This window comes from Vibrio sp. AND4, from assembly GCF_000171815.1.
Classification (GTDB): domain Bacteria; phylum Pseudomonadota; class Gammaproteobacteria; order Enterobacterales; family Vibrionaceae; genus Vibrio.
On the sequence record NZ_ABGR01000003.1, the window covers coordinates 288,357 to 393,513 of the forward strand.

The following is a 105,157-nucleotide window of genomic DNA, read 5'->3' on the forward strand; positions in this document are numbered from 1 at the left end:
GTAGTCATTCATGCTGAATATGGACAAGGCCGTTAACCCAAATACTCGGGTTAACGGCCTTTTTGTAATTGTGCTATTTATTCTCTAGTTCAACGGGCATTTCCAACACCGTTTACCTTTTAATATAATGACTTCACACACCAATAAAGTCTTCAATATTTTCGTGATCTTACTTCGTGTTTGATCATTCGCATTTATTCACTCAACTGAGTTGGGATTCATTTCACAGATTATTCATAAACCAGACTTAGACTGGCCCAATACATCGACTTAGTTCGAGCTATGACAGTTCGAGCGATAACAATAAGCACTATAAAAACTAATTTATACCGTACCTCTAGGATACCCCATGAAGAAGAACTTACTTGCTATTACTCTTGGTAGCGTGATTGCGCTGACGGCTGCCCCATACTCTATCGCAGCTAATGATGCTGCTGTCCAACCTTCCACCGATTACTCACAGATCGTCACCAAACGCCAGGTTGTCGACCAACTGCTCGATGACGCTGTAAAGGCATTTAAGTCGCCAGCGCGTATTTCACATGCTGGTTTTACCGCCAAAATGCCAAGTAACATGGAGATGGTTACCGACCGCTTGCTTGAAGCATACCAGCTTGAACCGTACCGTACTGACCTACTGATTTCTGCAGCTAATGCGCAGATCTACAACAAAAATGCACACCGCGCGATTGAACTGTTTGAACAAGCACTTTCCGTTGCACCAGATGATGTGGATTTACACGCTTACCTAGCAGTATGGCAACGCTTCGAAGGCAATCAATCGGAATCAGCGAAACACATGGCAATGCTCACTAAGCTTAATGCCGGTAAAGCAGCAGACATCCAGCGCATCTTTGACACCGTCGACCGCGTTGTCGCAACGCCACTGAAAGAAAAAGCCGATAAAGGCAAGCTGGATAACAAAGGCGCGATCATCACTCTCGGTTACGCACTTAACCCAGATGGTTCGATGCATCCAATCTTGATTGAGCGTTTGGAAACCACGCTAGCAATGGCGCAAGCGAACCCAGATGCGTTAATCGTATTGACGGGTGGCGTGCCAAAAAACCACAAAACTGAAGGCAAATTAATGGCAGATTGGCTGATTGAAAAAGGCATCAGCAAAGATCGCATCATCGAAGAAAACTACGCCACCAGCACAGTAGGTAACGCCCTATTCAGTAGCTACGCATTGGCACGTCATAATATCAAGCACGCGACCATTATTAGCTCAGCGAGTCACGTACGCCGTGGACAAACACTATTTGAGGTCGCAAGCTGGCAAACTGGTCCACAAGGCATCACTTTCGACACCGTAAGCTACCCAGACAAACCGCTGAAAGACTTAGCCAAAGCCAGCGATGGCGAACTGCTCGGTATTTACCGCGATGCGCTGCGAACTTATGGCATGTGGAGCTACCGCTCTTACCCACTAGAGTCACGTTAATTCACTAAGCCAGAAAGCCAAAGAGGCCGCTTTGATGCGGTCTCTTATCGAATTATTTGAGCATGACGCATGCGTCTTTTGTTTTGATTGCCACTCAGAATCACTGACACAAGGCCGTACTTAGCCAGAAAACAGCCTTCAGATCATTACCGATTTCTCTATTGCCACTTCGCATTCATCTTCAATAAAACCTATCAAAGCAAATTCACTTACATCGGACATGCCTATCACGTGAAATAGGAAATAGCTATCAATAGGATAGTTACAAGCGATTTTCCTTAAACACACTCCGATGAGAATATACTTTCCGAAAGCAACAACAGCTCAGCTTAAAACATTCAAAGGAAAGTAAATTATGATTAATACTCAAATCAAACCATTTGCAGCTACCGCGTACAAAAACGGCGAATTTGTTGAAGTAACTGAACAAGACGTTCTAGGTAAATGGGCAGTATTCTTCTTCTACCCAGCAGACTTTACGTTTGTCTGTCCAACAGAACTGGGCGACCTAGCAGACCACTATGAAGAGCTACAAAAACGTGGCGTAGAAGTTTACTCAGTATCAACTGACACACACTTCACTCACAAAGCATGGCACGACAGCTCAGACACAATCGGTAAAATTCAGTACTACATGCTTGGCGACCAAACAGGCAACATCACAAACAACTTCGGTGTGATGCGTGAGGGCCAAGGTCTTGCAGACCGCGCAACCTTCCTAATCGACCCAGAAGGTACTATCCAAACAATGGAAATCACTGCTGAAGGTATCGGTCGTGACGCAGAAGACCTACTACGCAAAGTGAAAGCAGCTCAGTACGTGGCAGCGCACCCAGGCGAAGTTTGCCCAGCGAAATGGAAAGAAGGTGAAGAAACACTAGCGCCATCACTAGACCTAGTTGGCAAAATCTAAGTCATTGAAATTTAGTTCTAATCAGTCCCCGATTTCCTTCTCTGATTAGAACTGAATGAGAGAGCACTTCAGGTTAGATACCTTGACGACCTTCTGCCTGATTTGCTCTCTCCCCCTCAGGTTTTATCTACAGTAACCATTTAATTAAGGTAGTAACAACTATGTTAGACCAAGCGATCCAACAACAACTCAAACAATATCTGGCTAATGTAAAAGAAGACGTTCGTTTAGTGGTTAGTCTAGATGAAAGCAAAGCATCGAATGACATTTTGTCTCTAGCGAACCAAATCGCAGAGATGAGCGACCTAATCACCGTTGAACGTGACGATAACGCAAGCGCACGTAAACCAGTGATGGCGGTAACTAACCCAGCAAAAGGCACAGCACTGCGCTTTGCAGGCTTGCCAATGGGTCACGAATTTACCTCTCTAGTATTGGCGCTGCTTCACTCTGGCGGTCACCCAATCAAACTAGAAGCTGAAGTGATTGAGCAAATCGCAGCACTAGACAAAGATCTAGACGTAGAAATCTTCATTTCACTGTCGTGTCAAAACTGTCCGGACGTGGTTCAAGCGTTCAACATGATGGCGGCGATCAACCCGAGAGTAAAAGCAACCATGATCGATGGTGGCTTGTTCCAAGATGAAGTGAAACAACGCGACATCATGGCCGTACCAAGCGTATTCGTGAACGGTGAGCTATTCGGTCAAGGCCGTATGTCTCTGACTGAAATCCTAAACAAAGTGGATGACAGTGCGAGCGAAAAAGCGGCGAAAGCACTGAGTGAAAAAGACCCATACGACGTACTGGTTGTCGGTGGTGGTCCTGGTGGTAGCGCAGCTGCTCTATACGCCGCCCGTAAAGGTATTCGCACTGGCGTTGTTGCTAAACGCTTTGGTGGTCAGGTGATGGACACTATGGCAATTGAGAACTTCATTTCGGTAAAACGCACTGAGGGTCCAAAATTGGCCACTGACCTAGCAGAACACCTAAAAGAATACGACGTAGATGTTGTGACTGAGCAACAAGCTGAGAAGCTAATGGGCGCAGCACACACAGAAGACGGTTTGATTCACATCCAACTTGAAAGCGGCGCAACGCTAAAGAGTAAGAGTGTCATCCTAAGCCCTGGTGCACGCTGGCGTGAAATGAACGTTCCGGGTGAGCAAGAGTACCGAAACAAAGGCGTCGCGTACTGCCCGCACTGTGACGGTCCACTGTTCAAAGGCAAGAAAACCGCGGTTATCGGTGGTGGTAACTCAGGCATCGAAGCGGCTATCGACCTTGCTGGTATCGTGGAACACGTAACGGTTCTTGAATTCGCAAACGTACTGCGTGCAGACCAAGTGCTTATCGACAAAGCGAACTCGCTACCAAACGTAGACATCATCACAATGGCGCAAACCACAGAAGTCGTGGGCGATGGTACTCGCGTAACCAGCTTGAAGTACAAAGACCGCAACACAGATGAAATCAAAGAGATCGAACTGTCAGGTATCTTTGTTCAAATCGGTCTAGTACCAAACACAGAATGGCTAAAAGATTCAGAAGTCGCCCGATCTGAGCGCGGCGAGATTGAGGTCGGTAGCCGTGGCGATACTAGCCTAGAAGGAGTGTTCGCAGCCGGTGACGCCACAACCGTTCCTTACAAACAGATCATCATTGCGATGGGTGAAGGTGCAAAAGCAAGTTTAGGCGCATTTGACTACCTAATCCGTAAGCAAGGTTAATCTCCACCCTCTTTAACACAAAGCCTTTGCCAGCAGGTATAAACTGCTGGCTTTTTTGGTTTTTGGGGACGATAAAGTGATCAAAGTACCTTTACTGCATCTACATCTACTTTTGTTCCAGAGATGCTCTTATCTATCTCGCCCATGATTTGAACGTTAGTGGTTGGCGTTGCTGATTGTCCAAACCACTTATCATGATCAATTTCCACCGTAATTTCACCTGTCGAATCTGAAAATAGGTACATTTCACCGCCAAGTGAGGCTTTAATATTACCTGTCAAAGTAACAGGCATATCGTCACTGAACATTCCAGAATCAAGTACTTGCTTTACGGAAGTTATGCCTTGGGTTGGTCCAGAAAATCCAGACTGAGCCGCTGCACTATTACCAGTGAAACCTTGTGCAAAAACACTGCTAGAAGCAACAAGGGCGAACGTAGTGATTAAAAGTTTTGTTTTCATTATTAATTCTCTATTTATATTAACGGAACGTACATTAGTTTTGCCGAGGTGGACACCAACCCCATTTAACCTATCTCTTTACCAAACTCGAAGGTCTCGACACATCGAGTTAGACAAAGAACAACTTGCTTTGTCATTACTGGTATTTCAGTTCAGACCATCAGCATGACAGCACACTTGAAGCAGATTATTAATCGCATGATGTGAAGCATTCGTGAAATGCAAAAGTGATTAAAGAACCTTAATTGCATCTACATCTACTTTGGTTCCAGAGATGTCTTTATCTATCTCACCCATGATTTGAACGTTAGTGGTTGGCGTTGCTGATTGCCCCCACCATTTATCATGATCAATTTCCACCGTGATTTGGCCTGTCGAGTCTGAAAATAGGTACATTTCACCACCCAGTGAGGCTTGAATGTGACCAGTCAGTGTAACAGGCATATCGTCACTGAACATTCCAGCATCAAGCACCTGCTTAACCGAAGAAATGCCTTGGGTTGGTCCTGAAAAGCCAGACTGAACCTGAACATTATTGCCTGTGAAACCTTGCGCAAAAGCACTGCTAGAAGCAACAAGGGCGAAAGTAGTGATTAAAAGTTTTGTTTTCATTATTGAGTCTCTGTTGTATCAATGACGCGAATATTAGTGCTGTAACTGTGAACGGAAACTGAATAATTTATTTATTTTTCTACTTTGTGTTTTCAGCTTTTTGAGATGGCGCGTGTTGATTGCATGACTGATAAACGCTGATAATGTGACGAAACAACGGGTTGGGAGAGCCAATATACTTAATCAAACGTACAACACTGTTTTTCATTCCCTGTGTTTTTTCATAAGTCGTTACACAACTGGAACTTTAAGACTTTACATCTTGCGCAAGGAGTAGAACACTGCACCCAATGTAAAATTAAGCGACATAGTAGAGTCAGTAGATTTATGAGTAACACCACAGTTAAAAAGTCGAATCCATTATTCGAGATCCTGTTTAACGTTATTATCCCTTCGTTCATCCTAATGAAATTTAGTGGAGAAGAGCATTTAGGTACAGTAATGGCGCTGGTTGTCGCCTTAATGTTCCCTTTGGTTTACGGCGGCATGGACCTTATCCGTAACAAGAAATTCAACTTTATATCTGCACTTGGCTTTATTAGCGTGCTGTTGACTGGCGGCATCGGATTGTTGGAGTTAGATACACGTTGGTTGGCGCTAAAAGAAGCGTTGATTCCAGGTTTGATTGGTATCACGGTATTGGGATCCACTTTTACCCGTTACCCACTTATGCAGAAAATAATATTGAACGACTCGGTTATTAACCTAGCACTGATCAAGGAGCGCTTAGAGCAAAATGGCAAAACTCGAGCGTTCGAACGCTGCTTGATGTCTTCTAACTACCTTTTTGCAAGTACCTTCGCTTTCTCATCTGCGATGAACTACTTCCTAGCGACTTGGATTGTGACTAGCCCAGCAGGCACAGCGGCTTTCAATGAAGAGCTCGGTAAACTAACACTATACAGCTACCCAATGATCGCTATCCCAAGCATGTTGATGATGTTTGGTATTTTCTATTACATCTGGCGCCAAGCTCGCGCAATGACATCATTAGAGACTGAGCAAATTTTTCACACTAAGTAACCCTTGTTCAATAATTTGAGATAGAAAGAACTCCGATTGTTAATGGTCAATAATTGTTAATGGCCAACAATCGGGGTTTATATTTTCGTTCTAATATCACCCAAAAGTTGACGGCTGGGCAAGGATCAAATTTTAAAATCTACAGTCCAATATAGCTCATCTTTTATCGCCTCATCTTCCTGTGTACTGCCACTCAAAAGCCTATACCCCAACTCTGTAGAGACATTCTTAGAAAAGCGATAGTTCAAGCCAGCCTGTCCGCCAATAACATAAAAGTCATTATTTCCGGAAATATCGGCATCTTGTGTTTTATAGCCCAAACTTACACCAGCAAAAGGATTCCATCTTCTTCTTGAATCTAATGTAAACATATAGTCGTAGGAACCAAGGTACTTATTTAACTGACTCTCGCGTGAGTAGGTGTAAGTTCCTAGAAATCTGTGAGTATCACGACTCATCACTCCGGCTCTCAATACATAAGTCTCTGAGCTAGAACCAATAATATGGTTATTATCCGCACTTAGGCCAGCACCAGCAATGAAATTAACACTTTTAGCATTAGAAAAAAAAGGAAGAATTAAAAGAGGCAATATTTTCTTATTCATAAACACCACAATAAAACAATGTTCGATTAATTGTAAATCCTAATTTCAACACACACAAAAATCAAAAATAGAGGTGTAACAATAAGTAAGGTTAAATTTTACATTCCATTCTCATGATTGATAAACTTAGAAAGTTACTATCAAAACAAACACAACTTATCATATTGATTTGCAAAAATTTTAAATAAAAAAACAAGATATAACGTGTAATTATGTTTTGCGCTAGATGTATAGCAATTTAAATAAAGGTGGAAGAATAATTAGAAATTACTGGTTATTTTGCTAGTAAGCCCCCTAAAAAATTCATATGAAAAATGTGATAGCCTAACGCAAATATATATATTCAAGCGTGTTTTAAATTCTGAACTCGATTAACATGGTTTTTAAACATTTCATTACATCTATAAAACATATGTTTGGACTAACACGAATCAAATCAGAGAATGTGGCGCTCAAACAAGAGCTTGCTGAACTCAAGCAGAAATACAAAGCTGATATTGCCGCACTCGATAAGTTACACCAAGATGCACAGCAGCTTATTCGCACTGCACAGCAAAAACACCATAATAGCAGCGGGCTTATGTCAAGCAGCTTGAGAGGTGGAGACATGCTTCAAAGCATTCGAACAGAGATGGTTGAAAGTGCACAGTCTATGGCGCATGAAAACCAGGAACTGCAACAACTTGAAAAGATGTTTAAGCAAACACATCAAGCACTCGCACGTCTCGAAAACCGAACGATAAAGATCAGCGCTCAAACCTCCCAAAGTTCTGATGCGGTAAAAATATTAGATCAAACTGCTACTGGTATTTCTCACCTTGTCACTAGTATTCAAGAGATTTCTGACCAAACTAACTTGCTGGCATTGAATGCTGCGATTGAAGCCGCACGTGCTGGTGAGGCAGGACGTGGATTTGCGGTAGTGGCTGACGAGGTAAGAAACCTTGCAGGTAAAGCCAGTGAGGCGAGCGAACAAATTGATTCATTGGTGAATCAAGTGCTGATCCAAGTGAATACGATCAAATCCTCGATTGATGAAAACCAAACCAGTGCAGAGGAAGTCGCCGAGTCTTCTGCGCAAATTGGCTCTATTGTAAACGAAGTGGTAGTGAAATCGGAACACATGCAGCAGGTAATCAATATGACATCCACGCGCGCTTTCTTGGACACAGTAAAAATGGATCATGCCGTCTGGAAGAACAATATCTATCGTTTACTGCAAAGCGAAGCATTTAGTGAAACCGTCAACAGTCATTCAGAGTGCCGTTTAGGTCAATGGTACTACCGTGGCGATGGTAGGGCTTACAGCCACCTAAAAAGCTATACGCTACTAGAAGAGCCACACAAAACCGTACACAACAGCGGACGTGAAGCGATGAACCACGCCAAAGTGGGCAATATGGCAGCCATGTTGACAGCCATCAACGCTATGGAAGACGCCAGCGAACGAGTAGTGGTGCAAATCGATCGCTTAATGGATGAGATAATTTCGAGTTAGAGCCACTTTGAGAACCAACATAAAATGAATCTTCGTAAATAAACAGTACGAGATCATTTTTAAAATATGAAGGCCCAATAAAGCTAGTTATTTATAGGGCCTTAGCTTTAACTGCTAGTTACATTTAATAACAGCTCACTGGATTTACATAGCATTGGTAATAAACAATACCATCACTGTCATCACTACTTTTCTCGGCGACACTTGGCAAAGGCAGTAGCGGCGCGGAAAGCGTGTTATTGTTAAAAATCGATTGAGCAGTGCTGGCTGAACTAGCGAATAAAAGAAAAGCAAGACTGACGACGTAAAATAACTTCATTTAATTACCATTTTGTTTTTAAAGTATCTTATTTAGCGGCAGAGACTAAATGACAAACACCCCAAAGTCAACTAGTTGAATAACAAGAGACATATCAATGCTTACCGCTGATATGCCCTCATTCTGTTGCAGTAAAAATATAACTATTAGTCAGAAGTAATACTATTCCCAGATTTTACACCCAACAGGTATTCAATTAGTTTTTGCTTTTGATAGAAAGAAATTATTTTCTCTCTATCATTTTCATTTCTATCTAAACTCAGTTTATTAACAATACTCTTGTCTTTATAAGTTAAGTATCCAGCTTCAGCATCAATGAGATGCAATGCTTCTTGCAAAGTAAAACCCTGTGATTCCAATAATTTAACAGTAGCACTTCGTATCGAAAAATAAGATGGAGTATGCATTATTTATTCTCTTTAACTACAATAATCTTCTACTTGAGTAATATTTAGTATTTCAACAATAGACTTTACGTTAAACTTCCTCAGAATCCGACATTTGTAAGTGCTAATTGTTTTCTCACTAAGCGACAGTAAACTCGCAATTTCCTGGTTACAGTGTCCTTTGACAAGATAGTCAAATACCATTTTCTCCCTAATTGAAAGTAGTGGTCGATCATTTGTTACGTCTTTTTTAAATACGGAGTATCCTTTACTTGCTGTAATCAAAGCATCAACAATAACACGACTATCTTCCCTCTTACTAAGACAGCCACGAGCGCCTTCTTTAGCCACCAACGCTGAGTAATTGCTAATTTCTTGTGCTGTTAAAAATATAATAACCCCATCAAAACCTCTATTTATAATAGTACGAGTAATTTGAATAGCATTACAATCTAAAAGAAAGATATCCATGATAATAATATCAATTGACTTTTCTTTTAAAGTATTAAAAACTTCTGTTTGTTTATCAGCATGAAATATTCCATCAACATTCATACGTTGACGAATGATCAAATCAAGCCCTTCTCGAAACACTGGCTGTGTATCTGCAATTAAGATATTTAAATGTTTTTTCATGTATAGAGCCTCTTTAAAGAACGACCCCATCCTTGAGATTATGCGTTTAATATTATAACAACCTGACGCACATCACATTATAACTTATCATTATGAACTAAAAGTAAAATGACACTTTCAAAATTCGAAAATGACTGATAGACAATAAAAATAATCTTTAGATACTTAGTTCAACTAAGTTTTGGCTTGAAAAAGAGACCAGACATGAGCTGATGCTTTTGATGGCAGTACTCAATAAGAAGAAAAAGTAATACATTAAATTGAGTTTTAAAAAGCGAATCGAAGTGCAATTTAAGGTTTTATACTCTGCATGGCTCTCATTCCAAAATCTCCTACCAGAATATAGCCATTAAGATATTGCAAAGTTCATCTCGTTTACCTAGAGGTCATCTTGAGCCTTGCTGTTTCAGCTTACCTTGAAACTGTTTAAGGCTCTTCTTTGCATTGGATCGGCGATTGGCTTTTTTATCACGTGGGGTGCGTTTACTATCGCCGACCGATGGTTTGTCCGTCACAGGAAAACCTTCCAGTTCTCTCACAGTTAAATCACGTCGAGTAAGATTACGAATTGCCGCAAGTGCTTCCGCTTCACCATGGCAGACCAGTGACATTGCTGTACCTTGCTGGCCTGCTCGAGCAGTGCGCCCTACTCTGTGAATATAGTTTTCTGCATGCATCGGTAACTCAAAGTTAATCACCACTGGCAGTTGTTCAATATGAATACCGCGCGCCAATAGATCGGTGGCGATTAACACCTGTGTTTGCCCAGATTTAAACTGCGCCAGCGCTTCTTCACGCTCTACTTGGCTCTTATTACCGTGCAGCGCATTGGTTGTGATACCCGTTTTATTCAGCTTCTTCGCTAAACCATCTGCGTTCTCTTTCGCGCTCACAAATACTAATGCCTGTGTCCATGAATTTTGCTTAATAAGCTCAATCAACGCCTTTGTTTTGCTGCCTTTGTTGACGAGATACAGCGTCTCAGCAATATCTTGATTGGTGCTGTTTTCTTGGTGCACAGCCACCTGTTTTGGTGCGTTCATGAGCTGCTTAGCTTTGCACTTCAACTGTTCAGAAAACGTAGCTGAGAACATGGCTGTTTGACGCTGGTTTGAAGTTTGCCCTGCGACGTTTTGCACGTCTGGCCAAAAACCCATATCAAGTAAGCGGTCGGCTTCATCTAATACCAGATAATCGATGCTGCTCAAATCCAAACCGTTATCAGCAAAGTCGACAAGGCGACCTGTTGTCGCAACAATAATATGAGGATTTGTAGCAAGCGCTTGCTGTTGTTGAGCTTTATCAACGCCGCCACACAAACAAACCGCGTTAAGACCAAGAAGTTGACCAACTTGATTGATTGCTTGGCTGACCTGAGTCGCCAGTTCGCGCGTTGGTACCAGAATTAGCGCTTTTTGCTCTGGATTGACACTAAGCTTTTCCAACAAAGGTAAGCCATAAGCAAAGGTTTTGCCGCTGCCCGTATTCGCTAATGCCAATACATCTTTGCCATTAAGTAACTCAGGAATGGCCAACGCTTGAATATCCGTTGGTTCCTTGACATCTTTTGGCAGGGCGTAAATCAGCTCAGAACTCAGGGAGAGAGTAGAAAATGGCATTCAGTTAACCTTGTACTTTTGGTTTGAGGAGGTAATAAAAAAACAAGTGCGGGAAACGCAGACGTGGACTTTACCACAGTCTTCCCACTGAACTAAATTTTCACCAAACCATATTTTCGCTACGCCCGCTTATTTGAGTATTGATATCATTCGACCAATGAAAAACAAAGCACATTCTATTTTCCAACCATCGTAAACAAGGCTACCACGTGAGTTAAAAATTTGTTATCAGCAAGAATTTGCCAACAAATACAGTTCGAAAAATAAACTCATATTGTTTGATTTTTATGCAACGCTCTTAGATTGCCTCATGGTTTATAACAAAACTAAAACCTATAGTTATAAAATAAAACACAACCCTAACATTCAATTAACTTACACGATCATCCTGCCATCGTGAATAATTAAGATTAACGGAGCTCGTCCAAAACACATGGTTCGTAGCGATAAAAACGAATATACAGGATCCACCAAGATTTTATTTGTGATATTGCTTCGAAATGTTATAGAAAAATTAGAAGGGTGAAAAAGCGAAGTTCAAAAGAAAAAAAAGAACTTAGTATTAAGGCTTTTCTTTCAAAATCATATGCCTAACTTCAAGTCTAGTATATGCAAACTATTTCTCAAAATGGAAATAAAGCAAAAACCAGCAAAACTTATCGAACTGTACATAAAACCTTCTCACCACAGTCACATTCTAGGGTCTAAAATGATCCCTGAACTCGTGTCTAAGGACGAAATTTTCAATCGCTATTGTGGGAGGGTGTCATGGAAAAATATTGTCCAATGTGTCGAACCGAGATGATTGATCGCTGTAATTATTTTATCTGCCCAAGAAACAACATCGGCGAATGTGTTTATGATGGTTACGAGGACCACCACAGTCACTACTATTATGATAACCGAGAACATATTCAAGAAAGAGAATTGGTCACTTCAGACTAAAAGCCTCATAAAAACGATGTAAGAAAATGCCACTTTAAGTCGAGTGGCATTTTTCATTTGGGAGCTCCGCTGATATTGTCGTTATGGTGGAGCCAATAGTGATATACCCAAGTGACTTCAAGATGCAGGATTCGAGCGTTGTCTTTAGCGCCTGATCTTTCAACTCAATTATCTCATAGAGCTTCTGGGAGGAATACCTCACCTAACATGCAACGTACAGAGCCACCACCAATAGATTCGATGGTAGAAACGTTGAATGGCAGTAATTTACCGTGTGTCGCTAGTTGATTTCTCTGTGCTGGAGAGAATGCATGATAAGCCGATTGAGACATGGCAATCACCTTGTCACCACTCACCGTTTCCAATTGGAGAATATTGCCGCAGAACTGATTCATCTGCGCAAGAGAAATGGAAATAATCTGTTTGTCTTTCGCTAATGATTTAAGCACAAAACGACGCTCAAAATCGGGAATCACTTCATCACAGATCACGCAAAATTGCTCACCGACCGCCATCATAACGTTGGTGTGATAAATTGGTGCGCCGGAAGGCAAACGGGTTTGAAAAGAAATAACGCGCTCATAACCAATACGTTTAACGTAATCCTCTAATACTAAGCGGTCACAACGTTGCGAGAGCGCAGCGTATACTGTTTTATTGAAATGGTCGAACACCATCACGCCTGTACTTTCTAGATAGGCTTCCTCATCAAGATATTCGGTCAGTGAGTCTTGTTGGTTCACTTCACGGCCCGCTTGTGTCAGTGTGGCAACCAGCTCATCAGGGCGAACCTCACGCTGACGATTTTTACATGCCATTGGGAACGTGTACAGAGTGCCTTCTGGGGTAGTGCTAAACCAGTTATTTGGGAATACGGCATCCGGCGTTGCGATGTCGGATTGGGGGTAATTAAACTCGACGACTTGCACGCCTTCGTTGCGTAAGGTTTCCACCATTACAGCAAATTCAACCATGGTATTGTGTGCCACTTCTTCTTGGGTCAAAGAGACTTGGCGTTGAAACTCGTTGTCTTGCGCGGTTTCTTCATTAAAACGAAACTCTTTCGGCGGCACCATCACAACGCAATTCGCGGTATGACGCAGAGTACTTTGCGTACCCTCTTCTTTTCCATGTGCATTCTTAAGCACTGATCCATGTATTAGCATTCTAAATATTCCTTTTTGCTAGAATGATGAAATTGTAAATTTATTGTTAACGGCAGTTTTGCTGTTCTTAGTAAAATTTACGACGTCCCAAAGAAAAATTTACTGAGAAAAACATTTTTTACCCGATTTTTTATTGTCTATCTGCCTGTTTACTGTTTAAAAACATACCAATGATATACCGGACAACAATGCACCATTGAATTCTTTATAACCAACTAGTTACATTTAAAAAGCGATCGGTTAGACTATTTTTTCAGCTCTCGTGCATACTAGATGTATACACACAAGTGCCTGCTTTTCTACCGAGCAGTGCACAGTATGTCTTATCACCACGCTCAGTATTTTTCCTCGTCCATGGCAGGAAGAATTGATGGATTCCTATTCTGACGTGGCAATATTTTAACTTTAGGATGAGTTATGTTTAAACGGTTTGAAGGCATTACCGAGCCATTCCCCAAATCACAACCTGACCAGCCCCCAACAGGGATTTTTGCGTTCTTACGCCATTACACTCGCGGCTTTGAAAAACCGCTGATGATCATGTCGATCATGTCGATGATTGTGGCAATCGTCGAAGTTTCTCTGTTTGGTGCAATGGGCCAGTTGGTTGATTGGCTTTCCACCAGCAACCCTGAAACCTTTTTGCAAGACAACAAAGCAGACCTTATTTTCTACAGCACCATATTGTTGGTTATCATGCCAATTTTGGTGGTGATTTACTCGCTACTGATTCACCAAACTCTACTGGGTAACTATCCGATGTCGGTACGTTGGCTTGCTCATCGTTACTTACTCAATCAAAGTCTGAATTTTTATCAGGATGATTTTGCTGGTCGCGTAGCGACCAAGGTGATGCAAACCTCTTTAGCTGTGCGAGAAACGGTAATGAAGACAATGGACGTGTTCGTCTATGTCTTGGTCTACTTCACTAGCATCATTGTTATGTTGGCCGCCGCAGACTGGCGCTTGATGATACCAATGTTAGTTTGGTTACTGGCTTACATCGCCATTCAGATCCACTTTGTACCGAAATTGAAAGATATTGCTACCGAGCAAGCCGATGCCCGTTCAACCATGACAGGCCGTATTGTCGATAGCTATACCAACATTCAAACAGTAAAACTATTTTCTCACAGCAAGCGAGAAACCGAGTACGCAGAAGAGGGCATGAAAGGCTTTTTGAATACGGTCTATCGCCAAATGCGCTTGGTGACTGGCTTTGACGTGGCAGTGGAGATCTCCAACTATTTATTGGTATTCTCGATCGCTGCGCTGTCGATTTACCTGTGGCTGGATAGCGCGATCAGTATCGGTGCGATTGCGATAGCTGTCAGCCTGGCTCTGCGTATCAACGGAATGTCGATGTGGATCATGTGGGAAGTCGGTGCCTTGTTCGAAAACTTAGGAACCGTCGTTGATGGCATGAAAACACTATCCAAGCCTATTGATATCAAAGACAAAGCCAACGCAAAAAATCTGCAAGTTCCTCAAGGGGGCATCCACTTCGACAACGTAAGCTTTCACTATGGTGAAAAAAAGGGCGTAATCAGCAATCTAAACCTCAATATTAAACCGGGTGAAAAAGTGGGCTTAGTTGGGCGCTCTGGTGCGGGTAAATCTACCTTAGTAAACTTACTATTGCGTTTCCACGATGTGGAAGAGGGATGCATCAAGATTGATGGGCAAGAGATATCTGGCGTCACACAAGACTCTCTGCGATCAAAGATTGGCATGGTAACCCAAGATACGTCTCTGCTGCATCGTTCAATCCGTGACAATATCTTGTATGGCAATCCAGATGCAACCGAAGCCGATCTACTCAAAGCAACCAAACAAGCGCACGCTCATGAGTTTATCGAAACCCTAACCGACCCATTCGGCAACGTCTCTTACGACGCGCAAGTCGGCGAGCGCGGCGTAAAACTCTCTGGCGGTCAACGTCAGCGTATCGCGATTTCACGCGTGCTATTGAAAGATGCACCTTTGTTGGTACTTGATGAGGCAACTTCAGCCCTAGATTCGGAGGTGGAGGCAGCCATTCAAGAGAGTTTGAACGAGCTGATGCAAGGTAAAACGGTGATCGCAATTGCACATCGCCTGTCGACCATTGCGCAAATGGATCGCCTGGTCGTGCTTGATAAAGGCAATATCGTCGAACAAGGCACCCATAAAGAGCTTATCGCCAACCATGGTATTTATGCTCAACTTTGGGCGCATCAAACTGGCGGCTTCCTCGGAGAAGAGCTGGAAAACTAATGGTTTTCAAATCCACCAGATTCGCAAGCGTAAACGGCGCATTGGCCGCACTGCCTCCTTACCCGGCAATAAGTTGTCGGGTTTTGTTTGTCCGTGGCCCAATTCCGTCCTTAAGAAATCTTGGTGAGCTTGACCTAGCATCTGCCCATCAGTTGGGTATAAAATCATGCCCACTTATTAACTGATACACAATCGGTCACTATGAACAAAAGTTTGCTGGCTAATGTCCTTGCCATCGCCATGATGGGCGTGGGATATCACATTGAAAATGATTACCTTTGGTACGCGGGGTTATTTGCATTTTCTGGCGCTATCACCAACTGGTTAGCGATTCACATGCTGTTTGAAAAAGTGCCTGGATTATACGGCTCAGGCGTCATTCCAGCACGTTTTGAAGAATTTAAATTGGCCATCAAAAACTTGATGATGGAGCAATTCTTTACTGAAGCAAACATCGACCGTTTTCTAAACAAAGAGATGGCCGGTAGCGTGAACATCAACCTTGAACCTGTGATCGAGAAAGTCGACTTAAATCCCGCCTTTGACTCTCTGGTAGAAGTGATTGAAAGCTCTCAATTCGGTGGCATGCTTGCAATGTTAGGCGGCGCAGAAGCACTACAGCCAATGCGTCAACCATTCTTAGAAAAGATGCAAGAATCCATCATAGAACTGAGCAAAAGCGACAACATCAAAGAAGCCTTGAAAGAGCAAATGGAATCGCCAGCTATGATGGATGAAATAAAACAAAACATTGAAAGCATCATTGATCAGCGACTGAGTGAGCTCACACCGACGTTGGTAAAAGAGATCGTGCAGAAGATGATTAAACAGCATCTTGGCTGGCTCGTTGTTTGGGGTGGTGTATTTGGCGGCATTATCGGTGTATTAACCACGCTCGTAAGCGCATAAACTGCTGACTAAAAATCACAATAGCAAAGGAGCCTGATGGCTCCTTTGCTGTATCTTAGGTCTACGTATTTCCGCTTGAATCAACCCAGTAACTCAGGGTTTACCCCAAATCCCGTTTTATGCTCTTCTATGACCACTTCACTGCGAGTTTGTATTACACCGGGTAGCGTCCCGAGTTTACTCGACATAAATTCCTGGTAAGCCTTCATGTTCTTTACGCGTACTTTGATCATGGTGTCGAAATCACCTGATAACGAATAGCATTCTTCAATTTCAGGCATTAACTCTACCGCTTGGGCAAATTTCTCAAAAATAGAAAAGCTAGTTTGGTCAAGACGAATATGAATAAACACCTGCACATCTAATCCAAGCTTTTCAGCATCAAGCTCTGCATGATAGCCATTTATGTAGCCTTCTTTCTCTAGCCTTTTTACGCGCTCAGAGCAGGGAGATGTGGTCAAGTTCACCTGCTTAGCTAGCTCCACTACTGGAGTTCGACCTCGCAAATGCAACACTCTCAATATCTGTAAATCGATCCTATCTAGTTGACAACTCATTAACCACATTCTCGTAACAACCTGGGAATCATCAGATTAATGGTTACGATTCCATTTGCAAATACTGACATCTACAAGGTGTGAAACCTGCACGATTTTGTCCAGTACCTCGGGGAAAAAGACCGAACGTTCAAAAAACATAACATTCACATGTTCAATGTATAAATAAGAGGAATAATATTCGCAACTTTGGATGTTAGATAAGTTTGTTAACAAAAAAATACAGTGGTGAACTTTGAATAGAAAAATAAGAGCTTTTAAGAAAAGAAGTGAGCCAAATAGTAAGGCGATAATAGGTAAACAAATTAAGGAGAAATCAATGTTAACCCTACAACTCGCGTACAAACCGTTTGGTGTTGGAGCATGGACGTATACAACCGTTTCCCACGAAGTCGCAAAGTCACTGGCGTCAGAATATGCCTCATATGGCTGGCCGGTAATGATCGATGGGTTACCCTTCTCAACAGAAAACGAACAGGCGGCATAAAGACGATTATGTAATTGCTGATTTCTGTCGCGCTGGGTACAAAGCCACTTCGTCGATAGCGCGATGGCGACAGCTGCGAAACATGAAACCATTTAGGCTACCTAGATATCTCCTACCGACCTAACCTGACTTTAGTATTGTGAATCGATGAGGTCATAACACCATGCCAACGCAACCAACGCTCTGCACAGACCGACTTTCTCTCCGTCCATTCAATCAAAGCGACAGTAAACGCGTTGCTTTACTTGCTGGCGAAAAAATCATCGCCGATATGACAGCGAATATCCCGCACCCTTACGAGTTATCGGTAGCAAGCAAATGGATAGGTGGGCATGACAACATGTTCAACGAGCGCAGGGGGGTCGTGTATGCCATTACACTGCGTAGCACGGGAGAGCTGCTTGGTGCGGTGAGCTTACCGAGAATAGAAGATGGCTACGGCACATTAGGATATTGGCTGGGTGTGCCCTACTGGGGAAAGGGCTATGCGTTCGAAGCATCTCAAGCTCTGATTGACTTTGCTCAATATACTTTCGAACTTGTTGGTATTCGAGCGATGCATTTAGTGGAAAACCAGCGTTCAGAATCTGTCATCAAGAAATTAAAAATACCATATATTGGAAACAAGACCCTTATCATGCAAGGGGTAGATCGTGAGGTTTGTCTTTATCAACGAGCTTTTACCTCCGTTGATTAAACGCAAACTGAGATAATAACGAATACAAAAAAGCCAGCAGGGGTGAAGTGAACCCGTAAAGCTGGCTTTTCTCTAAACTTTATTGTGCTCTAACTTAGTCTTGAGCGATTTTCACGCGAATCTTGCTCTCTGCCACACTGGCCAAGTTCAGCGCTTTAAGAGCCGCAGCCGCTTCGGCTTCATCTGGCATGATCACAAAGCCGAAGCCTTTTGATAAACCGGTTTCTTGATCAAGAACCAATGTGCAAAGTTCCACTTTGCCGTGCTCAGAGAATAGTTTGCGCATGTCTTGCTCAGTCGTTTGACGAGCCAAGTTTCTAACTAAAAGTTTCATAATGAACCTAGTGATTTAAATAACCATACGATTCTCTCAGGTTCTTCCCAGCAAACCAAGTGAATAATATTGTGTGGCCAACGAGATTGTTCTAAACACACCTATCCGGATGATTGTTCACCCGAGGAGAACCGATATGGAAACGAAGCGTCTTAAGCTCATTCCCGCCTGTCTAGAGCGTGCAGAAGAGGCCCATCAAGCAGTATTGCGTAGCCACAAGACCCTCGAAGTGTATCTTCCTTGGGTGCCCCATGTACTCACTCTAGAAGCCATGATTGAAGGAACAAAAAAAGCCATCGCAAACTTTGAAAACTTCGAAGAAGAGCTACGTTACTTCATTATAGAAAAAGAGAGCGATCGCTTGATTGGTGCCATTGGATTAATGATTAAAGATCAGGAAGTCCCGGCATTTGAAATTGGTTACTGGCAAGATGATACTGCTGTAGGGAATGGGTATGTCTCTGAGGCCGTAATGAGATTAGAGCGCTACGCGTTTGAAGATCTTGGTGCAAGACGTGTTGCGATTAGCGCAGATTCAACCAATTTAAAAAGCCGCGCTGTCGCAGAGCGATGTGGTTATGAATTTGAAGGTGAACTTAGGCTTGATCGTTTATCTCCCTCAGGAGAAGTGAGTAACACCGTGGTTTATGCGAAAATCCGTAATTAAGCGCAAAAATAAAGCCCGCTATTATTCGCGGGCTTCGTTGTTGCAGAGCTCTACTTCCACTCGGAAGGAATTAGTCTAGCTCAACTAGCTTCTTTTTGTATTCTTTGTGTTGATCAAGGACTTCTTGCGCTGCACCGCCCGTTAACTTGCTCACAATAACAATCGTCACTGTTGAGAAGATAATGCCAGGAACGATCTCGTACACCTCAAACCAACCACCCGTTAGCTGCTTCCAAATAACGATAGTCAAACCACCGACAAGAATACCTGCGAGTGCGCCATTACGGTTCATATTGCTCCAGTAAAGGCTAAGAACAACAGCTGGACCAAAGGCCGCACCAAAACCTGCCCACGCGTAAGACACCAGACTTAAAACCGAGCTGTCTGGTGTCATCGCCAAGAACAGAGCAATAAGAGAGATAACGATAACGCCCACACGGCCAATCATCACCACTTCTTCAGACGTCGCATCAGGTTTAATCACTTGCTTGTAAAAGTCTTCCGCGAGCGCTGATGAAGAAACAAGAAGCTGTGAATCCGCGGTACTCATCACTGCCGCTAAGATTGCGGCTAAAAGGACACCAGCAATCACTGGGTGGAATACAGTATTCACGAGTAGCATGAAGATTTTTTCGCCATCATCCACCTGAGTACCCGGGTGCCCCGTGACCCATACTAGGCCAACAAGACCAACTAGCATTGCTCCAGCCATAGAGAGTGTCGTCCAGCCCACCGCGATATGACGCGCAGTGGTTAGATCTTTGTTTGAACGAGAAGCTTTAAAGCGCGCTAGAATGTGCGGCTGACCGAAGTACCCTAGACCCCATGCCATCAACGAGATAATTGCGATTGCCGATAGTGGTTTACCTTTCACGTCATTCCAAAGCGTTAATAGCTCTGGGTTAATGTTGTGCATGTCTGTCGCGAGCTGACCTAAGCCGCCTTCCATCACAGCGACAGGCACAATCATTAGTGCTGCCGACATTAAAAGACCTTGCACCAAATCCGTCCAGGATACCGCTAGGAAACCACCGAATAATGTATACGAAACCACACATACAGTTCCTACGATAACGGCGATGCTGTAATCCAAACCAAATACGGTTTCAAACAGTTTACCCCCAGCGACCAAGCCTGAGCTGGTGTAGAAAAGGAAGAACAGAAGAATAAAGAACGCAGAGATTGTCTGTATCAATTTTGACTTATCGTTAAAGCGACGTGATAAAAACTCAGGTAACGTTAACGCATCAGTTTGGATACTGTAAGTACGAAGGCGTTTGGCACTGATTAACCAGTTTAGCCATGTACCCAAAAGCAGACCACCTGCTAGCCAGAACGCTTCAACACCTGCTGCATACGCGTAACCAGGAAGACCAAGTAGCAACCAACCACTCATATCTGATGCACCAGCAGACAGTGCCGCTGGCCATGGGCCAAGACTCCGACCACCTAGGAAATAGTCAGACGAATTGGAAGTCCTTTTATACGCATAAACGCCAATGGCAACCATAATTAGTAAGTACGCCACGAAAGTGGTCGTGATAGCAAAGCTATTTTCTATCATTTAATAGTCCTCGTTATAATTATTTCCTGCCTTGCCCTCTTTTCTGTTTTGTCATCTCAGCAATACATCAAAGTAAGAGATACCAACCCGAGTAAGCTCTCAGGCCCTTTTAATTCAGGTTGGTAGCACAAGTCAGGTTAGTGGGAGTCGCCCCCCAACTCGAGTAGAGTCGCGTTACCACCCACTGCTGTAATATTTATCGTTCGAGTACGCTCGGTAATGAAGCGCAACGACAGATGAGGATCATGAGTCAAGCTCGGTGACTCTAAATCCGTTTCAGATACTAAACCGACGATGGCACCGTCACGCTTAGCCAGTTGAAGGTTAAGCGCGTGCTCAACCTGTGAATGCCCAACATAAGCCACGCTCCGTACATCGCTGTCTAACAATGGAGAAGACGCATCGTACGCGACCACTTGGACTAAGTTTGATGGGAAATTGGCTGACGCCGCAGCGTGCTTAACCAATTGAGTAAGATCCATATTGTCACAACAAACCACCACACTGTTGCCTGCAACCAAAGCACAGGTAATCATTGCAAGTGCGCTGTGTATTGCGCTCTCATTGTTCTCCAAGCCGCTTTCACAAATAACCAAAGCAACACCGCGACCTGCCACATACAGCTCGTTAGTTTCGCCTGTAGGCCCCACTAATAGATGAGTTTCTGCCAACAGAGCTGACGCTTGCTGCAAGTGGTAAGACACCACTTTGCCAACCAAGCTATGCTGCTCTGCAATCGCAGACTTAAACGCAAGCAAATGCTCGAATTTATGATCAAAATCGGTCAGATTCCACTGCTCCCACGCAGAAAATGCATCTTTAAAATACGTGATCTGATGAACCATAATACGACTCCTTATGCCTTTTCTGCTTGAACAAAATGTTGTTGAGTGAAGCGGTATAAGTAGTGAGGCCCACCCGCCTTCGGCCCCGTCCCCGACAAACCTTGACCACCAAATGGTTGAACGCCGACGACGGCCCCAACTTGATCGCGGTTTATGTAACAGTTCCCTACTCGAGCGTGTTTTTCAATCCAACGATAAGTGGTTTCATTACGGCTGTGAATCCCCATTGTGAGACCAAAACCGGTTTGATTAATTTGCTCAACCACGTTTGGCAGTTCAGATGCTTTAAAGCGAATAATGTGTAAGACAGGGCCAAATTGCTCTTCTTTCAGAACATCAATACTTGAGATTTCGAACGCACTTGGTGACACAAAATCACCGTACTGACACGCTTCATCTAATCGAAGCTGCGCGACTTTGGTTTGCGTGCTCGTCATATGCTCAAGGTGAGCGATGAGTTTATGTTTGGCATTGATATCGATAACCGGACCCACATCGGTTTTATGCAGGTAAGGGATACCAACATGCAGCTCATTCATTGCACCTTGGATAAGGTTGATGATGCGATCTGCAACGTCCTCTTGAACAAACAACACGCGTAGAGCAGAACAACGTTGACCAGCAGAGGCGAAAGCGGAACGAATCACGTCACGCACGACTTGCTCTGGTAATGCCGTACTATCGACAATCATAGCGTTTTGACCGCCAGTTTCAGCAATAAACGGTACTGGCTTCGCGCTGCGTTCGGCAAGCGTCACGTTGATACGCTGCGCCGTTGCTGTCGAGCCAGTAAATGCCACACCTGCAATAGCGTCATGAGACGTCAGGGCATGGCCAATTTCGCCACCACGGCCAGGCAATAGTTGAATCACACCCGCCGGGAAGCCTGCTTCTAGCATCAACTCAATAGCACGCGCTGCAATTAAGCTGGTCTGCTCGGCTGGCTTAGCCACAACCGTATTGCCTGCAACCAATGCCGCTGTAACTTGGCCAAGGAAAATCGCTAAAGGGAAGTTCCACGGGCTGATACAAACGAATACGCCAAGCCCTTCGCGGCTAGAAATGCGCTTCACACCATCGAAGCCTTCCAACTCAAACGGCTGAAGGTTTTGCGCTTGTTTCGCGTAATAACGACAGAAATCGACCGCCTCACGCACTTCGTCAATGCTGTCATGAATCGTCTTGCCCGCCTCTTGATGGCAGATAGCCACCAGCTCAGCCAAGTTTTCTTCCATCAGATCCGCAAGCTTATCTAGGCATGCCGCTTTTTGTTCAATGGCAATGCCTTTCCATTTTGGGAATGCAGCGTCAGCCGCTTCAATCGCGGCCGAAACCTGATCAATACTTGCGAAAGCGACCTGACCCACTTCGATACGGCGATCATAAGGGGCAGTAATGATCTCTACAGAGTTTTCCTTGATCATGCTTTCGGCATGTGTTTCGCCATTGATGATCGGACCCGCAGTCCACTTCTGGGTTAGGAAGCGTTTAACCTGCGCTTCAAACGGTTTCGCTTCGCTGTCGATATCAAGGTTCACCCCGTATGAATTTTTGCGTTCAGGGAAAACCTCCGTAGGCATTGGAATTTGACCGTTTTGTAACGTCTCAAACGAGCTCAGTACATCAACTGGGTGATGCGTCAGATCAGAAATCGGGCATCGGGCATCGACTAAACGGTGCACAAATGAACTGTTCGCGCCGTTTTCAAGCAAGCGACGAACCAAATAAGGCAATAGATCGGCGTGGCTACCAACTGGCGCGTAAATACGTACAGGTTGACCGTAAGTATCCATTACATGGTTATAAAGCGAATCACCCATACCATGCAGACGTTGGAATTCGTAATCTTTATGCTCAGCCATTACCGCAATCGCCGTCACTGTGTGTGCGTTGTGGCTAGCAAATTGCGGGAAGATATTGCCGCGTGCGCCATCACTCAATAGAAAACGTGCACACGCAAGATAAGCAACGTCAGTCGCTTCTTTGCGGGTGTAAACTGGGTAGTTATCATAGCCTGCTTGCTGTGACCACTTGATTTCGCTGTCCCAGTACGCGCCCTTCACGAGTCGCAGCGGGATAAGGTCGCCCTGCTCTTTCGCTAAGCCGTTCAGCCACACCAACACTGGCAATGCCCGTTTTGAGTAGGCTTGAACCACCAAACCAAACTTACCCCAGCCTTTCATCAGGTCACTGCGGTACAGTTTTTCAAACAGTTTTAGTGATAGCTCAAGACGGTCCGCTTCCTCTGCGTCAATGGTAATGGCAACATCCACCTCGATAGCGCGCTTCAGTAGTTGCGTTAAGGTGTCGTAGAGCTCTGTCATCACGCGTTCTTCATTCGCCACTTCATAACGTGGGTGAAGTGCGGAAAGCTTGATAGAAACAGAAGGCGCAGGGCTAGTGTCACTGCCGTACGTTTCGCGACCCACGGCTTCGATTGCCATTAGATAATCTTTGAAATACTTGCTTGCGTCTGCCGTAGTCAGCGCCGCTTCACCCAACATATCAAATGAGTAAGTGAAACCTTTGTCACGCATTGAGCGACCGTTCTTCTGCGCTTCTTCAATCGTACGCCCACGAACAAACTGGTGACCCATGATCTTCATCGCCTGATACATGGCTTTGCGAATCACAGGTTCTGAGAATTTGTTTACCAGACGATTTACAGCCTGGCCTGCGCTCTGAGATTCTTGCTCACCAAGTCCTATCACTTTTCCGGTAAGCATTAAGCCCCACGTTGAAGCATTAACGAAGACAGAATCAGAACTCTTAAGGTGAGATTTCCAATCGGCAACGCTCAACTTGTCTTTAATTAATGCATCAGCCGTTGCTGAATCAGGAATTCGCATCAACGCTTCTGCAAGACACATTAGTAAGATACCTTCGTGAGTATCTAGGCTGTACTCCAGCAACAGCGCGTCAATCATCTGAATTGACTTCTTATCCGCACGGATGGCTTCAATAAGCTGAGTTGTTTGGGTCTTGATTGCCGATTTTTCTTCCGCTGTCGGCGTTGCTAGTGGCAATAACTGCTCTAGCCATTGAGACTCGTCCACCATGTACAATGGCGAGATCAATGACCACAATCTATCAAGCGGCTGCTGGATAAATTCCGGTGTTAACACGTGTGTTGCAGTGAACATGCGTTTTCCTCAATCTCTATCCTCAAAAACCGCTTCGAGGAACATCAGTGGTGGCAGTGTATTTTGAGCCCGAGAAGAATACTTGTCAAAAACTCCGAGTTTTTTGCTAAAAACTCGCTTTTATAACAAAACATCTACATAGTCACACGTAATTACATAATATATTGTGTTGTAAAAATTCATCTTTGCACGTCATTTACAACAAAGATAGAGAGGTTATAAGCGATTTTTGTTCGAATGAGAAGGGTTTAGATTTTACTTTGTTAGTGATGGGCAAAAAAATCCAAGCTTTCAATGAATTACCCAAAAAAGATTGACTTTACTGACAGAACAAAAACCAAAAAGACACGACTCCCACACATGGTTACCTGTTTGATGGTTACCTGTTTGATGGTTACCTAATTGCTGGCCGCCTAGTTGCCATTGTACAAGTAAAGCTAACCAAGCTGTTTCTTATATTGGGAAGGCGACACTCCTTGTAAACGAGTGAAGGTATGCGTGAAGGTACTTTGGCTCGAGAAACCCGTAAATTCTGCAGTTTGTCCAAGTGTTAATTGACCTTTTTCAATCAAGTCACGCGCCATATCGATACGTTTACCAAGCACATACTGATGTGGCGTAATGCCCATTTGCTCTTTGAATAAACTGTGGAACTGACTCTCACCTAAAAATACACTGCCCGCCAATTGCGCCACACTGATTTTATGGCTCAGATGCTGCTCGATGTAACGGTCAATGACTTCTAAGTCAAAGCGAGACTCTTTCCGTGAGGTTTCAAATGCAGAGATATGACGTTGCATAAGCGCGATCACGGTATCATTGCACGCCCGACTAAGCAGCAAGTCATCAGGATGATTACGCATCTCTTGTACCAGCATATGAATCAACTTTTGAATTTGACCATCCAGTTGGAAGTAAAGATGAAAGTTTTCTAAGTTATTGATCTTATTTAAAACCTCGGGGGCTTCATCTGTTGCCTCTGGCAAGTTAAGCACCAAAATGTCCGATTGATCAATCACACTACCGAAAGCATGATCAGAAGACGCCGTAACAATACAGCCTTGTCCAGGCCCGACCAAATTACCCTGACCACGCACTTCAAATTCCGCTTGCCCTTTCAAACCGATCACGATCTGTGTGTAAGCATGATCATGGCACTCCATATAAGATGGAAGCGTGATCAACTCAGCTGGCTTAGGCAGTATTAAGTCCTCATGTAAGGGGGCTTTTGGGGTATCTGGATTACTCATGTCATCAGTCGTCTTTACACGGTCAGCTCACGTCTTGGCATCATATACCTTCTTGGTTGGGTTGTAACTCCTAGTCAAGCTGATCGCACAAGATCAAATCAATACGATCAAGTACGCTTGCATGATCATGGTTCCGGAACGATGATCATGCAAGCGTAACTTACGGTCAATGTGCAACCAATTTTTTTGCAAAAACGCATAGATAAAAAGAATGCACCAATGAGAAAACAACGGCATAAGTAACGTATATGTCAGGGCGATCGCTGTACCAAGGCATAAGCTATCAAGCAGAGTAATTCTGATCCTTCTTCTCTCTTTCAGTTCTATTTGGCGCGATTGTCGAAAGCATGATCAAGGTAAACAGTGTGAGGGAACGAGCTGTAGTCATACAGATGGCAATCATTTTATTGAGGCACCCTTTATGGTCTCCAACTAACGGATACGGCGGCGAATAGAAGGAAGCTATTAGGTTTACCGATCCATTTGAGGCCAGTTATCTAGCGTCTATCGAGCCAAGAGTTCTGCTTAATCATCCGTTGTCGGTCATATAAAAAAGAGAGCGTTGAACCTCCAGAACAGAAGACAAAAACACCGCCAAATTCGGCGGTGTTTCTCATTATCAGCAGATTATGGCGCAAGGCGATCTATGTCCCACTCTCCCTCTTGCTTCGAGAACAGAAAACGATCATGCAGGCGATGTTCGCCGCCCTGCCAGAACTCGATGCTTTGCGGCCTAACGCGAAAGCCTCCCCAAAACGTAGGCATTGGAATCTCCCCTTTCGCAAACTTCTGTTTTAATTCTAAAAACTTACCTTCTAGTACACCGCGTGCAGAAATGCGACTACTTTGCTTGCTCGCAATTGCCGCCAGTTGGCTCTCTTTCGGGCGAGAAGTGAAGTACTTCATGTTCTCCATCGGCGTCAGTTTTTCTGCCACGCCTGTGATATGAACCTGGCGTTCAATTGGGTGCCATGGGAAATGCAGGCTGATGTTACTATTATGCACAAGCTGCTGTGCTTTGCGGCTACCCAAATTGGTATAGAACACAAAACCATCTTGATCGACTTCTTTCAGTAATACGATACGTTGAAATGGCATGCCGTTTTTATCCACTGTCGCGACTGTCATCGCCGTAGGATCCGTAAGCCCTGCTTGTACCGCTTGCTCCAACCAAAGGTTAAATTGATCAATAGGATCTGCTTTTAAATCTTTACGACGCAGGCCACCCTTTGTGTACTCACGACGAATATCAGCAAGTTCCATCTTCACTCCTTCACTCGTTTTTTTTCGATTGTGCGCCCGATATTATCGAAATACAAGGGCAACAAGCAGCGAGATTGGAAACATGAAAAGAGCATTGAAATCCAAATTATGACCCAACGCACAGAACAATTTAAAGACTGTTTGTTGTTTGATGCCTTGCAACGACACAGAGGCAGACTAAAGGAGATTAAACTAGAATTACGGAGGTCAGATAAGGCTTTGTACAAAAAACTAAAAAATACCAGTTGGACAAAGCAAAGTTCAAATTAACAAATTAACAAATTAACAAATTAACAAATTAACAAATTAACTTAGCATGCTGACATGTTGTGTTAATAATAATATGATAAATACAAACCGTCTGAACAACACAAGGAATGTGATGAATCGAGACAATTACAATAAATTAAGCAGTGACGAGTTAGATTTTGTTGATGACAAAACTGCCGCTTTGCTTTTAAACACCCCAGATAGTGCCCGCATAATGCTATGGGTGATGGTGCTATTTTTTATTGCAGCACTTGGATGGGCATCTTGGGCTCAAATCGACAAAGTGACCGTAGGACAAGGTAAAGTTATCCCTTCTTCTCAAATTCAAGTCGTTCAAAACCTCGAAGGTGGCTTAGTTAAAGAGATCTTGGTGAAAGAAGGCCAACGAGTAGAAAAAGGCCAACAACTGTTATTGATTGATGACACGCGTTTCCGCTCAGATTTTCGTGAACGTGAACAACAAGTTGCTAACTTAACCGCTTCTGTACTTCAACTTTCAGCATCGATCAGCAGTGTCCAAGTCAATCGCCATTTCGATAACACCAACTGGGAAAAAAACATCGTTCTTGACTACGGTAAACTGACCTTCCCTCCAATCTTAGAAGAAAACCAACCTCGATTAACACAACGCCAAAAAGCAGAATACAAAGAAAATTTAAATAATCTGCGCAGCCAACTCTCGGTTATTGACCAACAAGTGAAACAAAAACAACAGGATTTGGTGGAAATTCAAGCGCGAGTGAATAACCTTCGACAAAGCTACCGTTACGCAAAGAAAGAACTCGAAATCACCCAACCCTTAGCAGATGAAGGCATAGTACCGAGAATTGAACTTCTGAAACTCCAGCGCCAGGTAAACGACACACGCCGGGAAATGACATCGAGTGAATTAAAGATTCCGGTAATAAAATCTGGTATCCGTGAATCGATGCTTAATCGTATTGATGTCGCGCTAAAATTCCGCTCCGAGCAGCAAGAGAAACTCAACGACACCCAAGACCAACTGTCTGCGCTGGTCGAATCTTCGGTAGGCTTGGAAGATCGTGTCAATCGTACCGTTGTTGTCTCTCCTGTTACTGGCACCATCAAAACCTTAAATTTCAACACCGTTGGTGGCGTTATTCAGCCAGGGATCGACATCGTTGAAATCGTGCCAACCGAAGATACCCTTTTAGTAGAAGTAAAAATTGCGCCTAAAGATATCGCTTTCTTGCGTCCAGACCTCCATGCAATAGTAAAACTTACCGCATACGACTTCACCAAATACGGCGGTCTAGAGGGAGAGTTAGAACACATCAGTGCTGATACCACACAAGATGAAGAGGGTAACAGCTTCTACATTGTCCGTGTTCGTACTGAAAAAACCGGTTTTGGACAAGGGACAGATTTACCTATCATTCCTGGTATGACGGCATCTGTTGACATCATTACCGGAAAACGAACGATTTTGGAATATCTACTCAAACCAATTTTGAGTGCCAAGACCAACGCACTAAGGGAGTAGGTATCTGCAAAGTACAAAAATGTGTTCTCAAATGATGATAAATGGTTAAATAAAAACCACATTTCTCACCAACCAACCCATTTTAGAGGTACAATTGCGATACAAGTTGAATATGAAATCCAACTTTAAGCACAAAGTCATATTACTGACTGGTATAAGTTGTTTCTCTCTCCAAATTGGCGCGCTCAATACCAAAGAGCAACGCTGGGTCGATACGGTCACTTCCGTTTATGGTGAACGTGCGGGACAGCGCATCAAAACATGGCGAGAGAATTTGGATTCCTTAAATATCCAGAGCAATAAAAGGAAACTCTCCGGTGTGAATACCTTTTTTAATCAACTCTACTTCGTCGATGACATTAACTTGTGGGGTAAAAAAGACTACTGGGCCACACCACTTGAGTTTTTGGGCAGTAATGCTGGCGATTGTGAAGACTTTACGATTGCAAAGTATTTCTCTTTGCTCGAGCTTGGAATACCAGATTCAAAAATGCGCTTGGTGTACGTAAAAGCGATCAAACTGAATCAATTTCACATGGTGCTGGCTTATTACCCCACACCTAGCTCTGAGCCGCTCATACTCGACAATATAAACCCAGAGATTGTTCGAGCTTCCGAGCGTCAAGACTTACTACCAATTTACAGCTTTAATGGTAACAATTTGTGGCTAATGAAATCTTCTGCCAGTGCTGGAGAGTTAGCAGGGAAAGCCTCACGTTTAAGCCTTTGGAATGACTTACGCTCGCGCGAACGTAAGTTGCAGTTAAAGAAACCTAAAATTAACTATGACGAGTAAAAAACATGACCCTATATAAAAAGCTTGTAGTGGGAATGGTTACGGTCTTTTTACTTTTGATGACATCAGTATTCGTAATCCAGTTCAACACGACTCGAGACAGCTTGGAGCAGCAGCAACGTTCAGAGGTCAACAACACTATTAACACCGTTGGTTTGGCGCTGGCTCCGTATCTAAAAGACAAAGATAAGGTCGCCGTTGAATCCGTCATAAATGCGTTGTTCGATGGCAGTACTTACTCTGTCGTTCGTCTTACCGCGTTAGATTCGGACTACCAAATCGTGCGCTCCTACCCAATAAAACCGAGCCATGTACCGCAGTGGTTTATCGATTTAAACCTTTTCAAAGCGATTCACGACAAACGCGTGTTAACCAGTGGTTGGATGCAGCTTGCAGAAGTCGAAATTATCAGCCATCCAGGGGCGGCATATGAACAGCTATGGCAGGGCTTTATTCGCCTGCTGATTGCGTTCAGCGCTATTTTCCTTATCGGTTTAATCGCAATTTCTTACATCCTACGCCGCTCGCTCAAGCCTTTGACTTCCATCGTGAGGAAAATGCACGAGATTGCGAATAACCAATTTGGCCATCCGCTGGCTCGTCCAAAAACACATGATCTGATCGCTGTTGTCGACGGCATTAACTCAATGTCGGCACAAATTGAATTGTCGTTTAAAGAACAGGCAAAAGAGGCGCGGCGCTTGCGTGCTCAAGCTTACTTGGATCCTGTCTCCAAACTGGGTAACCGCTCGTTCTACATTAACCAAGTTGACCAGTGGCTCGCAGAGCAAACGCAAGGGGGGATTGCGCTGCTCCACGCTGAATACATAGGCGATATCTACGAGACAAAAGATTACCAACGCGCAGATGCCCATGTGAAAGAGCTTTCTCAACGTTTAAAGAACATCATTGATGTACCAGGGGCGACCATTGCTCGTTTGTCCAGTGATGAATTCGGCCTACTATTCCCACACATGGACGAGAGCGAACTGCGCACTCTTGCGGATAGTATCGTCAATTGTGTGAACGGCCTTAACACTGATCCAACTGGCATGGCCAAACCAAAAGCCTCACTGGGTGTGGCGCACAGTAAAGATCAGAAAACACGTACTGAAGTGCTATCCATGGTAGATAACGCCCTATCAAAAGCGAAAGCACAACCAGATAAAGATTATGGCTTCGTTGGTGGTGAAAATACCTCAAACCTCATGGGTAAACAGCAATGGAAAGCACTCGTTGAAGAAGCGATTCACAGTGATTGGATCCACTTCCGCTTCCAGTCGGCTAAAAACACATGGGGTAAAGTGTTTCACAATGAGGTGTTCTCGAGCATCGAGAAAGAGGGTGAAACCTACCGCGCCAATCAATACCTGTTTGCTCTGGAGCAGTTGGATGCAACAAACATCTTCGATCAATACGTGATTGAATCGATGATCAAGAGGTTAAAAAGCGGAGAGATCAAAGAGCCAGTGGCAATCAACATTGCCCAAAGCAGTCTATCGCAACCCTCGTTCATTCGTTGGACCACAAACATGCTAGAGAAGCACCCAAAGGTTGCACCTCTGCTTCATTTTGAAATCCCAGAAGCATGTTTCATTAATCACCCACACCACACAGCATTGTTGTGTAATGCGATTCGACAAGCGGGGGCTGAGTTTGGTGTGGACAACTATGGCCGTAACTTCCAGTCACTTGAGTACATCCAAGAGTTCCGTCCGAATTACGTAAAACTGGATTACCTGTTCACCCACAACTTGCACGACGAAAAACAGAAGTTCACGCTGACGTCAATTTCTCGAACCGCGCACAACTTGGGCATTACCACCGTTGCCTCACGCGTTGAAACACAGGTTCAGTTGGATTTCCTAACCGAACATTTTGTTGAAGTCTTCCAAGGCTTTATCGTCGATAAGGAATAACAAAGGTACATCAAGGATGAAAGACCCTTTACTCAACTCGCTCATTTACGTTAGCCGATATTTTGGGCTAGCCAACTCGCCGGAGGCGCTGGTTAACGGCCTTCCGCTCTCTGATGGCAAGCTCACTCCGTTTCTGCTACCACGAGCGGCGGAAAGAGCTGGGTTAGTAGCCAAGGAAAACCACGCAGAGTTAGATCAAATCTCGAGCCTAATTCTGCCGGCTATCTTACTTCTTAAAGAGGGTGACTCTTGCGTTCTCAATAGCATAGACATTGAAAAAAAAGAGGCAGAAGTCATCACTCTAGAAAGCGGAATGGTACCAATCTCTATCCCGCTAGAAGACCTGCTTAATCAGTATACAGGTCGCTATTTTTTAGTTAAAAAGCAATTCCGTTATGACGAACGCTCACCGGAAGTCCTTAAGACCCAGCAAGGTCACTGGTTCTGGTCAACCTTGTGGCAGTCTAAACACATCTACCGTGATGTACTTATCGCCTCCCTTCTTATCAACATCTTTGCTATCGCAGCACCAATGTTTACTCGTTTGGTATACGACAAGGTCGTACCGAACCACGCGTTCGAGACTCTATGGGTGTTAGCAAGCGGTATCTTCGTGGTATTCCTGTTCGACTTCTTGCTGAAATCGCTGCGTAATTACTTCATCGATATTGCGGGCAAGAAATCCGACATCCTGATTTCCTCTAAACTGTTTAGCAAAGTAATGGGCATCAGAATGGAGTCTAAACCCCCCTCTGTCGGCGCCTTTGCTCGCCACTTGCAAGAGTTTGAATCGATTCGGGAGTTCTTCACCTCTGCGACGGTAAGCGCGCTTATCGACTTACCATTCGCGATCCTCTTCCTTGTGATCATCTGGCTGATGGCGGGGGATCTGGTTTATGTGCCTATGATTGGTGTCGTGCTCCTTGTCATTCACTCATTGCTGATCCAAGCTCCACTGCGTCGCTCAATAGAAGAAGGTTCTCGCCTTGCCTCACAAAAGTACGCCAACTTGATCGAAAGTCTAGCAGGCCTAGAGACCGTAAAGATGCTTAGTGCGCAAAGCCAATTTCAATACCGTTGGGAAGAAGCCGTTGCTCATATGGCAAATTGGAACATCAAAAGCCGCCGTATCACCGACAGCGTTCAAAACGCGGCTGGCTTTGTTCAGCAAAGTAGTAACGTCGGTATGATCATCCTTGGTGTGTACTTGATTGCTAACGGTGACCTAACCATGGGGGGATTAATTGCTGCAACCATGTTAAGTGGTCGCGCGATTGGTCCTATGGTTCAGATCTCTTTGCTCTCAGCCCGATACAACCAAGCGAAGTCTTCGATGACCATCATTAATCAAGTGATGGAAATGCCAGACGAGCAAGAAGAAGGGAAACGCTACATTCACCGCCCTATCGTGCAAGGTAAAATTGAAATAGATCGTGTAACCTTCCACTATCCAGATGCACCGGTGGCATCGATTCGAAATATGAGCCTGACGATTAATCCCGGTGAGAAAGTCGCCATCATCGGCAGAATAGGCTCGGGGAAAACCACACTAGAACGCTTGATAATGGGGCTGTACAAGCCGACAGAGGGTCACGTACGTATTGATGACACCGACATCGAACAACTTCACCACGTGGACGTCAGGCGCAATATCGGCTGTGTGCCACAAGATTCAAATCTATTTTTCGGCTCGATTCGCGACAACATCACTCTTGGCCGCCCGTTAACCGATGATCGCGATGTGTTAGACGCCGCGAACCGCGCGGGCGTCACAGCATTTACTCAGTCAGACCCAGCAGGTCTTGAACGTCAAGTGGGTGAAGGCGGAGCCATGCTCTCAGGCGGGCAGCGTCAAGCCGTAACTATTGCGCGGGCACTCTTAGGTCGCCCACCAGTGTTGTTGATGGATGAACCAACCAGTGCGATGGACAACCGTTCAGAAATGCACATTAAACATCAACTAGCGCAGTTAAAACCAAATGAAACGCTGATTCTGATTACGCATAAAACCTCAATGCTCGACATCGTTGATCGTGTGATTGTAATGGAAAAAGGCAGCGTGATTGCCGATGGTCCGAAGGCACAAGTGCTTAATGACTTAAAGCAAGGTAAGGTTCGCGCCGTAAGCTAAAACCGCACACAAAAAATCAAAGCCCCGTTGAACTCAGTATTTCACGGGGCTTATTTATTGAGGGTCAGTAATCCAAAGTATCCAAACTCTTCGAGAAATATCCAAAGCAACACAAAGCCGACAATAACCACTAATCCCATGATGGCCCTTTCATCTTCTTCCACTGCATCCCCTCTATTCACGTAACATCAACAAGCTACTCATCTAGATTAGCAGCTGCCGACATTACCGATATCAGAGTTGGTAGGCTTTGTGCCTTCTCAATTCAGAACTGAGATGTCGATCAAAATTTGTTCAACACGAATATTCCTCTGCACCTAAAATAGTTAATTACTTGCGAGCAAAAATCGGCTATAACACGCGCCTTCTTAATATTCTCGAGTTGAAGAAATGAATCATTGGATGCATTTAGAGCAAATCAGTCAGTATTTCACGGCTGGCTCTATCGGTTATAAAGTGTTGATGGGCGTCATCATTCTGATCGCTTATCGCTTGCTCAAGAAAATCGCAACCGTGCGATCCTGAATTTGGCAGAAACTAAAGGCGTAAACAAAGCACGCTTGAGCTTTATTCAGCGCTGCTTCAACGTCGCGTTCTTGTTTTTGTTTGCTTCGCTTTTCGCCATCGTAACCGGCATTGGTTATGGCGATGTGTCACTCTTCCTATCGTCTATCTTTGCGGTATTAGGTGTGGCTTTCATCGCACAATGGTCGATTCTAAGTAACATCACGGCAAGCTTTCTGATCTTTTTTGTCTTCCCGTACCGCATCAGTGATCGAATTGAAGTCGTGGACAAAGACGAAGACATCAGTGGTGAGATTCAGGAAGTCCGCATGTTCCATGTGCTGATCAAGCACGACAACGGCAACCTAATCACTTACCCGAACAACTTGATGCTACAAAAAGCGGTCTTAAAGCTGGCAAAAGAAAAATCCAAGCCTGAGGAACCAAAAACCACCTCACGCATTTATACCCGCAGAAAGAAATAACCCACTAAAAAGCCGATGCATGAGTCCCCCTCATAGTTTCCACCAATTACTGAGGGTCTCTTTATGACCAAATATAGCCGTGAGCTAAAATGTCTCATTGCTAAACAATATTCAATATCTTCGAGGCAGATACGCTATCAGACTCAAGTATTTGCCATCCATGGTACGGGAATTTTCTACCAACTAAACAAAGCGAATAGCATTAAATTGAATGCAGACGAATAATGGGTCTCTCAAGAACACTAATGCAATATTAAACCTCTCATCTCTTGGATACTCTCTGTCTGACTCGAATAGCAAATGCCCTAAAAATTATGAAAACGAATTGCGATTGATGAAGTCAATTGATCATGAACAGAAGGGCCGATAAGGTTGTCGCCGCATTGACTTGGAACCCGAGAAGCGGGGCTTCACGCTTAACCTAAAAACGGTTCAGAAGCTGATGATTCAGCTAAGTCTGAAATTAAAAACTACGTACTGAGGTAAGTCAGGAAAAACTGCTCCTAACAAGCTTGAAAGACATTTTAGAGCGCCCCACCTCGATGAAAAGTAGGTAACTGATGTCGCAGAGTTCAAAGTCAAAGAGCAGAAAGTTTACTTGCCTCCTTTTGTCGACTTGTTTACTCAAGAAGTGGGAGTTTAATGGGTTGTCAAAAATACCAACTTGCCACTCATCACTGATATATTGATCCAATCATAGATAGCGATCAAGGTTTGCAGTATAGGCTTTAACGGTATCATAAAGAGGTAGCGGAGAGTGGGTTACCGTAAAGCATGTCGAGAAAAAGTAACTACGTGGATAATAGTGTTACTAAAAAATTTTTGGCTTTACTCACAACAGAGATGTACCACAATCAGCACTTTGAAGATGCAGATGCTCTGAACGAGTAAATAAAAAATACGTCAATTACTAATACCGAACGTGTAAAAGCGAAGCCAAAAAGCCTGATTCCGATAGAATATCGAACTCAGGCCTTGAAAGTCACCTCACAGAAATGTCCAGCTTTGCAGGGTCACTGCAATTTAAGTTAGGACTTTTAATAAGGTTTCAACCCAACCACTGGTTAATGAGAAAAACTAACTACCAACCGATACAAAAGAAGCCCTAAAGCCCCAATGATCATGCAAGCAATAAATACAGGCACCGCCCAAGAAAAAAATACCGCTGCAATGTAAGCGAAATCAATTTGACCAGACTCAATACTATAAAACTCTTCTTGGGCATTTTGCTTTAATCCGATATAAAGAAGCACACTTCCAGATAACAAAGCTAAAACTGAAGATATATACAGATTTATTCGAAAATATTTTTTCATAATCAACTATCCACTCAATTTCCAGAATATATTGCTGAAACTCTAGCTCCGTAATCACTAACTCTAGTTGCGTTTACATTGTTGTAAACCGTAGCGATCTGAGCAGTCGAGGCATTTGGCATGTTTGACTGTATAGACGAAAGCATTTTAGCTCCGGCCCAAATATTATGATGAGTATTACTTAAAAACTCTCTAGAACCAAATGCGTCCCCCCAATAGTCAACATTAATATTCATCGGCAAAATAGATTTATTCATACCAAACGGTGACAACAAGACATCGTAATATCCATGCGTTGTTTCCATAAACATGATTGAACTAATTAATTTAGGGTCAACACCAAAAGCATCAGCCGACATTTCAATCGTTAGCGCGTAGTCACTAACGGGAGACATGGCTCCAATTTCATACCATGGTGCACTGCCGTCTGCATTGGGGTTCTCCGCAACGCTAAAATTACAACCGCCTCCATTCAAAACACATTGCTTTCTGGACATATCCTTTTGTTCACCATGAAACTCATCATTAAACATCCTCCCTAAAGCTCCAATCGCAGCACCATTTGCGAACTTACCGCCAGTAAGTTCTGATGTAGCACCGCCAAGAATAGCGGCTGCTGCAATTCTCTGGCCGCTAAATGCAGTCTTTTTATCAATGCCATCTATGTATGGGGAAAATGCTTGGGCGACTGCCGCAGAAGCAAAACCATCGCCAAACTTGCCTCCCTGCATAACAGATGAAGCTCCCCCAACTACACCGTGAGCAATCGTTTTTATAGCCCATGCAGTGCTACCAAAGCCCCCACCAGGAAACACACCGCCAACAACATTATAAAGAGCTGCCGTCGCTAAAGTCGAAAGTACGCCTCTTATCCCACCAGTCATCGCGACGTATGCTGTCCTAACAGCGAAAGCTATCCATGGCGACGCGACAGTAAGCACCATCATTCCGATTTCCATAGCGTTTTCCTTCAAAAAACTGCCTATTTTCTTAAACGCGCGTTTAATTGCCCTTCCTACTTTCTTTATAGCTTTTACAATCTTCTTAAAGAAATGACCAGAGGGATCCGTATACTTCATCGGATTATTCTGAACGTAACTATAACGGTTGAACGACTGGCTATTACTAGGGGCTTGAATAAAGCTATCGGCACTGATAAAACGCCCCAACGTCGCGTCATACATGCGAGCATTCATATGAATAAGGCCGATTTCATCGACTTGCTCATGCCCGGTATAACCACGATTCACCATTGGATCTTGTTCTAGGTAGTTCGCTTGTTTTTCCCACTCAAAATAACGCTCTTTACCCCAAGCATCGTAATTCTTGCGATCAACGACATAGCCCCATAGATCGGTGATCAGATCGTTTGAACCTAAAGCGTCACTGTGTAGGTAGCGAACTTGGCGATCAAATGAAGCCGTTTGTCCCGAGGCATTAGTTTTCTTACGATCAATATTGACGGCAACCAGTTTGCCACCACCACTAATGAACTGTTTATGTTCAACTTCACCATTCGCTTTTTCGATACGCTCATAAGCTTTACCGAGATACCACGTTTTATCGCCATCTTGATTCTGCTTGAAATATCGCTGACGATTATTGTCGTAGCTAAAGCTTACCCATTGGCTGCCTCTTGTTATCTTGCTTGGCTTATTGAAACCAGTCCAAGTAAAGGATCGCTTGTCTCCCGAGAGCATATTACCGTTGGCATCATAGGTATATTGCTTGTTTCCTGCTTTAGTGACAGCGTGAACATGGTCGAGATCATCATATTTGTAATGTCCGACATCTGATTTGAAATCAATGTTACCTGCGCGGTTATAGCCAACAGAATAAGTCTTGTAGAACTGAGCATTTTGACGATGCTTTCCACTTAAACCATTCAAGGTATTCGATGTTAAACGATCGAGCTTATCGTAATCGTAGTATTCATCGATATTGTTGATTAAATCTGTACGACGTTTGACGTTATCCATTCGGTCGTACACATAATGCAGAGCGCGTATAGATTTCGTGCCATCTTGGGTGGTTATATTGAGAAGTTGTCCCGTACCTTCATGGTAGTCATAAAGGTTAGCCAACCCATTCCCGTACAATTCCGCTCGTACTCGACCTTCAGCATCTAGGCCGTTGAGGGTCCAGTAGTAAACACGACCTTTGTTCAGGTGCTCGCTCTTTAGTCCCTCGAGAGCCTCAGACTCTAGCTTGCTATCCGCAGACATGGTTTGATAACGAGTCGCTATCAATTCTGTCTGCTTGGCCAGAGAAACAAGTTGCTGCGCGGCAGAAACATAATTGGTCGCTTTTTGGTGCAAGTCATTGCGCACATATTCAAGACGTTGAATTTCTGCAGCTAAATTGTGTAGGCGATCAAATTGCTGCCTAATCTCGCTGTCATACAGTGGATGATCTCGCCCAACAGGAACCTCAGTAATACCCGCTTGACCAGAGCCATCAAAATCACCATAGAAAACCGTCGTGTTACTTGGCGTCAACGACGATTCAATCGCTCGCCATTCATCAAGGCTTACTTTCGAAATTGAGTTACCTTCCAGTTTTAGATGGAAAGCAGGCGGCGCGTAAAGCGGGATCGCGATATCCTGTGCAATAAGGACAAAGTTGTCAGGAACTTGCAGGTATTGCGCCCCATTGGCAGCAACAAATACATCAAGCGCCTTACCATAAACATGGTCGTAGATCTCGCTGGTACCGCCAGCAACGTGCTGAATTTTTTCACGTAAGAGCTCATACTCAGCAACCCTAGCGTCATAGACATTGACTTGTTTAACCAACTCGCTCGCTTTCGACAGGTACGAACGTGATTTCGACATCGATTCATTGATTAAAGGTTGAATCACTTGTCGGTATTCAGTGTCACTAAATGTCAACTTAACTTGAGACTTGTCTCCCCAAACTCCAGTATTTATCCCGGTCTTAGAATCGTAATCGTAATGTAAACTAAATTGGTTAGGGCGTATTTCCTTCTCTAGTTGACCTAAGCTATTGTACTCAAAACTACGAGCAAACGTATGTGAAGTGGTAATCATTTGCTCAGTGTCCACTTGACCTAACGATGTATAGGTAAGATTTTTGGTATATCCCGGTTTAGTTTCCCTTAAAAGGGCGCCCTTCCATGAATGTTTACCGTACGTATCGTAGATCCAGCTCGATGTTTCTGCTTCAGTCTTCTTTTTATCGCTAACCTCGGTAATAGTTTGAGTCGTTCTAGATGTCATACGACCAAGAACATCGTAATCCATGGTGGTAGTTTGACCTTTGGCATCCGTTTGGGAAATTAACTCACCAAAACCATTATGCTTGTAGGTCCAATTTCCTAGATCAGGATCGTCGGTGTAGTACTTGTTACCAAGTTTATCGTAGCGATTGACGATCGTCGCACCATCCGCTCCCGTCGCCGTTAACAATTTACCAATAGGAGAGTAAGTTTTTTCAACCGTCGCACCTTCAGGCTGAGCAACTTTGATCTCCCATCCCATCGCATTACTGTAAGTGGTCTTTGAACGAGTTAAAGCGTCGGTTTCTGTTACAGTGAATGGCCCGTATGAGAACTTAATCCATGAAGGTTTCTCTCCTGCAGGACCGGGCTCGGAGATCGATTGAACTCTGCCTAGTTTGTCGTAATGAGTGATTGAATACTGCGGACTTTGCCCGGCGAAATACGGTCTTGTGACTTTATAGAGTTGCCCTTTTGAATTGTAGAAAGAGTCTTTAATAACCCACTTATTGTTAAGACCCAGAGAAGCTTTTCTGACTTCTCGCTCAAGCACATCCAAGTAAGTGATACTGGTACCAAGCCCATCAGTTTGTGTAACAACACAATACACAGCCTGCGATGGTACTGTGCCACTAGCCCTACATTGAGTATCAGAGATCGGGTAGTAATTGGTGTATGTATCGTTAAACCCATCCTTGCTCTTAGTGCGTGTTTGAACTGTTCTTCCAAATCCATCAACAAACGCCCGAGACTCAAGACCATTTATATCGAACGCTGTTGTAGAGCCAGTTAAACGGTTTGTGTTGGAGCGAGTAGCAAAACCTTTGGCATTGGTAGAAACAACTTCTACATTTAGGCCGTTATAGTTGATAACAGAACTGCCTGAGCGCGTTTCTGTACCTTTTTTATCACCAGCCCATGCACTAATACTTGTCGTCTCAACTTCACCTTCCAAGTTAAGCACATAATTCTTAGTAACGGAAAGCTTATCCCCTGGTTCAATAATTTCTGTGGTTAAATAACCCTTGGATGTATCGTAACCAAACTTTGAAGTGCGTTTTTCTTGGTCACCATTAGGCGCGATGTGGGTGACGGTTGATTGGCTAAGTCGACCTAATATCCAAGAGGTTGGGTTGTTACTGTAAATGCTCTCTGTTCGCTGAGTGAACGTTTCCTCTTTTTGAGTTACAGGGTTCGTTGCCGTCGTTTTTACTTCGAGCAGACCAACGTTACCATACTCATCGAGTCGACCTTGAGTAGTCTCAACGGTAGAAAGTAAACGGCCATTAAGATCGTAACTGCTTGACGTTTCTTTAGTTTGATAAACCGTGAGACGCTTTTTGCTCAACTGCTTATGATTGGCGAGATCGAGAGAGCCATCATGATTGGAATCATTTACATACCACTTTGAGGGTGAGTGGCTTAAGTGTGGCAAGATATGAGCAACTTGACTTTGGCTAAGCTTGACCAACTTAGCGTCATATATTGTGTATGAGCCATCGATGACTTCTGATGATGTCTTGTCTTCCAAAATATAAACTTCATTAGAAGGTAAAATAATCGGCACCAATATCTCGCCCGCAATTGGCACAAATGTATCTGGAACTTTTAAATAAGTTTTCCCTTGGTAACTATATTGCTCGTAGTAGCCAAACTCATTATTGGGTAAGTAAGCACTACCTTGAGCTGTTTCAACACGAACGATTTGCCCACGCTTGCCCGAGCTTTTATGAGCATATTCGGTCTTCGAGTAATTCAACAGAGTCCCAGATTGAGAGAAATTCCAATTCAATCCACTGGTAGAGAGAATAGGTAAGATAAACTCTTTAGCTTCAGAGACCGATTGGGTATATGGGAAATCGGTACGATATATTACTTCACGCCCCTTGATATGAAGACCATCATCTCCAAACTGTGCTTGTTTTATCCAAGCAAAACCATGGTGTCCTTCTCCTTGGAGATGAAAACGCCCCGGACCGTAACGAAATAATGTGTGCACTTTTCCGCCAACACCATCATCAGCTGACAGTTTTGAAACAACAAGAGCGTTGGGATTTGATGACGCATATGGATACACAAGTTTGGCAGGCCAAGTCGTTGTACCTACATCCTGATGACGTGCATATTCAACACTAGATTTAAAGCCTAAACCGTTCGTTACTGACTTCAACGTTAGTTGAGCGGTTTCTGCCAGATGTAAGTCATCACATTGTAAAAAGCTACCATTGCCGGATAAGGCTCCAACCTGACGACAATAATCGGCATAACCGTCTTGGTTAAAGTCCTGAATCCATACTTTATCTCCAGAACTATCGGCGCCAGAAAAAGAGGAGAGATCATTTTCAGAAAAAATATTTGTACAGTAAATAGTTTTTGATACTCTCATTCGACAATAATCGAGCCTGCCATCTTTATCTAGGTCCAACCACCACTGGCGATGTTTTTTCCCCCAATCACCATTCCAATCCCCGTTTATATCACCCACTAGGTTGATATCATTATTAAACTGACTAATTTGCCCCAACGACCCTAAAGAACAAGTAAGATTGCTATTATTTCCTGAAGACTTACCTGTAGCTCGGCAAAAGTCCTCAGCACCATCGCCATTAACGTCTACCCACCATCGACGATCGGAATAACCCAAATCGGCTAAAGGCAAAGCTTGATTCTTTTCTCCGACTATATGACCTGCGTTAAAGCGAGTACAAGTAAGCTCAGCATTTTGGCCTGCTTTAGTAGCAGAACATAGGTCTCGGAAACCATTACCGTCAATATCAGCCCACCAAGTTTCAGAAGCTCTACCCCAACGTATACCTTCGACAACATATTCCTTTCCTAGAGTATCACTACCATTGTTCTCGTTACATATCAGCTCATTACTTTTCCCTCTCTGGCATAAATCAGGTCTGCCATTCCCAGAAAAATCGAACACCCAAGTCCAATCTTTTCCTCTACCGTGATAATTAAATTTGATTTCAGAGACTTGATATTTCCCTTTTTGTTGAAGCTCAAGACAACGAATATGATTAGCATCTGGCATAACGCTGCACAGTTGAGTCTTTCCATCTCCGTTTATATCAACCCATCCCCACCACGTGTTATTTGGTAGCAATATCGGAGTATCAGGTACAAATTTATTTAGCTTTCCAAAGTGGGATTTTTGTGTATTAACACTTGCCAAGTCGAAATAACAATCTGCTTTTCTAGGCGCCTCTTCAATATCTTGAGGTTTGTATTGCAGCATGACTCCGATACTACAAAAGTCCACCTTAAGATCTCCATCCAGATCACCGAACCAATTTGTAGGCCCTGAAATCTCAGAACCCCAGTCTGTGATATTTTGTTTGAACTTGTAGTCTTCAGTTTCATTTTCATACCAATCAAACTTAGTCTCGGGTAGGCAGTTTCCAGTGCTATCACAATACGAAATCCCCATAATGCGTTGGGAGAAAACTGAGCTATGGTCGAATGAATAAACACCGCGACGTATTAGTTCATAATAGTTTTTCAACTGATTATTTGCTTTTATCTCTATCTTACTTAACTGTTTGTTTCCTTTTCTTACTACATCATTAACTTTATTAAAGTACGTTTGTGTAGTATCTCTGGACTGCACTTTGTTAGCTTCGGTATAAACAAAAACAACATCAAAAATGTCGTAAGAAATATTTTGAATTTGCCCAATAGCATTATAGTTATAATGGATAGGATTTTTTCCAGTTCTATCGTCAACTCTCGTCAATAACCAAGTCGCGTTATCGAGTTTCTTACCGAAAGTCAATATATCTCCAGCCTTTGTATAAGCGGTAAATGAGCTATCTACCAAAGAGGCATCTTTGCGCAGTACCACTTTGGAATAATCTTCCATATAAGGCCGATAAACTGAACCTTCTTTGGCGTTCGTACCCTCTGTAACAATCAAACGGCTCCCATCTAAACAGAAATTATCTAGCACATCATATTGAACGGCGCGAACTTGGCTATCAATGGTTTGCTGAGAACCACAGCGAGAAATAGTTGGCATTCCTGTAAGTGAAAAGCCGGAACCAATTACACCACTTGGAGTGCCACCACTTGAATACACGAGAGAAAGTTGTGGGGTATTTCCACCACGACCTTTAGGCACAGAGATTGGAAGTTGATATTGAGCTGTACCCGATTGAACAACAAGTTCACCAGGTAAAGTTCCAACTTCTGCTGCCTGAATCGAAAAAGCAAAAACACTAAAGAACAGCATCGATAAGCGAGACATTCTACTTTCCTTTTTAATTATATAATCTGGACTATTTTTCTAGTTGTTCTATTTCGTTATAAAGATTGGAGATAGTTACCTCTAATTCCCGACTAGAGATTCGCTCAGAATCGGAAGAAACCAGAGGTGGTTCGTCATTCCAAAGTGCTTTTCTAAGCTGTTTAACACTCACTTGAGAGTTAAGCTTATCAACCGAAAAGTCATCTTCATAAACTGGTTCAAATAAAGACTCATCTGCTCGTTTTTTTTCTTCAAATTTCCGTTGTTTGTTTTCGTCTTTCCAAAGATAAAAATTCAGAGCTAAAATTGCTATAACTAATAACAAAATGAAAAATAAAGTTCTTTTAATAAAGTTTTTCTGTTCAGCTTCACACATAACTTTGTCAATATTTTCCAAGGTATTTTCTCCTGACTCCTTGCAATACCCCCTAAAGGACACACTAAAACATTGATGGCGGTGGTTCAGGGCATAAGATTTCAATATGAATGACAATCTAATAGATAGAAAAGTGTATTAATCGATACTATTGATATGAGACGCAATATATTTCACAAACTGTGATTATTACGATATTTTTTGGATCTGTGTCATAGATGACTATTGAAACTCAACACAATAAGCGGTCGGTTACTATTTTAAGACGCACGCTTATACTCACATATAAATAATGTGTAATGTTAATGACCGTGTGACTTGACAAGAAGATAAATTTATATCCGATTTCAGGCTTTGATCATGTGATAGAAATTATCAACCAATTCGTAGAAAGCACTCAAACCATAAACAAACCCACACACTCACCCCGCTGTATATTCACAAAAAAATGAACAAAATTGAATAGAACCATGAATGTAATATTGATTTTATATAAGTTGTTCACATTTTTCATGTGTGACTTTTGCTGAAAAGCAAGATTAATGTACGCTAGTTAATTGATAACAAAGAGGTTTATAAATAATACCAAATCATGTCTTACTACCAAGACATGATACTTGTCGATACAGGAATAGGAATGAAACTTACAGCACTACTACTTCTGGTGGTACTTTTTCCAACAACGGTCACAGCGGGTTCATTGATTTGTTCGGGAAAAGTGGAGCAAGTCGCTTACCATGGAAATAATAAATTAATGATAAAACTGAGCTCTATGAATAAAGCTGTTTTTTTTTGTGATCCAGGCTCAGATTGGAGAGTAACGGGTGAACCAAATCGTGTTATGAGCCCAGACACGTGTAAAGCAGTCTTTTCTATTTTCCTAAGTGCTCGATCTACAGGGGAAACAATAAACCGTGTGCATTTTGATGGTGACGATGTTCCAAAGAACTGTAGTTCGTTTGAATCATGGAAAAATGTATTTATTCGGTATGTCAATTATTAATAAAGAATCATGAAAAAAATAACACTTATTCTATTCACACTATTATCTTTTAGCTCATATGCTAATACATCAAAACAAATTATAAACCTCATACAGGTTGAGCATGGACATGTTTATATATTCAATTCTGGTTTCAAAAACACAAAGGACTGCGAACAATCAGGTGTGGTCAAGCTAGATAAAGACTTACCAGGCTTTAAAGAGATGTACAGCATGGCTTTGACTGCTTTCTCAGCAAAAATGCCTATTGGTTTTTGGATTTCTACCTGTGGGCGCAGTCCATGGGGATCAACTGTCCCTGTCGCCTATGTCAGTTATCTGTCTGAATAACTCTAGGAGTACTTAGCATGCTACGAATTATCATTTTATCTCTCTCATTGACCATATTCTCTACTTATGCTGCGGAAATTACAGTACATGGAAAAATAAAGTGGATTAACAACTGGCAAGGCCACTCAGGCTTCTTGGTTGCTTTAGAAGATATGTCAAGGACAAGCGGCATATGTAAACGAAACGACCAATATATTCTTCCTCAAAATCATCAATTCGCAAAAGAAAACTTTTCTATGCTGCTATCATCAAGAATAGCGGATAAGCCCGTGACTTTGGTACTGAGATCAGGTGACTGTTTAGAAGGTTTTATAAAAATAGCACATATCCGTATTTAACTTTACCGGAAGAGGGCTGAATAGCTCTCTTTTTTCTTTCCCGCCAATCCTTAAAATTGTTAGTTTGAAAACTAATCGAAATAACTCCCAGTAATACTCTCCGTAAGTAATAGTGGCATTTACACAACCCCTTTATTACACTAAGACGCCCAATTCAGCGACAAAAAATTTACATGTACTAATAGTGAGTCTTGGTACAACCAAAAGTAGGTACACAGGACTCCCTAAGTGTGCAAGCCTAAGGCGGTATAGTTAATCAGATGTGTTGTTCTGAGGTGCAATTGCGGGGGTATCTTGGCAAACGAGTCGCAATACTAGTGAACAAGCTCTCCACTCATTAGTAATAGAAAGAAGCCCCACAAGATACACCTCCGGGACTTCATATTCATCGCTTATTTTAAGCACTACTTCTTGATGTAGAGGTCCTTTGAGTAGATACGACCTTCTACGTTGTTTTTGGCAAAACCGCCAACCGTAGGGCGAACCAATCGCGCTTGCATGTAGTAGTAAATCGGTGCGATTGGCATATCCGCCGCCAACAATTGCTCGGCTTGATCGTAGAAACCTTGACGCGCTTTCTCATCGGTTGCGGCCAATGCACTGTTCAATGCGTTGTCATAAGCTTCGCTGCTGTAACGCGCAAAGTTACCAGTGGATCCAGAGCGTAGCAGACTCAAGAAGGTGGATGCTTCATTGTAATCGCCGCACCACGAGGCACGCATCACATCGAAATCCCCTTGCTTGCGTGCAACAAGGTACGATTTCCACTCTTGGTTTTCTAATTCAACTTTCGCGCCCAAGTTGTTCTTCAACATAGAAGCAATCGCCACCGCAATGGCCTTGTTCGATTCACTGGTGTTGTACAGCAATTTGAAATCCAGAGGTTTACTATCACCGTATCCCGCTTCTTTCAGCAGCTCACGCGCTTTTTCGTCACGCTGTTTTTGCGTCCATGTGCTGTATTCTGGCTGAGTCGCATCAAAGCCAGCCGTGTATTGATGCGCGAACGTATAAGCAGGCAGGTTCCCCACTTTCGTAACACCATTCGTGATCACATCACGCATCATCGAATACGACACGGCCTTACGAACTCGTTCATCATTGAAAGGCGGACGCGTGGTGTTAAACGCATAATAGTAAGTACAGAGCAATGGCACGACGGTATACGCTTGGTCATAATCCTTCTTCAACTTTTGCGCCATATGGGTTGGCACATCCGAGGTGATGTCCACTTCGCCGACGGCATAGCGGTTGATCGATGCATTTTGGTTCTCAAACGGAATGTATGTCACCTCAGTGAGTTGAGTGTCTGTGCTGTCCCAGTAGTTAGGGTTCTTTTTCAGTTCAATGCGCTCATTCACCACCCATTTATCCAGAACAAATGCACCGTTGCCAACAAACTGTTGCGGGTTACTCCACGGCTTATCACTGCTTTCAACCGTCGCTTTGTGTACTGGCATCATTGAGGTGTGGCCAGTCATAGCAACAAAGTACGATACCTTGCTATCAAGTTCGAAGCGCAGAGTATGTTTATCCACGGCTGTGATACCGAGAGCATCAAGTGGCTTTTTACCCTCTGCTACGTCGGCGATGTTTTTGATTTTGGTGAGTTTGAGATACCAAACATTAGGAGAAGCGGTTTTAGGATCTACCGCTCGACGCAGTGAATAGACAAAATCATCCGCTGTCACAGGATCGCCGTTCGACCATATCGCGTTTTTACGTAAGTGGAACACAAAGGTTTGGTTATCTTCCGTTTGCCAAGATTCCGCAACACCAGGAACGATATTGCCATCGCGATCTTGAATCACTAATCCCTCAAACAAATCACGGATGACATGCATCTCTGGCAATCCTTCGGCTTTTGCAGGATCTAACGTCGCCGCTTCAGCGTCGTTCGCTCTTACTAAATGTTGCTTGGCTGCCAATTGCACGCCATCGGGCAAGGAGTCAGCAAATGCAGAAGCGGACAAAAATGGGGTCAAGAAAGAGGAAACCAGCAACGCTGTTGAATGCTTTTTAAAGTCCATATCGTTTTTCGTTCTCCTAGCACGTCTTTGAAGCAGCGACCATAATCAATAATATAACTATCGGATTGGCAACAGTTTACAGTGTAAATGACAAACGAGGGTAGTCACGACTTTCATTCGCGAGTTCATGTAATCGCGAGCTCACTGTTTGAAGCTTGTTTATCTACAAATCAGACTAAACGAGTTTACCTAAATACGCATTACTAAAAACTGCTTACTCAAAACAACGCTCTCAAAAATTACCGCTTTAAAAGCCAATGATTCTGCATACGGGGGATGATTTTAAATAAGAGGATCAGTATGCGACGACATATTCTTCAGGGTTCGCCGCTACTTTGATTTCGTATAAGTTAAAACTAAACACACAGCCGCCGTGAGTACGCTTGGTCGTCACTTGTTCATCTCCAAACCGCACTGTAACACGAGTAAACACCCGTTTTTTGACCTCTACGACATTACTTTTTAGTGATGCCTCAAGTTCGTATTCAGCATCACCTAGCTGATTTCTCAGATCTTCAATACGGGTATTATTTTGTGTTTTTAGTGTTTTTAGTGTTTTTAGTTGAGCTTGTGCTTCGTCAGTGCGTTCTGGTACCGCGCGCTTTTTGAATTCCAGTTCCTTGCGAATCACATCCATTGTGTCTTCTTGGGCCGATCTGTATTTTTCTTTTAGGTGAGCAATACGCTCTTTATATACAGAGTAACGGGCGAAAGCCTCGACTTTTGTTGCAGTATCACCTTCTACCCCCAATTGTGAGCAGAGAACCTTGTTCCCAACTTTGGCTTCACCACCGCTTAAAATGCCATTTTTACCGTTAGTGTCGAGTACAGTCAGATTTCTCCCACATTCAATGTCGTTGTTCATACTGTGTACTGTCAGGTCGATATCTTCTCCTGCCTTGAGATCACTGTACTGAGCATAGCTAGCACGAATCGATTTTTTCGCCAGAACAAGACAGCTTTTAGACTTACCATCACTTACGGTATGGCCAATAATGCCTTTTGCCACTTGGATATCGCCCTCGGCTTGAACATCGGCAGATTCAATAAACCCACCAACAGTAATAGAACCTGTCGCCTTGACGATCATGCCAGATTCAATATTTCCACCAATGATGACATTACCTTTAAACGAAACGTGCCCTGTATTCACTCCCACATTGTTTAGAAACAGAGCATTATCGACTTCAATAGTATTGCCCTTAATAAGTGGTGTACCAGATACAGAAGCAATCAAAAGGTTAGGATCAACTTTGCAAATTTCTGTTCCTTTACCTGGATTGATAGGCGTGTCTTCACCTGCAGCAGCAGGGATAACTCGCCCCAGTACAGTAAAACCGGGAATGCCGCTAGTGGCTGGCGTTCTTCGCATAACCTCATCACCAATATCAACGGTAATGGTTTCACCCAGATTGCGTAAATCAATCTTATCGCTGGTGGTTTGGCCCTCTTTCGGTTTCAAGATACGTTTGGTAACGTCTTTTACTAATGGCGTAAAGATAGCGTCTTGGCCTTTGCTTGGTTGCTTACCCAGAGCAACGGGTTGTATGAAGATTTCCCCTGGCTTAAGTTGACTACTGACAACCAAGACTTTTTTAAGAGCCAACTTGTTGATGCCTTTCAATACTCTCGCAAGAGCAAGCGCTTGAACGATCTCAGGGCCACGTAAACCACGGCCACCGTACGCTCCGGTTACTACCATACTAGCCAGCATATCCGTGTTTGATAGTTCAACCTCTACTTGAGCATTCTTGACTTGTGCCACAGCAATGCCTTCATAAGCTTCAGCTTTGCGTTCTCGAGCACATCCAATGAATCGAATGACTTCATTTTCATCCACAAACGTCCGGCTTGCATTTATCGCTTTAAGAGACTTTGGCAATTCATTTTGATTTAGATCTCTTACCGGCTCAGCACCTTTAGGTAAGCGGGCCAAAACCTTCGTTTTGTCTTTCGACCATTCAAGACACATATTCCACATAACAAATCCATATGCTACTGATCACCTAACAAAGTCTAACCAAAATCATTTTCTGAACAAACCTCTCAATTCTAAGAGTCTGAGTCACGTCACTAAAGGGATAAGGTTTTTCTTGAGGTACATATAAAATTTGTAAATCCAGTTTTAATTTAGTTTTTGGCTATAACGTCTGCCCCACTCGAATACATGATGAATACAGTTTGGAAAAAGAGATGACATGTGCGACAGAGATTTGAGCTCGATATCTATTCCTTAAGTAACTCAGCACTTCGGTTACGTGTAAATGGATACTTAGGTTTACATTGTAAATTCAGCACACCGTTTATCCTGACCATAGATATGAGCTGAAAATGTAAAAAAGGGAATTTACAGTGTAAACTCCCTCCTTGCGTGTTTATATTTTAGTGTAAATTGTCGCCCTGTTTACACTGTAAATTTACCGATTAAAACTTGCAGTTCACTTCTAAGCTGCGCTTCTACTGACTTTCTCCCCGGTAATCCATACTGCTTAGCACAATCATTCCAACTTTTGTTTAAGAATACTTTGCTGATCATCAGGTCAGAGGCTTGAGCTAAACCATGCTGTAGCAACCATTGTTGAATCCAAATGGATACAGATTCAAAGCTGTTGCCGCCGTGGGCGAAATTCTCAACTAATGTGTATTTCGTCGAATGTAGATGACCATTTGATGCCTCGAGCGGTAAAAGCGTGCGCATTAAACTTGGTTCTAACTTAGGGTGAGAAACCGCAGCACTCAGTGGCAACAGTTCGAGAAATAACGATTTTGCATCATCTATCCATACCTGTTTTTTTGCCCCCCGTTGACGAACCATCAACAACGAGTAACAACCACTAGCTGCATCTCGCGAGCTTCCAAGACGAATAGGTTCGAAACCAGATTTCTTCCAGAAGGTAATCAGTTCTGGCGTAGCGCCAAAGCTGGAGGACAAATAAGAAATGTGAGCCGGTGTTATTTCTTCTAACTGCTCTATCATTTGTTGACCAAGCCCCAGCCCCTGCAAATCGGGATGCACCGCAATTCGCATAATGCGTAAAGTAGACAGAGCACCAACATTTGAATAACCAAGTTGATTAATAATGGTCACTGGCGCCAAATGTCCTTTTGGACGTCGTTTGCCAAGCTGTATGTCTTTAACCAAATTAGAATCAAGGTCGCCCTCTTCCACCGTTAACATCACTCCAACGACTTCGTTCTGGATTTGCGCAGCATAAATTTGGCAACGTTTATCTTGCAAAAGTTGCAGTAAATCATTTGGTGAGGTTTGATAGTGTGCATTCACGAGTAACGCGAAGCAGGTTTTCAACATGGAAGGATTAGAAATCAATACTGACTTACTGAGCTTGATAAATGAAATGTCACCAAGCACAACAGGTTGACTCGCCGTAAGTTCAGCGTCCAATAGAAACGCTTGATAAAGCCATGCTTCTAAATTATCGGTTGTCGCCCATCGAATAGGTTGTTGCAGATGACACTGCCTCATTCCAGCCCTTTGCTTTTGTAACCAATCCATAAACTTGAGCGTAAAACCACGGCCACAACCTTCATAACCATGAATGGTGGTAGAGAATACGAGGCGATGATATTGTTCAGTGATCTGCTTGAGCATGGGGACAGGAAGGGCAGCCGCTTCATCAACCAACAACAGATCGCACTCAGGCAACGCTGAAAGCAGTTCATCTGGCGCGATAAACTGAATGTAACCCTGCCCTGCTTCTAATCGATCCCTCTTAACGCGCAGTGCGGTTGGGAGTACCCTTGACGCATGATGATAAATCGGTTCAACAGCTTTGATACTGGGTGCAGTAACAAGGATACGCAGCGTTTTTTTCTCAAGAAGCTGTGCGCATGCAATTCCAAGCGCGCTGGTTTTGCCACGCCCACGATCAGCGGTCAATACTAAAGGGCGTTTTCGATGCCCTGTCACCACTTTTTTGATGAGAGAAACCGCCTCAGTTTGCTCTCTGAACTGGTATTCTTTTTCCGCAGAATCAACTTCTGGTAATTGAGGCAATGGTAAGGTCTCATCAATCACGGTCAGCTGTTGCCATTGTGTTTGCATCCACCGCTCGGATTCACCGCCATTTTTTTCTTTACTCGCAACCACAATCAATAAACCTCCACCAACGAGCGCACCGAGAGCCGAGGAGAAACTATTGGCATCTAGTGTTTTCCTTGCGTCAAACAGCAGCACATCACATTCTCGACCGAGCAACGTATGGCCTTGTTTGGCATTAACGCAGTGAGCATTATCGAGTTGCCATTCACCGACGCAGAACCACGTCTGGTGTTGTTGGGTTTGATAAAAGTCGGCAATCAAGGCATTTTGCCAATCGGCATCACCATAAATAACCACACCATTACGCTGAAAAGCTTTGTAAGAAAGGAGTTGTAGCAGAGAGAGAAATTCAGATTGTTCGGGCATCACGTCTATCCAAATATTGAACTAACGCCATGTTATCACATCTCGACTCACTGACACTTCACCAAACTGCAAACATAAAAAAACCGCCCTGAGGCGGTTTAAAAAATAAAAGATTGTTATTTCAATTTACTTTCCACAAAAGCAAGAATGTCTTCCACCATACTGTCGTCTATCTTCTTTAAATTCAAAGCAAGGTTATTTCCTTTGCGGCTATAGCTTGCACGTCCCTTAATAAGATCAACTTTTTCGGCTTTCTTGGTTGGTTTAGCTGGCACTAATTCCATAATCCAACTCTCGATACTTTCCGTTACTTCTTTGGTAAGACGAGCCACGCCCTGAGCATTGCTACGCTGCCATAAATAGCCTTCTGACGTCCGACATTTATCCAACAAGTTTTGTTGCTGTTCACCACTTAACGCCGAGAATTGTTTATGCAGCTTAACAATAGTTGGACGACCAAGATCACCAACATTTGGATAAGCCTGAAGGAGTTCAAGCGGCAATGCTGCGGCTTTTAATGCACCACTCACCAGAGCTTCACTGCATTGAAATATTTTCGCTAGCGCTTTTTGATCTTCCGCTTCACCATTTTCAAGCTTAGCCTGCATCTCTTTACCTTTCTCATAGAGAGATAGTGGCTTGTGCGCATTAGCAACATCGGATAGGAACTTAGCATGATCAGTGTTGATGTTATCACCAACATAAATCAAGAAATCCTGTCCTGCTAAAATACAAGACATTCGACGACGGCTACCGTCTAGCACTTCAATCTTGCCATCTTCAGTGCGGCGACCAACCGCAGGATACTGTTGGCCACGCTCTTTCAGCGTCACCAACACATCAGACAAAGCGTGCTCGTTAAGGAATGATTGCTCACGAGCGTTTTCAGCAAACACGCAGGTGTCTGTCGCCACCTTACCCGCTGGTATTCGTACTAGCTCAAATTGAACCGTATTCTCGCCCGCAACGGCCAGTTCAATAGTTTGAGCTTTGTCTTTTGCCGCCGTTTGCGCCTCTTGAGGTGTCGCAACACGACGCTTATTGGTTTTACCAAATAATTTCGCGTTTAATTCAGACGTTTTCAATGCCATATATTCATTACCCCTGGTTCAGTGACGGCCAGTTAGAGTGCAGCACGCGCTCTAGTTCCAACGCACTCTTTTGCACCGCATCTTGTGCTGTCGCAAGTGTTTTCTTACCACCTTCAAAATCACCTACCGTCAAGTCAAATACTGTACTGTAGGTGTCAGCACAAGTTTCAAATGCACGGCTACGAGGAATCGTGGCCATCATTACTTGATCACCGAGAAGATAGTTCATTTCAGTTAGAACGGAAACTTGCTTCTTGTTGTCATCTTCAAACATAGTAGGCATAAGACGAACGAACTCAAGACCATTCCAATCTTCAGGGAACATCTCGTAGACCGTTGGCAAATGTTGGAAGAAGTTTACTGTTGACGCCCAGTCAAGACGCTTCGCTGCGCAAGGGATCAATAATGCGTTCGACGCATACATTGCGTTCCATACAAGCGGGTCAACGTGTGGGCCAGTATCAATCATAATGACATCAAAATCATTCGCAATCTTATCAATTAACTGCTCTTTCAGCAGGCGAACAATGTCTAGCGATGGATCTTCAGATAGCGTTTGCCACGCTTCTGCGTTGAACATTGCGTCTTCTGGAAAAGCAGAGATCGATTTCAAGTTCGGGTATTGTGTCGGCAGCAGCACACTCTTATGCAGAAACTCACGGTCAATTTCAATACCATCCGGAACATTGCCGAGCATAATATCAACCGCAGAATAGATGTTATCATGCTCTGCTACGCTAATTTGTGGATTCAAGAAAAGGCGCAACGAGCCTTGGGGATCTAAGTCAATCAAACAAATACGGTAGCGTTTATCCAAGTTTAGCGCCAAACAAGCCGCTAAATGAACCGCAGACATTGATTTTCCCGTACCACCCTTTTGGTTTTGTACGTTAATGATCCAAGGTTTATTCTCAGAGTTCTTTTTACGCTCATGAAACTTTGGCACCTCAGCCGCATCCATCAGCATGTGTGCTTCTTCAAGTGTGATCGAATAATGGTTGGCATTGTTCTTCGTAAATTGATGACCTTCAGCCTCCATCTTACTGATAGCATCGTCAAGTTTACGACGAGTTAAACCTGAGCGCGTCTCCATCATTGCCTTAGACATTGGAGGAAAGTAGTTATCACTGCGTTCTTCCAAAACAATCTCAATACGGTCAGCTTGAACTTGTTGGGTAAGTTCAGCTAACTCTTGAAGATTTTCAATCGTTGTTTCTCTTTTCATGCCAAATTCCGTTGAAAGGATATCTAGCCATAATTGTACAGCATTAAAACTCAAATACAACAAAAAGGTGCACGTACATTTTGTATTGTAATCACATAAAAAAACCCAAAAAATCAATTTAAATGGCAAACATCTAAAAAAAGCGAAGAAATATAATTAAATTAACGTGAGTTTACAGCTACAAAAAACGAAAGAATTAAAAAGTTACAGCATCACTTATTTACAATGTAAATCAAAAAACACCGGAACGATTATAACGTTCCTTTAAATTACGGTTAGTGTTAGATGAATTTAATATTTGATGCTCGCCAAAAAAATCTATTTACAGATGCCTAATTTGACCAGCTTGATCATGCGTCCGGCAGATTTAAGCATACAAAACGAGCAAATTCGTCGAAACGATGATCAAGGTAAATCATGGTCATGCTTACAGTTGAAAGCAGCAATTCGAAAGCATGATCAAGGTGATGACTCGACTTTGCTCAGAACACGGCGATTTTTCAATATGATCAATATACCGGAAATATGATCAAGTGTGTTTTTGTCACGGAAGCATGCTTTTTAACGCTCAAGTTACGGTCGAGTGCAGACAGACCGGGGGATAGAGACTAAATAAGGTATAAAATCGTGGAACGATGAAAATAAACTGAAAACGGAATGGAGAATCTACTATCATGATCATGCTTCCGTTAATATCTGAGAGGCTCATAAAAGTAGCTTACCCAATTGAAAATGAAGCAGGACGACAACTTCGCACAATTTATACGCACAGTCAGACAATAAATAATGAAAAGCCAGTTTCTTGATCATCGTTCCGGATGAAAACAGCGTTGTTTTACCCAAACAAAGGCGGTTTTTTTACATCATCTCCCCAATATCTGTGGATAAGCTGTACAAACATGATGATCATTGATTCAAGACCTTTTTGATCACCTTTTCAGAAACTTAATGATCATGCTTACGTGACTTTGTGATCATGCTTTCTCACTCTAGTTGATCATCTTTTCGTGTTGGGTATGATCATCGTTCCGTATTGGCACTTAAATATAATTCTTAAAAACAACAACTTACACACAAAAGAACAGCCAGATCATTAGATCATATAATCATTTAAGATCAATTTAATCAAAAGATCAGTTATTTAAAAAACCAAGATTTTTTCTTTATTTATGATCTGTTTTTCTTTATTCTTCGGAACTATAGCAAAACTACGGCTAGTGTGACCTGGATCTAAAATGACCGCTGATGAAAAAATTCTGATTAAAGCGCCGAGGAGCCACAAAGATGGGCACCTTTTTGAGGTACACGAATCTTCCGCTGATTGGGTAGAGCAATACCAACACTTTAAGGGCGTTACCAAAAGTATTTTAGAACTGCTTAATCTAATTTCTTTACGAGGTTTCAGTAGCAAAGATGGTTTGGTATCAACGACAGAAATCGTGGAAGCAACTGATGGACAACTGACTAGAGCAGCATTACAACAACGCTTACGAGCAGCGGTTAACATCGGTTTATTTACTCAAACACCAGTGCGCTTTGAAGAAGGCCTTGCTGGTAAGACTATGCTGCACAAGTTCGTAAACCCAAATCAGCTTATCTCTGTATTAGGCGCCACCAGCTTAGTAACGGAAAAAGTTCGTCAGAATGAAAAACAGAAGCGCTCTAAAGCACTAGCACAAACTCAAGTTAACAAGCGTCTGTTGAACGAACATGGTTTGAATACGCCGCCAATGATGATGGACGAGGCGGATCAATTTGTTGTTTCACCGACTAATTGGGCAGGGATCATCGACCAAGCTTTAGCCCCACCACGTACACGTAAAAGTTATCAGAAATCCTTGGTATCGATCTCTGGTACTAAAGCTGTGATCGAGACACGATCGTCAAAAAATATCATGACAGTTGATGATCTGATGACTTTATTCGCCTTGTTCACATTGACTGTTCAATATCATGATCATCATAAAGATCAGTATCATTTGGATGCAGCACATGTTCCAAATAAAACACCACTGTACATTACGGACATCTTGTCATTGCGTGGCAAGAAAGACAGCGGGCCAGCACGTGATTCCATTCGAGACAGCATTGATCGTATCGAGTTCACTGATTTTCAACTGCACGAGCTCACAGGCCGTTGGCTAAGTGAAAACATGCCAGAAGGTTTCAAAAGTGATCGTTTCCGTTTTATAGCGCGGACCATTACCGCATCAGAGGAGGCGCCAACAGAAGGTGCTGACGGTGAAATTCGTATTAAACCAAACCTATATATTCTGGTTTGGGAACCATCGTTTTATGAAGAGCTTCTTACCCGCGATTATTTCTTCTTGTTTCCACCTGAAATTTTGAAGCAGCACACTTTAGTATTCCAGTTGTACTCATTTTTCCGAAGTCGCATGGTCCGCAAACACACGGATTGTATGTTACTGAGCGAATTAAACCAAAAATTAGCACGTAACATTGAATGGCGTCGTTTCTCAATGGATTTGATCCGCGAGCTGAAACGATTATCGAATGGCAAGGGGAAAGAGGATCTTTTTGTGGTGAACCTGTGGGGTTATCACTTAACAATTGAGACCATGACTGATAATGGCAAGGTGATGGATTATCAAGTCGACATCAAATGTGATGTTGAAGAAGTGTTGCGTTACTCACGTGCTCGTATGACCAACGCAGGAAAGCGTAATATGGCTCCTACGCTGCCAAACCCACTTCGTAATGAGATGGTTACCCGTCAGCAACTAGACGAGCTGTCAGGCATCATAGACGGCGAATTTGAGCCTATCCAACGTAAAGCTCCGTCTCCACGCGGTAATTTGGGCCGCCGAGTGAAGCAGAAAAAACACTTGGTCGAGATCAACGCGGATGAGATAACCATTACTCTATCCAAATATACCTCTCCAGAGGCCCTAGAACGCAGTATAACGGCTTTATCGGCGATGACAGGGCACACGTATGCCTCCATCAAAGAAGAGTGTTCTGATTACATAGACAAGCTTGATTTCTTAAGAGTAGGGGATGAACCTTTGCCTTATGAAACCTTGAGTAAAATAGTAGAACTGTTTAATGGCCAAAATTCGGTCAAACATTTAACCATAGAGCGCCTGATTGCTGGTTTGGCCGTTCGTCGAAAAGTGTGTCGCCAAATTTATGAGGGGCATATGGACGACGTTGTATTAAGAGCACTTGATGAAATGGCGATGTGATATCAATCAATTGGATGCTTTTAGGCAATAAATGTGAGTTAGCGTTGGAATGTTACAAATAATGACTTTGATAAAAATCATACCTAACTCTTACAAACCACTGACATTGCCGTTGTTAGTGCAAACTAAAATTCGAACCGAATAGACAACCTTTTGTCCTTTCTGATGATTAATAGATTGGCTCATACTGTTACATTTATCCTGAATAGATTTCGCGAGTTTCTTCCTAAGAAACTCGCTTTTTTTTATTCAAAACTCCAGACTTCGCCTCCCACCAAATCAATCTTGCGCAGGTAGGAAAGTTTGATCATCTTTCTGGATTAATAACATGCCCCTTGATCATGCTTCCTATTTTATACCAACCTGACGTACGTCTGCCTGATCATTAAATTCATCAGCTGAGTACAACTTAAGCGGATCGGATCATCCAGCTTGTGTTTATGAACATCCGGTTATGGACATGGTGGGCCGTGATTAATGGTGCCTCAAGTTCTTGGAGATAATAAAAATGAGAACTGGATCGGCTTACTTTTTGGTGGGTAAATTTCAGAATCTAAACGCTAAAAATCTGGTTGGCAAAGACTAAATGATGGTTCTGTCGATGAGTTTATGAAAGGTCGAAAGAGTTCACAATTCTTCACCGTTTTTCTTACCTCTGTCACTGTGCTTTGCTATAGATCTGTCATCAAACACTTGGTGTGTTCGGAGGAAATATGTCTATTAATTCTATCGATCATGAAGAGATGAGTAATATCGCTCATAAATGGGAACTCCCAGAAGAAGAAGAAGTTGTTTTGAGGCCAAACAAAATGGTGAAATCTGCTGAGGCAAGACGTCGTATTGAGACATTGCGTGAAATCCGTGAGAGTGGCTTGAGTATCGAAGAAGCAAGAGAACTAGGCCTATTTCACTAATTTTGAACTGCAGAAATCAACGCTAGGGTAGTCATAGTACTGCCCTTTTTTATACACAAGTGACTGCAATGACACGCTCCCTAAGGGGCCTCTTCGCAAATAGTGAGGGTCTTGGTCTGCCGATTCTTGATTAAGAACCACTAGACCTTTATATCGATGCCCCGTCTGTAAACCAAGTCGTTCTCGCTCAATCACGCATCTCGAGCTTAATTGGGTATATACCCATGGTTTGACTTTCTAACCCTATGTTACTAGCTTTTATGTCAATGAAATATGCCTTTTGTTGATTATTAGATTGTATTTTTAGGAGCACGATTATGGTTGATCAGATTCTTTTCTATGAACCCGGTGAGCCCCATGGGTTCCTCTCCAATTTTTGCCAAGTTCCTATCAGGATCGCCACTCAGTCTTGGCCGACCAGCGAGCATTATTACCAAGCTCAAAAATTCAGCGATGTCACTCTGCAAGACAAAATTTTCTCTGCAAAAAGTCCTGATGAAGCGTTTGCCCTAAGTCGGAAGTATCAACACTTAGTTCGTGATGACTGGAATGACGATAAGCTCTCTGTTATGGCATTTATCGTGCGTGAGAAGTTTCTGCAAAACCCTCCGCTTGCTGAGCTATTACTACTGACAGGGAACGCTTGCCTGAGTGAGCATTCTCATAAAGATGCATTTTGGGGGGATGGTGGTGACGGTTCTGGTGAAAACCATTTAGGTGAGATCTTAATGAATGTTCGAGCCGAGCTAAAGCATATTGAGGTCGGTCAATCCGAATGCTTGCGCAATAAAGCCGAACTCTCTAATTAATTTGCGACCTGAATCCCGCTTATAATTGAGAACAAAGCAGGTCAAGGGCACTCGATATTTGGGCTAGGGTACACTTACAAAGTTTGCACCTTTAGTTGATTAAGCATAATTTATTAGATGAGGCAAATCACCGGATGTACTTTCTGATTATTTCGTCGATTTGACCTGAACTTTTTAGTTGCTCTAATTGGTTGTTAATAAAGCTTTGCACCCTTGGGTCCATCTCTGGAGAGAAAGCGAGATAGATGGCGTAGTCTGGGATGACAGAGCTGAAAGATTGAATCTGGAAGTCTTCCATTGATAGCCCTAAACGATTTATGTTGTATACCACTCGTGATTCCATTTCGACAAACGCGGTGTCGTCAGGGGTTCGTTGTAACACGCGATAAGCGGCAGCATAGTCTTTTACGCGCATTTCTTTTAGAGAACCATTTTCAAATAAGGCGCTGAGGTTAGGATAATCAAAGCCGAGTAACAGTACGATAGAGCGCCCCTGTATATGCTGAATATTGCTAAATCTAAATGGCACTTTACTGCTGGATACTAAGACGTGTTTTACAGTGTAAATAGGTTGCTTAGATAGGTTTTCAGATTGAACCTTTCCCCATTTTGGACTGCCATAAGTCACCCAGTTTTCCTCACCGCCAGCCTCAAGTACTGAAATCATGCGCTTAAATGGGTAAGTATGGTATTTCAGCTGATAATCGGATTTCGCAAAGATAGCATTAATAATGTCCGTTACAATTCCTGAGTGCTGTTCACCTTGCTGTTCTATTTGAAATGGTCTGGCTTGTTCAGCAATTACGTAATAATTAATTTCCTCAGCCATAGGATATGAGCTTAAGGCAATAAAAACAAAGCCTAATCCTCTTAAGATTCCTTTCATCCTAACCTCGATTATTGTCGTTACCTGACTATATTTATAGTAGCGTATGTTTTAAGGGAGCGATTTCATATGGCGACAAAAGAACGAACGCAACGTCGATTGAGTATTGGTAATCAGCTGATCCTCGCAATCTTTGTGCTGAGTTTAATCTTTACCGTAATTATGTCTTCCATCAGTTTGTATCGTGACTTCAACGATGATCTCGCTCGTTTAAATAAAGAACTTGAACAGGTGAAGAGCAGTTACCTTTCCAGCTTTTCTGCCAGTTTGTGGGTTGAAGATAGGGATTTGTTACGTACTCAGGCGGAAGGGGCAATGCGTTTGCCATCTGTGGATTATTTAAGAATCGCGACGTCAGATGAAGTGATCGTTGAGTTAGGAGGCGCACTAACTGAAGAGCGGATTGAGCGCAATTGGGCCTTACAATATAACGTGGGGGGAAAAAGCTATAATCTTGCTGAAGTAACCGTGCAGTCAGATCTTACCTCTGTTTATCAGGGATTATGGCACTCGTTCTTCTTTTTAATGGTTGCCGAAGCGATCAAGACTTTCTTGCTTATTCTAGCGGTTTTGTGGGTTACGTTTCGTCTGATAGTGAAACCACTACAGTTGCTCTCTGGCGCAGTGAGCGATTTCAGTGGGGGCTATGTTCCAAGTAAAGTACAGCTACCGAAACGGTGGTTCTTCGATGAAGTGAGTTTATTGGAGTATAAATACAATCTAAGTGTTGAGCGTGTGAGAGAGCGACAAGTCGAAATAGAAGAAGCACGCGATAAAGCCGAAGTTGCAAACCGTAAAAAGAGTGAATTTCTTGCCACTATGAGTCATGAAATTCGTACACCGATGAATGGTATAGTTGGTATCGCTTCTTTACTCAACGATACCAAACTTGATAAGCAACAAAAAGACTTGGTTAATGTGATTAATAGCTCCTCTCATTCGCTGATGGTTATCATCGATGATATTCTCGATTTTTCTAAAATTGAAGCGGGTAAGATTGAACTGGAAGTCACCCATTACAATCTATTCGATCTACTTTCTGAAGTCGGACGTCTTCACACTGTCAAAGCCCAGCAGAAAAGCTTACAGCTGGTTTGTGATATCGATCCTCAATTACCGTTAGAAGTCGAGGGAGATGTTGGCAGACTCAAACAAGTGTTGAACAATCTTCTCACTAATGCGGTTAAGTTCACTGAGCGCGGATACGTTAAGTTGCTCGTTTCGCAAGTGAGCAGGAGGGGGCGGGTAGCAAACGTGCTTTTTCGAGTCGTTGACTCTGGTATCGGCATCGCCAAAGAAAACCAACAAGCGGTATTTGAAAAGTTTCAGCAAGCCGATGGCAGCACAATGCGTAAATACGGTGGTACGGGTTTGGGCTTAGCGATTTGCAGCAGGTTGATAGAAGTGATGGGCGGCAAGATCCTCCTGACTAGTGAGTTGGGGTTGGGCAGCTGTTTTGAATTCACAATTCCACTCAATATTGTCAGTGATAAGACAATCAGTCCTCAAAAGCCAAATGTGTTTGATTTTCCTAATGCCAGTAGCAACGCTACCACCTCATGTCACAGTACATTAACTAAAGATGAGGGAAAACCTTGGATATTGGTGGTTGAAGACACAGCCGTGAATCAGAAAGTTGTACGCATGATGCTGGAAAAGATTGGAATGCGGGTAAACGTTGCGGAGCACGGCGAAAGCGCACTCCGACAATGCCAAACTGATCAATTCGATTTGATTCTAATGGACTGTCAAATGCCCGTTATGGATGGATTCATTGCCACCGAAAATATCCGCAAGATGGGGGAGTGGGGGAGGAAGGTTCCCATCATTGCTCTTAGTGCAAATGTTATTAAAGAAGATCAACAACGCTGCTTTGAAGTTGGAATGAATGAGTTTGTGGCTAAACCAGTGACGAAAGCGTGTTTGCAGAAAATCTTTGAGCGATATCTACAAAGGCCCCAGCACACACGATCGAATCCCAAACAAGCAACTTGAAATTGATCAAGTAAAGTGTGTTTCACTTCTTAAAAGCCAAATCTATGTGCTATAGTTCACGGCTAGTATTTATCAAAGTACCTTGAGGCTGTGAATGTCGTTTAATCTATCCTTGTTACCGCCAGACGAGAAAAACAAAATCGAACTTGATAAACAAGCGTCGTTTTTGGTTTGGAAGCTTAAAGAAGCGAAGTCGGGCCCAGAGGTGATAGCAGAACAGCTGTCTAAGATTAACGACACTGACGAGAAAGCATTTTTTCAACAGGCGGTCGATAAGTACAAACGAGTGATGGGTGTCGTTTAAGGCGAAACGTGGCTCTGGTGTAAACCACAGCATCGAATGAGGTTTCCTCCCCATTCCTTTGCAGAGTGCAAGGTAAAACATGTCACTCTTTGCTAAAATCCTCCGCATTAAATTTGAATTTAGAGAGACATCCCGATGGGAAGAAGTTTTGAAGTGCGCAAAGCCTCTATGGCGAAAACTGCAGGCGCAAAAATTAAAGTTTATTCCAAATACGGTAAAGAAATTTACATGTGTGCAAAAAACGGTGGTGGTGATCCTGACATGAATTTGTCTTTGAAGCACCTGATCGCAAAAGCGAAAAAAGACCAAGTTCCTGCACACGTTATCGATAAAGCGATCGATAAAGCCAACGGTGGCGGAGGTGAAGATTACACTCCAGCACGTTACGAAGGCTTCGGCCCTGGCGGTACAAGTGTGATCGTAGACTGTCTAACAGATAACGGTAACCGTACTTTCCAAGACGTTCGCCAATGCTTTGTTAAAGTAGGTGCGAAAATTGGTGTTGAAGGTTCTGTTTCTCATATGTTCGATCACCAAGCAGTATTCCAGTTCAAAGGTGATGATGATGAAGTCATTCTAGAAACGCTAATGATGGAAGATGTGGACGTGACAGACGTTGAGCTTGAAGATGGCGTTATCACAGTATTCGCACCTCACACTGAGTTCTTCAAAACAAAAACGGCGCTTAACGGTGCATTTCCAGATCTGACGATCGACGTTGAAGAAATCACATTTGTTCCGCAAACTCACACGCCAGTAGCGGGTGAAGACGCAGAGAAATTCCAGAAGTTCCTAGACCTTCTCGATGACTGTGACGATGTTCAGCAGGTATACCACAACGGCGAACTGTAATTCGGTTTCCAGTTGTAAAAAAGGCTTCCTTCGGGAAGCCTTTTTTGATCGTATTTGTAACATTTTGAATTATGTCGCCTTGGATACTTAAGTATGGCGATACTTGGAGTAACACAGCGACATGATCACACCAAAACAGATGCCTTGAGTCAGCATTGCCGTACCGCCGTAGCTGACCCTAAAAAGCGGGGGAAGTTTAAGTCAGTGGTTCTCTAACGGCAATCGAGTCAGCATTTTCAAACTCACCGTTACCCCAACAGTAACCATCACCGTTAACTCCAATATGTAGCATATTCTCTCTTGCATATTTAACAAGATTAAACATATATTGAGCTCCAAGATTCGTTAAATCAATGGAAAAGTTTAATTTCTCACCATCACAGCCTTCTGCGCGAATATCTTCCCCGTAATCAGTATTAAGTTGAAAAGTGACTCTGTCTTTTTCAGCAACAAACTCTGTGATCGTTCCCAATTGATAGGAACCTGCGAAAACTGAACCTGCAAACACTGATGTTAAAGCGATGGCAAATTTCTTCACAAAAAACCTCATATAATATCCTTTATAAAATTAGATGCATAAGGTAGTCGTTCCTTTTAAAATGGTAAAGGATAATCTGCCAGCAGAATAATACGCATCACAAAATAATAAAAAATCTTTCTTTTTAATTGCTTAACTAATTTTTCTGAAATGAAACTGAATACACATATATCGCAGTATTAGATGAACCATAAGCTAAGATACCTACTGAATGATTAAAAGATTAGATGGCAATGTAATTACAACGGCGGTAAAAGCCAATGAGGTGTCTTTATGAATTTTAACGATGAGTATTACAGTAAAACCAATGGCAGAGTGGGCTCCACTATAGGTCGACCTAAAATCAATAGTTGCTGGGAAAATTGGGTCTGTAGCCAGTAACAAAACTTTCCATTTCTGTTGAAATAAACAAAAACGGCGCTTAGCGGTGCATTTCCAGATTTGACGATCGACGTTGAAGAAATCACATTTGTTCCGCAAACTCACACGTCAGTAGCGGGTGAAGACGCAGAGAAATTCCAGAAGTTCCTAGACCTTCTCGATGACTGTGACGATGTTCAGCAGGTATACCACAACGGCGAACTGTAATTCGGTTTCCAGTTGTAAAAAAGGCTTCCTTCGGGAAGCCTTTTTTGATCGTATTTGTAACATTTTGAATTATGTCGCCTTGGATACTTAAGTATGGCGATACTTGGAGTAACACAGCGACATGATCACACCAAAACAGATGCCTTGAGTCAGCATTGCCGTACCGCCGTAGCTGAAGAACGGCAGCGGGCTGCCCATTACGGGCAACAAGCCACTTACCATACCAGTGTTGATAAAGGCGTAAAGGAAGAAGCTCATTGCTAACGTGCCGCTTACCAAGCGACTGAAGAAATGCTCGGATTGGCATGCGAGCAGCATGACACGCGCCGTAATAAACAAATACAGTGTCAGTAGCCCCACACAACCAATAAAGCCCCATTCCTCTGCATAGGTTGAGAAAATAAAGTCGGTATGACTTTCCGGAATAAAGCCTAACGTGCCTTGAGTGGCGTTCGTCCAACCTTTTCCTTTCATACCGCCAGAGCCAATTGCAATCAATGATTGAATGATTTGGTAGCCTGAGCCCAGTGGGTCCGATTCTGGGTGCAAGAATTGTGTTACACGGCTTTTTTGATACGTTTCCATCACAAAGAACCACAAGATGGGGATCAATGTCAGAATACTGGCCAGAAAACCGCTGATTATCTTCCAGCTCATGCCTGCAAAGAAGAGTACAAACAACGCGTAAATCACGGTGAAAATTGCGCCATCCAAGTCCGGTTGTAAAGCAATTAAGCCTGCAGGAATGAGAGTAACCAGTAAGCAGAGGGTGATTTTGCGAATACCTGGCCGTCCACCTTCAATATGCAGCATCCACGCGATGATTATGGGAATGGAGAGCTTGATCAGCTCTGAGGGCTGAAAGCGAAAGAAGCCGATATCAAGCCAGCGTTGTGAGCCATTGGTACTATCGCCAAACAAGGCGACTGCCGCTAACAGGGAAACCGCCACTAGGTATAAATACGGCGCAGAACGTTGATAACTGGACGCAGGGATCGATGACATGACCAAAATACAGATCAATGTTAAACCGCATCGAGCGAGGTGCTTAAAGAGCATCGCTTGATTGAACCCACTGGCACTCCAAAGAGTGAGCGAGCTCAATAGCATGATAGGAATGATCGCCATCAGCAGTGGCAAATCAATCCTAGGGAAGAAATGCTTGTTCATCTTCTACAACCTAAAAGCGCCCCAATGCGGGGCAAAAACAACCAGAGCTCTACGAGCTCAAACTATTCCGATTAAGGAGCTAATTTGGAAATAGCAGACACTATACAAAGTCGTGCAGAGAGGAGTGCGCGACGCTGCCTGTTATTGGTAAGCCGACCTGAAAAGTCGAGGAATGGATCAATACACTAGGTTGAGATTTTTCGCCACACTTTTTGTAGGGTTGAAGTGGGGGTTTTTATAGGCAGCGCAATGCAGAGAGGGTGTATCCTGTGCTTATTCGAGGATTGTCACTTTCTCGATAATGATGGGATCGCATGGCACGTCATCGTGACCAAGCTTAGAGGTCGTGTTCACTTTCGCGATGCGATTTACGACATCCATACCCGCAGTCACTTTACCAAACACCGCGTAACCCCATCCCAGATTGGTGGTTGCGGTGTGGTCTAGGAAATCGTTGTCTGCCAAGTTAATGAAGAACTGTGCCGTTGCAGAGTGCGGTGCATCGGTACGCGCCATTGCGATAGTGCCAATGGTGTTCTTTAGACCACGGTTTGCTTCATTAGCGATCGGTGCTCGCGTTGGCTTTTCTGCCATGTCTTCGGTGTGACCACCACCTTGGATCATAAAGCCGTCGATAACGCGGTGGAAAATGGTGCCGTTATAGAAGCCATCCTCACAATATCTTTTGAAGTTCTTTGAGCTAACTGGCGCTCGGTCTAAGTTCAGCTCAATTTCTATGTCACCGAAATTGGTGGTCATTATTATCATGTTGTTTGCTCTTGGAGGGACTAATTAGCTTCAGGATAGCGTTATTTCAGCTTAACAGAAACAAAAACAGCGACGTTTTGGCGTCGCTGTTTGAAAGAAGATTTTGCTAGGAGGCCTTTAAACTGTAAAGCGACCAACCAAGTTGTAAAGTTCGTTGGCTTTGTGGTTGAGGTTACCACTGCCTGCTCGGTTTTGATTTGCCAGATGCGCTGATTCACTACTTTGTTGAGAGATCACCTCAATGCGTTGTGAAATTTCTTGCCCAACTTGGCTTTGCTCTTCGGTTGCCGTAGCGATCAGTGTGTTCATGTCCATGATGTTAGCAATCGCGGCTTGGATCTCCTGCAGCGCAGAGGAGGCGGCGCGAGCTTCTTCCACCGTGGCTTCACCACGCGCTTGGCTTGACCCCATCGCTTTCACCGCGGCATCTGAACCGGACTTCAATTGCTCAATCATCTGATGGATCTCGCCTGTGCTGTCCTGTGTGCGGCTGGCCAACTTGCGAACCTCGTCGGCAACGACGGCAAACCCCCGACCTTGATCACCTGCACGCGCCGCTTCGATAGCCGCGTTCAGTGCGAGTAAGTTAGTTTGCTCTGCAATGTCTTGAATCACCTCTAGCGAAGAAGAAATGTTTTGTACATCACTCTCTAAACGAGAAATTACTGTACTGGCTTCTGAAACCTCTAGAGCAAGAGCTTCAACAGAGTTCGCTGCAGAATCAACTATTTGCTTCGCTTGTTGCGAACTTTCGTCGGCGTCTTTAGCTGATTGCGCGGCTTGATTTGCATTGCTTGAAATTTCGTGTGCCGTGGCGGTCATTTCTGTCATTGCAGCGGCGACTTGCTCGGTTTCTTCACGTTGACCAGAAGCGAGCTTATCCACCTGCGAAGCGCGCTGCGACATGTGGTTGGTTTCTGATACAACTTCTTGACCGACGAAGCTGACGTTTTTGATGATGCTTTGTAGGCTCTCGACAAAGGTATTGAAATTACGGCTAAGCTGGGCGAATTCTGGAACGCTGGATTTGTTCATGCGGGCGGTTAAGTCTGCGTCACCCTGTGCGAAAGAGTGAATCGATACATCAAACTGCTCAATAGGCCTCATGATGCTGCGATTAACAAATACGGCGAAGATCGCCACGACAGCAGTAATTAAAAAACAGAACAAAGTGATTGCCGTCAGGGTGGTGTTCAGTGCTTGGTGCGCCGCATCTTCCATATTTGCTGCGATAGCGTCGATATCATCAGTGTAAAAACCTGTACCCAATATTACATCCCACTCCGGGATAAAGACTGAGTAGCTCAGTTTCGGCAATGCTTTAGTTTGGCCGAGTTTTGGGAAGTAATACGTAGTGAACTCACCAGTCTTGGCATTTTTAAGTAAATCCTGAATCAGGTAATTGCCTTGTTTATCCTGCAAATTAAAGAAGTTCTTGCCGACGCCTTTGGTGTTTTTCCCAGTCACGACACGAACGCCTTTTGAATCGTAGCCAAAAATGTAACCGGTCTGACCAAACTCAAGCTGCTGTAAGATGGGTAATGCTTCTTCAAACGACGCGTTTTGTGCGATTAGCGGCTCAATAGCGGAGCGCGCCAACTGGACATAGTTTTTGAGCTCGGCCTTTTTCATTGACATCATTTGGCTTCGAGTCTGCTCAATTTCTTGCTGATTGTAGGCGGTGGTTTTTAGATAGGTGAACCACATCATCCCTATTGCCATGGTTAAAATGGGAATGATTGATAGGATATATAGTCTTTTTCTGATCGTCAGGTTCATAGTGACGTCCTTATCTCGGCGCATTATAAAACAGAGCAAATCATTAAATTTGCTCGATAAATGTGTTAGTCCTTGTTGTTGTACTTAGAGATTAACCGAGATGCGCGATCAGAAATACAGGTAGTTTATAAATCTAGACTAAGGTCGTAGCATTTCAAAGCAGGATCACATTTAACGTGAACAAGAACGGCTATTGCAACGTGAAATGCCCGTTAGCCAATAGGATATGCGATATCGATTCTTGGCGAATTTAAGATAAAGCCAGTCGGCAAGAGGTTTGACTATGCGCCAACGCAGCGGAGCGTATAGCCAACCGCGGCCGACCAGTTGCCACGCTCGATGAGTAACATCTAGCCCGAGCAGGACTTCACCTCTCTCGTTTAGGGCATGCAAAATTGTATTGGCTTGCTCTGCATCTATCTGTGGGTAACCAGAAAATGTGTCGCTGTAGATGTCGATGGTTTTGATTTGCTGTTTCGTATCACGCAACTTTAGTGCTTGCATCTCTTTCGCGCACAAAGGGCAGGTGCCATCGTAAAACACGGTGAGTTTGGTCATGTTTAGTTCCGCTGTCTGCTTTTTTACTCTCTTACGCGATCATTTTTCCTTTAGTTCATCACTTTGCAGGTTATGCCGCCAAATATTATGGATCAAGCCAAACTTGAGGTGCTCCGCATTTTTATTTATTGTGGTTATGTTGAGTGATGTATACATTTGTTGTAAGTATAAAAGTGGCGAATGGCATTGAAATGAGGAGAATTTTCAGCGATATGTTATAATCTTGCTTCGTTGTAACGAAAACTCCTGTTGCAAGCTTGAGAATCTTCCGGGATTCAGCTCATTGCAAACATAATGAATCAGAGCTTTTGAGCTAGGATTGGAGTGAGAGCGCCAGTTCGGTGTTCTATTCGTTATAATGGAAAGGAGCTTTGTTCGATAGTGATGTACACTTTCTGTGTAAGTAATGGAGCCCGACAGTGGTCCAGAAAGTGTTATCTGATAAATACTCACAAAACGATATCCAGTTCCTGCTGGCATTCATTTATGTCTGCTTATGTAGAGGATAAGAGGGAGCTTAATCGGCTCTTTTTACATTTTAGGGCTTGCGAATGGCGCGTAAATTAGAACATCGCTTGACGACCGCCCCTCAAACTAGCCTAGGGCGCATTTTATACAACCTTTTGAGTATTTTTGAAAAATATAGTGAGATAATTTGCTATTGAGCGAAGGTTAAACTAACACTCATCATTACGGAGGATGAAGAGTATAATAATAAGAGGCGATATGAATCATTTAATATCTGTAGGTGCACTGGAGTCTTTTTTGGTCGCGATCAGTGTGCTTTTCCTGGGGCATTTCATAAATGCTAAGTTGCCGATCTTAAAGAAATTCAACATACCTGAGCCGATTGTAGGAGGCCTAATCGTCGCCTGCATCATCACTGCTCTTCATTTTAACGGCGTCGATTTACAGTTCGATTTACCGTTGCAAAACACATTCATGCTGATGTTTTTCGCTACCGTTGGTTTGGCTGCAAACTATACACAGTTAATGAAAGGTGGGGCGAAGGTTTTCATCTTCTTAGCTGTCGCGTCGTTCTACATTATTATTCAAAATGGTATCGGTGTTTCAATGGCGGCAGCATTGGGATTGGATCCACTGATGGGGCTTATTGCAGGTTCAATTACTCTGTCAGGCGGTCACGGTACAGGCGCAGCGTGGTCACAAACTTTCCAAGACGTTTACGGTTTAAACAACGTGTTGGAAATCGCGATGGCATCAGCGACATTCGGTTTGATCATCGGTGGTATTATCGGTAGTCCGGTTGCGCAGCGTCTGGTCGAAAAGAACAACATCGAATCTGAGTATGGTCCTGGCGGACGAGATGCGAAAACCCATGAGAAATTCCCAGAGTTGGTCACGTACAACGAGTACGAAGAGGATAAAGTGACCGCAAAAAAAGTGGTAGAGAAACTCTTTTTCTTGTTGATCTGTGTGACAGGAGCTAAGTACGTAGAACAATGGGTGAGCACGTTAGACATCCAATGGCTTATGATTCCTGATTTCGTTTACGCGTTATTCATCGGTGTGATCATTACTAACTTCTTGGAAGTCACCAAAGTTCGTAAGCTGGATACAGAAACGGTCGATATGTTGGGCACGGTATCACTCTCTCTATTCCTGGCAATGGCATTGATGAGTTTGAAACTTTGGAATATCTTCGACTTGGCGATCCCATTTTTGGTCATTCTAGGCGTGCAGTCGGTGGTGCTCGCTATTTTCACTTATTATGTTACGTTCAAGGTTATGGGCAGTAACTATGATGCTGCGGTTATCTCTGGTGGCCATTGTGGTTTCGGTTTGGGTGCAACCCCAACCGCGGTGATGAACATGGGGTCAATCGTTAACCGTTTTGGCCCATCGCCACAAGCATTCATGGTTGTACCGATCGTTGGTGCGTTCTTCATCGACATCGTGAACTTAATCATTCTACAAGGCTACATTTCGTTCCTTGGATAGATTGGTAAAAATGACTTATGGAGGCCACAGTTTATCTGTGGCCTTTTTTGTATTTATTGATGAATCGATCGGATTGAAAAATATTTATATATTAAAGCATTGAATAATAAAGAAATACACCACCTTACCTACCAGTAGGTAGATAAGGTGGTTGACGTAAAAATAATATGACCTTAGAGTAACAATCACTGATGAGGAGCTGGGTTCCAACCCCCTCCTTTTTTTATGAAAATATAACCTACCAACCAATAGGTAGATTAATTAAAGGAAACATATTATGTTCAACACATCTTCAATTGCACTTATCGTAGGCGGTTCATCAGGTATGGGTAAAGCAACAGCAGAACGACTTCTGCAAGCGGGTGTGCCTGTCATGATTCTCTCTCATGATAAAAATAACCTCGCCCAAGCAAAGTTGGACTTAGAGGCTGTGACCCAAGGTCAGGTAGAAACGGCTCAAGTGGATTTATATGACCCAAGCGCAGTTAAGGGGTTTATCGAACAGTTAAATGCTGAAAAACGTCATATTGGTTACTTAGTGAATGCTGCGGGATTCTTTAAGCCAGTTGATTTCCTTGACCATTCAGAGCGTGATTACGACCTTCAACTAGACATGAACCGCGCGTTTTTCTTCATCACTCAGGCCGTGGCGAAAAACATGAAAGAACACGGTGGCGGTGCGATAGTCAATATCGGCTCTATGTGGGCTCACCAAGCAATTAAAGCAACGCCATCATCAGCGTACTCAATGCAAAAAGCGGGTCTTCATGCTCTGACGAAAAACCTAGCAATCGAACTTGGTGATCACGGCGTACGCGTAAATGCTGTAGCACCAGCTGTTGTGATGTCGACGATTTACAAGTCATTTATCGCGGAAGAGGAAATCGAATCAGCACTACAAGGCTTCAATGACTTCCACCCAATCGGTCGTATCGGTTCAACAGAAGATGTGGCTGACGCGATTGAGTACTTGCTATCAGACAAATCATCTTGGGTCACTGGTACCGTGCTTGACGTCGACGGCGGCGTAATGGCAGGCCGTAACTAAAACATCACAAAGGAGGCTCCAATATGTTGCATAACTGAAACATTCATCAAAAATCACGCCCACTTTTTCACTGCTTGGAGCCTATAATTCGATATGGGCTCTTTTTTATTGAGCGCTACCGAGTGCAAATCATTGTGCTCACACACAGTCTTTGACCTTTAATCGATTCTTGTTATCTCGGTTGGTAATCACCTGTTGATGGTCGTCAATCGTGCCAAGGTTTTTCGCTAGGCGATCATACAAGACAACATTGACCGTTGCCGCCAAGTTCATGCAACCATTAGTAGGGATATACACCACGTGGTCCGCTTTATCGACAACCTCTTGCGGCAGTGAACCATCTTCTGGGCCAAAGATATACACTGCGTTTTCTGGGTGGGTAAAAAGGGGCAACGCCGTCGCACCGACGGCCAATTCAACACACACGACTTTTACGTCTTGAGTAAGTTGAGCGGTGAGATCGTCCATTTCGACTAACTCGATACGTTCGTGCGTGTTCTTGGTATCGGTTCGCAGTTTTACTGCACGATTATAGCGAGCGCCGTTATAGCGAACTTGTGTTGCGTCATAACAACCTGCCGCGCGCATCACCGCGCCCACATTGGTTGGATCTTTTGGGTTATACAGTCCAAGAATGACCGTTGACTGTGCTGTCATTACTTTTGTTCTACTTAATTGTTGTCAAGATAAGAGCGTAATGCTCGTTGAACGTGTGATTATGGACTTAACGCAGCGGAAGTTCTAATACAATATGCGAGTAGAAGAGAAGTAGAGGTGAGGGAGCGGCTACCTCACCAAGATTGAATAATTAGAGCAATTTAACGAGCCGAGAGTTGTTCTATCACACACTCTGCTGCTTCTAATGCGCCCTCAATAAACCCGCCAAACTCCTTTGCCGACTCTGTTCCCGCAAAGTACATGCCTTGGTGACTCAATTGCTCCAGTGAGGTGTAGAGCCCATAACGAGGATGATGAGTAGGCATGGTGTGATCTTTTTCGACCGCGGTATATGTCTCTTTTGACCAGTCCAGCAGTTTCACTTCCGTGACGTTATACGCCTCAGGACCAAAGAGTCTTGCTAGTTGCTCAACTGCCATGGTTTTCAATTCGGTAGCACCTAACTGGGTGCGAGCTTGAGCATCGTAACCGATAAAACCGAACAGGGCGGCATGGCCATTTTCAGTACTGGCATCATGAATTTCCACCAATGGACCAACTTGACTGCTTGCATGACCGGACAGTCCGTTTTCACGCCAAAAAGGTTGGTCATAAATGGCGAAGAATTTCGCGTGAGCGGCCATCCATGTCGGCGTTTTTTCCAGCGAATGTAGTGCCTTTGATGGAAGGGCTGGCGTAAAGCGGATGTTATTAGCAATCAAGCGGTGAGGGAGTGCAAAGATGATGTTTTCACTCTCCAGGGACAGGAGCTCTGCCTGGTGGACAACATCGACGGTATATCCTCGACCTTCAGTATGAGTCACCGCCTTCACTTGATGTTCATATTTGATGTTTTCCGAGTTGAGCAACTTCACCACTCCCGCCACTAATTGCGCCATGCCACCCGATACCCTCATGGACTGAGGAGAAGAGAAGAATTGACTCGAAACTTGACGAATACCGGCATGCCCGGCTTGTTCGATAAGCATATCGCCCGTTTCGTATTGTTCCACTATCGGTAGTGACAGGTTGTCGACAAGTCTCATAACTCTTTGATTCATGCTAGGCCAAAACCAAGATGGGCCGAGATCAAATTGGTCACTTTGACTGTTTGCCGCTAAACTCGCGGAGGAAAGAATTCGCCCGCCGAGTCTGCTTCTCGCTTCAAGTAGCAAGTAGTTATGTCCTGTTTTCTCTAGGTAAGCTGCAGTGTAGAGACCGCTCAAGCCGCCTCCGACAATAATAAAATCGTATTTCATGATTTGCCTTTAATGTTTAATTATCTACTGGTAGGTAGATTAAATCTTTTTTGAAGATGAGACAATACCTATCAGTAGGTAGACAGCTACCCAAGAGCGTGTTATCTTCTGCAAAAATGTTGAAGGTGGAAGCCACATGAGAGAACTTAGCCCGACGGCTGCAAAGATTGCTGACCTTGCTGAAAGCTACATCCAAAGCCGAGGCTTTAATGGTTTTAGCTTTCGTGATATCCAAAATGAGCTGGGTATTAAGACCGCGAGCATTCACTACCATTTCAAAACCAAGCAGGATTTGGCCGAAACGGTGTTTGAGCGTTATCTTGCCAACTATGAATTGGTACTCATTCAAATCGACAGTCAATCGAGCAATGCTGAGGAAAAAGTCGCAGCACTGGCTGACCTATTTATAGGAGTACGTGAGCAAGATAAGCTGTGTTTGTGTGGTATGTATGCCTCTGACTTTTACTCTCTGGCCGATGGTTTAGAAGGGTTGTTGTCGCGCTTTGTGCAAACGAATGAACAATGGTTACAAAAAATCATCGATCAAGGCGTGGACAGCGGAGAATTTGATTTGCCAATGGACTCATCACAAGCTGCGAGGCTGATTTTTGTGGCACTGGAAGGCAGTATGCTGCTTTCTCAGTTCAAAGATGCGGATTATATTCGCAGCGTGAAGGCAAGTTGCCTCGCATTACTTAAGCGCTAATATTTCCATAATACTGCCCGCGACAAGTGCGGGTAGTATTTTAGATATAGTAACTATCTATTAGTAGGTATTTAATGATTGACGATATAAGATCGCTAGAGATGAACGGCATCGATGCCGCAGGCGCAGATCAATTCGAACAGATCCTCGAAGACACATTGACTTTTCTTCCAAGTGCAATGAGCGATCTTGAACAACTGCTACAGCTCTATCCGGACTTTATGATGGGATGGATTTTTAAGGCGTACAGCCATGCGAGTGATGGGCGTCGTTCAACTTTACCCATCGTGGCTAAAATGGCTACGCAATTGGATAAGTTCGTACCATCGGCCAGCAAACGTGAAGCGCTGCACCTGCATGCGCTTAAGCAGTGGAGTCAGAATAATTTAAAGGCAGCTTTGGATACGTGGCAGCATATTTTGAGCCTTTGGCCTTTGGATATTATTGCGTATCGCCAATTTACCGGACAAGCATTTTGGTTTGGTCAAAAGCAGCGAGCACTGCACGTTTCTTTGCAAGTTTTACCCTACTGGGATGAGCAGGTGCCTGGGTATTGGATGTTTGCCGCCGCTCATGCCTTTGCACTCGAAGAGGCGGGGGAATATGAATTGGCCGAAGCATTTGCGCGCCAAACGTTAGGGTTGAACCATCAAGACCTAATCGCCAAGCATACGATGGCTCATATTTTTGAGATGCAAGGCGAGGCGAAAGAGGGCATCGAGTTCTTGCAAGGTCATGCGAGTACATTTGCGAATCACAATGCCTTTCGAGGTCATCTTTGGTGGCACCTGGCGTTATTTCATCTTGAACAAGGAAACATTGAGCGCGCCTTGGCTTTGTTTGATCAGCACATCTATCCTGCAGAGTCATCGATATACCTTGATATTCAAAACGCAGCTTCGTTGCTGGCTCGCTTGGAGTTTATGGGGGCTGATGTCGGAGAGCGTTGGCATCGATTGAGTGCCGGAGCACTAGAGATTTCGGCCGACAGCACCATCATGTTTACCGAAATTCATAATGCCATGGTGTTAGCGAAAACCGATCATCATGACCAGTTAGATGCCAATATAGCGCAAATTATCAGTTCGCCATTACAAACTCAGGAAGTGGAGTTTATGACCGGCAGCAAGTTGATGCAGGCCATCAAGGCGTACCACAGCTCGAACTACCGTCATTGCATTGAGTTGTTCGATCAGGCGAGAGATGTGCACAGTAAGCTCGGAGGGAGTCACGCGCAGCAAGATGTGATTTTACAATACTTGCTTATGGCTCATGCACATTTGCAGCAATGGGAACATGTGGTGTGTTTGTTGAAAAATCGCTATATTGCAAGGGCACAAAAATTGCCCTCAGAGCAGATAAAGCAAAAGCTGGCTCAGTTCGATGAAGTGAAAAACATCGACGCTCTGCTGCCTAGCTTAGTCAAAGTGGTTTAGCGCAAATGCTGCCTGGGTGCGGCAATAAAATGGGGTCGGAAATAAAAAAGCGAGGAAAGTACCTCGCTTTTGATGGGTTTGTTTTGCTTGTTAGTTCACAGTACGGCTGAACTTGATGCTAGCCGTCCAAGCAAGCACACCGATGAAGGCGTAAACCCCAACGTTCATCCAACCTGCATCTGGAATCGCGCTGAACGGATTCGGTGCAAGAACCGCGTGCAGTGGTAGATAGAAAATTGCTGAGAAGAACTCATCCAGACCATAGAAGTTGAACATTGCAATCGGCATCCAGCGCAGTGCGTAAATACCAATCAAGATCACCAACAGCGGTGAGTTTACTTTTTGTGAGATTGCCATTGCAGTTAGTGCGAGCGGCAATAACAACACGCCAGCGACCACCATTCGAAGTAAGAACTCAATCCAGTTCAGCAGTACATAGCCTAACGATGCTTGGCGATACAATAACGCCAGCTGGTGGTCCGTTGAAACATTCAACATCCACAGCATAAAGTCGGAAGCGAAAACCAATACCGAACACACTAATGGAATCACTAATAAACCAAACGTCAGCTTTACTAGGTGGGTTTTCACGTCACTGACAGGCATGCTGCGCCAAAACATGATACTGCCCTCTGAGCGCTCTTTACGCAGCGTCCTCGGGAAGTATTGAGTGCCAAGCAGGATTGAAAGCAAGCCAATGCCACCGGTGATCAGCATGTTGACGTCATCGCCGAGCTCTTTGTGGATGTCACTGACATCGCCGCCCAAGCTCATTTGGAAGAACATATTGTGTTGCAGTGTCGAGCTACTCATCAAGCTGACGAACAGCAGCACACCACAGGCAAACATAAATAATGGCACGCGCGTAACCAATGGGTTCTCTAGCCACTCTTTACGCAACATTGCGATGATTGATTTCATTGTGCTGCTTCCTTCTGCAATGCCAAAAACAGATCCGCAAGCTTGACACCATACACATCACCCAGCCCATTAACTTGCTTTGCGTATTGAGATGACAGCAACCATTTAGTGGTGCCTAAGCCTTTTTGCGATGACAGTGGTTTTAGCGCTTCGATTTGCGTGCGATATTCATCACTGGCATCGAGAATGAAGTAATCTTCGCTGATGCTGTCCATTGAGGTTTGCAGGACAGAACGACCGTGTTTAAGGATCAGCACGTCCGTCAGCAGGTGTTCGATTTCCGACACTTCATGGCTCGCTATGATCAGCACACGCTCGCCATCGTGGAACCATTCCAGCAAATGACGGTAGAAGGTATCGCGATAGACTAAATCTAAGCCAAGCGTCGGCTCGTCCAGAATCAGAATCTGTGTGTTGGTCGCGATGACGACGGCTAAATGCAACTGTACCTTCATGCCTTTCGATAAGGATTTGATACGTGAACGTGGCTTGATGTTGGTTTGACGAAGCAGGCTATCGGCTTTGCTGCGATTAAAACCTGGGTGCACGCCCTCGGTGTAATCGAGCAATTGAGTCACCGTCATCCAGTTGGGCAGAACGTTCACATCCGAGATGTAAGACAAGCTCTGCATGATTTTTTCGCGTTGCATGATTGGCTCAAAGCCGTTGATACGTATAGTACCCTGATATTCGTGCGCACCGAGTAGGGCGTTAATGAGAGTCGATTTACCCGCACCGTTATGACCTAGCAAGCCAAGCACTTGACCCGCTTGTAGATCAAAGCTCACGTCATGCAGCGCTTCACCCTGCTGACGATATTGCTTGGAGACGTGTTTTACACTGACTAATGCGCTCATTGGTCACCTTCAATATGTGTTTGGATTTGTTGGATAAATTCATCAAGAGACATATCCAGACGTTGTAGTGTGTCGGCAATCTGCGGAATTTGTTGTTCAAGGAAGCGGGCTTTTTCATCAGCAAGCAGCTGTTTTTTTGCACCTTGGGCGACAAACATGCCTTGCCCACGTTTCTTTTCAACCAATCCTTCATCAACCAATAACTGATAGCCCTTCATGACTGTCAGGTGGTTGATCTTCATATCTGCAGAGACACTGCGTACCGAAGGCAAAGCTTCGCCCTCTTGCCAGATGCCTTGCAAGATTTGCTGGGTGATCTGGTCAGCCAACTGACGGAAAATCGGTTGGTGATCATGCCAATGCGTCATGATTGGTTCCCTTGGCTGAGTTGGTGTTATATATATGTATAACACTATAAGGTTTGGATAGAAAGCGCCATTTACGTCATGTTCTCAATCGCTTTTGCTAGTGGGCTTTCATTAACGTTTGCATCCATTAACGTTTACATCAGAGTTTCACGCAAAGTTTGCACGCAACCGCATACAAATTTGATCTGTTCTTACTTCAAGCAACCAGTTTAATACGTTAATATCCAATCCCTTACCCCGTTTCAAACAGTAGTAGGAGGCATGAATCGTGTCTGAAAAAATATCGACGTCTGCGCTGGCAAAAATGCGTCAGATAGAAGCCAAGCTGCTGTTTGCCGACTTGAAACGTGCTGGCTACATCGTTCGCCAAGACGAGAAATGGGTTTTGACTGAAGAGGGGGCCAAGTTCGGTGGTGAGTATGTCGATCACCCAAAATTTGGAAAGTTCATCGTATGGCCGACCAATTTACACATCGAACTTGCTGCTACTTCTGGCAAAACCTACAGCGCGACTCAACTTGGCGAGAAGCTAGAGCTTAATGCCAAACGGATGAACCAACTGCTGAGCGAATTAGGTTGGATCTTTAAATCTGAGGACGGTTGGAGTCTAACTGAAGCTGGAATCCGCGCTGGTGGGCAGCAGAGAACGGATAAAGAGTCGCAGAATACCTTTGTTGTATGGCATGACGTCGTACTGCGTAATAAGCGCCTCAAGCAGTCTGTCATCGAGTTTTTGGGACAAGATGCCGATTCTCATTCCACTGATAAGTCGTTTTCCAGTTTCCGGCAGAAGTTTGAAGCCAAGCACCGCACTTTGGACGGGCATTATGTTCGTTCTAAAGGAGAACTGTTGATCGATAACTGGCTATATTTGGCTGGCGTGGTACACGCTTACGAGCGTCAGTTGCCGATCGACCAAGACGTCACAAGTGACTTCTACCTGCCTGCTGGTAAAGTCTATTTGCAGTTTTGGGGTAGTGACTCGGGTGAGATGTTAACAGCGGAGCGAGAGAAAATTCGTGCGGTGTATGAGCAGCATAACTTTAACCTGATTGAAGTCGAATTGAGTGAGTTAGAAAAGCTCGATGAGATCTTACCAAAACGTCTGCGCCAGTTCGGTATTCAAGCTTATTAAATGCCTCGCTAGCGGTTGTTTGAATTCCTAAACCTTCCTGTCTCTAAAAACGAAAAAACTCGTGATGACTCACGAGTTTTCGTATTCAGTGTTTATCTTAGATTGCTATCCGAGGGATTAGAAACCTTTGATGTTTTCTGCTTCGAGCTCAGAGAAGTACTTCACCGTTTTTACTTTAAGCTCTTGTTGTGAAGCTTCATCACAAACGATCACTGCTTTAGGGTGCAGTTGAAGTGCAGAAACCGTCCAAAGGTGGTTTACGCTGCCTTCTACAGCGGCTTGTAGAGCAAGCGCTTTGTTGTGGCCAGTGACTAGGATCATCACTTCTTCGGCGTCTAGTAACGTACCCACACCAATAGTTAGGGCATACTTAGGAACTTGATTGATGTCGCCATCAAAGAAACGAGAGTTTGCGATGCGAGTATCTTCAGTCAGAGTCTTGATGCGAGTGCGAGAAGACAGAGAAGAGGCTGGCTCGTTGAATGCGATATGGCCATCGTTACCTACGCCGCCCATAAATAGGTTGATCTTGCCGTAAGACTTGATTTTATCTTCGTAGCGTTGGCATTCCGCAGCGTGATCTTCCACGTTCCCGTTGAGAAGATTGATGTTCGCTTCTTTGATGTTCACGTGGTTGAAGAAGTTCGTGTACATGAATGAACGGTACGATTCTGGATGATCCGCAGGGATACCGATGTACTCATCCATGTTGAATGTGACCACATGTTCGAAACTTACCTTATCAGCTTGGTAAAGTTCGATCAGTGCTTTGTAAGTTGCTAGAGGAGTACCACCAGTAGGTAGACCCAGAACGAATGGACGCTCAGCGGTTGGTTTGAAGTCGTTGATGCGCTTAGCGATGTGCGCTGCTGCCCACTTGCCTACTTGTGCTGATTGAGCTAACGGGATAAGTCTCATTTTGTGCCCCTAGTTATTGGAATTTAAGGTGTCCTGAATCATTAATTCGCATTATAAAATAAGTAGTCAAAATCTGCTATTGTTTTAGGTCAAAAATTTGCTTTTTCTTTAACCAGGGCTGTTTTTGTTCGCTGCTTTATGCGTGCTTGGTGTCCAAACGCTCATAGAAAGACCTGGTTATACCCAAGTGACTTCAAGGTTCGGGATTCAGAGCCTTGATATTGATTCGTTGATTGGTGTTTTAAATCTATGACTGAATGAAAAGGATTAGCAAATAAATGCTTGGCTAAAAGTGAAGAAGCCCTTGGGCATACTACCCTTGGGCTTCTGGAGGAGAAAATGTTTACAACACCACAGAACCAGAGTTCTGCAGTTAAATCAAGCACTGCAGCTCGATCGTTCTATTAATCGTCTTGTGTCAGACTCTCTTCTGCGTAATCATCTGCCGCTTCTGGTTTGTTACGTCCATTTAGTGTGTGGAAGCGTTTGCGACCACGAGCCAGGTGTACGTACTTAAGCCAAGTGCGCTCTATCTTAGTTTTCGCTTTGCCTGGGTTTTCTAGAACTTTAACGAAGTGTTTCTCTTCGCTGTTCTCCGATGTCAACTCGCCTGACTCTAGGCCAAGCATAGTATCCCCATAAATTGTTAGGATTTCCTCTTCCGAAAGAGTAAAATCGCCAGACTTTGCAAAGCCACGTGGGAATTTTACGTTGTCGTAAAAACGTTTTTTACCATGACGAAATTCAGTGTCAGTCATATCAACAGCCTCTGTAACCGTTCTTGATGAATGTGGTGAATTACGGCGAAAATTAGGCGTAAAGCTAACAAAAGAAAAACGAAAATTTTTTGTCGTCAAAATTTCAATTAGTTGTTAATCTGGTTTCATATTAACCAGGAGATGGTTTATGGATGTAAAGGTCTTTCGAACATTTTTAGAGCTGGCAAAGGTTCGTCACTTCGGACGAGCTGCTGAGAACTTGTACATAACGCAAGCCGCAGTGAGTGCGCGCATTAAACAACTCGAAAGTTATTTTGATACGCAGTTGTTTATTCGTGATCGAAATAACATAAAGTTAACCTCTGCAGGTGAGCGTTTAACAGGCTATGCCGAGGTGATGGTGACCACTTTGCAGCAAGCCAAACTCGAATTATCCCTCGAAGATGGGAAAGCGTTACAGCTCACCATGGGCGGTACGCCGAACATTTGGGATGCATATCTGCAAAATTGCTTAAGTGTGGTGACAGACGCATTTGGCGGTTATGGCTTTATGGCAGAAGTTATGGGGCGTGAAATGCTCAGCCGAAGTTTACTTGAACGTACTCTCGATATGGCATTTGCGTTCGATCAAATCAAGGCGGATGAGCTCAACTGCAAGAAAGTCGCTGACGTAGTCTTGGTATTGGTCTCTACCGAACGAGACTCTCTTGATACCGTGTTTGATGAGAAATATGTCTATGTGGATTGGGGCACGCGCTTTACGTCTGAGCATGCAGAGCGTCACCCTAAAATCCCAGCACCTTACTTAAGAACCTCAACGGCGCGGATTGCTTTAGACTTTATTTTGGAAAAGGGGGGAAGCGCGTACCTACCAGCGTCTTTGGTTGAGCCTTTTATATCAAGTGGGCAGCTTCACAAGGTGTCTGGTGTCGAGGATTGGTACCGACCTATCTATCTGAGCTACCGCAAAGCCAGCTCTTCCGTAGCAGCGATTGAGCAGGTTGAGGAAATCGTAAAAGAGATAGATCCCTTAACGGCGTACAGTTTACAGCAAATTGCGGACATGCCGGCAGGTGAGTAATTTTTAGTTTTGCGAGTGAGTGCAAGTTAAAACGAAAGCCCTTTGGTATAAACCAAGGGGCTTTTTCGTGAATGCAGGATGTGTTTTAAAAATGGTGTGATTGAAGCGAGAACTGTGACACTACGAAGCGATAGTTGTTCTGGTTTACGCTAATTTTTGACGTAGAGCTTCATCCATTGCCACTTTACCTGAGCCAGAAAAAGCGAGAGAAACGCTTGCTGCCAGTAGCGCTAAACCAAACTCGTAACCGTTGTTCGACAAAAATAAGCCGTTTTCAAAGTGAACTGAGAAAATGGCGATAACCATGGTGAATGCCAAGGCGACTGCTGCCGGACGAGTCAGCAGGCCAAGCAAGATGAATAAGCCACCAAAGAATTCCGCGCTCCCTGCAAAAAATGCCATCAGTATACCTGGGCCTAAACCAATTGATGCCATCCATTGCGCTGTTGCTTCAAGACCGTACCCGCCAAACCAGCCAAAAAGTTTTTGTGCGCCGTGTGCCATAAAAATCAGGCCAATTGGGATGCGAAGTGCCAGTGTGCTGTAACCAGCATTTGATGCCGTGATTTTTTGTAGTAGTGCTTTCATAATATACCCTTTCTCGAATTTTCCTGATGAGGAGCCATGCTCCTTGCTGATGAAATCAGTGTAAGTAGAAAGAGATAAATAAAAAATCGGGACAATCTGATGTTCTCGTTCAATAAATTCGAAGATGAATTTTAATTATTATTAAAACATGCACTTAATATGGTTTTAGTGTCTTTTGTGTGGCTAAAAATGTATTTTTTGATTATGGAACTCGTAAAATTTTGAATAACATTCCTGAATGTGTTTTCTATTTTAGAGCGAGGGGCTTGTGTTCGCTGAGCAAAAAGAAGAGCGCGGTAACCAGCGCTCTTTTTGTTGAGGTAAATAAGGGAGGATGGAAGATTAGAGGTTCATTAAGCTCTCGAGTGAATCTTCTACGCTACGGTAGTGATATGTTCGAATATTCATACCATCCGAAGCATTAATTTGAACTTCTGAAACCTCGTTGTCAGAGTCACGTTCGAGGATTCCTATAGAGTGCTCGACGGATTTACTGGTAATAACTCTCTGATTTCTGAGTACAATGACACACGTATGTAGGTTCATACTTATTCCCCAAAGCCGACGTTGTTATTTTGGTATGATCTAACTCTAGTGCACAAATGAACTAATGCCAAAATTTCTCAATATTGAGTTCCGAAAATGGCTAATTTACAGTTACTCCTCGTTCTACAATGAATTTATGCCGACAGAGTAGTTCGCAAACCTCAACACTCGTTGAACACTTAATGCATAAGCAGGGACAGCACTATGTTCATTCATCCGCACACATCCTTAACCCTTGAGCAGTGTCAGAGAGCACGGGTGGCACGTGACAGCCGTTTTGATGGGCGTTTTTACATTGCAGTGAACACGACAGGGATCTTTTGTCGCCCAATCTGTCCGGCCAATTTGCCCAAAGAGGAAAACGTCGAGTATTTTACTGACAAGACTCAGGCTTTGAAGGCAGGTTATCGTCCTTGTTTACGTTGTCGCCCAGACAGTGCGCCAGGGTCATGGGCTTGGAAGGGAGTCGAGGCCACATTCCAGCGTGCGATCAACATGATCGATCAAGGAGAATTGCATCATCAATCTCTTGCCGAACTCTCCGATCGACTCGGGATCTCGGATCGTTATTTACGTATGCTGTTTGATCAATATTTGGGGATGTCACCTAAGCAGTATGCGCAGTATCAGCAGTTGATGTTTGCTAAGCAGCTTCTGTATTCGAGTTCGATGTCCGTCATCGAAGTGGGCTTTGCAGCAGGCTTCAACAGCACTCGACGCTTCAATGATGCGTTTAAAAAGATTTTGCAGCTGACACCTTCTCAAGTGCGCAGAAAGGAGTTTGATGGCATGGGGACGAATCGAATTGTATTGCCCTATCGTGGCGATTTGAACTGGCAACATATGCTTGATTTTTATCGTCTGCGAGCGGTTGAAGGAATAGAACAAGTCACACAAGAGGCTTACCAGTGCAACGTTTTGTTGGGTGATTGCCATGCACGATTCAAGGTTAATCAAGGAGAAGGTTACCTTGAGATGGAGTTCGATATTGAAGATGTGACTAAATTGCAGAATTTGGTGTCTGGTGTGCGTCGTATGTTTGACCTTGATGCGGATATTTGCACGGTGGAGCAGCACCTTGAATACATTGCGCCGGGATTGGTGAAAACCCATGGGATTCGAATTCCGGGCGTTTGGAATGCGTGGGAAGCCGGTGTACGTGCCGTGTTGGGCCAACAAGTGTCGGTCAAAGCCGCAATTGGACAGCTTAATTTGTTGGTCGAAACACTCAGCAGCGGCCGACAAGCGCGCCACTTTCCAACGCCAGAAGCAATTGTTAGTGCCGATGTCAGCTTTTTGCGTATGCCACAAAGCCGCAAAGATACGCTAGTGCGATTTGCTCAGTATATGCAGAAGAATCCAGAAGCCGATCCACTGCAATGGATTGAATTGAAAGGTATTGGCCCGTGGACGGTTAGCTATGCGCAACTGCGTGGACAGTCTCAGCCTGATTGTTTGTTGGACAAAGATTTGGTGGTGAAGAAAGCCATGCCAAACTACCCATCATTGAATGCTCATACTGCGTCGCCTTGGGGCAGTTACGCGACTTTTCATTTATGGAATCAATCATGAAAACATTTTATACGCTAATGCCAACTCCGTTAGGTGCAATGACCATTCAAGCCAATGATCAAGGTTTGTTGGGAATTTGGTTTGAAACTTGTACCACCAAGCCAGACGATTTGGGTGAACGTGATGATCAACACATTTTACTTAGCCAAACCGTTACCCAATTGGAAGAATACTTTGCTGGACTGCGTAACCAATTCGACTTGCCTCTTGCGGCGACGGGCACTGATTTTCAAACCCAAGTTTGGCATGCTTTGACGACCATTCCCTATGGTGAAACATGGAGCTACCAAGACCTGGCGAATGCCATCGGTAATCCTAAAGCAGTGCGTGCGGTTGGGCTAGCGAATGGTAAAAATCCAATTTCGATTGTGGTGCCATGCCATCGCGTGATTGGCAAAAGTGGCAAGCTCACTGGCTATGCAGGCGGGGTAGAGCGCAAGCAGCGATTGTTGGCATTGGAGAAGGGTACGCCACTTTATGTGAAACCATCAGTATAATCCGGCAAGGTTTATCTTATTTGGTTAAATTTTGCGTGGGTTATCGTGCTAATAAACAACCCAGAGCAATGAAAAAGATAATAAGGAGATGTTTCTCACTACAGATTTTGATGCATTTATAAACCAAGGTTGGCAGCAGCATGAAGCCGAGCCGCAACAAACATATAACCAACTAGAACAAGCTAGTACGTGGTCAGTAACAGCAGCTGACGGTATATAGGTTTAGACCAAGCTGCCGAGCCGTTAGCGCGTCCAGCGGCATTTGCTTTATAAACCTAAAAAACCTTGACTAATAATGAAATAAATTCCCTTTCTATACGCGGTACTCTGAATACTCATTCCCCCGACTGTATCTGGAGGCACTGATGACGGCCGACCAAACCTTTTTAAACAACCTCCTTCTCGAGTTGGGTAACACCTGGCAACTGAACTGCTTAGAGCTTGACGACTCCGGGCGTTGTGCACTGCTGACCGAAGAAGGCATAGAGTTGGCAATTGATATGGCTGCGGGCAGCAACCACCTTCAGTTTCTAGCTGAATTAGGGGCTCTGCCGGAGGTGCAGAGAGAACGTCACCTGACCCGTCTTCTTGAGTACAACTTTGAAAACCCTTTCTTGCGTCAGGCACATTACGCCCTAAGCCCGCAAGGCGATCAGGTTCTGCTGCGCTACCAGCACCCAATTGAGGGGCTGAAGCTGGAACTACTGGCAAACCTGCTTGGCAACTTTATTACCACAGCGACTGATGCCAGAAACGCTCTTCAGTCTCCTCTAGAGGAACAGGCTAAAGCACCTTCTCTGCTTTGCGACGCGCACCTTTTAAAAGGTTAAGGAGTCATTATGCCGGTAACCAAACTTATCAACACTTGGTTTAAAGATGCCTATCAGGTACATCTGAGTGCACCGAAACAGGTGCCGAAACTGGAAAAATCTAAATCAGAACTTCCGGGGGTAGCGCAATCAATGCAGAGCATGAGTGAGCCGCTAAGCCAGAATCCTGCGGGTTTACAGAGTGTGCCCCACATCCATGATGAGGATCTCACGCCACTCGCTAAAGCCTTTAGTAGCATACTTCAACAATACGTAGACAATAAGCCGGACAAGCATGGCGGGTTTCTGCGCGGATATTGTGAGATGGAGGAGATTAAGGGGCGGATCACCATAGATGATCAGGAAAAAGTAAGGGTCATTAAACTGCCACGCTCTCCGCAAAAACTGGCAGAAATGTTTAACCTGCTGCTAGAGGGGCACTCAAGACTCGGCTCTATGTATAAAGCGTTAACCCGACCTTTAGAGAACAAAGACAATATTCTGGGCTCGTACCTACGCCTCTCTCATGGCAAGGTAAAAACCGCTAAAACACTGCCTGCCGAGGCGGTGACTAAAGCAGAGCAGACAAACAAAGCCAAGCCTCAGGAAATAAACATCGAAGCGGCGCCAAAAAACGCGCCGGCTCCTGCTGCCGAGACACCGAAACCTGAGATTAAATTTACTTCCAGTGAACGCAATATGATCTCAGACGGCATCAACCAGATACTGTCCGACTACCTGCTCACTGGCAAGAAAGCGGCCTCGCACCAGGAGAAACTGAAAATGCAGCTTGAAAGCGGCGATCCCATGCTCAGCCGCTTCTTGAATGTGGCAAACGGCGAAATGAAGCTGAGCTGTCCTAGAGACCGCCAGGAGTTGAAAGGATTTCTCGAAGCGCTGCTTAAAGGTCACCGGGGCTTTGATACCCGTTTTTCTGCCGGCTCAAGCAGCCTGGTAAACCTAGTCAAAAAAGCGGTGCAGAGCGAAACTGGCGCATTACGCCACTACCTTAAGTGGGACAGCAGCAACCAGCTGACAACCCGTGCGCCGAGTGATGAGACACTTAAAGCCGCAGAAAAGGCCGAACAACAAAAGCTTTTGATACTTGAGAACCGTGAAAAAGCCGCGCTGACCGAAAAGATCAAACTCTCTCGGGATCAACAGCCTGCTTTGATGGCACGGGTTAAACTTGCCCGTCACCTGCTGGTGCACGCCAGAACAAACTGGCCGGAGCTAGAGTTCCGCTCGATCCCTGTAACCAGAATGACCAGCGCCCCGCTGCATGGTGATGAATCACTAACGCAACTGCGGGATATGATCAAAGCGGTCAGTGAAGAAAACCGTGGTCTTGCCGGAGAGATAGAATTCAACCTAGAGCAGTTGCCGATAACATCAGAGGTCAGAGAGAAAGGTCTTCCGTTTACCCGGCTTCCTGTTAAGCAGGCGCTGACAGAACTAAGAGATAAAGTCACCAACATGGAGAAGGCTTCTTCAAACTGGTTCATCCGGTTGCTGTCTAAACCACAGCATCAGGCGCTGAACGAAATCAAAGGTCGCCTGAACGAGCTGAATAATCTGCATCAGCAGCTCACCGAGCATTGGCCCGAAATGCCTAATCAGATCTGGTATAGCAGTTTTGTTGCCAGAGAGGTAGAAAGGTTGAGTGAAAAAATCACTCCAACGCGTAACTTTGGACCTATCCACCTGACCACTCCCGAGCATAAAGCGTGGCAGGCTGTTAAGGCTAAGATGCTCACTAAGTAACTTAAGCCTCGTGAGCGTGTTGAACTTTATATGGGCAGCACTAGTCAAGTGGTGGTAGTTCAGACCATACATAGTATTGAATCGCGTTATTGCGAGACCATTGCCACTGGTGCTGTCTGGCTAGGTAACCAAGCACCACCAGTAAGGTACTGAAGAGCGACCATTACGAGTAAAGAATGGCGCTGATCAGTGATTGTGAAATTGGGTGTACATTAGTTTGACCAGCAACTTGATGACTTGTAAAAAAGTACGACCGTGCTAAAGTGTTTATTATGAAGAAAGGAAAAGTAACCAAAGAGCTGATACTGCAGCGTGCATTTCAACTGGCAAGTGAAAACGGCTTGGAAAGCCTCACCATTGGTGAGCTCGCTAAGCAATGTGGTATGTCGAAAAGTGGTTTGTTTGCTCACTTTAATTCCAAGTTGAACCTGCAATTATCGGTGTTGGCTTTTGCCAATCAAGTATTCGCTGAGCGCGTAATTGCGCCTGCGCGCGAGCTTGGCGACAGCAACATTGAACGTAAAGTACGTGGCTTGTTGGACACTTGGATGACGTGGAATCACTCTTTTCAAGGCAGTTGTATGTTCCTTGATGCTTGGAACGACACCGCAGAAGAAGGCTGTGCGTTGCAAGGAGCACTACGCAAGTCGATCGATACTTGGCTGAATTATTTAGAAATTCAGTTCAAGAAAGGTAAAGAGAACCACGAGTTTGTCGCCAATTTAGACACGCGCCAAGCGACCTTTGATCTATACGGGCAGTACTTAAGCGCGCATGTATTCTACTCAATCAAAGGACAAGAAGAGAGCCAGAGACTGTTCTGGCAAGGCATCGATAATTTATTTGCTCGATGGAAGCGCTAGCCCACGACGTTAATGGGTATAGTAAAAGATTCATAATGAAGAGCGACAACGAGCGCTCTTTCTTATCAGCTCAAAAAGCACGACCGTTCTATTTGTGCAAAGCTGATAGTTAAGGAAACGATCATGAGTGAGAAAATTTACTTCAATACTTCGCAGAAATTCAATGTTAAACGCAGTTTGGTCAACATTAGTACTCGCCTACATCACACGTTGGCGCCGTCACACGCAAAAAAGACCGCGCGTAAACTGCTGCTTACTCCCGCTCGTACTCAGCCAAAAAATGTTGAACCACAGGGGCTTATCAAAAGCGAAGTGCAAGGTCATGCTGGTGCCATTAAAACCTATCAGCTTGGTAGCGGTCCGGTGTGGGTGTTGACTCACGGTTGGTCAGGGACTGCGAGCCAGTTCTATCCGCTGATGGAACATATTGCTGCATCGGGTTACACCGCATTAGCGTATGATCATCCAGCTCATGGTGAGAGTGAGGGACAATACGGACATATCCCTGCGTTTGTGTGTGGTCTTGAAGATATCTTGGACTCTGTCGGTGAGGTTGCAGGTTTGGTGGGACACAGTATGGGCACCGCGTCAGCACTAGAATGCCGTCACAGTAAGCTAGAAAATAAGCCCTTTCTGTTGATTGCGCCCGTACTTAACTACGTTGAAAACTTATTTGGCAGCATTGCGCGCTCAGGGTATTCAATGAAGCTATTCAAAGCCGTGGTGTCGGAATTGGAAGAACAGTTTGGTTATCCATTGCAATCTATTGACCCAGAAAAGCGCTTATCTGAGCGAGAAGCAAAAACCATCATTGTTCACGATGAGCAAGACAAGTTCACTAAGCACAGCGTATCCGCGCAGGCAGCAAGTGAGATTGAGCGAGTGGAGTTGGTGACGACCCAAGGACAAGGCCATGGTCGAGTGATGAAGTGTGATGAGGTCTTCCAGAGCTTTGATCGTTTAATTGAAGCAAGCTGATTATTGAAAAGCATTCCCTAGATTCTAATAGAACAACAAAGGACAGCCGAAGCTGTCCTTTTCTTTTATAACTCTATTGAAAGCGAGTGCTTAGTTACAGTTAGCTGGGCCAACTTCTTTCCAAACCCCCCATTCGCCAGACTTGCTAGGATCTTGGCCTTGAGTCCACCATTTCGCCTCCCAAGTCTTACCAGCGCGTGTCACTTGGTCACCGCCAGTGTAAACCGCTGCTGCATCCCAAGCGTTAGTGCATGTACCGCCGCCAGTAGTGTGCTTCGCAACCACAACGGTTGCTGTCGCTGTAGATGCTGCTTGACCGTCGCTTACGCTTACCGTGAGGCTTAGGCTAGTGTCTTGTGGGTATTCTGCTGCTGTGAACGTGACTTTTGCACCGTTAACCGTTGCGTTTAGACCTTGAGGTAGCGTCCAATCGAACGTTAGCGTGTCGTTGTCTGCATCGCTAGAAGCTGAAGCGTCAATCACAACCACGTCACCTGCGTTTGCTGTTGCTGGTGCAGAAATCTGTGCAACTGGCGCCGCGTTTGGTGGATCAATCACGCCTGCTGGCTTAACCGTTACCACAACAATATCAGAAGCGGTTGCACCTTCGTTATCAGTGACAGTTAGCTTGAACGTTAGCTGCTCTTCAACGGTCACTTCTGCTACATCGAAGCTTGCTGTCGCTGCGTTCGCGCCAGATAGGGTCACTGAAGTACCAGATACTTGTTCCCAAGCGTAGCTTGCGATGGTGCCATCAGAGTCGGTAGAGTTGCTGCCATCAAGAACAACACTTGCAGGGCCGGTTACCGCTTGGTCTGCACCTGCGACTGCTGTCGGTTTACGATTTGGTGGAACAACTACACCACCAGCCATGCCTTCGTGCATTGCATTGAGGATGTCGCCGTTATCAGCATCGACTTCCCACGAGAAAAGACCTGCCAGACCCAGGGATTTCGCGTAGTTGCCTTTTGCCAATACAGAGCGGTTATCGTCGAACGTGATCAGTTCACCTGTTGTGCGGTTCCACACCCAAGGTGCCTCTGCTCGCTCATCATAACCATATTCAAAGCCGTTGATGCCTGTATTGTTTGCACCCAACATAAACGACTTGATACCTTTGTAGTCGATCACGCCATCTTCCCAAATACCTTGAGCCTCACTGCCTTTCAGTTTACCTGTTGCAGTACCTGTCATAGGGTCATTTGGATCCGTTAGCGTATCTGGTGTTACGCCTTCCCATCCGCGGCCATACATTGCGGTACCGAGAACCAGTTTGTTAGCGGGAACGCCTTGCGCGAGTAGCAATTGGATCCCGTTATCGGTGGTGTAAGCTGGGCCTTTGTACGGTTCGCCGTTTTCATCAATGCCGCTGCCATCGCATTGACCAGGACGCATGAACGAACCACAGTAAAGTGCCGTTTGGTGACCAGGCACATTGTTCCAGCCACCGTAGAAGTCGTAAGTCATTGCGAAGATGTAGTCCATGTACTGCACGGCATCTGCGTAATCAACGTCTTCAATTTTATCGTAACCCACGCCTATTGCCGACGTTAGCTCGTAGTCGCGGCCTGTTTCCGTTTCTAGGTCATCCAGCATGGCACGCAGTTCGCGCATTAGTGCGATGTAAGCTGGACCGTCGTTTACAGGGTCGCCTTTATCCGCTGCTGCACCGCCACCGCCGGGGAATTCCCAATCAATATCTACGCCGTCATAGAACTTCCAAGTTTTCAGGAATTTCTTAACTGACGCGACAAATGTGTCACGGTTTTTCTTATCCACGAAGTCGTAGAATGGGTCAGAAAGTGTCCAACCGCCGATAGATGGGATGATTTTTAGATCCGGGTTACGTTGCTTTAATGCCATCAGCATTGCGTAGTTACCCTTGATCGGTGTGCTGTATTCGTGGCCAGCTTGAGCGAAGCTTTTTTGGAACGCAGCCCATGGGTCGTGGATCACGACTTCGTAGTCATTCACGCCACGACAGGCGGTTTGCAGGGCGTTAAAGCTATTGCCGCCAACCGATTTCACCGACTCGTTTGGCCCACAAATTGGGATAAAGCCGTAAAGAATGTGAGTTAAGTTGTCGACAGGCATATTGTCAACGGTGTATTTACGACCATAAATGCCCCACTCAACAAAGTAAGTACCCATAACAACACTTGGATCTGTGCTGTAGGTTTTGTTGTTTGGGTCAATATTCATGGTTAGAGGCGGTAAGTGAGAGCCGTCTGTATCCGCGATAGTGATCTCTGCTGGTGCGCTCTTAGCACAACCTGAAGCGTCACACGCTTCGATTTCCATTTGGTACAGACCACCTTGGCCGTATTCAAACGACGCTAAGGTTTGGCTACCAGTGATCGCACCTGTTGCCACTTTTACGCCATCAAAGTAGATGTTGTAAGTGTCACCAGAAGTGCCACTCCACTGATTAAACTTCACATTTATCTTAGCCAGTTCATGGTACTTAACCATGTCGTAGTAGCCAGATGTGGTTTCCATTGCCAACTCAATTTTAGAAAATTGTAGGTTATTGGAACCATACAGATCGATACTTGGTGCTGCTGGCACCGCGTTTGCAGCACTAGATAGTGCAAGGGCGACCCCAGCCACACATAGATTAAATCGAATCATAACTTCACTCTCAATCCTTGAATTCATGTCCATCACGTTCACAAGCTGCTTTTGCGATAGAAAAAACAATCAATTCAAAAAATCAACTTATCAATTCACACACTGTGCAAAAGCATCCCTATGAGCATTTCAGAGACTTTTTTTTTTTCAAAAAAAAATAAATCAACTTTCGAGCGTGTTACCTAAATGTGACGGCAAGAGACATAATTTTGCAGTAGAAATTCAATCTTGAGCCAATATTCTATTAATACTTTGGTTATTTTTAATTAATCGTTTACTTACTCGCAGTGGAGGACTTTGTGAGGTGAGTTGGGCTTTCTTAGGGTGATATAGAGGGTTTTGATAGTAGTGGTGTTTTTGTACAGCTTGGTGTCTTTGAGCGTTTGTAGTCAATAACAGGTCACTCTAGCTTGTTATAATGCTCGGTAATTTCGTTTAGCATTCGATGATAGAATCACGATTTATCGAAAGTTGTAGCCGCGTTCTCAAGCGTTTCTCTCGAGCTCATGCAGATTACTGACGGTGATTGGTACTAAGACAAGGAGCTACTTGCGATCAAAGTGCTCACTCAGTGCGGCACGACGCTTAGAAGCCGCACCTGTTTCTGAACCTTGAACGGTGTGCTCGAAGCCTTTGAGAATGAATCGCTGCTCGGGGAAACGTGGTTCTATTCGATGGATTTGTGGGGAGAGGTGAGAGCCTGACAAGTGATACTCTGCTTTACCCAATCCAGTATTTAGTGTGATGACTTTGCCATCAAATTCGAACTGAGTGGCAATCAAACGGTGATTGCGAAAGACTCCGTTGGGAGTAAAGGATAGCTGCTCGGTGTGATAGGGTGGAGCGCCAATTTCAATCCACTCACCATGGATTTTATTGCGATCGGTGTAATCCAAATAAGAGTTATAGAGGATATAACCGATTAGGCTAAACAACGAGCAGCCGAACAGGGCAAAGCCCCCTTTGATTATTTTGAGATAATAACGTGACCAAAATGAGGGTTCTGGTTTCTGCTTTTTTTTACGGCTTGTAGTGGTAGTCATAATTCCTGCTTTCTTCCCTTTTCCATTATGTTGAGAAGCTTGAACCGTAAAAACAAATAATCTCGTGTTTGAGACGACGAAACTATGATCTAATGTCCATTTTTAAATTCAAAAACACAGTTAATGTTAACTCGCATTTCATCAGAGACTGATTAAGTTGCCTAGTGAGTACACGTTTGGTTCTCAGGCACCATAGCGAATGAATACGGTTAAAAGTGCATTATAACTGACGGGGTTGATTGGCTTACCGACAACAATGGTGCGTTCTTCGAGATAGGGGGAGATTCACCCTTTTATCTGCATTTAAAAGATGCCATGACGTGTTTTTGTCATTACCTGTAAATAAGCCAGCTGAATTGAAAGCCAATTCTGAGTGGTTTTCTATGCATGTTCTTCAGAAACAAAGGTTTTTAGCAACAAGTATTTTACTTTTGTATATACTTAATTTAAGCCCCCCACTTTAAGGAGGAAGTGATGGCAGTACAGCGCAAACATTCGGATCTCCCTCCTCGCTATGAAGCGACGGAGTTTACCACAGAACAGAGACACCGCTTTACGAAAGTTGCCAATGCGGCTCACAAGCGTCGTGCGTTTTATAAGCGAGCTATTGAAAGCAGCTTAGTCGGGAAAATGAAAGAGCGAGCACTCAAGCCAGTTCTCGAGTCCAGAGATGATAAGCCAAGAAAAGTTGGCCAAGTAATCTGGTTAGTGACGTTTTTGCTTGTCGGTCTATGGGCAATGTATATGCACTCTTGACTCAGCAAAGTGTGGTTTTTCTTTACAAGCTGTCGCCACCCTGTGCTGAAGTCATACTGCCCAGTCTACCGACTAAAGAATGTCTACGGTGCCGTAATTCTTCCATGTTTGAGCAATGCTCATAAAATGCATATCGGTTTTTACCAGTATGCTTTGCGGCGTACATTGCTTTGTCAGCACAACGCGTAAGCTCAGATAAGTCGTTGGCATCTTGACCGTAAATCGCCGCTCCCATACTCACGGTTAACTCATTGATCGTGCCTTCCGTTTGATAAACTTTTTGAAACAGGTTTACGATGCGATCAAGAATAATGCTTAACTCTTTCGTACTGTCTAAATCGTAAAGCATTAACACAAACTCATCACCAGCGAAGCGAGCGATCGAGTAATCGTGTTTGTCAGTCTGCCTGTCTTTATTGCGAATGTTGTTTTTTAATCGAGTCGCGAAGTGTTTCAACACTCGGTCACCCATATCATGGCCGTAGCTGTCATTGATATGCTTAAAATTATCAATATCGAGAAAAATCAAGGCGGTGATAGTGTCGGTTTTGGTTTGATCTAACTCATCCAGTTTCGCACGCGCCCACGCTTCAAAGCTCCAGCGATTTGCTAAACCAGTTAACTGATCGAGATAAGCAAGATCCTCAATCCCTTCGCCGTAGAGGGTTTGAACGTCGCTCACAACTTTTGAGTAGAAATAAGAAAAGGTATGACAAATAAAACCAACGGTAACAAGGGTGAACATAAAGCGGAGTTCCGTCATCTCACTGGCGGCAGGCACACTTTCTAAAAAGGTCAAGCCGAAAAAGATGATGAGAGAATATGTGATACTAAACAGCAAACCAGTCTTAAAATCGTTAATTAAGATAATGGCAGCCAAAACCGGGTAGAGCCAAAGCAATCGACCTGAGGGTGTATTGTTGTGAAGAAGCAATAATAATCCAACAAACATCAATACGGCCGTGAGTAACAAATCAGCGTATTGATGATGCTCGCGTATTTTTATCAGATAACTGATTAATAAGCATGCGGTAGCACTTAACCCGATTAAAAAACACAGAGCTTTGTTCCCTGAAAAATAATGCGTTATCGAGCCATAAACTAACAATGCAGTGGCAATACTGGAACAGAGTAAAACGATCTTCTTTTTCTTTATTGATCGGATATCCGCCATTTCCTCTAGGCGCGCTCCAGCCAATTTTGACATTACATTCCCCTACTTTAGAATTATTTTGTGCTTAGCTTAGGTTGTAATTAAGCATTGTATAGAATAGTGATGCTTATAAGTGTGATATTGGTCGAGTTTGGCGTTGTTTTGAATTGTGGGTCTGTAGGAAGTGATGAGGTGTGAAAGTTTTAAGAATAATGCGTTGCGTTTACAGACTACCTGCAGGTTGAGTGCTTTGTCTATTCGGCCGATCTGCTTTAGTATCATCATGTTAAAACTCACAGTCTGCTTGAAAGCGCATACGCTCTTTACTGTAAGGATGGTCCAACTCCAGCATCTCGGCATGCAAATGCAGTCGATTCGCTTTCTCGCCATACAAGCCGTCGCCAACCATTGCCATGTTCAGCCCCATGTGATGTGCGCTATGCACTCGAAGCTGGTGGGTGCGCCCTGTTTTTGGGTACATGTAAACCCTGCTGCGTCCGTCTTTTACATCAATCAACTGCCAGAAAGTGTCGGCGGGTTTACCGTGCTCAAAGCACACAAGCTGGCGTGGGCGGTCTTCTGGATCGCCACGCATTGGCAGTGAGATCTCACCCTCAGGCTCACTTAAGGTCCCTTCGAGCAGCGCCATATAACGCTTTTGTACGCCCCGAGTGATGAACTGCTTTTGCAAGCTCTTGTTCGCACGTTTGGTTAAAGCAAACACCAAAATCCCCGAAGTCGCCATATCTAGGCGGTGAATCACAAATGGCCCTTCGACATTCGGGAACATGGCTTGAAGACGTGAGTAGGCTGAATCTTTGATGGTTTTACCCGGAACGGAAAGCAGTCCTGATGGCTTGTTGACGACCACCATAGCTTCGTCTTGGAAAAGAACTTCTAACTCTTTATCTTCTGCCCAATTCTCTGCTAATGGGTTTGGCTCGACATCTAAGCCTTGCAGCATGTGCCCCAAAATGGGTTGGCATTTGCTGTTACACGATGGGTAAAACTTTTGGTGTTGTCGTACTTCCGACTTTGGCGATATGCCCCACCAAAACTCTGCCAATGCAAGTGGTTGATAGCCGTGTTTGTATGCGAATTGAAGCAGTTTCGGCGCTGCACACTCACCGGACCCAGCAGGTGGCACAGGGTTAGTAGTGGGCGCAAATATGTCCACCAAATCGCGCTCTACGTTGTGGTTATCCAAGAAGCGGTACTGTTTATGCAACTTGTGTTGTAGGGCGTTAGATAAGTCTTTGCGCTGCTCTTTGAGCTCTGTCAGTTTTTGCTCTAGCTCGGCTAAGCGCGTTTCTTTGGTCGTCAGTTTTTCGTCCCAAGCTTGTTTGAGGTATTTGAGTGCATTCTTCTCAGCGACGCTCTGTTTACCTAAACCATCCAGTAGCGCTTTTAGAGCTTCTGGACTTAGCTTTTGTTCGCCTTGCTTTCGTTGCTGTTTACGTTTTGCACGATTCGCAATCATGCCTTGGCGGTGGGTATGTTCTTCTTGCTGATAAGTTTCGCGGTCAGCTTTGAGCTCTGCTTTTAGTTGTGTCAGTTCGGGGTTGGCAGCAAAGGCTTTGTATTTCGCATTCAAGACGTTAATGGCGTCTGTCTCGGAACGAAAGAACCCTTCTTCGGTCAGCATGTCGAAAACAGGGGGAACAAAACCTGGCAGTAAGTTTTGATCGTCAATCTTGCCAGAGAAAGCACTGAAATAGCCAAGTTCACCTTGTGGGCTACGCACCAATAACACACCGAACATCTTACCGCGTCCATTTCGCTTATCCTCAAGGCCGAAATCGTGTTCGAAGTCAGTTTGTGTCATCAAGTGTTGCTGCAATTGTTCAGCAGCCAACACACACAATGGGTGAGGGGTGTAGTAGAACGGAAATGTAAACTGCGTTGGCAACTCGTAGTCAGAAATGTCCGCAGTGAATCGAGTAAAGCATTGTTCAGGCGAGTGCATGAGATTGAGTCCGTGCGAAATAAAAATCGAGCGCGGATTGTACCTATTTTTTTCGTGATTGCTATCTTGAGCCTAGCTTACCGTGTTCAATTTAGCTTGAGATTCACTCAATATTCTGTAACTTATTGAGTCTATATTTTGCAGTTTGCTTTCATTCGCTGAGTGATCTGAGCTGCGTCATTTTGAGTTTAAATCATGCCACAAGCTAATATCAAATTCATTGCCACCGATATGGATGGTACCTTACTTGATCAAGACGGTCGTTTAGACCCTGAGTTCTTTGAACTGTTTTTGCAGCTAGAAGAGAAGGGTATATTGTTCTCTGCCGCATCGGGTCGCCAGTATTACAGTCTGCGCGAGACGTTTGCACCAATCCAAGATCGTATGATTTACGTGGCGGAAAACGGTACCTTGGTGATGCATCAAGATAAAGAGCTGTACAGCTGCACCATTGCAAAATCTGAAATTGATGAAATTATAAAAGCGGCTCGCGCGTTAGAAGGAACACACCTTGTATTGTGCGGTAAGCGTTCTGCGTATATCGAAACCCAAGATCCTAAAGCGTTGGAAGAGTTCCAGAAGTACTACTACCGTTGTGAATACGTTTCAGATTTGCTGACTGTAGACGATGAATTTATCAAGGTCGCGATTTGCCATTTTGATGGCTCTGAAGAGTTTGTGTATCCGACGATGAAAGCGAAGTTTGATGACTCGCATCAAGTTGTGGTGAGTGCGAAAATTTGGCTGGATATCATGAACGCAGAAGCGTCAAAAGGGGCGGCAATTAAACACCTTCAAGCAACCATGGGGTTTGGTCCTGAAGAGACCATGTCTTTCGGTGATTATCTGAATGATCTAGAAATGCTGCAAGTGAGTGAGCACTCTTACGCGATGGAAAATGCGCACGAGGCAGTGAAGAAAATCGCTCGTTTTTCAGCACCAAGCAACCGTGAGTCTGGTGTGATGAAAGTGATCAAAGAGAAAGTGCTTTAATACGGCCAATCGAAAGACCGACACGAACAAGCCCCGCTACTTCATAAGCGGGGCTTGTTCGTGTCTATGCTTATATCCGGTATAGCAAAGTTAGCGGTAACATTGGATTGATGGATGGTCAGCGAACGTATTTTGCTGTTGCAGTGACAAGCCAGTGTTGCAGTTTACCATCAGGGTTTTCTACCCACAGGTCGTTATGGTAACGATAAATACGGCCGTTGACGGTTAATGCTAGCGTGTTGTCACCGGTTTGCTCCATGCGAATAAACTGATCAGAAGTCACCAAAAACGGTTCCAAATCATCTGTGCTTGCACCTTTGTACACGACAAAGTAACCAAACATGTTACCCGCGTCAGGGTCTGTAGAATGAATGCGGTGACCAACCAGCGTGTAGTTGTCGTTGAGTGCTTCTTCGAGAGTTTGCGCCCCCACTGTTTCGTGAGGTGGAATAAACACCCAAGCTAGGACACCTATCGCAATCAATAGCAGCAATAGTACCGCTCGCATGAAGTTTTTCATCATGGTTATCCGTCTAACGTTGGAATTTCATTTATACGTTTTCTTATCCGCTAAATTGATCAGGAAGTCAATGTTGTTAGAGCGCGAAAAGCCACTCATGTGCATGAGTGGCTTTGGTAAACAAAGACATCGAACTGTTCAATTTAATGCACTTTATGTTTTATCACTAGCAAACACCGGGCATTAAGTGCCAAGCAAATAAAAATTAGGCAAATAAGTGCTTCGCATGGAAGTTTAAGTGATCCGCGATAAAGCTCGAAATAAAGAAATAGCTGTGGTCATAACCCGGTTGCATGCGCAGTTCAACTTCAGAATCATGAGTATTTGCAGCGGCCAGTAACACTTCAGGTTTCAATTGCTCTGCAAGGAAACTGTCTGCGTCACCCTGGTCGACTAAAATCGGCAATGGTGAGCGGCTTTTCTTAAGTAATTCGCTTGCATCGTATTGTTTCCAGCTTTCAATATCAGTACCTAGGTAAGCGGTAAACGCTTTTTGCCCCCAAGGACATTGGATTGGGTTACTGATTGGGCTGAACGCAGAAATTGAGCGGTACTGATCTGAGTTTTTCAAACCTATGGTGATCGCACCGTGGCCACCCATGCTGTGACCCGAAATTGACTTCACGTCAGAGACTGGGAAGTTACTTTCAATGATTGCAGGCAGCTCTTGGGTGATGTAATCGTACATGTGGTAGTGACGCGACCAAGGTTCTTGAGTGGCGTTTAGGTAGAAACCTGCACCTTTACCCAGATCGTAGTTTTCATCATCTGCAACATCGTCACCACGTGGGCTGGTATCCGGTGCCACAATGGCAATTCCCAATTCGGCTGCCATACGGAACGCGCCGGCTTTCTGCATGAAGTTTTCATCTGTACATGTTAAGCCTGACAACCAGTAAACCACAGGTACTGGGTTTGATTTCGTTGCGTTAGGTGGCAAGAAGATCGCAAAGCGCATGTTGCAGTTCAAAACTCGAGACTCGTGAGTGTATTGTTTATGCCAACCACCGAATACTTTGGCTTGGCTTAGGCTTTCAATGGTCATGGGTAATCTCTCAATAAAACAATGCTTAATTAAAATAGTGCTTAATCAAAACAGTGAGTATTTAAAATAAGGTTTTTAATGGTGGACAAAACCGTTAAAGATAGTGAATGGCTCTCTCCACCGAGGACAAGTGTCCAAGAGAGGAGAGAGCCGATTTCAAATATTAGTCACATTATGTGAGTGGTTATCTTGGCTTATTTATCCATGTGAAGAACAGTACGGATAGATTCACCTTTGTGCATCAATTCGAACGCTTCGTTCACATCGTCCAGACCCATGGTGTGAGTAATGAACTCTTGAAGACCAAACTCACCCGCCATGTAACGGTTTACGATTTCTGGAAGCTCAGAGCGGCCTTTAACACCACCGAATGCAGAACCACGCCATACACGACCAGTTACTAGTTGGAACGGACGAGTCGAGATCTCTTGACCTGCACCCGCAACACCGATGATGACAGATTCGCCCCAACCTTTGTGACAACATTCAAGTGCTTGACGCATCACGTTGACGTTACCGATACATTCGAAAGAGTAATCAACACCACCGTCTGTCATCTCAACAATTACGTCTTGGATTGGCTTATCGAATTTCATTGGGTTCACGCAGTCAGTCGCGCCAAGTTGTTTCGCTAGCTCGAATTTGCTCTCGTTGATATCCACACCGATGATTTTGCTTGCACCAGCCATGCGAGCACCGATGATTGCAGAGAGACCGATACCACCTAGGCCGAATACAGCAACGGTGTCGCCTTTTTCAACTTTCGCTGTGTTCAGTACCGCACCCATACCCGTTGTCACGCCACAACCTAGAAGACAAACTTCTTCAAGAGGAGCTTCTTTAGCCACTTTCGCGAGTGAAATTTCTGGAAGTACTGTGTACTCAGAGAAAGTAGAGCACCCCATGTAGTGGAAGATTGGCTCACCATTAATAGAGAAACGGCTCGTGCCATCAGGCATTAGGCCTCTACCTTGCGTTTCACGAACCGCCTGACAAAGGTTAGTTTTACCAGACTTACAGAACTTACACTCACCACACTCAGCGGTGTAAAGTGGAATCACGTGGTCACCAACTTCAACGCTGGTTACGCCTTCGCCAACCATCTCAACGATACCGCCGCCTTCATGCCCAAGGATAGAAGGGAAGATGCCCTCTGGATCGTCACCTGAAAGAGTGAATGCGTCAGTGTGACAAACACCAGTAGCAACGATACGAACAAGTACTTCACCAGCCTTTGGCAGTTCAACGTCAACCGTTTCACGTTTTAGTGGCTCGCCCGCTTTCCAAGCAACCATTGCTTTGGATTGGATATGAGTTTGACCAGGTTTGATTTCGATAGTCATTGGAGCTTCCTTTATATTCTCAATACATAGAGTGACAGCAAAAGCGAAGATGAGAGGCTCTCTCTGCGCTGCGTCGTTTTGTTGATGCCCATTTTAGCTGTTTCACTAAAAATGATAATCCAGTAAATTTGAAAATAATCTTTACGTATTTGTAATAATAGCTGAATGAAACAATTCTTTATTCGACCTTAAATACTGGCATTGAATTGAGCTACCTGATGCATATTAGTCAATGACTGAAGTGACTGCTTGAAAATTTTGATGTTTTATTAGGTAATTGACGAGGTCATTATAAGTTGTCCATTTCGACAGCTATCCTTTAAACAGGTTTTCTCTGCATTTAACTTTGTGTGAGAATACCTTGATATAGAACTCCACAGGAACCACATTCATGGCGAATTGGGAAGGCGTGAGCGAATTTGTCGCGGTCGCAGAAACCAACAGCTTCACAGGTGCAGCGAACAAACTCAAAACGTCGGTGGCTCAAATCAGCCGTCGCGTATCAGCGTTGGAAGAACGTTTAGCTGTAAAATTACTGCATCGCACCACGCGAAAAGTCTCATTGACCGAGGCGGGGCAGCTTTATTACCAGCAATGTAAACATCTTGTTGAAGGCTTAGAGCTGGCGGAGTTAGCGGTAACACAAATGCAAGCAGAGCCAAAAGGGATACTTAAAGTGACTGCGCCCGTGACTTATGGTGAAATCAACCTTTCGCCTTTGTTACATCAGTTTATTGAGAAGTATCCGCAGGTGAATCTGGATTTGAATCTGACCAACCAAAAGCTCGATTTGATTGAGCAAGGCGTCGATGTTGCCATTCGTTTGGGACGTTTACAGGACTCGAGTTTGATCGCCAAGCGTCTCTCTTCTCGTCAGTTGTACGTCTGTGCTAGCCCTGCTTATTTGGAGCGCTCTGGTGAGCCGCATACCTTGTCTGAGTTGAGCCATCATCAATGTTTGGTGGGTACTGCGGATTACTGGCACTTTAAAGAGCAAAAACGTGAGAAGTCTCTGCGCGTTTCTGGCCGAATTAAATGTAACAGCGGCTTTGCGTTAGTCGATGCGGCAAAACGCGGTTTAGGCTTGGTTCAGCTTCCCGATTACTACGTGCAGGAAGCGTTGGATAACGGTGATCTGGTAGAGGTCTTAACTGATTATCGCGACGATCGTGAAGGTATTTGGGCACTGTATCCGCAAAACCGAAACCTGTCGCCAAAAGTGCGCTTACTGATTGATTTTTTGGCTGAAAACATGAGCTGAGAGACAGGTTAAATAAGCCAAGCGGCCATAAGCAACTTGGCGTTTTTCCTTAGCTCACTCTTACTTACTCAGATTGGTATTACTAACTTGGACTGGTATTACTAACTTGGACTGGTATTACTGCTCGTTTAGTTCCGCATCTTGTCGCTTGATCACCTTGTGGCCATCTTCCGACACACCTTGCTTCCAGTAACTGCTGATGTAGATATTCTCGCGGTCTACATCCTTTTCGTTGCGGAAGTACTGACGCAGTGCACGCATTGAGTCGAATTCACAAGCACACCAAATGGCGGCTTCACCTTGCAGCCATTCAAGCTCACGAACTTTGTCTGCGAGAGGCTGCTTGGTAACCCAATGGAGCTCTATGCCTGCTGGTGCTTTGAGGGGTTGAATATCGGCCTCAGAGATCACGCTGATCACAGCGTAGCCTTTTGCGTCTGTTGGTAGAGTTCGAATTTTTGCTGATAAAGCAGGCAGTGCCGTCATGTCCGCTGCCATAAAGAACCAATCTGCTTCAGTGTTCAGGTTTGAAATGTTACCAGGACCCGCGATATGGATGACATCGCCTTCTTTGGCTGCCATTGCCCAGCGCGCTGCAAAACCACATTGGAGATCTCTAGTGATATGACGTACGAAGTCGATTTCAATTGTGCACGCTTGAGGATCGAAACGACGAATGGTGTAAGTACGCATCACAGGACGCTCTTCCTCAGCGAGACCTTGGATATCAGTGCCCCCAACTTCGTTAAACAGCAACTTAACATAGCTGCCTTCGCAATCGAGCGGAAATTGGCTGAGCGCTTCGCCTTTAAGAGTAATACGCTGCATGTTCGGCGTGATGGTTTGTGTTTTTATGATCACGAGACTTTTAGGTTGTGGCTTCTTTTTCATTTTAGTTTTGACCTTGTGATTTTTTGATAACTATTCTCTTTCGCATTAAGACTAACAGCATCTCAACAAGGCAGATAGTACCTTTATCTAAATTTACACTCAGTTCTTAAAAGTGGTGATTTATTTTAGATACTCATTTCTCGAATGGATACTCAGTGGTAGCGCATTCACAATGTTGGTGATGGATGCGCCTAAAGAGGAGGGTTAACTTCGATTTCGTAGCCGTTCAATTTGATGTGACTCGAAAGAGTCAGTCGGGTATGAATACGGTCCACATAAAATGCTGGAAAGCAGTCTGCAATATGACAAATCTGTTATTTATTCTCACCTTCTAAATAATTACATCCTGCTAATTTTTCCACGTTGCTGCCCGGTTCGCGAGCAGCGGGTTGATAGTTTAAGGATGAATGATGAAATCATACGTAACCCTTCCTCTGATGAGCTTGAGCGCAATGACTGTGCTGAGCTCTTTTAATGTTAGTGCTCACGGCTGGGTCGAGTTTCCAAGTGCGCGTCAAAATACCTGTTATTTAGATGGTGGCTTTTGGACCAATGAAATTCCAAACCTAGCATGTCAGGCGGCTTATGATGAGTCGGGCGCTTACCCTTTCGTACAACGCAGTGAGATTGCTGCAAACGTGCCAAACTACCGCGATATGGCGCACGTAAAAGCAATTGTGCCTGACGGCGAGCTTTGTTCTGCTGGTGATACTGCTAAGAAAGGTTTGAATATTCCCTCGTCAAATTGGCAACGCACCGACCTGACGCCGGATGAAAATAATCAAATCGAATTAGTGTTCTTTGGTAAAGCGCCGCATAACCCTTCTTACTGGGAATTCTACCTTTCGAAACCCAGTTACGATGATACGCAGCCGCTGACTTGGGACGATTTAGAACTGATCGATACCGCGGGTGACGTGTATGTGGATACAGAAAAACGCTATCGTATGCAGGTGACTTTCCCAGCTGACCGTTCGGGTAATGCGATTCTTTACACTCGTTGGCAGCGAATCGATGTGGCAGGTGAGGGTTTCTACAACTGCAGTGACATTACGCTAAACGGCAGCGGCACTGTACCCCCAACTGATCCCGTTGATCCCACAGATCCAGAAAACAACCTGACTCCTCTTGGCTATTTTGTGGCACAGGGTTTCGGTCCAGTTGAAGCTGGTGATACGGTACGTTTCCGTACTTTTAGTGCAACAGGCTCCGAGCTCGTTGATCTGTCACTGCCAATCACTGCCACCAATGCCACGACGTGGTCAGCGGAGCTGGCCGATCAGTTTAACTCACAGCAAACCGGCGATTGGTACGTGGGTATTTGGCATGAAGCGATGAAGCACTATATGTTCGATACCGATAATATCTACGCGAACCAAGTATTGGCGCCGAATGCCAACTTTAGCTACGCGTTATCATTGATTAAAGGTGATACTCAGCCACCGGTTGATCCAACTAACCTGTGGAGCAAAGACGCGGTTTACAATCAAGGTTATGTTGTGACACACAATGGTCGTGAGTGGACAGCGCAATGGTGGACTCGTGGTGAAGAGCCAGGAACCACAGGAGAATGGGGCGTTTGGCGTTAAGCTTTAACTGCTCTACGCAGACAAAACCCTTCTCGCTTGAGAAGGGTTGCTTGTTTTCATCGATAGATCTTGATCGTCTCAGCGCCGCCAAGGCTGCCAATTCATCGTGGCATGATCCGCCAATTTGAGCATCGGAATATCCTCGCGCGTATCGCCATAAGCATAAATGGTCTCATATTGGTTTACGCAATAGGCCGCTTTGATTCGCTCGACTTTCCTTTCCAAACTGCAATCGCCGCTCTGGTAGAAGCCACTGAGACGTTTGTTTTCGCTCAGTAACTCGCTGCACAGTAATTGGTACCCATGGGTATTACACCAAGGTATTAGATAAGCGTTAAGTGATGCTGAA

General features: G+C 44.2%; 87 protein-coding genes and 5 pseudogenes. 44 read left to right on the top strand and 48 right to left on the bottom strand.

What is annotated here, in order from left to right:
- The first annotated feature begins 349 nt into the window (after positions 1–349).
- The 3 genes from AND4_RS06465 to ahpF all read left to right on the top strand — a co-directional run bounded on the left by AND4_RS06465 (position 350) and on the right by ahpF (position 4,090).
- Entirely contained in the window at positions 350–1,447 is a 1,098-nt protein-coding gene (locus AND4_RS06465) for a YdcF family protein (RefSeq protein WP_009842133.1), read from the top strand.
- A gap of 355 nt (positions 1,448–1,802) precedes the next feature.
- Positions 1,803–2,360 (top strand): alkyl hydroperoxide reductase subunit C, encoded by a 558-nt coding sequence (gene ahpC, locus AND4_RS06470; protein WP_009842134.1) that lies wholly within the window; start codon positions 1,803–1,805, stop codon positions 2,358–2,360.
- Between the two features lie 161 nt (positions 2,361–2,521).
- A complete protein-coding gene (gene ahpF, locus AND4_RS06475) occupies positions 2,522–4,090 on the top strand; it encodes an alkyl hydroperoxide reductase subunit F (protein WP_009842135.1) in 1,569 nt (522 codons plus the stop codon).
- Positions 4,091–4,170: 80 nt separating this feature from the next.
- Here ahpF and AND4_RS06480 read toward each other — a convergent pair whose 3' ends face one another.
- Together AND4_RS06480 and AND4_RS06485 are read right to left on the bottom strand one after the other, a co-directional pair.
- Positions 4,171–4,551: a NirD/YgiW/YdeI family stress tolerance protein gene (locus AND4_RS06480; protein WP_009842136.1), complete on the bottom strand. Its 381-nt coding sequence runs from the start codon at positions 4,549–4,551 to the stop codon at positions 4,171–4,173.
- Between the two features lie 231 nt (positions 4,552–4,782).
- Complete coding sequence (locus AND4_RS06485; RefSeq protein ID WP_009842137.1) at positions 4,783–5,163, bottom strand: NirD/YgiW/YdeI family stress tolerance protein; 381 nt, start codon at positions 5,161–5,163, stop codon at positions 4,783–4,785.
- A gap of 327 nt (positions 5,164–5,490) precedes the next feature.
- Between AND4_RS06485 and AND4_RS06490 the strand changes: the two genes are divergently transcribed.
- A complete protein-coding gene (locus tag AND4_RS06490) occupies positions 5,491–6,186 on the top strand; it encodes a VC0807 family protein (protein ID WP_009842138.1) in 696 nt (231 codons plus the stop codon).
- Between the two features lie 125 nt (positions 6,187–6,311).
- Here AND4_RS06490 and AND4_RS06495 read toward each other — a convergent pair whose 3' ends face one another.
- Positions 6,312–6,791: a hypothetical protein gene (locus AND4_RS06495; protein WP_009842139.1), complete on the bottom strand. Its 480-nt coding sequence runs from the start codon at positions 6,789–6,791 to the stop codon at positions 6,312–6,314.
- A 412-nt stretch (positions 6,792–7,203) separates the two neighbouring features.
- Between AND4_RS06495 and AND4_RS06500 the strand changes: the two genes are divergently transcribed.
- The gene (locus tag AND4_RS06500; RefSeq protein ID WP_009842140.1) at positions 7,204–8,289 is read left to right on the top strand and encodes a methyl-accepting chemotaxis protein; all 1,086 of its coding nucleotides are present in this window, start codon (positions 7,204–7,206) and stop codon (positions 8,287–8,289) included.
- Between the two features lie 124 nt (positions 8,290–8,413).
- On the opposite strand, the gene AND4_RS06505 is transcribed toward AND4_RS06500, so the two are convergent.
- The 4 genes from AND4_RS06505 to AND4_RS06520 all read right to left on the bottom strand — a co-directional run bounded on the left by AND4_RS06505 (position 8,414) and on the right by AND4_RS06520 (position 11,249).
- A complete protein-coding gene (locus AND4_RS06505; RefSeq protein WP_043991509.1) occupies positions 8,414–8,608 on the bottom strand; it encodes a hypothetical protein in 195 nt (64 codons plus the stop codon).
- A gap of 146 nt (positions 8,609–8,754) precedes the next feature.
- On the bottom strand, positions 8,755–9,015 hold the full coding sequence (locus tag AND4_RS06510) for a hypothetical protein (protein WP_009842141.1): 261 nt from the start codon (positions 9,013–9,015) through the stop codon (positions 8,755–8,757).
- 12 nt (positions 9,016–9,027) lie between these two features.
- Entirely contained in the window at positions 9,028–9,630 is a 603-nt protein-coding gene (locus tag AND4_RS06515; protein WP_009842142.1) for a response regulator transcription factor, read from the bottom strand.
- Positions 9,631–10,016: 386 nt separating this feature from the next.
- Positions 10,017–11,249: a DEAD/DEAH box helicase gene (locus AND4_RS06520; RefSeq protein WP_009842143.1), complete on the bottom strand. Its 1,233-nt coding sequence runs from the start codon at positions 11,247–11,249 to the stop codon at positions 10,017–10,019.
- A 768-nt stretch (positions 11,250–12,017) separates the two neighbouring features.
- On the opposite strand from AND4_RS06520, the gene AND4_RS20240 reads away from it, so the two are divergent.
- On the top strand, positions 12,018–12,194 hold the full coding sequence (locus AND4_RS20240) for a hypothetical protein (RefSeq protein ID WP_186004048.1): 177 nt from the start codon (positions 12,018–12,020) through the stop codon (positions 12,192–12,194).
- 173 nt (positions 12,195–12,367) lie between these two features.
- Here the strand turns inward: AND4_RS20240 and AND4_RS06525 are convergent, their stop codons facing one another.
- A complete protein-coding gene (locus AND4_RS06525; RefSeq protein WP_009842144.1) occupies positions 12,368–13,360 on the bottom strand; it encodes an arginine deiminase-related protein in 993 nt (330 codons plus the stop codon).
- Positions 13,361–13,777: 417 nt separating this feature from the next.
- On the opposite strand from AND4_RS06525, the gene AND4_RS06530 reads away from it, so the two are divergent.
- Positions 13,778–15,616: an ABC transporter ATP-binding protein gene (locus tag AND4_RS06530; RefSeq protein WP_009842145.1), complete on the top strand. Its 1,839-nt coding sequence runs from the start codon at positions 13,778–13,780 to the stop codon at positions 15,614–15,616.
- A 201-nt stretch (positions 15,617–15,817) separates the two neighbouring features.
- The gene (locus AND4_RS06535; RefSeq protein ID WP_009842146.1) at positions 15,818–16,525 is read left to right on the top strand and encodes a DUF445 family protein; all 708 of its coding nucleotides are present in this window, start codon (positions 15,818–15,820) and stop codon (positions 16,523–16,525) included.
- An 80-nt stretch (positions 16,526–16,605) separates the two neighbouring features.
- On the opposite strand, the gene AND4_RS06540 is transcribed toward AND4_RS06535, so the two are convergent.
- Positions 16,606–17,082: an Lrp/AsnC ligand binding domain-containing protein gene (locus AND4_RS06540; protein WP_009842147.1), complete on the bottom strand. Its 477-nt coding sequence runs from the start codon at positions 17,080–17,082 to the stop codon at positions 16,606–16,608.
- 319 nt (positions 17,083–17,401) lie between these two features.
- On the opposite strand from AND4_RS06540, the gene AND4_RS19880 reads away from it, so the two are divergent.
- Complete coding sequence (locus AND4_RS19880; protein ID WP_009842148.1) at positions 17,402–17,569, top strand: hypothetical protein; 168 nt, start codon at positions 17,402–17,404, stop codon at positions 17,567–17,569.
- A gap of 163 nt (positions 17,570–17,732) precedes the next feature.
- Positions 17,733–18,266: a GNAT family N-acetyltransferase gene (locus AND4_RS06550; RefSeq protein ID WP_009842149.1), complete on the top strand. Its 534-nt coding sequence runs from the start codon at positions 17,733–17,735 to the stop codon at positions 18,264–18,266.
- A gap of 94 nt (positions 18,267–18,360) precedes the next feature.
- On the opposite strand, the gene AND4_RS06555 is transcribed toward AND4_RS06550, so the two are convergent.
- Positions 18,361–18,600 carry a hypothetical protein gene (locus AND4_RS06555; RefSeq protein WP_009842150.1) on the bottom strand — a complete coding sequence of 80 codons (240 nt, stop codon included), beginning with the start codon at positions 18,598–18,600 and terminating at the stop codon, positions 18,361–18,363.
- A 136-nt stretch (positions 18,601–18,736) separates the two neighbouring features.
- Between AND4_RS06555 and AND4_RS06560 the strand changes: the two genes are divergently transcribed.
- A complete protein-coding gene (locus tag AND4_RS06560) occupies positions 18,737–19,267 on the top strand; it encodes a GNAT family N-acetyltransferase (RefSeq protein WP_009842151.1) in 531 nt (176 codons plus the stop codon).
- Positions 19,268–19,337: 70 nt separating this feature from the next.
- Here the strand turns inward: AND4_RS06560 and putP are convergent, their stop codons facing one another.
- The 5 genes from putP to pdxH all read right to left on the bottom strand — a co-directional run bounded on the left by putP (position 19,338) and on the right by pdxH (position 27,332).
- Complete coding sequence (gene putP, locus AND4_RS06565) at positions 19,338–20,831, bottom strand: sodium/proline symporter PutP (RefSeq protein ID WP_009842152.1); 1,494 nt, start codon at positions 20,829–20,831, stop codon at positions 19,338–19,340.
- Between the two features lie 137 nt (positions 20,832–20,968).
- Positions 20,969–21,676, bottom strand: coding sequence for a 1-pyrroline-5-carboxylate dehydrogenase (locus AND4_RS06570; RefSeq protein WP_009842153.1), 708 nt, complete (start codon positions 21,674–21,676; stop codon positions 20,969–20,971).
- A gap of 11 nt (positions 21,677–21,687) precedes the next feature.
- Positions 21,688–24,819 carry a bifunctional proline dehydrogenase/L-glutamate gamma-semialdehyde dehydrogenase PutA gene (putA, locus tag AND4_RS06575; protein WP_009842154.1) on the bottom strand — a complete coding sequence of 1,044 codons (3,132 nt, stop codon included), beginning with the start codon at positions 24,817–24,819 and terminating at the stop codon, positions 21,688–21,690.
- 437 nt (positions 24,820–25,256) lie between these two features.
- Entirely contained in the window at positions 25,257–26,069 is an 813-nt protein-coding gene (locus AND4_RS06580; protein WP_009842155.1) for an AraC family transcriptional regulator, read from the bottom strand.
- 627 nt (positions 26,070–26,696) lie between these two features.
- Positions 26,697–27,332 carry a pyridoxamine 5'-phosphate oxidase gene (gene pdxH / locus AND4_RS06585; protein WP_009842156.1) on the bottom strand — a complete coding sequence of 212 codons (636 nt, stop codon included), beginning with the start codon at positions 27,330–27,332 and terminating at the stop codon, positions 26,697–26,699.
- Positions 27,333–27,404: 72 nt separating this feature from the next.
- On the opposite strand from pdxH, the pseudogene AND4_RS20450 reads away from it, so the two are divergent.
- The 6 genes and pseudogenes from AND4_RS20450 to AND4_RS06615 all read left to right on the top strand — a co-directional run.
- Positions 27,405–27,610: pseudogene (locus AND4_RS20450) on the top strand (sigma-54-dependent Fis family transcriptional regulator); the annotation flags it as partial.
- A 104-nt stretch (positions 27,611–27,714) separates the two neighbouring features.
- Positions 27,715–29,106, top strand: coding sequence for an HlyD family type I secretion periplasmic adaptor subunit (locus AND4_RS06590; protein ID WP_009842157.1), 1,392 nt, complete (start codon positions 27,715–27,717; stop codon positions 29,104–29,106).
- A 112-nt stretch (positions 29,107–29,218) separates the two neighbouring features.
- Positions 29,219–29,902 carry a transglutaminase-like cysteine peptidase gene (locus tag AND4_RS06595; protein ID WP_009842158.1) on the top strand — a complete coding sequence of 228 codons (684 nt, stop codon included), beginning with the start codon at positions 29,219–29,221 and terminating at the stop codon, positions 29,900–29,902.
- Positions 29,903–29,907: 5 nt separating this feature from the next.
- Complete coding sequence (locus tag AND4_RS06600) at positions 29,908–31,821, top strand: EAL domain-containing protein (RefSeq protein ID WP_009842159.1); 1,914 nt, start codon at positions 29,908–29,910, stop codon at positions 31,819–31,821.
- A gap of 16 nt (positions 31,822–31,837) precedes the next feature.
- Positions 31,838–33,952, top strand: coding sequence for a type I secretion system permease/ATPase (locus AND4_RS06605; RefSeq protein WP_009842160.1), 2,115 nt, complete (start codon positions 31,838–31,840; stop codon positions 33,950–33,952).
- A gap of 402 nt (positions 33,953–34,354) precedes the next feature.
- Positions 34,355–34,941 (top strand): annotated as a pseudogene (locus tag AND4_RS06615) (mechanosensitive ion channel family protein).
- 1,064 nt (positions 34,942–36,005) lie between these two features.
- On the opposite strand, the gene AND4_RS06625 reads toward AND4_RS06615, so the two are convergent.
- Genes AND4_RS06625 through AND4_RS06635 form a run of 3 tightly spaced genes read right to left on the bottom strand, consistent with a single transcriptional unit; the run spans position 36,006 to position 44,144 of the window.
- Entirely contained in the window at positions 36,006–36,257 is a 252-nt protein-coding gene (locus AND4_RS06625) for a hypothetical protein (protein ID WP_009842164.1), read from the bottom strand.
- A 14-nt stretch (positions 36,258–36,271) separates the two neighbouring features.
- On the bottom strand, positions 36,272–43,747 hold the full coding sequence (locus AND4_RS06630; protein ID WP_009842165.1) for an RHS repeat-associated core domain-containing protein: 7,476 nt from the start codon (positions 43,745–43,747) through the stop codon (positions 36,272–36,274).
- Between the two features lie 31 nt (positions 43,748–43,778).
- On the bottom strand, positions 43,779–44,144 hold the full coding sequence (locus AND4_RS06635) for a hypothetical protein (RefSeq protein ID WP_009842166.1): 366 nt from the start codon (positions 44,142–44,144) through the stop codon (positions 43,779–43,781).
- A 616-nt stretch (positions 44,145–44,760) separates the two neighbouring features.
- On the opposite strand from AND4_RS06635, the gene AND4_RS06640 reads away from it, so the two are divergent.
- From AND4_RS06640 to AND4_RS06650, 3 genes are read left to right on the top strand one after another with little or no spacing between them, the layout of a single operon-like run.
- Positions 44,761–45,126, top strand: a complete 366-nt coding sequence (locus tag AND4_RS06640) for a hypothetical protein (RefSeq protein WP_009842167.1) — start codon at positions 44,761–44,763, stop codon at positions 45,124–45,126.
- A gap of 9 nt (positions 45,127–45,135) precedes the next feature.
- Positions 45,136–45,456 carry a hypothetical protein gene (locus tag AND4_RS06645; protein WP_009842168.1) on the top strand — a complete coding sequence of 107 codons (321 nt, stop codon included), beginning with the start codon at positions 45,136–45,138 and terminating at the stop codon, positions 45,454–45,456.
- 17 nt (positions 45,457–45,473) lie between these two features.
- Entirely contained in the window at positions 45,474–45,794 is a 321-nt protein-coding gene (locus AND4_RS06650; protein ID WP_009842169.1) for a hypothetical protein, read from the top strand.
- Positions 45,795–46,198: 404 nt separating this feature from the next.
- On the opposite strand, the gene AND4_RS06655 is transcribed toward AND4_RS06650, so the two are convergent.
- From AND4_RS06655 to AND4_RS06675, 5 genes are all read right to left on the bottom strand, one after another.
- On the bottom strand, positions 46,199–47,824 hold the full coding sequence (locus AND4_RS06655) for an ABC transporter substrate-binding protein (RefSeq protein ID WP_009842170.1): 1,626 nt from the start codon (positions 47,822–47,824) through the stop codon (positions 46,199–46,201).
- Between the two features lie 295 nt (positions 47,825–48,119).
- The gene (locus AND4_RS06660; RefSeq protein WP_009842171.1) at positions 48,120–49,805 is read right to left on the bottom strand and encodes a FapA family protein; all 1,686 of its coding nucleotides are present in this window, start codon (positions 49,803–49,805) and stop codon (positions 48,120–48,122) included.
- Positions 49,806–50,228: 423 nt separating this feature from the next.
- Complete coding sequence (locus AND4_RS06665) at positions 50,229–52,250, bottom strand: GNAT family N-acetyltransferase (RefSeq protein ID WP_009842172.1); 2,022 nt, start codon at positions 52,248–52,250, stop codon at positions 50,229–50,231.
- 116 nt (positions 52,251–52,366) lie between these two features.
- The gene (locus tag AND4_RS06670) at positions 52,367–53,341 is read right to left on the bottom strand and encodes a ParB/RepB/Spo0J family partition protein (protein WP_009842174.1); all 975 of its coding nucleotides are present in this window, start codon (positions 53,339–53,341) and stop codon (positions 52,367–52,369) included.
- A 7-nt stretch (positions 53,342–53,348) separates the two neighbouring features.
- Positions 53,349–54,566, bottom strand: coding sequence for an AAA family ATPase (locus AND4_RS06675; protein ID WP_009842175.1), 1,218 nt, complete (start codon positions 54,564–54,566; stop codon positions 53,349–53,351).
- A 1,235-nt stretch (positions 54,567–55,801) separates the two neighbouring features.
- On the opposite strand from AND4_RS06675, the gene AND4_RS06685 reads away from it, so the two are divergent.
- From AND4_RS06685 to AND4_RS06695, 3 genes and pseudogenes are all read left to right on the top strand, one after another.
- Positions 55,802–57,772, top strand: a complete 1,971-nt coding sequence (locus tag AND4_RS06685; protein ID WP_009842177.1) for a replication initiator protein RctB domain-containing protein — start codon at positions 55,802–55,804, stop codon at positions 57,770–57,772.
- Positions 57,773–58,485: 713 nt separating this feature from the next.
- On the top strand, positions 58,486–58,686 hold the full coding sequence (locus AND4_RS06690) for a hypothetical protein (RefSeq protein ID WP_009842178.1): 201 nt from the start codon (positions 58,486–58,488) through the stop codon (positions 58,684–58,686).
- Positions 58,687–59,003: 317 nt separating this feature from the next.
- A pseudogene (locus AND4_RS06695) lies at positions 59,004–59,447 on the top strand (NADAR family protein); the annotation flags it as partial.
- A gap of 175 nt (positions 59,448–59,622) precedes the next feature.
- On the opposite strand, the gene AND4_RS06700 reads toward AND4_RS06695, so the two are convergent.
- Positions 59,623–60,381 carry a transporter substrate-binding domain-containing protein gene (locus AND4_RS06700; protein ID WP_009842180.1) on the bottom strand — a complete coding sequence of 253 codons (759 nt, stop codon included), beginning with the start codon at positions 60,379–60,381 and terminating at the stop codon, positions 59,623–59,625.
- Between the two features lie 69 nt (positions 60,382–60,450).
- Between AND4_RS06700 and AND4_RS06705 the strand changes: the two genes are divergently transcribed.
- From AND4_RS06705 to AND4_RS06715, 3 genes are all read left to right on the top strand, one after another.
- Positions 60,451–62,376: an ATP-binding protein gene (locus AND4_RS06705; protein ID WP_009842181.1), complete on the top strand. Its 1,926-nt coding sequence runs from the start codon at positions 60,451–60,453 to the stop codon at positions 62,374–62,376.
- A 94-nt stretch (positions 62,377–62,470) separates the two neighbouring features.
- Positions 62,471–62,680 carry a DUF3283 family protein gene (locus AND4_RS06710; protein ID WP_009842182.1) on the top strand — a complete coding sequence of 70 codons (210 nt, stop codon included), beginning with the start codon at positions 62,471–62,473 and terminating at the stop codon, positions 62,678–62,680.
- Between the two features lie 135 nt (positions 62,681–62,815).
- Positions 62,816–63,532 carry a YebC/PmpR family DNA-binding transcriptional regulator gene (locus tag AND4_RS06715; protein ID WP_009842183.1) on the top strand — a complete coding sequence of 239 codons (717 nt, stop codon included), beginning with the start codon at positions 62,816–62,818 and terminating at the stop codon, positions 63,530–63,532.
- 196 nt (positions 63,533–63,728) lie between these two features.
- On the opposite strand, the gene AND4_RS06720 is transcribed toward AND4_RS06715, so the two are convergent.
- Positions 63,729–64,070: a hypothetical protein gene (locus AND4_RS06720; protein WP_144017043.1), complete on the bottom strand. Its 342-nt coding sequence runs from the start codon at positions 64,068–64,070 to the stop codon at positions 63,729–63,731.
- Between the two features lie 408 nt (positions 64,071–64,478).
- On the opposite strand from AND4_RS06720, the pseudogene AND4_RS19445 reads away from it, so the two are divergent.
- Positions 64,479–64,658, top strand: a pseudogene (locus AND4_RS19445) (YebC/PmpR family DNA-binding transcriptional regulator); the annotation flags it as partial.
- An 87-nt stretch (positions 64,659–64,745) separates the two neighbouring features.
- On the opposite strand, the gene rodA reads toward AND4_RS19445, so the two are convergent.
- From rodA to AND4_RS06740, 4 genes are all read right to left on the bottom strand, one after another.
- Entirely contained in the window at positions 64,746–65,828 is a 1,083-nt protein-coding gene (rodA, locus tag AND4_RS06725) for a rod shape-determining protein RodA (protein WP_009842186.1), read from the bottom strand.
- Positions 65,829–66,101: 273 nt separating this feature from the next.
- Positions 66,102–66,596, bottom strand: a complete 495-nt coding sequence (locus tag AND4_RS06730; RefSeq protein WP_043991511.1) for a peptidylprolyl isomerase — start codon at positions 66,594–66,596, stop codon at positions 66,102–66,104.
- A gap of 117 nt (positions 66,597–66,713) precedes the next feature.
- On the bottom strand, positions 66,714–68,375 hold the full coding sequence (locus tag AND4_RS06735) for a methyl-accepting chemotaxis protein (protein ID WP_009842188.1): 1,662 nt from the start codon (positions 68,373–68,375) through the stop codon (positions 66,714–66,716).
- 171 nt (positions 68,376–68,546) lie between these two features.
- The gene (locus tag AND4_RS06740) at positions 68,547–68,933 is read right to left on the bottom strand and encodes a DUF393 domain-containing protein (RefSeq protein ID WP_009842189.1); all 387 of its coding nucleotides are present in this window, start codon (positions 68,931–68,933) and stop codon (positions 68,547–68,549) included.
- A 726-nt stretch (positions 68,934–69,659) separates the two neighbouring features.
- Here AND4_RS06740 and gltS point away from each other — a divergent pair.
- Both gltS and AND4_RS06750 read left to right on the top strand, forming a co-directional pair.
- Positions 69,660–70,895: a sodium/glutamate symporter gene (gene gltS, locus AND4_RS06745; protein WP_009842190.1), complete on the top strand. Its 1,236-nt coding sequence runs from the start codon at positions 69,660–69,662 to the stop codon at positions 70,893–70,895.
- A 277-nt stretch (positions 70,896–71,172) separates the two neighbouring features.
- Positions 71,173–71,943, top strand: a complete 771-nt coding sequence (locus tag AND4_RS06750) for an SDR family oxidoreductase (protein WP_009842191.1) — start codon at positions 71,173–71,175, stop codon at positions 71,941–71,943.
- Between the two features lie 138 nt (positions 71,944–72,081).
- On the opposite strand, the gene AND4_RS06755 is transcribed toward AND4_RS06750, so the two are convergent.
- Both AND4_RS06755 and AND4_RS06760 read right to left on the bottom strand, forming a co-directional pair.
- Positions 72,082–72,600: an RNA methyltransferase gene (locus AND4_RS06755; protein WP_009842192.1), complete on the bottom strand. Its 519-nt coding sequence runs from the start codon at positions 72,598–72,600 to the stop codon at positions 72,082–72,084.
- 161 nt (positions 72,601–72,761) lie between these two features.
- Entirely contained in the window at positions 72,762–73,859 is a 1,098-nt protein-coding gene (locus AND4_RS06760; RefSeq protein ID WP_009842193.1) for an FAD-dependent oxidoreductase, read from the bottom strand.
- A 136-nt stretch (positions 73,860–73,995) separates the two neighbouring features.
- Between AND4_RS06760 and AND4_RS06765 the strand changes: the two genes are divergently transcribed.
- Both AND4_RS06765 and AND4_RS06770 read left to right on the top strand, forming a co-directional pair.
- Complete coding sequence (locus AND4_RS06765) at positions 73,996–74,565, top strand: TetR/AcrR family transcriptional regulator (RefSeq protein WP_009842194.1); 570 nt, start codon at positions 73,996–73,998, stop codon at positions 74,563–74,565.
- A 74-nt stretch (positions 74,566–74,639) separates the two neighbouring features.
- Complete coding sequence (locus AND4_RS06770; RefSeq protein WP_009842195.1) at positions 74,640–76,001, top strand: tetratricopeptide repeat protein; 1,362 nt, start codon at positions 74,640–74,642, stop codon at positions 75,999–76,001.
- A 90-nt stretch (positions 76,002–76,091) separates the two neighbouring features.
- Here the strand turns inward: AND4_RS06770 and AND4_RS06775 are convergent, their stop codons facing one another.
- From AND4_RS06775 to AND4_RS06785, 3 genes are read right to left on the bottom strand one after another with little or no spacing between them, the layout of a single operon-like run.
- Complete coding sequence (locus AND4_RS06775) at positions 76,092–76,922, bottom strand: membrane protein (protein ID WP_009842196.1); 831 nt, start codon at positions 76,920–76,922, stop codon at positions 76,092–76,094.
- Complete coding sequence (locus AND4_RS06780) at positions 76,919–77,779, bottom strand: ABC transporter ATP-binding protein (protein WP_009842197.1); 861 nt, start codon at positions 77,777–77,779, stop codon at positions 76,919–76,921. Before AND4_RS06780 ends, AND4_RS06775 begins: the two co-directional genes overlap by 4 nt.
- Positions 77,776–78,147 carry a GntR family transcriptional regulator gene (locus AND4_RS06785; protein WP_009842198.1) on the bottom strand — a complete coding sequence of 124 codons (372 nt, stop codon included), beginning with the start codon at positions 78,145–78,147 and terminating at the stop codon, positions 77,776–77,778. Before AND4_RS06785 ends, AND4_RS06780 begins: the two co-directional genes overlap by 4 nt.
- 268 nt (positions 78,148–78,415) lie before the next feature.
- Here AND4_RS06785 and AND4_RS06790 point away from each other — a divergent pair, with 268 nt between their 5' ends.
- Positions 78,416–79,282 carry a hypothetical protein gene (locus AND4_RS06790; protein WP_009842199.1) on the top strand — a complete coding sequence of 289 codons (867 nt, stop codon included), beginning with the start codon at positions 78,416–78,418 and terminating at the stop codon, positions 79,280–79,282.
- A 117-nt stretch (positions 79,283–79,399) separates the two neighbouring features.
- Here the strand turns inward: AND4_RS06790 and nagB are convergent, their stop codons facing one another.
- Positions 79,400–80,200 (bottom strand): glucosamine-6-phosphate deaminase, encoded by an 801-nt coding sequence (gene nagB, locus AND4_RS06795; RefSeq protein ID WP_009842200.1) that lies wholly within the window; start codon positions 80,198–80,200, stop codon positions 79,400–79,402.
- A 404-nt stretch (positions 80,201–80,604) separates the two neighbouring features.
- Positions 80,605–80,958 (bottom strand): DUF413 domain-containing protein, encoded by a 354-nt coding sequence (locus AND4_RS06800; RefSeq protein WP_009842201.1) that lies wholly within the window; start codon positions 80,956–80,958, stop codon positions 80,605–80,607.
- Between the two features lie 148 nt (positions 80,959–81,106).
- On the opposite strand from AND4_RS06800, the gene AND4_RS06805 reads away from it, so the two are divergent.
- Positions 81,107–82,000, top strand: coding sequence for a LysR family transcriptional regulator (locus AND4_RS06805; protein WP_009842202.1), 894 nt, complete (start codon positions 81,107–81,109; stop codon positions 81,998–82,000).
- A gap of 144 nt (positions 82,001–82,144) precedes the next feature.
- On the opposite strand, the gene AND4_RS06810 is transcribed toward AND4_RS06805, so the two are convergent.
- Both AND4_RS06810 and AND4_RS19450 read right to left on the bottom strand, forming a co-directional pair.
- Complete coding sequence (locus AND4_RS06810; protein WP_009842203.1) at positions 82,145–82,588, bottom strand: DoxX family protein; 444 nt, start codon at positions 82,586–82,588, stop codon at positions 82,145–82,147.
- 342 nt (positions 82,589–82,930) lie between these two features.
- Positions 82,931–83,134, bottom strand: a complete 204-nt coding sequence (locus tag AND4_RS19450; protein WP_009842204.1) for a hypothetical protein — start codon at positions 83,132–83,134, stop codon at positions 82,931–82,933.
- A gap of 204 nt (positions 83,135–83,338) precedes the next feature.
- Between AND4_RS19450 and AND4_RS06815 the strand changes: the two genes are divergently transcribed.
- From AND4_RS06815 to AND4_RS06830, 5 genes are all read left to right on the top strand, one after another.
- On the top strand, positions 83,339–84,706 hold the full coding sequence (locus tag AND4_RS06815) for an Ada metal-binding domain-containing protein (protein WP_043991512.1): 1,368 nt from the start codon (positions 83,339–83,341) through the stop codon (positions 84,704–84,706).
- A complete protein-coding gene (locus AND4_RS06820) occupies positions 84,703–85,203 on the top strand; it encodes a methylated-DNA--[protein]-cysteine S-methyltransferase (RefSeq protein ID WP_009842206.1) in 501 nt (166 codons plus the stop codon). Before AND4_RS06815 ends, AND4_RS06820 begins: the two co-directional genes overlap by 4 nt.
- 88 nt (positions 85,204–85,291) lie before the next feature.
- Entirely contained in the window at positions 85,292–85,423 is a 132-nt protein-coding gene (locus tag AND4_RS20520; RefSeq protein ID WP_009842207.1) for a hypothetical protein, read from the top strand.
- A gap of 145 nt (positions 85,424–85,568) precedes the next feature.
- Positions 85,569–86,033: a CesT family type III secretion system chaperone gene (locus AND4_RS06825; protein WP_009842208.1), complete on the top strand. Its 465-nt coding sequence runs from the start codon at positions 85,569–85,571 to the stop codon at positions 86,031–86,033.
- Between the two features lie 9 nt (positions 86,034–86,042).
- Positions 86,043–87,776: a hypothetical protein gene (locus AND4_RS06830; RefSeq protein ID WP_009842209.1), complete on the top strand. Its 1,734-nt coding sequence runs from the start codon at positions 86,043–86,045 to the stop codon at positions 87,774–87,776.
- A gap of 76 nt (positions 87,777–87,852) precedes the next feature.
- Here AND4_RS06830 and AND4_RS20455 read toward each other — a convergent pair.
- Positions 87,853–87,956, bottom strand: a pseudogene (locus tag AND4_RS20455) (fucose 4-O-acetylase); the annotation flags it as partial.
- Between the two features lie 92 nt (positions 87,957–88,048).
- Here AND4_RS20455 and AND4_RS06835 point away from each other — a divergent pair.
- Positions 88,049–88,639: a TetR/AcrR family transcriptional regulator gene (locus AND4_RS06835; RefSeq protein ID WP_009842210.1), complete on the top strand. Its 591-nt coding sequence runs from the start codon at positions 88,049–88,051 to the stop codon at positions 88,637–88,639.
- Between the two features lie 123 nt (positions 88,640–88,762).
- A complete protein-coding gene (locus AND4_RS06840; protein ID WP_009842211.1) occupies positions 88,763–89,617 on the top strand; it encodes an alpha/beta hydrolase in 855 nt (284 codons plus the stop codon).
- A 90-nt stretch (positions 89,618–89,707) separates the two neighbouring features.
- Here the strand turns inward: AND4_RS06840 and AND4_RS06845 are convergent, their stop codons facing one another.
- Positions 89,708–92,248 carry a glycosyl hydrolase family 18 protein gene (locus AND4_RS06845; RefSeq protein WP_043991513.1) on the bottom strand — a complete coding sequence of 847 codons (2,541 nt, stop codon included), beginning with the start codon at positions 92,246–92,248 and terminating at the stop codon, positions 89,708–89,710.
- Between the two features lie 545 nt (positions 92,249–92,793).
- Positions 92,794–93,291, bottom strand: coding sequence for a DUF2850 domain-containing protein (locus AND4_RS06850; protein ID WP_009842213.1), 498 nt, complete (start codon positions 93,289–93,291; stop codon positions 92,794–92,796).
- Positions 93,292–93,765: 474 nt separating this feature from the next.
- Between AND4_RS06850 and AND4_RS06855 the strand changes: the two genes are divergently transcribed.
- The gene (locus tag AND4_RS06855) at positions 93,766–94,047 is read left to right on the top strand and encodes a hypothetical protein (RefSeq protein WP_009842214.1); all 282 of its coding nucleotides are present in this window, start codon (positions 93,766–93,768) and stop codon (positions 94,045–94,047) included.
- Positions 94,048–94,069: 22 nt separating this feature from the next.
- Here the strand turns inward: AND4_RS06855 and AND4_RS06860 are convergent, their stop codons facing one another.
- Positions 94,070–95,254: a GGDEF domain-containing protein gene (locus AND4_RS06860; RefSeq protein ID WP_009842215.1), complete on the bottom strand. Its 1,185-nt coding sequence runs from the start codon at positions 95,252–95,254 to the stop codon at positions 94,070–94,072.
- 232 nt (positions 95,255–95,486) lie between these two features.
- Positions 95,487–97,166 (bottom strand): RluA family pseudouridine synthase, encoded by a 1,680-nt coding sequence (locus AND4_RS06865; protein ID WP_009842216.1) that lies wholly within the window; start codon positions 97,164–97,166, stop codon positions 95,487–95,489.
- A gap of 195 nt (positions 97,167–97,361) precedes the next feature.
- Here AND4_RS06865 and AND4_RS06870 point away from each other — a divergent pair, with 195 nt between their 5' ends.
- Entirely contained in the window at positions 97,362–98,159 is a 798-nt protein-coding gene (locus AND4_RS06870; protein WP_009842217.1) for a Cof-type HAD-IIB family hydrolase, read from the top strand.
- A gap of 118 nt (positions 98,160–98,277) precedes the next feature.
- On the opposite strand, the gene AND4_RS06875 is transcribed toward AND4_RS06870, so the two are convergent.
- From AND4_RS06875 to AND4_RS06885, 3 genes are all read right to left on the bottom strand, one after another.
- Positions 98,278–98,682 (bottom strand): hypothetical protein, encoded by a 405-nt coding sequence (locus AND4_RS06875; protein ID WP_043991514.1) that lies wholly within the window; start codon positions 98,680–98,682, stop codon positions 98,278–98,280.
- Between the two features lie 202 nt (positions 98,683–98,884).
- Entirely contained in the window at positions 98,885–99,724 is an 840-nt protein-coding gene (fghA, locus tag AND4_RS06880) for an S-formylglutathione hydrolase (RefSeq protein ID WP_009842219.1), read from the bottom strand.
- 194 nt (positions 99,725–99,918) lie between these two features.
- Complete coding sequence (locus AND4_RS06885) at positions 99,919–101,067, bottom strand: S-(hydroxymethyl)glutathione dehydrogenase/class III alcohol dehydrogenase (protein ID WP_009842220.1); 1,149 nt, start codon at positions 101,065–101,067, stop codon at positions 99,919–99,921.
- A 391-nt stretch (positions 101,068–101,458) separates the two neighbouring features.
- Here AND4_RS06885 and AND4_RS06890 point away from each other — a divergent pair, with 391 nt between their 5' ends.
- Complete coding sequence (locus AND4_RS06890) at positions 101,459–102,328, top strand: LysR family transcriptional regulator (RefSeq protein WP_009842221.1); 870 nt, start codon at positions 101,459–101,461, stop codon at positions 102,326–102,328.
- Positions 102,329–102,445: 117 nt separating this feature from the next.
- Here AND4_RS06890 and AND4_RS06895 read toward each other — a convergent pair whose 3' ends face one another.
- A complete protein-coding gene (locus AND4_RS06895; RefSeq protein ID WP_009842222.1) occupies positions 102,446–103,219 on the bottom strand; it encodes a siderophore-interacting protein in 774 nt (257 codons plus the stop codon).
- A 410-nt stretch (positions 103,220–103,629) separates the two neighbouring features.
- Here AND4_RS06895 and AND4_RS06900 point away from each other — a divergent pair, with 410 nt between their 5' ends.
- The gene (locus tag AND4_RS06900; RefSeq protein WP_009842223.1) at positions 103,630–104,808 is read left to right on the top strand and encodes a lytic polysaccharide monooxygenase; all 1,179 of its coding nucleotides are present in this window, start codon (positions 103,630–103,632) and stop codon (positions 104,806–104,808) included.
- Between the two features lie 78 nt (positions 104,809–104,886).
- On the opposite strand, the gene AND4_RS19455 is transcribed toward AND4_RS06900, so the two are convergent.
- The coding region (locus AND4_RS19455; RefSeq protein WP_009842224.1) for a haloacid dehalogenase-like hydrolase at positions 104,887–105,157 on the bottom strand (271 nt) is incomplete at its 5' end.

Coding starts and splice junctions, on each gene's coding strand:
- AND4_RS06530 (WP_009842145.1), top strand. CDS start 13,778: ATGTTTAAACGGTTTGAAGGCATTACCGAGCCATTCCCCAAATCACAA.
- AND4_RS19880 (WP_009842148.1), top strand. CDS start 17,402: ATGTTAACCCTACAACTCGCGTACAAACCGTTTGGTGTTGGAGCATGG.
- AND4_RS06860 (WP_009842215.1), bottom strand. CDS start 95,254: ATGTCAAAATTGGCTGGAGCGCGCCTAGAGGAAATGGCGGATATCCGA.
- AND4_RS06660 (WP_009842171.1), bottom strand. CDS start 49,805: ATGTGGAATATGTGTCTTGAATGGTCGAAAGACAAAACGAAGGTTTTG.
- AND4_RS06500 (WP_009842140.1), top strand. CDS start 7,204: ATGTTTGGACTAACACGAATCAAATCAGAGAATGTGGCGCTCAAACAA.
- AND4_RS06775 (WP_009842196.1), bottom strand. CDS start 76,922: ATGAAATCAATCATCGCAATGTTGCGTAAAGAGTGGCTAGAGAACCCA.
- AND4_RS06780 (WP_009842197.1), bottom strand. CDS start 77,779: ATGAGCGCATTAGTCAGTGTAAAACACGTCTCCAAGCAATATCGTCAG.
- AND4_RS06640 (WP_009842167.1), top strand. CDS start 44,761: ATGAAACTTACAGCACTACTACTTCTGGTGGTACTTTTTCCAACAACG.
- AND4_RS06600 (WP_009842159.1), top strand. CDS start 29,908: ATGACCCTATATAAAAAGCTTGTAGTGGGAATGGTTACGGTCTTTTTA.
- rodA (WP_009842186.1), bottom strand. CDS start 65,828: ATGAACAAGCATTTCTTCCCTAGGATTGATTTGCCACTGCTGATGGCG.
- AND4_RS06875 (WP_043991514.1), bottom strand. CDS start 98,682: ATGATGAAAAACTTCATGCGAGCGGTACTATTGCTGCTATTGATTGCG.
- AND4_RS06675 (WP_009842175.1), bottom strand. CDS start 54,566: ATGAAAAGAGAAACAACGATTGAAAATCTTCAAGAGTTAGCTGAACTT.
- nagB (WP_009842200.1), bottom strand. CDS start 80,200: ATGAGACTTATCCCGTTAGCTCAATCAGCACAAGTAGGCAAGTGGGCA.
- AND4_RS06715 (WP_009842183.1), top strand. CDS start 62,816: ATGGGAAGAAGTTTTGAAGTGCGCAAAGCCTCTATGGCGAAAACTGCA.
- AND4_RS06840 (WP_009842211.1), top strand. CDS start 88,763: ATGAGTGAGAAAATTTACTTCAATACTTCGCAGAAATTCAATGTTAAA.
- AND4_RS06650 (WP_009842169.1), top strand. CDS start 45,474: ATGCTACGAATTATCATTTTATCTCTCTCATTGACCATATTCTCTACT.
- AND4_RS06490 (WP_009842138.1), top strand. CDS start 5,491: ATGAGTAACACCACAGTTAAAAAGTCGAATCCATTATTCGAGATCCTG.
- AND4_RS06820 (WP_009842206.1), top strand. CDS start 84,703: ATGAAAACATTTTATACGCTAATGCCAACTCCGTTAGGTGCAATGACC.
- AND4_RS06885 (WP_009842220.1), bottom strand. CDS start 101,067: ATGACTATCGAAATCAAACCTGGTCAAACTCATATCCAATCCAAAGCA.
- AND4_RS06750 (WP_009842191.1), top strand. CDS start 71,173: ATGTTCAACACATCTTCAATTGCACTTATCGTAGGCGGTTCATCAGGT.
- AND4_RS06690 (WP_009842178.1), top strand. CDS start 58,486: ATGTCTATTAATTCTATCGATCATGAAGAGATGAGTAATATCGCTCAT.
- AND4_RS06480 (WP_009842136.1), bottom strand. CDS start 4,551: ATGAAAACAAAACTTTTAATCACTACGTTCGCCCTTGTTGCTTCTAGC.
- AND4_RS06810 (WP_009842203.1), bottom strand. CDS start 82,588: ATGAAAGCACTACTACAAAAAATCACGGCATCAAATGCTGGTTACAGC.
- AND4_RS06605 (WP_009842160.1), top strand. CDS start 31,838: ATGAAAGACCCTTTACTCAACTCGCTCATTTACGTTAGCCGATATTTT.
- AND4_RS06535 (WP_009842146.1), top strand. CDS start 15,818: ATGAACAAAAGTTTGCTGGCTAATGTCCTTGCCATCGCCATGATGGGC.
- AND4_RS06670 (WP_009842174.1), bottom strand. CDS start 53,341: ATGGCATTGAAAACGTCTGAATTAAACGCGAAATTATTTGGTAAAACC.
- putA (WP_009842154.1), bottom strand. CDS start 24,819: ATGTTCACTGCAACACACGTGTTAACACCGGAATTTATCCAGCAGCCG.
- AND4_RS06890 (WP_009842221.1), top strand. CDS start 101,459: ATGGCGAATTGGGAAGGCGTGAGCGAATTTGTCGCGGTCGCAGAAACC.
- AND4_RS06850 (WP_009842213.1), bottom strand. CDS start 93,291: ATGACTACCACTACAAGCCGTAAAAAAAAGCAGAAACCAGAACCCTCA.
- AND4_RS06830 (WP_009842209.1), top strand. CDS start 86,043: ATGCCGGTAACCAAACTTATCAACACTTGGTTTAAAGATGCCTATCAG.
- fghA (WP_009842219.1), bottom strand. CDS start 99,724: ATGACCATTGAAAGCCTAAGCCAAGCCAAAGTATTCGGTGGTTGGCAT.
- AND4_RS06665 (WP_009842172.1), bottom strand. CDS start 52,250: ATGCCCGAACAATCTGAATTTCTCTCTCTGCTACAACTCCTTTCTTAC.
- AND4_RS06770 (WP_009842195.1), top strand. CDS start 74,640: ATGATTGACGATATAAGATCGCTAGAGATGAACGGCATCGATGCCGCA.
- AND4_RS06485 (WP_009842137.1), bottom strand. CDS start 5,163: ATGAAAACAAAACTTTTAATCACTACTTTCGCCCTTGTTGCTTCTAGC.
- AND4_RS06495 (WP_009842139.1), bottom strand. CDS start 6,791: ATGAATAAGAAAATATTGCCTCTTTTAATTCTTCCTTTTTTTTCTAAT.
- AND4_RS06655 (WP_009842170.1), bottom strand. CDS start 47,824: ATGGACTTTAAAAAGCATTCAACAGCGTTGCTGGTTTCCTCTTTCTTG.
- AND4_RS06645 (WP_009842168.1), top strand. CDS start 45,136: ATGAAAAAAATAACACTTATTCTATTCACACTATTATCTTTTAGCTCA.
- AND4_RS06815 (WP_043991512.1), top strand. CDS start 83,339: ATGTTCATTCATCCGCACACATCCTTAACCCTTGAGCAGTGTCAGAGA.
- AND4_RS06855 (WP_009842214.1), top strand. CDS start 93,766: ATGGCAGTACAGCGCAAACATTCGGATCTCCCTCCTCGCTATGAAGCG.
- AND4_RS06625 (WP_009842164.1), bottom strand. CDS start 36,257: ATGAAAAAATATTTTCGAATAAATCTGTATATATCTTCAGTTTTAGCT.
- AND4_RS06800 (WP_009842201.1), bottom strand. CDS start 80,958: ATGACTGACACTGAATTTCGTCATGGTAAAAAACGTTTTTACGACAAC.
- AND4_RS06900 (WP_009842223.1), top strand. CDS start 103,630: ATGAAATCATACGTAACCCTTCCTCTGATGAGCTTGAGCGCAATGACT.
- AND4_RS06465 (WP_009842133.1), top strand. CDS start 350: ATGAAGAAGAACTTACTTGCTATTACTCTTGGTAGCGTGATTGCGCTG.
- AND4_RS06845 (WP_043991513.1), bottom strand. CDS start 92,248: ATGATTCGATTTAATCTATGTGTGGCTGGGGTCGCCCTTGCACTATCT.
- AND4_RS06595 (WP_009842158.1), top strand. CDS start 29,219: ATGAAATCCAACTTTAAGCACAAAGTCATATTACTGACTGGTATAAGT.
- pdxH (WP_009842156.1), bottom strand. CDS start 27,332: ATGGAACTTGCTGATATTCGTCGTGAGTACACAAAGGGTGGCCTGCGT.
- AND4_RS19450 (WP_009842204.1), bottom strand. CDS start 83,134: ATGAACCTACATACGTGTGTCATTGTACTCAGAAATCAGAGAGTTATT.
- AND4_RS06685 (WP_009842177.1), top strand. CDS start 55,802: ATGACCGCTGATGAAAAAATTCTGATTAAAGCGCCGAGGAGCCACAAA.
- AND4_RS06520 (WP_009842143.1), bottom strand. CDS start 11,249: ATGCCATTTTCTACTCTCTCCCTGAGTTCTGAGCTGATTTACGCCCTG.
- AND4_RS06540 (WP_009842147.1), bottom strand. CDS start 17,082: ATGAGTTGTCAACTAGATAGGATCGATTTACAGATATTGAGAGTGTTG.
- AND4_RS06710 (WP_009842182.1), top strand. CDS start 62,471: ATGTCGTTTAATCTATCCTTGTTACCGCCAGACGAGAAAAACAAAATC.
- AND4_RS06570 (WP_009842153.1), bottom strand. CDS start 21,676: ATGGTTCATCAGATCACGTATTTTAAAGATGCATTTTCTGCGTGGGAG.
- AND4_RS06550 (WP_009842149.1), top strand. CDS start 17,733: ATGCCAACGCAACCAACGCTCTGCACAGACCGACTTTCTCTCCGTCCA.
- AND4_RS06630 (WP_009842165.1), bottom strand. CDS start 43,747: ATGTCTCGCTTATCGATGCTGTTCTTTAGTGTTTTTGCTTTTTCGATT.
- AND4_RS06740 (WP_009842189.1), bottom strand. CDS start 68,933: ATGACCAAACTCACCGTGTTTTACGATGGCACCTGCCCTTTGTGCGCG.
- AND4_RS06505 (WP_043991509.1), bottom strand. CDS start 8,608: ATGAAGTTATTTTACGTCGTCAGTCTTGCTTTTCTTTTATTCGCTAGT.
- AND4_RS06835 (WP_009842210.1), top strand. CDS start 88,049: ATGAAGAAAGGAAAAGTAACCAAAGAGCTGATACTGCAGCGTGCATTT.
- AND4_RS06865 (WP_009842216.1), bottom strand. CDS start 97,166: ATGCACTCGCCTGAACAATGCTTTACTCGATTCACTGCGGACATTTCT.
- ahpC (WP_009842134.1), top strand. CDS start 1,803: ATGATTAATACTCAAATCAAACCATTTGCAGCTACCGCGTACAAAAAC.
- AND4_RS06765 (WP_009842194.1), top strand. CDS start 73,996: ATGAGAGAACTTAGCCCGACGGCTGCAAAGATTGCTGACCTTGCTGAA.
- AND4_RS06590 (WP_009842157.1), top strand. CDS start 27,715: ATGAATCGAGACAATTACAATAAATTAAGCAGTGACGAGTTAGATTTT.
- AND4_RS20240 (WP_186004048.1), top strand. CDS start 12,018: ATGGAAAAATATTGTCCAATGTGTCGAACCGAGATGATTGATCGCTGT.
- AND4_RS06515 (WP_009842142.1), bottom strand. CDS start 9,630: ATGAAAAAACATTTAAATATCTTAATTGCAGATACACAGCCAGTGTTT.
- AND4_RS06735 (WP_009842188.1), bottom strand. CDS start 68,375: ATGAACCTGACGATCAGAAAAAGACTATATATCCTATCAATCATTCCC.
- AND4_RS06580 (WP_009842155.1), bottom strand. CDS start 26,069: ATGAGTAATCCAGATACCCCAAAAGCCCCCTTACATGAGGACTTAATA.
- AND4_RS06870 (WP_009842217.1), top strand. CDS start 97,362: ATGCCACAAGCTAATATCAAATTCATTGCCACCGATATGGATGGTACC.
- putP (WP_009842152.1), bottom strand. CDS start 20,831: ATGATAGAAAATAGCTTTGCTATCACGACCACTTTCGTGGCGTACTTA.
- AND4_RS06895 (WP_009842222.1), bottom strand. CDS start 103,219: ATGAAAAAGAAGCCACAACCTAAAAGTCTCGTGATCATAAAAACACAA.
- AND4_RS06805 (WP_009842202.1), top strand. CDS start 81,107: ATGGATGTAAAGGTCTTTCGAACATTTTTAGAGCTGGCAAAGGTTCGT.
- AND4_RS06700 (WP_009842180.1), bottom strand. CDS start 60,381: ATGAAAGGAATCTTAAGAGGATTAGGCTTTGTTTTTATTGCCTTAAGC.
- AND4_RS06560 (WP_009842151.1), top strand. CDS start 18,737: ATGGAAACGAAGCGTCTTAAGCTCATTCCCGCCTGTCTAGAGCGTGCA.
- AND4_RS06555 (WP_009842150.1), bottom strand. CDS start 18,600: ATGAAACTTTTAGTTAGAAACTTGGCTCGTCAAACGACTGAGCAAGAC.
- AND4_RS06525 (WP_009842144.1), bottom strand. CDS start 13,360: ATGCTAATACATGGATCAGTGCTTAAGAATGCACATGGAAAAGAAGAG.
- AND4_RS06730 (WP_043991511.1), bottom strand. CDS start 66,596: ATGATAATAATGACCACCAATTTCGGTGACATAGAAATTGAGCTGAAC.
- gltS (WP_009842190.1), top strand. CDS start 69,660: ATGAATCATTTAATATCTGTAGGTGCACTGGAGTCTTTTTTGGTCGCG.
- AND4_RS20520 (WP_009842207.1), top strand. CDS start 85,292: ATGTTTCTCACTACAGATTTTGATGCATTTATAAACCAAGGTTGGCAG.
- AND4_RS06755 (WP_009842192.1), bottom strand. CDS start 72,600: ATGACAGCACAGTCAACGGTCATTCTTGGACTGTATAACCCAAAAGAT.
- AND4_RS06785 (WP_009842198.1), bottom strand. CDS start 78,147: ATGACGCATTGGCATGATCACCAACCGATTTTCCGTCAGTTGGCTGAC.
- AND4_RS06510 (WP_009842141.1), bottom strand. CDS start 9,015: ATGCATACTCCATCTTATTTTTCGATACGAAGTGCTACTGTTAAATTA.
- AND4_RS06760 (WP_009842193.1), bottom strand. CDS start 73,859: ATGAAATACGATTTTATTATTGTCGGAGGCGGCTTGAGCGGTCTCTAC.
- AND4_RS06705 (WP_009842181.1), top strand. CDS start 60,451: ATGGCGACAAAAGAACGAACGCAACGTCGATTGAGTATTGGTAATCAG.
- ahpF (WP_009842135.1), top strand. CDS start 2,522: ATGTTAGACCAAGCGATCCAACAACAACTCAAACAATATCTGGCTAAT.
- AND4_RS06825 (WP_009842208.1), top strand. CDS start 85,569: ATGACGGCCGACCAAACCTTTTTAAACAACCTCCTTCTCGAGTTGGGT.